The following is a 92,674-nucleotide window of genomic DNA, read 5'->3' as shown; positions in this document are numbered from 1 at the left end:
TTTACGGGCCGTAAGTAACGAAGTTTGATGCAAATGTCAGATCGTATGCGCCTGTTAGGGCGCGGCTGGTAAGAGAGCCTTACAGGCGCATCTGAAAAACCTCCGGCTATGCCGGAGGATATTTATTCAAAAAGAGAGTCAGGTCTGCTACCTGGCAAAGAAAGGAACGGTTAGCGGTAGTTCACAATCACCTGATTGCTCCGCACTTTTAACGCCGGGATAAGTCTGCCGCCGCCGGGGACTTCCCAGACAAAGCGGAGCGGCTCGACTGCGGGAACATGGGCAAAACCGTGGGTCGTGCCACTCTGACCATCGAGTTCTACGCAACGGGACTGGGAACATAACCGTACCCGTAATCCCGCGGGAGTCGGGCCATTCAGTTCATAACGCCAGGCGACCAGCGTCATCACACCGGAAACTGGCTGACGCGCCGACAATGGCGAAGACGATGCGGAAACGCCCCGGTAATTTAAGGTTACGCCCATACCGCTATCCTGCCACGCGCCTTCGCCTGCGGCCTGAACCGTCAGGGGAAAGAGCAACACCGCCAGCCACTTACGCATTATTTTCCTCCAATGGTCGCCGTCATGCGGATATGACGGTTATCGGAAAGCTCAAGGTTCGACAACACCACCAGCTGCGGTAAACTGCGCCGCAGAAAGCGGGACAATAATGGACGTAGCGCATGGTTAACCAGCAATACCGGCGGCGCGCCAAGCATCTCCTGGCGAGAAAGCGCCTCTTGTGTCTGCGCCAGCAGGCGATCCGCTAACCCCGGCTCAAGACCGCCGCCGCCCTGCAATGCCTGAAGTAGCAAACGCTCCAGCGCGGTATCCAGGCCAATCACCTGCACTTCTTCATTACCGGGGAACCACTGTTGCGTAATCGCTCGTCCTAATGCCACGCGTACCACGGCGGTTAATTCATGCGGATCGCTTTGTAACGGCGCATGTTCCGCCAGCGTTTCCAGAATGGTGCGCATATCGCGAATAGGGACTTTTTCCGCCAGTAAGTTCTGCAGGACTTTGTGTAAGGTCGTGAGGGTCACGACGCCGGGGACCAGATCTTCCGTGAGTTTAGGCATCTCCTGAGAGACACGATCCAACAGTTGCTGCGCTTCCTGGCGGCCAAACAGTTCAGCGGAGAATTGGCCAATCAAGTGGTTAAGATGCGTCGCCACAACGGTACTGGCTTCAACGACGGTAAAGCCCTGAATTTGCGCCTGCTCTTTCAGGGCGCTTTCAATCCAGATGGCATCAAGGCCAAAAGCTGGATCGACGGTTTTCTCGCCCGGTAGCGTTCCCGCCGCCGTGCCGGGGTTAATAGCCAGCCAGCGTCCCGGATAGGCGTCCCCGCTGCCGATCTCTACCCCTTTCATCAAAATACGGTAGCGCGCAGGCTGTAAATCCATATTGTCGCGAATATGGACCACCGGCGGCAGGAACCCCATATCCTGCGCGAATTTTTTACGAATGCTGCGAATACGTCCGAGCAATTCGCCATCCTGTTGAAAATCCACCATCGGGATCAGGCGGTAGCCCACTTCCATTCCCAGTGAATCCTCAAGCTGTACGTCATTCCAGGTGGCTTCGACCACCGAGTTATTTTCCGGCATTTTTACCGGCTGCGGCTCCTCTGGCGCTTTTTCTTCACGCCCGCGCAGCCACCATGCCAGGCCGAGCAAAGCGGCGGTAAAAAGTAAAAATACCAGGTTAGGCATTCCTGGCACCATGCCAAGCAGCCCCAGCACCGCCGCTGCCAGCAGCATCACCCTTGGATTACTGAACAGTTGGCCAACCATCTGCTCGCCTACATCCTGATCGGTACTGACGCGGGTCACAATGACGCCCGCCGCCGTGGAGATAACCAGCGCCGGGATCTGGGCGACCAAGCCGTCGCCAATGGTCAGCAGGGTGTAGCTTTCCGCCGCGCTGCCCATGCTCATTCCGTGCTGCAATACGCCGACCAGCAGCCCGCCGACCACGTTAATGACCATGATGAGAATACCGGCGATGGCGTCGCCGCGCACAAATTTACTTGCCCCGTCCATCGAGCCGTAGAAGTCGGCTTCCTGAGTGACTTCCGAACGCCGTTTTTTGGCCTCGTCTTCACCAATCAGACCGGCATTAAGATCGGCGTCAATCGCCATTTGCTTACCGGGCATACCGTCCAGCACAAAGCGCGCGCCGACTTCGGCAATACGTCCGGCGCCTTTGGTGATGACCATGAAGTTGATAATGACGAGGATGATAAAAACCACAATCCCGATCGCGAAGTTACCGCCGACCAGGAAATGACCGAACGCCTCCACCACCTTTCCCGCCGCCGCCGCGCCGGTATGCCCTTCCATCAAAATAATGCGCGTTGAGGCTACGTTAAGCGCCAGACGCAGTAGCGTGGTAAACAGCAGGATGGTCGGAAACGCGGCAAAATCCAGAGTGCGCTGGGTAAACATCGCCACCAGCAGCACCATGATTGATAGCGCAATATTAAAGGTAAATAATAAGTCGAGGATAAAAGCAGGCAGCGGCAGCACCATCATCGACAAAATCAGCAGAATGAGGATCGGCCCGGCAAGAATTTGCCATTGCGTCGATTTCAGGTTGCTGGGCAGGCGCAGCATCGCGACCAGATTAGCCATCAGTATTCTTCTCGTTCATAAAATCCAGCGCTTCTGGCACCGGAAGGTTCTCAGGTTGTGGAGGACGTTGCCCGCCCGCAAGCCGCCAGCGTTTAAGCTGCCAGATCCAGGCCAACACTTCCGCAACGGCAGCATATAACTGCCCGGGAATTTGCTGACCAATTTCGGCGTGGCGATATAATGCCCGCGCCAGCGGCGGCGCTTCTAAAGTGGGAACCCGATGTTCAGCGCCGATCTCGCGAATGCGCAGCGCTATTAATCCAGCCCCCTTCGCGACCACTTTCGGCGCGCTCATTTTGTTTTCGTCATACTGCAGCGCCACGGAATAGTGCGTCGGGTTAGTGACAATGACGTCCGCTTTCGGCACATCTTCCATCATGCGGCGCTGCGCGGCGGCGCGTTGCATCTGGCGAATTTTGCCCTTAACATGCGGATCGCCTTCGCTCTCTTTAAATTCGTCGCGAATGTCCTGTCGCGACATGCGTAATTTTTTCAGGTGGCTAAAGATCTGGAAAAACACGTCAAATCCCACCATCGGAATCACGCCCAGTACCACCAGTAACGCGCAGAGTCCAACCAGATCCAGCGCATTCCCCATTGCGACGATCGGCGACTCCGCCATCAGGCGCATCATTTGCGGCCAGTGATGCCAGAGATAAAAGCCGGTAACGCAGCCGACCAGCGTGGATTTCAACACCGCTTTTAGCAGTTCCGCGCCGGTCTGCGCCGAAAACATGCGCTTAATTCCCGGCAGCGGGTTTAATTTAGAAAATTTTGGCTGTAGCGACTTACCGCTAAAAATCAGGCCGCCAAGCATAACCGGCGAGATAAGCGCCACCAGCACCACGCCCGCGATGAGCGGTAGCAGTGCCATCATCGCCGCTTTAATCAGCAAAATTATCTGCCCCAGGATCAGGTTAGGATCGTTCACCATACGGTGATCGAAGTGCAGGCCTGCTGAGAGCATTCCCGCCAGCTGCCGCGCTAACGACTCGCCGCCGAACCAAATAATACAAACGCCCACCAGCAATATCAGCAGTGAGGTCAGTTCTCTGGAACGGGGGATCTGCCCTTCTTCCCGCGCTTTTTCAAGTCGGTGGGGTGTGGGGGCTTCTGTTTTGTCGTCGTCGCTCTCTTCTGCCACGCAGCAAACCCTGGATAGATTGATAAGCGAGAATGATGCCAGAACCGCTTTACGCCAATGGGCAGAGTAAGCGGTAAAAAAGGCGGGGTTTATGGCGTTAATAGAGATAGCCGGATACGATAAGAAAGTCTCGTATCCGGCCTGGTTGACGGATTCGGACCCGATAAGCGCCGCGCCATCAGGTCAAAAAAGCTTAAAAGCCAAGACTGTCCAGCAGGTCGTCCACCTGATCCTGACTGGCAACGACGCCAGCTTTCGAAGTATCCACCTGCGGGCCGTTGAGTAAGCTTTCGTTCTCGCGTTTTGGTCGCGCGCTCTGTTCCGGGATGTTTTCCAGCAGCACCATTAACAACTGGCGCTCAATCTCCTGAATCACGTCCATCATGCGTTTGATCACCTGACCCGTCAGATCCTGGAAATCCTGCGCCATCATAATGTCCAGCAGTTGCGCGTTAGTAAAGCTGGTATGGCCCGGGACATCCCTGAGAAACTGGCGCGTATCCGTCACCAGTTCACGGGCGTCGGAAAGCTCGATCGGATTGTCAAACCACTCGTCCCAACGTTGGGTTAGCGCTTTCGCCTCTTTTTCCATCGCATCCTGATGCGGCTGCGAGGCTTCGACACTGTTTAGCGCGCGTTCCGCCGCCTGCGCCGTCATCTGGACGACATAATCCAGACGGTCGCGCGCATCAGGGATCGCCTCCGCCGCTTCGGCAATCGCCTGGTCCAGCCCCAGTTCACGCAGGCTGTCGCGCAGCATTCGGGTCAGACTACCGATGCGCGCAATGATGTCTCCTGCTGAGCCTTCATCAGCAGGCTTGATAGATGGTTGCATCATCATCGCATCCTCACATGCCCAGTTTCTCAAAGATTTTGTTGAGCTTCTCTTCCAGAGTCGCTGCGGTGAACGGTTTTACGACATAACCGCTGGCGCCAGCCTGTGCGGCGGCGATAATATTCTCTTTCTTGGCTTCCGCCGTGACCATCAACACGGGTAACGCCGACATGGCGCTATCGGCGCGAATGGTTTTCAGCAGCTCCAGGCCATCCATATTCGGCATGTTCCAGTCGGAGATAATAAAACCAAAGCCGCCCGCCTGGAGCTTGTTCAGCGCATCGACGCCGTCTTCGGCCTCTTCCACATTGTTAAATCCAAGCTCTTTTAAGAGGTTGCGCACGATACGACGCATGGTCGAAAAGTCATCCACAACCAAAAATTTAAGCTCTTTATCCGCCATAAAATACTACTCCTGGTTCAAATACGTATCGCCTGTCCGGCACTGATTTTCGCCAGCATCTGCTGGCTTACCTGGCTAAGATCGACCACTTCGCTTACGCCACCCATATTGATGGCCTCGCGCGGCATGCCGAACACCACACAACTTGCTTCGTTTTGCGCAATGGTCCAGGCGCCAGCCTGGTACATCGCTAACATTCCAGCGGCGCCATCGTTGCCCATCCCCGTAAGAATGACGCCTACGGCGTTGCGCCCCGCGTGTTTCGCCACCGAATGAAACAGCACATCCACGGAAGGCCGATGTCGGTTTACCGGCGGGCCATCATGAATTTTGATTTGATAATTCGCCCCGCTACGCGCCAGCTCCATATGCTTGTCGCCGGGCGCAATGTAGGCATGACCTGGCAATACGCGTTCGCCGTCCTCCGCCTCCTTCACGCTGATTTGACAGAGTTTATTCAGACGCTCGGCAAACGAGCGGGTAAAGCCAGGCGGCATATGCTGCGTAATAATCACTGCCGGACTGGAAAGCGGCAGCGGTTGCAGCACATGTCGGATAGCTTCAGTACCGCCCGTTGAAGCGCCGATAGCAATCAGTTTTTCCGAACTGAGCAGCGGACCGGCTTTTAAGGTTGTCGGGGCCGCCATCGGTTTATGTGCGGCGATGCGGGCCCGCGCAGCGGTACGCACTTTTTCGGCGATCATCTCGCTATACGCCAGCATACCTTCACGAATGCCAAGCTGCGGTTTAGTGACAAAATCGATGGCCCCCAACTCCAGCGCCCGTAGCGTCACTTCGGAACCTTTCCCGGTCAGCGAAGAGACCATCACCACCGGCATCGGTCGCAGGCGCATCAGTTTTTCCAGAAAATCGAGGCCGTCCATACGCGGCATCTCAACGTCCAGGGTCAATACGTCCGGATTAAATTTTTTGATGAGATCCCTGGCGACCAACGGGTCCGGCGCAGTCGCCACCATCTCCATATCGCTATGGCTATTAATAATTTCAGTCATGATTTGGCGCATTAGCGCGGAATCATCAACTGACAATACCCTGATTTTACTCATGCTTTATCCTTACTTAGCGCATACACCGTCTGTCCGCGCAGGCTAAACTCGCGCACGAGGTTGCTAAAGTTTTCTGAGTGACCGGCAAACAACAGTCCGTCAGGTTTAAGGAGTGGAACAAAACGGCGCAGAATGTCCTCCTGAGTCGTTTTATCAAAATAGATCATGACGTTACGGCAAAAAATCGCGTCAAAGGGACCGGGTACGTTGTACTGCTTTTCCAATAAATTAACGGAGGAAAATTCAACATAATTGGCCAGTTCCTGACGCACGCGCACCAGTCCTTCATGCGGCCCCGTACCGCGCATGAAGTAACGTTGTAGCTGCTGCGGCGATAACGTTTTCAGTTCGCTGAGGCGATAAATACCGCTTCTCGCTTTTTCCAGCACTTCAGTATCAATATCGCTGGCGAATACTTTCCAGCGACCGGGGGCCATCCCTAACGCATCCGCCAGCGTAATGGCGATACTGTAAGGTTCTTCTCCTGTCGATGCCGCCGCACTCCAGACGCGGTACTCGCCGTGGCGGCGACGCGCATGTTCCGCAAGGATGGGAAAATGGTGCGCCTCGCGAAAAAAAGCGGTCAGGTTGGTAGTCAGAGCGTTGATAAAAGCCTGCCACTCAGCGCTGTTTTGATTAGCCTCCAGCATACTGAGATAACGGCCAAAATCATCCAGTCCCAGGGCACGCAGCCGACGGACCAGGCGGTTATAAACCATATCCCGCTTATGGTCGGCCAGCACGATCCCTGCGCGCTGGTAGATTAATTGACATATCCGACGAAAATGCGCGTCGGACAGCGCGAGGCGCTGTGTCATCTGTAACAATACTGACGTTTGCCCGGAGGGCAGAGATGATGTCATAGCGCCTTCTTAATCACATTCAAAGTACAACGGGCGCGCCCTGCGGCAGCGCCATGCTTCCCGTATTACACATTTTTTGCTTTTATCTATGCGAACCAGACGAAAGGGATCGGCGGGTTCGCAAATTAATCGATAACCGACAGCACACAGCGCACGTCGATCAGAAGGTTTCCCAGTTCGCATCATCCCCGGCGGCTAATGGCCGCGGCGTATTGCCGGACTGAGCGTCCACTGACAAACGCATCTCAGGTTTATTTACCGCCAGCGGTCGCGATGCCAGGCGGAAAGCCGATACCGCCTGGGCGCTGCGGCTGGCCAGATTACGCACCTCGCCTGCCACGACCGCAAAACCGCGCCCCTGCTCTCCCGCGCGCGCCGCTTCTACCGCCGCGTTCAGCGCCAGAATGTTAGTCTGGAAGGCAATACCGTCGATAACGCTGATAATGTCAGCGATTTTTTTCGAACTGTCGGCAATTTCGTGCATGGTGTTTACCACGCCGTCGACCACTTTGCCGCCATGGCGTGCGGTCTCGGAGGCGCTTTGCGCCAGTTGCGAAGCCTGACGGGCGTTATCGGCGTTTTGCTTCACGGTGGCCGTCAGTTGTTCCATGCTGGCAGCCGTCTCCTCCAGAGCGGAGGCCTGCTGTTCGGTACGGGAAGAGAGGTCGGTATTACCGGCGGCAATTTCACTGGTGCCGGAATAAATCGCATCCGAACCTTCACGAACCTGCGTCACGGTGTCAATCAGCGAGCGTTGCATATGTTCAACCGTTCCCGCCAGTTCGCCAATTTCATTACGTCCTGAGACGGTGAGCGTTTTCGTCAGGTCGCCGCTGGCAATTTCACGGATATGAGTAATCACTCGCGCTAATGGGTTAAGCAGGGCATGACGAATGCCGAACCAAACCACCATCAAAATCAGCACCAGCACGACCGCAAGCCCCCCCAGTTGCCATTGCGCAAAACGGTAGTCATGAGCGCTTTGATCAAATGTCTGGCGGTACAGGTTTTCGCTTACCCGGGCGTAATTGCCCAGCGCCTCGCCCAACGCGTTTTGCATTCCCTGGGTTGGCTGGGCGAAGTAGGCATCCATATTGCCATTGTCCAGAAACTGAATAAGTTCGGCTAATGCGGCCTGATAGTGCTGATATTTTTCATCGACGTTCGCGCTGGCCTCCGCCATCGCTGGCAATGGCGTCATGTTTTTGAAATTGGCGTAGTGCGCCGCCTGTGCGAGGGTCGTTTTTGCATTCTGGAGTAAATCCGTTTTGGCGCTGCTCTGCTGGTTAGAAGCGTCCATCATCATGCGTGCGGCGGAGCGGCTCAGGTTAATGCGCGTTTGCAGCATTAAGTCCCATGTCGACGTGAGTTCGCTTTGTTGCTGACGTAATTCGTTAGAAATAACAAAACCTTGCTGGTTATGCTGTAATGAAGAAAACAGCAAACCACCGGAAACAAGCTGTAGCAGTGCGAAAACCCCCAGCACCATCATCAGCATTGTGACAACGCGGATACGGTTAAACATAAGGCACCTTCCTGATAACGAGTTATCAACGTTATCGGCACCTGCGGTGATAACTTTACTTTTGCAAAAAGGAAATACGCTGTTCCGGAAGACGATATTGACAATAACAGCGTCGCAGCGGCGATGTCGGCACAAAATGCAGGGGCTGGGCGCGGGCGATGAAGAGGCACTCTCACCGCTGGCGGAAGCATAACGGTGAATATTGCCGGATGGCGCGACGCCATCCGGCAACGTTATTACGCGACGTGTGATGCTGCGATATCCAGCAGCGCCATCTCTTCGCTGTTAAGCAGTTTTTCGATATTCACCAGAATCAGCATACGCTCGCCGAGCGCGCCCAATCCCGTCAAATATTCTGTTGACAAGGTCACGGCAAATTCTGGCGCCGGACGGATCTGTTCCGCCGTTAACGACAGTACGTCAGACACGCCGTCTACCACTATCCCGACGACGCGTTGCCCCAGATTCAGTACGATCACTACCGTATTGTCATCGTACTCTACGTCGCCTTCGCAGAATTTCACGCGCAGATCGACAATGGGTACAATCACGCCGCGCAGGTTGGTCACCCCTTTTATAAAGGCCGGTGTATTGGCGATGCGCGTCACCTGGTCATAGCCACGGATCTCCTGCACTTTCAGGATATCGATGCCGTACTCTTCATTTCCCAGTGTAAACACCAGGAATTCCTGACCTGACGGCTCGCCGGCCAGTTTGCTTACATTACTCATACCGGTCATATTATTCCCTTCTCACTCAATCAGGCGGCTGTGATCGCCATACGTTGTTCGCGGTTTAAACCCTGCAATGCGGAAACATCAACAATCAGCGCGACGCTGCCGTCGCCCAGGATCGTCGCGGCGGAAATCCCCGGTACCTTGCGATAATTGCTTTCCAGATTTTTGACCACCACCTGGTGCTGACCGATGAGCTGATCGACCAGCAGCGCGTAACGGCGTCCCGCGCTTTGCAGGATCACAACAATGCCCTGCGTGGCTTCGGTTTTCGCCCCGTCCACGTCAAACACTTTCCACAATTCGACCAGCGGCAAATACTCGCCGCGAACTTCCAGAACCCGTTCGCCGCCCGCCAGCGGATGAAGATCCTCTTCACGCGGTTGCAGCGACTCCATCACCGCATTTAACGGCAGGATAAAAACTTCTCCCGCCACGCGAACCGACATCCCATCGAGGATGGCCAGCGTCAGCGGCAGCAGAATACGAATCGTGGTGCCGGAGCCTTGTTTTGACTGGATCTCAACGTGACCGCCCATCTCCTGAATGTTACGTTTCACCACATCCATGCCAACGCCGCGACCGGAAACATCCGTGACCTGTTCCGCAGTTGAGAATCCCGGCGCGAAGATCAACATGCCTACTTCATCGTCGGTCATGTTTTCATTCACCGCCATCCCCTGCGACATGGCCTTCGCCAGGATACGCTCACGGTTAAGCCCCGCGCCGTCATCGGTCACTTCAATACAAATATTCCCGCCCTGATGTTCTGCGGAAAGAATCAGGTTGCCGACAACATTTTTCCCCGCCTCAAGGCGTTTTTCCGGCATTTCAATCCCGTGGTCGAGACTGTTGCGCACCAGGTGCGTCAGCGGGTCGATAATGCGTTCGATCAGGCTTTTATCAAGTTCAGTGGAGCTCCCCACCAGCGTCAGCTCTACCTGCTTGCCCAGTTTGCCCGCTAAATCGCGTACCAGACGCGGGAAACGGCTGAAGACGTACTCCATAGGCATCATACGAATCGACATCACCGACTCTTGTAAGTCGCGGGCGTTACGTTGTAACTGACCCATACTGGTAATGAGATCGCCGTGGTTTACCGGGTCCAGCTCATTAGAACGCTGGGCCAACATTGACTGGGTAATCACTAACTCGCCGACCAGGTTTATGAGCTGATCCACTTTCTCTACCGCCACGCGAATGCTGGTGGACTCGCGTTCACGCGCAGGTTTTTCACGCCCCGCATGATGTTCATGGGCCGCGCTTTTGGCGGCTGGCGCAACGACTGCCGGAGGCGCTACCGGCGCTACCTCGGTTTTCTCTTGCGCTTTTTCCACGGGCGCGGCGACCACTTTTTCAAAAGCGATCTGATCGGCCTCGATGACAAAACAGAGCACCGCGACAATGTCATCTTCCGCGACGCTGCCATCCAGAGTTGCCGACAGTGAATCCGCCCCCTTAACGACATCCGTCAGAGTAGCCAGATTGCCCAACTCTTCTTCAAGCAGATCGACCTCATTGGCTTTCAACCGTGAAAGTACAATGCGCAGTTTACTCTCGTCACGAGGCGATTCGGTTTCGGCTACGCTCTCTTCCTGGATCGCCGCGCTTAGTGCCGCGGTTTCTACGACCGCCGGCGTGGTTTCGCCTTTCGCCTCCAGCGCCAACTGGCGTAGCGCATTGCAGATATATTCGAAGCTTGCGGCATCCGGCTCTTCGGAGTTTTTATAGGCGTCGAGCTGTTCCTGCATAATATCTTTCGTTTCCAAAAACAGGTTGATAATGTCGGTATTGAGCTGCATTTCACCGCGTCGGGCTTCATCCAGCAGGTTTTCCATTAAATGCGTGGTTTCCTGCAGAATAGTGAAGCCGAATGTGCCCGCGCCGCCTTTAATGGAGTGCGCCGCGCGAAAAATGGCGTTCAGTTGTTCAGCGTCCGGGGACTCCGGCACCAAATCCAGCAGATGCTGCTCCATATCAGCCAACAGCTCGTCAGCTTCATCAAAAAATGTCTGATAAAAATCGCTAATATCCATGCTCATGCTATCACCTCGGTTCCGCTTTTGGCGATGTGGGTACGCTTGCCGGCGGGGCTGCCGCAGGCTGTTGTAATACACTTACCGGCTCATTCTGGCTTTCAGCGTTTTCATGCAAAATGGCCTGTTCCGCCTGTTTGTTTAACACCAGCAGGCTTATACGGCGGTTGATGGCGTCATCAGGACCGCGATCGCTCAGCCGCATCGTGGCGGCCATGCCAACCACCCGTAATACTTTTCCGTTATCCAGCCCCCCAGCGACCAGTTCGCGACGCGAAGCATTGGCGCGATCGGCGGATAATTCCCAGTTGCTGTAGCCTTTTTCGCCGTTCGCGTAGGGAAAGTCATCGGTATGGCCGGCCAGGCTAATGCGATTAGGTATACCGTTTAACACTGGCGCAATCGCACGCAGGATATCGCGCATATACGGCTCAACTTCGGCGCTGCCGGTTTTAAACATCGGGCGGTTCTGGCTGTCGATAATCTGGATGCGCAACCCCTCCTGAACTAAATCAATTTTCAGATGCGGACGTAACGCGCGCAGTTTGGGATCGGATTCGATCAGTTGATCCAGATCGCCGCGCAGTTTGTTTAAGCGACTCTGCTCCATCCGTTTTTTCAGCTCGTCGATATTCGGCTGCTTTTCCACTTCACCCTGCTGTTGGGTGTAATCATCGCCGCCGCCTGGTATCGGGCTCTCGCTATTGGCAATCCGATTTCCCCCCGTTACCGCGGTGGCCAACGGCGTACGAAAATATTCGGCAATCTGAATTAATTCTTTAGGGCTGGAGATGGAAATCAGCCACATCACCAGAAAAAAAGCCATCATCGCCGTCATAAAATCGGCGTAGGCAATTTTCCAGGAACCGTGCGCCCCGCCGCCGTGCGGTTTGTGCCTGCGGCGTTTTACGACGACAATGGGATGAGCCTGATTTTTCATGCTTCCTCAGTCGTCTGCTGCTGGTTTGGGTTTCTCACTGCGCGAACGTGTTCTTCCAACTCAATAAACGATGGACGCTCACTGGAATAAAGCGTTTTACGACCAAATTCTACGGCAATCGGCGGCGCATAGCCGTTCAGATTAGACAGCAGTGTAATTTTTACGCACTGCATCATCTTGGTGGTTTCGGCGCTCTTCTGGCGCAAAACGGTCGCTAACGGTGAAATGAATCCATAAGCCAGTAAAATACCGAGGAACGTACCTACCATGGCATGGGCAATCAGCGCCCCCAACTCCGCTGCCGGACGATCGGCTGAAGCCAGAGCGTGAACCACCCCCATTACCGCCGCGACGATACCAAAGGCAGGCAGCGAATCCCCCACCATCGCCAGACTGTTGGCCGGGACTTCCGCCTCGCTTTCATGGGTTTCAATCTCTTCATCCATCAACGCTTCAATTTCGAACGTATTCATGTTGCCGCTGATGATCAGGCGCAGATAATCGACAATAAAATCAAGCATTACCGCATCGGCCAGAATACGCGGATAACTGGCGAAGATTTCACTCTCTTTCGGATTTTCAATATCGCGTTCAAGGGAGAACATCCCCTGCTGGCGTGATTTGGCCATCAGGCGATAGAGCAACGCCAGCAAATCCATGTACATAGATTTTGTGTATTTCGAACGACGAAATAACAACGGGATCGCTTTCATCGTGCCTTTGATGGCCTTCCCGTTGTTGCCGACAATGAACGCCCCTATCCCTGCGCCGCCAATGATGACCAGTTCAGCAGGTTGATAGAGTGCCCCAAGGTGTCCGCCGGTCATGACATAACCGCCGAAAACTGTACCGATAACCACCAGGTAACCTAATAAGATAAGCACGACATCATCCTTCCGCTGTTGACTATGACAGGATGCGCAGTCGGGCGATTAACGCGAAGGCAAGGCAAAAAAAAAGCAGCGGTAATAACTTACCGCTGCTGGAGTGTTTGTCCACACCGTTTCGGTTAAACAGCCTGTTCGATCTGTTCATCCAGCAGTTGTGGAATAATATCGGCAGCATCTCGGGAAAGTTTACGTCTTTTTACTGCGCGGGATGGCGGCTGGCATAAACTACACGCAAAGCTGCCTACGGGCTGATGCGCATGGGTAATAAAGTTCCCACCGCAGCAGTTACAGCTCGACAATTCGAGCAACCCACTTTCAACAAAACGCACCAACGTCCATGCGCGAGTCAGCGCCAACAACGGCCCTTCAGGCGGTTGCGGACACTGCTCAAGATAAAGCCGATAAGCTTTAATCACCGCATCCACACCGCTGCATAAGCCGGTTTTCAGTAAAAATTGCCAGGCGTTGCAGAACATGGAGGCATGAATATTTTGCTCCCAGGTCATAAACCAGTCTGTCGAAAATGGCAGCATCCCTTTAGGCGGCGGGCTACCGCGTAATTCTTTGTACAGCCTGATGAGGCGACCACGGCTGAGCTGTGTTTCGCTTTCCAGCATTTGTAGACGAGCGCCAAGATTAATCAACTCCATCGCCAACTGGATATCGCGAGCTTCCTGAACAATGCTTTTTTCACTCATTATCATGCCCTTTTCTTACGCGCCGTATCGTCCACTTCATTGAGCAGACGCGTTGAAAGCATGATACCTGTGTGAATCTGCTGTAAATCATCGACGCGCGAATCCTGAGTCAAACGGGTGATCGTCTGATGATCGTCAAACCGGAAATGACAAACTAACTGGTTCGTCTCCGCCAGTTTGACCATCTGCGGCAGGGTCAACGCGCCCAGTGTGTTTGCCATCTCTTCGTTGATACCGAGGCGGAACATCGCAGATGCTTTGTCCTGGACGATCAAACGCTGTGCAAGGAGTAAATATGACAAATTGATGTCATAAATGTGTTTTAGCAACTCGGATGTATGCATTGTTCCCATCCAGAATAACCAACTTTATTTTTGTGCGACGTAGCCGCACCCCGTGATGTCGCCGGGAAGGCCCGGTAAAAGAAGCAAAAAGGTCAAATGCATAGCAGCGCTCAGACATTGTGGACATTGTGACGTATAACGCAGCTTCCCACTGGGATTCGCCTTACACGTTTACATCAATTTTTACAAATGCCTAAGATTTTTCTTAATTCGACACAACTCTACTCGTCAGCTTCGTGACATACAACGGAACGGGACGGCGATTTTAGAAAATATGTGATGTAGATCACATAATTTAACAGAATACTTACGATAAAACCATCAGCATGGCTTTTACTTTGTTTAATTAATAACCTAATGTTCACTTTTTCTATTCCACACTGCTGAATAGGGGTACGTCAACACCAAATTATTTTTTGTTTCTCTCTGTTAAAATAACGCCAGGATAATAGATAACAGGCTATTATTTCTATTTTAGAAACGATTTTATTTTACCTTTAGTAAACAGTGGCTTAAATATTAAACGTTATTAATCAATCTCGTCACAGCATACGCCCTCCTCTGTTAAAAATAAGCTCATTTGATTTAACTTTTAGCTTTCCTTGTTCACCCGTTTAAATAAAGCATCCTGGTGGTGTGTAAAAAGTGTCTTATGCCACGATTCTTTACATAAGAATAATTAATGATTAATTATGATGTCCTTCACATTAATGTGGCATTACCGCATTGCAGAAATGCGATAAACAGAGTAAAGCTAAAGCACAATCTCATATTCTTGCAATCAAGGAGCGAGTTATGAGCTACACCCATATTCTTGTCGCCGTTGCCGTCACCCCGGAAAGTCACCAGCTACTGGCTAAAGCGGTCTCTATCGCCCGCCCTGTTCAGGCGAAAGTAAGCCTAATTACTCTCGCTTCCGATCCTGAACTGTATAACCAGTTCGCTGCGCCCATGATGGAGGATTTACGCGCGGTTATGCATGAAGAGACCGAGAATTTTCTTAAGATGCTGGGGGAAAAGGCGGATTATCCGATTGAACAAACTTTCATCGCATCAGGTGAGTTAAGCCAGCATATTTTGGCTGTGTGCCGCAAACACCATGTTGATCTGGTCATTTGCGGCAACCATAACCACAGTTTCTTTTCGCGCGCGTCCTGCTCGGCAAAAAGTGTCGTCAGCGCCAGCCAGGTAGATGTGTTGCTGGTGCCCTTAGCGGGCGACTAGTCGCCGCTCGCGATATTTCAGGCCAGCTTAGGGAACGTTGCCACGTTGTTCTGCTGCTGACGCTCAGGGCTACGCGGCGTGACCTCCTTTAGGTCATGAATAAAACGCTCCTGCCAGCGGTTAATGTCATTTTTAACGATCACGTCCAGCATTTCCGCATGACGCGAAATACGCTCGGCAAGGGGCATCGTTAACGCACGATTGAGCGCCGCCGCCACGTCATCCCGATCGTAAGGATTGACGATTAACGCCGACGTCAGTTCATTCGCCGCGCCGGCAAACTGTGACAGTACCAGTACGCCAGGGTTAGCGGGATCCTGCGCGGCGACAAACTCTTTCGCCACCAGGTTCATCCCGTCACGCAACGGGGTGACGAGCCCGACGTCTGAATAACGGAATATCTTCATTAACAGTTTACGGTCGAAATGTTGATTCAGATAATAGAGCGGCGTCCAGCCCAATTGTCCATATTTCCCATTAATCCGGCCTGCTTCCGTCTCAAGCTGGTGGCGAATATCCTGGTATGCCTGTACTTCGCCGCGTGATGTAGGCGCAATTTGGGTATAACGAATTTTTCCCCGATGCTGCGGATAGTTTTCCAGTAGCGCTTCATACGCCAGAAAACGTTCCGGCAGCCCTTTCGAATAATCCAGCCGCTCAACGGAAAAAATATTCTTCACATTTTTCAGTTCCGCCTTGAGCTGCGCCAGTTTTGGCGGCAACGGCCCGGCAGCCTGCAGAGCAATCTCATCGGGCTCAATACCGATAGGATACACTTCTGTCTGGAAGTCTTTACCCCACGCGATATGCTGCTTGCCGCTGCGAGTCGTGACTCGCGTTTGACTCGAAAGGCTATCCAGAAAAGCCAGGCGATCATTTTCGGTCTGGAACCCTAGCAGATCAAAGTCACACAACTGCTCCAGCAGTTCATCATGCGGCGGTAAGGCGTTAAAAATCTCCGGGGTAGGGAATGGAATATGCAGGAAAAAACCAATTCGGTTGTTCACGCCGCGTTTACGCAGCTCGCTGGCAAACGGTAACAGGTGGTAGTCATGCACCCAAATGATGTCGTTCTCTTTAATGAGGGGCAATAACTTATCCGCTAATAATGCATTCACCCGCATATAGCCTTCCCATGCAGGACGCTGAAACTGTACCAGGTCCAGACGATAGTGGAACGCTGGCCAGAGAACCGCATTGGAAAATTGACAGTAATAATCTTCGTAATCTTGTTCACTCAGGTTAAACGATGCCCAGGTAATATTACCTTTTGTCACCTTTTTTAATGGCTCATCCTCGTTACCTGTCTCGCCACTCCAGCCGAACCACAACCCGCCAGCCGCTTTTAGCGCGCCAAGCACGCCAACGGCGAGGCCGCCGGCGCCGCCTTTATTATCCGGGGGGGCAATTCGATTAGATACTACGACTAAACGACTCATAGCCATCTCTCCTGTTATTCATTACTTGTTGTTCTTGTTGTGGATAATTGATTTGTTCCAGCCAGCGCCAGACATCGGGTACGCTTTCCAGCCGCCATGCCGCCTGGGTTGCCCCGACGCCCACTTTTACGGAAATTCCGCCAGCGTGATTCACCACGCCAAAGCCAGCCTCATCGGTCAAATCGTCGCCCACAAAAACGGGAATCCGTCCCGCAAAGGGCGCCTCCTGCATAAAGGCGGCAATGGCTTCGCCTTTATTGGTTCCCTTAGGTTTGATTTCCACAACACATTTACCAGGCTGCAACGCCAGTTGCGGCCAGTGCTGCGTAACGTGTTGCGCAAGCGCCAACAGCGCCGCTTCATGTTCCGGAGCCTGACGGTAGTGCAACGCAAACGCCATCCCCTTCGTCTCCAGCTCCGTTCCGGGCAGCGCTACAAGCGTCGAACGTAATAACGCCTCCACCTCACGGACTACCGCTTCAGGAAGGCGCACGATATGGGTTTTACCATTGATGTCACGACGCTCTGCCCCATGAACGCCAGCGAGCGGAAAGCGAAAAGGCTTCGCCAAAGCATCCAGCTCAGTCATTGAACGCCCTGAAATCAATGCCAGTGCCCCTGCGTTGTGCGCCGCGAGACGGTCTAACAACTGAAGGATTTTATGCGGTACCACTACCTGATCGGGATGAGGCTTTATCTCTGCCAATGTGCCATCAAGGTCAAAAAAATACGCATAGTTCGCAGTGAGTTCGGGGGATACGGTTAACGGTTCTGCCACCCTTGTCTCCTCCTTATCATCATATTGAGACTCACAAACGGTCTCATTAGTCATGTAAGTATAGACAGTGTGACGCTGCTCGCCATTTAGAAAGACCATCGCCAGCCGGGGTAGCGGCTGGCGATGACGTGAAGCTATACTGTTTAGTTGAATGTTAATTCATCAAATCGTACGCTTCGCTTTTTGCTTATAATGGTCGAAGATAACTGCTGCCAGAAGGATTCAGCCGCGAACCACGTACTGTGCAAAAGGTGAAATGTTGAGCAGGTTCATCGCGCTCTCCACCGTTCCTGATATCAGTACGCTCGCCACCACATATGAGACTTTTCCGAGGCCGCCTTTCAGGAATTCCCCCCCTAATACGCACGCAGAAATAACGATTAACTCATAACCCAGGGAAGTCATTAGCCAGCATGACATAACCCAGAGCGAATTCATCAGCCAAAAGGCAGGAAAGCCAGCACATTAATCCATAACATCAGCCAGCTAATCCTTACGGCCCTGGGTGAATAACGATTACCAGGGATAATAGATATGTTCAGCCTGTTCGCGAACCGGCGCATCGTCTCCCAGCAGTCTGGCGGAAAGGGTTAGCGCGAAATCAAAGACATGACCCAACCCTTTGCCGCTAATTAAATTACCATCTTCAACCACGGGCGCATCCACATAGACACCTTCCGGAACCGCTTTCCACAGATCGCCGGAACAGACATAACGACGCCCCTTCAGCAATCCGTGAGCACCCAGCACCCTTGCCGCCGCGGAACAGATAGGACAAATTAATTTGCCTGCCGCATCATGACGCGCAACGAAAGCGATCACCGCCGGATTAGCCGCCAGATTAGCGCTCCCCTGCGGACCGCCCGGTAGCACTACCGCATCGAAAAGCGCCTGCTGGCGTTCACTCAGCGTGCTGTCCGCAACCATAGGAATATCATGGTAACTCACCACCGCCCGTGATTCAGCACACGCCAGCGTTTCGACGTCGATATGCAAACGTCGCAGAATATCAAGAGTAACAATGGCCTCTGCTTCTTCAAATCCTGGTGCCAACAGCACCGCGACCTTTTTCATTGACTGCTCCTTGTTAACGAGTCACCCATCAAAACTGCGCTCAACCGAATAACGTGCTCGTATGATTAATGATATTAAAAATGATCTACCGCAAAATCGGCTAGTTTATAAAAACAGGCATATTTGCTCTCAACCGTTTATGCGTGTGATATCCAGACTGGCTAATGTTTATTTTATTGAAATTACCATACTTGAAAGGCCTATCTTATGATCTGAAACAATGTTTCATAAACCAGAAAAAATATAATATCTTTTATCTTTCAAATAGTTATAAGAATGACATACCAAAAATCATTTCTGATGAAAAAATCACACAGCTGAAAATGTAAAAAAAGATAAACAATTGCATTTAAGGATTTTCTTATTTTCATTGACGCGCTATTCTCATTACCGATCGATAAACAGGAAATGAGATCGCATAAGTGACTGGCGGAACGGAGTTCTTCTGCTAAGAGTATTTATTGTGCATAGAGGTAAGAATGTGACAACGATCCGTTGCATTCTCGTCTGTCATGCACATCAACACTTTCTGGAAATAAGGATATTGTTATGGCAGCTGTAGGAATGGTTCAAAAGCTCAACACGCCAATGAATCTTGAGTTTTACGCATCAAATCTTTACCTCCATCTAAGCGAATGGTGTTCTGAACACAGTTTAACAGGTACAGCCACCTTTCTTCGTACCCAAGCGCAAGGCAACGTGACGCAAATGATGCGCATGTTTAATTTTATGAAAAACGCCGGCGCCACCCCTATCGTTAAAGCCATTGACGTTCCGGGTGAAGAGCTCTGCTCTCTGGAAGAATTGTTCCAGAAAACCCTGGAGGATTATCAGCAACGCGCCAGCACGCTGTCGCGTCTGGCAGATGAAGCGAAAGCGCTGAATGATGCCTCAACGCTCGATTTTCTCCATACCCTGGAAAAAGAGCAGCAGCAGGATGGCGTACTTTTACAAACTATTCTCGAAGAAGTTCGCAGCGCTAAACGAGCAGGGCTATGCCTGGCGCAAACCGATCAGCATCTCCTTAACGTCGTGACCTATCAGCATCACTGATAGCGGCACCCCGAGCGACAATATTGAGACGTTATTAGCCGGATAGCAACGCGAAGCAGCTTATCCGGCCTACACCGTTTCTGGTCTGTTTGCCAGAGGTGGCGCCTGCATAAATCATGACGTTTTGCCTACACTACACATTTACGAACACACATTCAAATTTAATGAAACAAAGTTTCATTAAATGAAAAGACGCTCACACATTTTCTGTTCCCGCTGTAAATCCCCTGCCGTTACCTTTAATCAAGGCGAATCCGTAAGTTATTCCAGCCATTGACGGTGCAAGACACGAGGTAGCATGGTCTGATACCGAACTGTCGGAGCGATTTTATGAAGTCTCTTATTTTTACTCTTTCACTGCTAGCCCTGACGGGATGCACCATTACTCGACAAGCGCAGGTCAGCGAAGCCAGCCCGATAAGCGGCATCGTGCGCCTGACGTATAACCAGCCGCTATTTTTTACTTCACGGACAGATGACTATGTATCTCACGGAACCGCAACACGCGAATGCCAGCAGATGGGCTATGCCGATGCCGTTTCGTTTGGTCAGCCGGTAGGAACCTGTAGCATTTATGCGGGCTCGTTGTGTCTGAACACCCGATTTACCCTCTCCTGGCAGTGCCGGGGCGTTGCCGTCCCGCAAATCATGCCGCTTTATTATTAAGGCGGCTGGCTTAACGCCGACACCATGTACAATAGAGGAGAGTGCAGGGTCGCTATTGCCAGCATGAAGGTGCTGGCTTTCCTTTATTTTTATACGCTATACACTGGCGTTAATGCGTTTTATTCCCATTCGTATTTTTAATAATTAAATTTAATATTTTACCTTTTGCAAATAATAAAATAACAAATTATAGTGGCGCCACATTACCGTATATCTTTTGCTATTTGTGGAGCGGAACCATGCTGAAAACAGAAATGATCGACAAACTGAATGAGCAAATGAATCTGGAGTTGTACTCCTCCCTGCTCTATCAACAAATGAGCGCGTGGTGTAGCTATCACAGTTTTGAAGGCGCGGCCGCATTTCTTCGTCGCCATGCGCAAGAAGAGATGACGCATATGCAGCGCCTGTTTGACTACCTTACCGATACCGGAAGCCTGCCGCGCATTAATAGCGTTTCTTCGCCCTTCGCTGAGTACACCTCACTGGATGAACTGTTCCGCGCGACCTATGAGCATGAGCAGCTTATTACGCAAAAAATTAATGAACTGGCTCATGCCGCAATGACCAGCCAGGATTATCCGACATTTAATTTCTTGCAGTGGTATGTGGCGGAACAGCATGAAGAAGAAAAACTGTTCAAATCTATTATTGATAAATTAACGCTGGCGGGAAAAAGCGGCGAAGGGCTTTATTTCATTGATAAAGAACTCTCCACCCTGGATACGCAAAATTAATCCAGCACGTCCTTACACGGTGAGACGCGCTCTCACCGTGGCGTATTAATGGCGGCAGATTTTACTCTCATGCGTTGAAAAACCGTCCTCCACCGCAATAAACTTTCCTTTCGCCGCCAGAAACGCGACCAGTTCCGCCGCCGTCATATCTGATGCTGAACAGGTGTGAAATCGTGCCCTCTCACCAAAGCGCGCTTTTATTGCCGCCTCCAGCGAGGTATGCGTGTACTGCTCGCCAGACTCAATCATCATGTTGAGTACTTCGTGACCGTGAATGGAATCCATAAGCCCTCCTGAATAAAACTTGTAGCCTAATGTGTCCTTGTGCGAGCGACTTTGCGCTAGCGCAGGTTTGCGGCGGTTGTCCGCGTCTCCTCCCATATTCGCTTTTATGCCCGGAACTGTAAAATTTCCAGTACACCTATTGTAACGACCATTTGACGAAAATAGCGTAATGCCTTACCCTGCGCCGCGGATATCACCGTTCTTTGTTACCGGGGTAGTAGAAAGCGTGAAAAACAGAACTCTGGGCAGTATTTTTATCGTGGCAGGCACCACTATCGGCGCCGGGATGCTGGCAATGCCGCTGGCAGCGGCTGGCGTTGGTTTCAGCGTCACGCTGGGATTGTTGATTGGTCTGTGGGCGCTGATGTGTTATACCGCGCTACTATTACTGGAAGTATATCAACACGTTCCGGCGGATACCGGGCTGGGCTCGTTGGCAAAACGCTATCTTGGACGTTACGGACAGTGGCTTACGGGATTCAGCATGATGTTCTTAATGTATGCGCTCACCGCCGCCTACATTTCCGGAGCCGGAGAATTACTGGCATCCAGTATTAATAACTGGCTTGGCGCCACGCTCTCGCCCGCTGCCGGGGTGCTGCTGTTCACCTTTGTTGCCGGTGGGGTGGTGTGTGTGGGCACCTCGCTGGTCGACCTTTTTAACCGCTTCCTGTTTAGCGCGAAGATCATTTTTCTGGTCATCATGCTTGCGTTGCTCACGCCACATATTCATAAAGTAAATCTTCTTACGCTTCCTTTACAGCAGGGGCTGGCATTGTCCGCCATACCGGTCATTTTCACCTCGTTTGGTTTTCACGGAAGCGTACCGAGTATTGTGAGTTATATGAACGGCAACATTCGCCGGCTGCGTTGGGTCTTTATGACGGGTAGCACCATTCCGCTAGTGGCCTATATTTTTTGGCAGCTCGCCACGCTGGGAAGTATCGACTCGCCGACATTCAGAGGGCTACTGGCCAGCCATGCCGGGTTAAATGGCCTGCTGCAGGCGCTCAGAGAAGTGGTCGCTTCGCCACATGTCGAACTGGCGGTCCACCTGTTCGCCGATCTGGCGCTGGCGACCTCTTTTCTGGGCGTAGCGCTAGGATTATTTGATTACCTGGCCGATCTATTCCAGCGCCGCAGTACGGTGTCCGGACGCCTGCAAACCGGGCTGATTACCTTTCTGCCGCCGCTGGCGTTTGCGCTTTTCTACCCACGTGGATTTGTGATGGCATTAGGCTATGCCGGCGTAGCGCTGGCAGTGCTGGCACTACTCATCCCTGCCATGCTGGTCTGGCAATGCCGTAAACAGAGCCCTCAGGCGGGATATCGTGTGGCAGGCGGCACGCCAGCGCTGGCGCTGGTGTTTATCTGCGGCATTGTCGTGATTGGCGTCCAGTTTTCGATCGCACTGGGGTTCCTGCCCGATCCAGGTTAACGCCAGGCAAAGATTACCGGGCCCGGACGCCGTCCAGGCTCGATAATCATCACGCTATGGCCGTTTACGAGCCATTAATGCAGGCAGCACTGCTTAAATTTTTTGCCGCTCCCGCATGGACAAGGATCGTTACGCCCCACTTTCACCTCCGCTTTTATCGGCATCTGTAGCGGCGTCGTGTGCGGATGCGCCATCCACCAGGCATGCAGCTCAAGCGCCGCGATACGGATAGCGTCAACGCTTTTATCGAACGCTTCCGGGCTCATTTTATCCAACAGCGCAAAGTTTTCTTCCGTGCCGTGTAAGGCAATCGCTTCCAGCGCCGGTTTTAGCGTATCCGGCAAGTCAGACCAGTCGGACAGCGACACTCCGCGCATGTAACCAAAGCACCATTCTTCAACAATCGTTAATTCATGGCCATCAACTTCTCGCAGGCCAAACAGCGGCTCGAACTGTTCTGGATAGTCTTCAAGCCGGGCGGCTGTGTCCGCCATGTGCTGGAATACCAGATCCATAAATCGCGTCATTTCTTTTTCAGATGTCCAGCGCGGTACGTACGCGGGTCCCCCCCATATCGCGACCAGCCACTGTTCCGGCTCGATGGGACGCGGAGAACTTAGTACCGCAGTAATCAGACCGTCCAGCTCCGCGACATCCAAAATGGCCTGATCGGTATTGTATTTCGTCAGCACATCATCCAGCCATTCCAGCTCGTTCTCGTTTAATGGTTCCATTTTCATAATGCTTTTCCTCAGTGATGACTTCCGCCTGTAGGCCTCTTACATTGCAGCGGATAAAAATAATTTTTTTGCAGGCAGTTTGGATGGCAACCATCAGGGGCCAGATTAACACGAAATGAGGAGGATTCCGGAAGTTAACGCACAAAAGGAGGATCAGGGCGCAGATTTTCCGCCAGGAAGCGCTCGCCCCACACAAAAGTGAGAGATAGGTTTCTCGCTATATTATACTCATGCTAACTTATACCACCGCCGCGGACAGATAAAACCGCCCTCTCAAATAGAGCTTATTTTCAGTAAAAAAGTGTTTAATGAGTTCGTCTACCGCTTCTCTGTCAGCAGAAAAGGTTATTTCCATAAACAGCGTATCGTACCCTATTTTGATATTTTTTTTCTTACAGTAAACACGGATCTCATCTTGCACACTCAGCAACGGCAGGCTAAATGTGTATAGCGGTTGCGGTTCTTTTTTCGCCGCTTTCTCAAAAACTTTAGTGACCAGATCCCCAAGATCGCGCTCTGACCGGGCACCGTTATTAAAATGCAATAAATTACGTCTTTTTACCACCCAGCCTCCAGCCAGATACCGCCAACAATAACTCTCACTTCAATGTGTGAGGCACATAATCACATCCAGAATCAGCTCCAGATAGTATTTCAAATAAACAGCCCGCACTATAGCGTATACTTTTTTCAGACACAGTTTACAGGGATACTCTCTTTATATCCACGCGCACGGTTGCCTTAATCATGTCTTCCGCGATAACACAGTTTGTCAACCTATTCTATATAACCAAGCTTAAACAGAACCTTACCAGCCAGCGATATCAGCTCAGGATTTTCAGGATAAAAACGCAGTAACGGCAAAAATACCGCCTCACCGATAATGCTCCGGCTATTAGCATGGTTTGGGCGCAATCCCCAGATATTCTGATAAGTCATCGGCACGACCTGCCCATTCATGGTTGTGTTACCGATATACAGCATAATATGCCCTGGAATATAGACCAGCGTAGTAAACGCTTTTCCGTATCTGGTGAGATAATCGATCCGCATTTGGGGATTTTTATGACTAAGATCGACCACCCGTCCAGCAGACTCTACCTGCGCGGATGAATGTCTGGGCAGGAATATGCCAAACGGCATTAACAGGCTGCGGACTTCGGCTGAACAATCATTATAAAAGTTAAAATTTCCCCAACCGTAGGGGGCGCCGTGCATTGCTTTCATTAGCACGGCGATATTTTCCGGCGTCATTTTCCACGGCATAGCCGTAAACTCGTTACCGCTTAGCCAGACCCAATGGATAAACGCGCGACCGTTGCTGCCGCGAACTGGCGCCGCAATCAGGAACTGGCCCGCCCGTTGATGTCGGAACGGTAAAATAGTGCCCGGTCGCCCGGTGAAATAATAGACGCCTGCGGCATGGACAGAAACCGGCGCGTTGATAAATGCCCCCAGTTGCTTGTGAGCGAGCAAAACCCACTGTGTTATAAATTTCTGATCCGTACTGGCAATATCTTCACTGTGAACCCAGCCAGTTACCGCTGGTGAAACGACATATTGCCAGCGTTGGTCTTTGCTCTTCGTCAGCGTATAGACCGGCGTACCGGGACGCAGCGAAGACATTTGTAAATTATCAAGCGGGTACCCCTCGCCCGCCTGACGGGGATCGTTAAAGAGCGGGTCGTCCGTTGGCAGCGCTCTGACTAAACTTTCTCTGACCATAATGCCTCGCCGGGAGGCATGATAGATATTGTCAATCTGCGTATCCGTATTCCCTCTAACCTCCTCTTTCCAGCGAGAGGTATAAAGTCTGAAGTTTTCCCCCCAATAAGCACTGCCGTCGCTAAGAAACTGCTTAATACTGGCATCCCGGGCCTGTGCTGCGTTTTTTTTCAGCAATGCGGTAATATAAAAATCATTCCACGGCGAGTGCGCTTCACTGTCCATTCCGAAATAATGAGATTTTAGTGCGCTAAAGTAGCGTTGTTGGGTAGCACTATCAATAACCGGAATAGTGTAATCAGCCGAGTCCGGAGGTATCCATTTATCAACCGACTGTGAATAATCCGCTAACGGAAAGCGTGTTTTTGTCGGGTCAATATAGCTCCCTGTGAGAATTTCATCTTTGGCTGTTGATCGGTTGGTCGTCTGGTGGCAAGCGGTGAGGCACAATGGTATCAATAAAACGGCCCAGGTTTTCTTTTGCATCATCATCTCCGTAAAGCGGGGAAAGCATAATATAGAGACTGACCAAAACCGCCATTCACGAAAACCCGAAATTATCTGTAGTTGACCTGTTATTAAGACAATATTGCAAAACGTGATTAAAGCATGAAGCGGATCACATTACCTAGTGATGAATATTAGTTCGCTATCTACTTTTAATTAAATTGTGCAGAAAATACCCCTGAACAGTTATATACTCGTTTAATTTGCATAAATACTCCACTGGCCTGCCCCTGTTTTTTTCAGACAATACATATTGTAGCGCGTCAGTTCTACTTTTTTTATATACTCTGCAAAGTCATTTGCATCGACGTAGCCAATAAAATTATGTGCATCACATGTCGAAGAGGAAAGCTCACCGGGAAGAGAGTAGGTTACGATTGCACTCTCAGGCTCATACAAAATAAAAAAAAGTAGCAAAGCGCAACTTACAATCCCAATATTAATGAAGCTAATAAATAATTTTGCATTATCGGTATATTTCACTGGCAGACCTACTCTCTTTAATAAAGCAGGCATAAAACATATCAGCATTTTTTATAGAGATTAATGGATTTTATCGGCTGATTTACCCGACGTTTAGTATTTACCAGGCATAAGTTCTTGCGGGTCGGTAGCACACAACTGTTGTACTGGCAGAAATGCCGCTACCGATGTTTTTTACTGTGTATCGCGCTGGAGAGTTCACGCTCGCGGTCGGCATACAAACTGAAAGCACAAAAAAACCACCCGTAGGTGGTTTCACGACACTGCTTATTGCTTTGATTATTCTTGTCTTTCCCATGGTACCCGGAGCGGGACTTGAACCCGCACAGCGCGAACGCCGAGGGATTTTAAATCCCTTGTGTCTACCGATTCCACCATCCGGGCTCGGGAAAAATTGGAGGCGCGTTCCGGAGTCGAACCGGACTAGACGGATTTGCAATCCGCTACATAACCGCTTTGTTAACGCGCCAAATTTTTTTGGCTTTTCAGCCAGCATCCGCTTTACGCCAATGCTTTTAAACTGGAGCGGGAAACGAGACTCGAACTCGCGACCCCGACCTTGGCAAGGTCGTGCTCTACCAACTGAGCTATTCCCGCAGTATCAAGCAACTTTGTTAATCGCTTGATTTTGTTATCGTCTGGCAATCAGTGCTGCCGTCCGATGCGTTGCATTCTACTTACCTGACGCACTGAGTCAACGATATTTTTCGTCACTCACGATCGTTTGCTGAAATTTGCGGCGAAACGATCACTGATCAAGCAAATCTCCGCGTGCAGCGCTCAAATATTGCAACATGGACCACAACGTTAGCACCGCTGCGACAAAGAAAAGCGCGATCCCGGCATACTCTACCCAGATATTCGGACGCCACAAGAGCCACGCCAGCGCCACCATCTGCGCGGTAGTTTTGACTTTACCGATCCAGGAGACCGCTACACTACTGCGTTTGCCCAGCTCCGCCATCCATTCACGCAGAGCAGAGATAATAATTTCGCGGGCTATCATCGTCGCCGCAGGTAACGTCACCCACCAGCTATGATAATGCTCGGTGACCAGCACCATGGCGATCGCTACCAGCACCTTGTCGGCGACGGGGTCGAGGAAAGCGCCGAAACGCGTACTCTGGTTCCAGCGTCGCGCCAGAAAGCCGTCAAACCAGTCGGTAATCGCGGCAATACAGAAAATCAGCGCGCTGACCATCGGCGCCCAGGCGAACGGCAAATAAAACACCACGACAAAGAATGGAATCAGGATGACGCGAAACAGCGTGAGCAACGTAGGGATATTAAATTGCATAGTGACGGGTAACTATCTGTTGTCAGTGAAATTACCCCTATGTTGCTACAGTGGCCTCAATGTTTCAACGACCAGAAGATCTTTTCTGCCAGACCTTGCGAAATACCCGGCACTTTTGCAATTTCTTCTACGCTGGCGTTACGTAATCCTTGCAAACCGCCCATATATTTCAGCAGCATCTGGCGACGTTTAGGCCCAACGCCTTCAATAGTTTCCAGCGTACTGGTATTTTTAACCTTCGCGCGTTTTTTACGGTGCCCGCCGATCGCGTGATCGTGCGACTCATCGCGAATATGCTGAATAACATGTAGCGCCGGCGAGTCCGGCGGCAGGCTAAACCCCTCGCCTTCCGGTTCAAAAAAGAGTGTTTCCAGACCGGCCTTTCTGTCCGCGCCTTTGGCGACGCCAAGCAGCAAAGGGCAATGCTTATCCCAGGGGACATCCAGCTCAGCAAAAACGGCTTTCGCCTGGGCGAGCTGCCCTTTTCCGCCGTCGATCAGAATAACATCCGGAATCTTACTTTCTTCTATGGCCTTGCCATAACGCCGACGTAGCACCTGATTCATCGCCGCGTAGTCATCACCCGGCGTGATGCCCGCGATATTATAACGACGATACTCGGCGCGTAACGGCCCGTTAGCGTCAAATACCACACAGGATGCGACCGTTTGCTCCCCCATAGTATGGCTGATGTCAAAACATTCCATCCGCTTGATCGCAGGAAGTTTTAATACCGCCGCCAGCGCAGTCAAACGCTGCGTGATGGTGGACTGCTGCGAGAGTTTAGTGATTAAGGCCGTTGCCGCGTTGGTCCGCGCCAGCTTGAGATAACGGGCGCGATCGCCGCGCGGTTTTGTCTGAACATGAATACGCCGTCCGGCGAGTTCCGACAACGAATCGGCCAGCAGCGTTTTATCACTCAGATTAAAATCGAGCAGTATCTCGCCCGGTAGCGTGCGCATCTGGCTACCCTGCAGGTAAAACTGCCCGACAAAGGTTTCCACCACTTCGCCCAGTTCCGTACCGCCAGGCACTTTTGGAAAATAGCTGCGGCTGCCCAGCACCTTACCCTGGCGAATAAACAGCACATGCACACAGGCCATACCCGCATCAAAAGCCACGCCGATCACGTCGAGATCGTCGCCCGCATTGGAGACAAACTGTTTTTCCGTGACCCGGCGTACCGCCTGGATCTGATCGCGAATACGCGCCGCCTCTTCAAATGCCAGATCCTGGCTGGCCTTTTCCATCCGGGCAATCAGCTGTGTTAAGACCTGGTCGTCCTTGCCGGACAAAAACAACCGGACATACTCCACCTGTTGCGTGTACTCCTCCTCGCTGACCAGTCCTGCAACGCAGGGGCCTAAGCAGCGGCCAATCTGGTATTGCAGGCAAGGACGCGAGCGGTTGCGATACACGCTGTTTTCGCACTGGCGGATAGGGAAAATTTTCTGTAACAGCGCCAGCGTTTCCCGCACGGCATAGCCATTAGGAAATGGGCCGAAGTACTCGCCTTTCGCATGTTTGGCGCCACGGTGCATCGCCAGACGCGGATGGGTATCGCCGCTCAGAAAAATAAAAGGATAGGATTTATCATCACGCAACAACACGTTGTAACGCGGTTGATACAACTTGATGTAATTATGCTCAAGCAGCAGCGCTTCCGTTTCGGTATGCGTTACCGTGACATCAATGTGTTGAATTTGCGCAACTAGCGCTTCGGTTTTACGCGAAGCCAGGTTGCTGCGAAAGTAGCTGGAAAGACGCTTTTTCAGGTCTTTTGCTTTACCAACATAGATAACCGTACCGCCGGCGTCATACATACGATAGACACCGGGTTGGCTGGTAACGGTTTTCAGGAACGCCTTTGCGTCAAATATTTCACTCACTGGCTTGTTAACGTCTCCGCATTACACAGGCCATGGCGGATTGCCAGGTGAGTCAGCTCAACATCACCATGAATGTTTAATTTACTGAACATACGATAGCGATAGCTGTTCACCGTTTTAGGACTGAGATTCAGCTGTTCTGAAATCTCATTGACCTTCTGGCCCTTGGTGATCATCAGCATAATCTGCAACTCGCGTTCAGACAAACTGGCGAACGGCGTTTCCGTTTTTGCAGGCTCAATCTGACTGAGCGCCATCTGTTGAGCGATATCGGAGGCGATATAACGTTGCCCGGAATACACCGAACGAATAGCGCTCACCACCTCCTGAGGCGCAGCGCCTTTGCTGAGATAGCCAGCTGCGCCAGCCTGCATCACTTTGGCGGGCAACGGGTTCTCCGTATGGACGGTCAGCATGATCACTTTGATATCCGCTGTCGATCGGGCAATTTTACGCATCGCCTCAAGGCCGCCAATACCGGGCATGTTCATATCCATCAGCACGACGTCAACGGCGTTAGTACGGCACCATTTTACCGCATCCTCTCCGCAGCACGCTTCACCGACAACTTTAATGCCCTTTATATCTTCAAGAATGCGTCGTATCCCTGCGCGCACCAGTTCGTGGTCATCAACAAGAAGAACGTTGATCAAAGGAATATCTCCAGAATAGGGATAACGCTACTGATAGTTAATCGCCCTTATATTAGCTGGTTTTATCTCAACTTTGAAACGTAAAAAAACACCGGGTATTCGATTTTGCTCTCGTTTTTGGAAATTATGTTGTACGTCATGTGGCAACTGCCAACGTTGTAGCCCCTTCTGACGGCGCTGTTCCGGGCTGCTATTTCATAATGGTGACAAAAATTTCACGTTCCGCTGTCTAAACACTAATTAGGGAATCAACTTTGTAACAATAATTAACAAGTAAAATACGCGTAATAAACAAAGAATGAAGAAAATATATGCATCACGCGGCAACGTTTATTTTGTGGGTAACCCCTCTGCTTTTTGATCAAAAAACAACCACTGCTATTTTTAGCGTAGCTTATGGTATACTCCGCCGCCTTAACATCTGCTATCGCACATTTTCACTGAAACATAACGAGGAAAATAAATGAGTACGCCTGATTTTTCCACCGCTGAGAATAATCAAGAACTGGCTACTGAAGTCAACTGCCTGAAAGCCATGTTAACGCTGATGCTGCAGGCGATGGGTCAGGCCGATGCAGGGCGCGTGATTCTTAAAATGGAAAAACAGATCGCGCAGATGGATGATGAAGCACAAGCGGCGGTATTTTCCAGTACGGTTAAGCAAATTAAACAGGCTTACCGCCAGTAGTAAAAAACCGGCTGTTAGCATCGCTTTCAGCCGGTTTCGCGTCTGGCGCGAAGCATCGTCAGCACGTCATATCAGACCTGTCGCCGCAGCGTAGCAGGCAATCTGTGTTTTATTTGGCGCATTGAATTTCTTCTGCATATTTTTCTGATGGAAGTTAACGGTATTTTCAGAAATCGACAGAATAATGGCGATCTCCGATGAGGTCTTCCCTTCCGCCGTCCACTTCAGAATCTCTTTCTCACGTTTACTGAAACGCATCTCAGGCGCCATCACCATGTCGTCTTCAAATCTTGTCAGCGCCGAAAGACTCTCCCGCGCCAGCAGTTGCAACCTCAGCTCCACTTCATCGTAGGTAAACGAGGAGCAGCGTAAACTGCTACGGGAGAAAGATAAAAAGCCCAGCGCCCGGTTCGGCAACATCACACACTGGGTTACGCCTCTGCGTAATCCGAAACGCTGGGCGGCATCCCACATCGCCTGCGCTTCATGAAATAGCACGTCATCCCAATGTAAATGACCCTGCCTGAAATTTTCCGGCTTTAATACCGGATCGATCGCGAAATAGTTTTCGGACTGATAATGCGTTACCCACGCCTGAGGATAAGTGGTACGAAGCGATATTTTAGGCCGGGTAAAGGGAACGGGATGACGAACACACAGGGCATAATAATCAAATTCCAGCCGCTGTGTCTGATATTGCAATTCAGTATAAACATCCTCTGCTGCCGCCATCTCCTGAAAGCGTAACAACATTGCGCGTCGCCAGGTGAAGAAATCATTTTCCTGCATATTTTATGGTCACGCCTTTGATATTGATAATCATTATTATGAATAGCTTAAATTAACACATAAATAGTGTTTATATATAAGAAATATCGGACGAAACGTAGAATACTTGAGCGGCATTACAGTTTTTTGGCTTCCGCCTGAGAGCAAGGTTAATAATCTGGCAGAATGACTTCATAATTATTCATTGCGCTCGCCCGAGGCGCGGCTAATTCGGGCGAGCGTTGAAAAGGTATTATTTCACTAAAAATTTCTCAAGGAACTGGCGGGTACGCGGATGCTGAGGATCGGCGAACAAGGTTTTCGCCGGCCCCTGCTCGACGATTTGCCCCTGATCCATAAATATTGCCCGGTCAGCCACGTCACGCGCAAAGCCCATTTCGTGAGTGACGATCACCATCGTGCGCTTTTCCTGCGCCAGCTGGCGAATCGTATTAAGCACCTCGCCGACTAATTCAGGATCAAGCGCCGACGTGGGCTCATCAAACAGAATCACTTCCGGGCGCATCGCCAGCGCGCGCGCAATCGCCACGCGCTGCTGTTGCCCGCCCGACAGGCGGCGCGGATAACGGGTCTCTTTACCGGCCAACCCGACTTTGGCTAACAGTTCCCGCGCCAGCGCCGTCGCCTCGGCTTTCGGCTCTCCCTTTACAATCACCGGACCTTCAATGATATTTTCCAGCACGGTACGATGCGGGAACAGGTTAAAACTCTGAAAGACAAAGCCGACATGCTGACGTAGCTGGCGAATCAACCCTTTTTGCTGGCTGAATGGGCGGGCGGTATCGATGATAATATCGCCCACTTTAATGGTACCCGCTTCCGGTTGTTCCAGCAGGTTAATGCAGCGTAATAACGTTGTCTTCCCTGAGCCGCTCGGGCCGATAATGGCGACGACTTCTCCGGGCTTCACCTCAAGGTCGATACCGTGCAGCACCGTTTGACCATGAAATTTTTTGACCAGGTTGGTGACTTCGATAGCACTCATTTTGGCTCTCTCTCCTGGCGGTTAAGCTGGTTTTCAAAATAGTTTTGCAGTGCCGATAAGACGGTCGCCATTACCCAGTAGATTAACGACGCGGCCAGATACATGGTAAACACCTCCAGCGTTCGCGAGGTAATTAACTGCGCCTGGCGGAACAACTCCGGCACCTGAATCGTCGCGGCGAGCGACGTATCTTTCACCAGGCTGATAAAGCTGTTGCTCAACGGCGGAAGCGCGACGCGGGCCGCCTGCGGCAAAATAGCGCGGCGTAGCGTTTGCCACGGCGTCATGCCAATGCTCGCCGCCGCTTCCCATTGCCCCTTGTCGATAGCCGAGATCGCCGCGCGCAGCGTCTCGGACGTGTAAGCCGCGGTATTGAGCGATAAACCAATCATCGCCGCCGGGATAGGGTCCAGCTCAATCCCAAATTGCGGCAGGCCGTAATAGATCATAAATAACTGGGCGATAAGCGGCGTACCGCGAAAAATCGAGATATAAAAGCGCGCCAGCCAGCGAACCAGCCATAGCGGAGACATCCGCATCAGCGCCAGCACAAATCCCAGCAGCAGACCCAAAAACATACCGCCAATACTCAGTTGCAGGGTAAAGACGGCGCCTTTAAGCAAATACGGCAGCGATTCAATAACCAGTTGGATACTTTCTTGCATTCGCGTTGATTACCTGGAGGTTATACATGAGGATGGTAGGCAAACAGCGCAGGCGCCCCACCGGTGTGAATAAAGAGAATCGGCCCGTCATCGTTAAAGCGTTTCTGGCTGATGCCGTCTATCAGACCCGCCATCGCTTTGCCGGTATATACCGGATCCAGCAACACCCCCTCCAGGCTCGCCAGCAGTTTCACCGCCTCCATCCCCGCGTCATTTGGCACGCCGTAACCCGGGGCAAAATAGTCATCCCATAAATGAATATCCGCCGTCGCCGTCAGCGCCAGCTGACCGGCAATAGCCTGCTGCAAGGCAATCACTTTGGGTTTCTGCTCGGCGACAGAACGTGAAACGGTCACGCCAATCAGTTCGACGTCAGGCATCAGATGTTCCAGCCCGACAGCTAACCCGGCGTGCGTTCCGGCGCTGCCGGAGGCCACCACCACCGAAGAGAGCCCGACGACTTCTTCACACTGCTGGGCGATTTCCAGGGCGCTCTCTACGTATCCCATTGCGCCCAGCGCGCTGGAGCCGCCGACCGGAATCACATAGGGCCTGAACCCTTGCGCTTCAATGCGCGTCGCCAGCGTTTGCAGCTGCGCATCCGGATCGGTTAGCACATCGCACATCTCAATTTGCGTATTAAATAAATCCAGTAACAGGCGATTACCATTCGTCAGGTAATTTTCCGCGGTGGTACCGATTGGATTTTCCAGCAAGGCGACGCAATGCAGTCCCAATTTGGCCGCGACTGCCGCCGTCTGACGGACATGGTTCGACTGAATCGCCCCTGCGGTTATCAGCGTATCCGCCCCTTCTCGCAGCGCGTCGGCCACCAGAAACTCCAGCTTACGCAGTTTATTACCGCCCATTGCAATGGGCGTAACGTCATCGCGCTTAATGTAAATCTCACGGCCAGGATAATCAGACAATCGCGGCAGGTATTCGAGCGGGGTCGGCGCGCCAATAAGCTCCAGGCGAGGGAAGCGCGTTAAGTGATGTAGTGGCATTGAGCCTCCGGTAACGTTGTGGTGTGTTCTTTTTATTATGCACGTTGATCCAACGGAAATAAAAAAGGCGCCGATTCACGCGCCTCCGTTTGCTGACATAGTATGAGGTTGATATTGCCCGGCGGCGCACTGCCTGCCGGGCAACGTAGAGCATTATTGGGTCACGTCAGCGCCAAACCATTTTTCAGAGAGCGCTTTTAAGGTGCCATCTTTTTGCATTTCCGCAATGGCGTTATCTACCGCCTTCAGCAAGTCTTCGTTGCCTTTACGTAACGCAACGCCGGACTCCTGACGCGAAAACGCATCACCGGTAACGGCCAGCGTACCTTTGGTTTTTTTCACCAGATCCAGCGCCGCCAGACGATCGACTAAAATCGCGTCAATACGGCCTACGCGCAGATCCTGGTATTTTGTAAGATCATCGTCATAAGTACGGATATCCACGCCCTGAACATGTTGACGTAGCCATTCTTCATAGTTAGTCCCCAGCCCAACGCCGACTTTTTTGCCCTGCAGATCGGCCGCCGTTTTGATCGTGCCTTCATTGCCTTTTTTCACCAGCGCCTGAACGCCGGAGACAGTATAAGGCGTAGAGAAATCATATTTTTTCTTGCGGACGTCTGAAATCGTGACCTGGTTTATCACTACATCAATGCGTTTAGCGTCCAGCGACGCCAGTATTCCATCCCATTTGGTCGGCTTCAACGACGCTTTAACGCCCAGATGTTTTGCCAACGCCTCGGCGAAATCGACTTCAAAACCGGTTAATTTGCCGTCTTCGCCCTGAAAGCTAAACGGCGGATAGGTACCTTCCAGCCCTACCAGCAGCGTGCCGCGTTCTTTAACTTTGTTCAGCAAACCCTCATCGGCAAAGCTCTTCGCGCTCATTCCCGCCACCAGCGCTACAGCCATTACTCCCATCAGTGCCTGACGTCCCAGCAGTGCTAATTTCATAGTAACCCCGAATATTGCCGTTAATGACCATAGACTGTGTCCCGCCATGGCGCATCGTCACGTCTCGCGAACCTTTGGGGGACTCAGCCTAATGTAGAAGGTTCGCCACGTTTCACCAACACGACTCTGCTACATCTTATGCTTTTTTAATATATATCAGAACTGGCGGTAAAGGGGGATTTCTGTCTGGGTGCAATCTGCTGATGCGCTTTATATTGCTGGTATTTACGTAGTGCGATACGGTAATTATTGGTGCTGGTTTCCGGCAACCATGGCGCCAGGCTTTCATCGAGAAAACCGTCCTGCAGCAGATCGTGGGAAATGTTTTGCTCGCTGAGGTAATTGCCAAGACGTCGTAAACGCACGACATATTCCCGCACCGTGCCATGGCTCATCTCGGTTTGTTCAAACAAATACTGTTTGAAACCGATAATATCGAAAAAATCACTCTGCTTTTTGCAGTGCAAATCGCCGCAAAAGCGACACAGCGCCACCCACTCCTTCTGCTCCCGCTGCCAGGCAGCGTCGTCAAGTAGCATATCCAGCTGTGAAATAGCGATTTTATTAACGATCTTGCCACGGCGAACCAGCGTAATGCGGTCGAGCAGTTTGTGACAATGCGCGCAATGCGTCTGGCTGTGTTTAAAGTCTTTAAGATAGCGGCTCAAGGGCCGCCTTTTAGGTTGCTGCACCGTCATGAGAACTCCTGGTAGTCTATACGTTGTGCGGCACTTTTCGGGTGCGATCATGCGCTACCTATAACTTACCCAGTTTGGTGCGTAATCGTTTGATGGCCTGACTATGCAACTGGCTGACCCGCGATTCGCCGACTTCCAGTACCGCGCCAATCTCTTTGAGATTGAGCTCTTCCTGGTAATACAGCGTTAACACCAGTTGCTCGCGTTCCGGCAGCGATTCAATCGCATCCATTACCCGCTGTCGCAGGTCGCCCTCCAGCAGTTGATGTAACGGGTTTTCCTGTTGATGTTCTTCAGTCACCAGTTCGATGCTATCGCCATGCTCTTCCCGCCACTCATCGTAAGAGAAAAGTTGGCTGTTGTTGGTATCGAGCAACATCTGACGATACTCCGCAACAGGAATGCCAAGACGTTCCGCCACTTCGGTTTCCGTCGCATTACGCCCCAGTTCCTGCTCCAGTTGTCCCATCGCCTGCGCCACTTCGCGGGCATTACGCCGGACGCTACGCGGCACCCAATCGCGGCTGCGTAATTCATCCAGCATCGCCCCACGAATACGCTGCACTGCGTAAGTGGTAAATGCCGTTCCTTGCAAAGCGTCATATCGGTCGACCGCATTTAATAACCCGATGCCGCCCGCTTGTAGCAGATCGTCCAGTTCCACGCTCGCCGGCAATCGCACCTGCAGGCGCAATGCTTCGTGACGCACCAGCGGTACATAACGCTGCCACAGCGAGTGTTTATCCATTACACCTTCAGCGGTATACAGTGAATTCACGATAAACAGCCCTGCGTTAAATGAGTTATCGGCATGATTATCCGTTTCTACAGAGGGTTCTATCGAAGGAATAAGGCTATAAAAGAAGGGTTATTTCACTTATGTAACCTGTAGCGCCTTTTTAGCGGTTCAAAGAGCAGAATAAAATCAGCCAGATAGGATAAACGGGATGCGCAAAAGCCCACCCCGAACAAAACTATGTCAGAAGATGAATCATCGACAGATCGTCGCCAGTACGCACCGTTTCTATATGGCGATGAAAATTCGCCGCCACCTCGCTGTTATGCTGGCTGCGGGAGTGAAAGCTATACACAATATTGGTAACGTCATCCCACTCAAGCCGCCCGCGCTCATGCACGCTGGCTGCCGTTAATAGCTTAATAAAGGCATATTCCGCCACGATAATATACAGCGCGCGTAACGGGTCGACATTCGGCTGGTTGGGGAAATTATTTTCCCAAATTTTATAGAGAATTAAATTTCTGAAGGCCCAGTTCTTCTGCTGCTCATCCGCCTGTAAACAGCGCGCTAATGAGGACTCAATATCGCTAACCTTCTGCTCCATTGAAACGCCCTCTTCCGCCGTCAGCACCCGCAGAAGACACTGGATATAGTGATCGAGGATAACACTGCCACGACTAAGCGGGAGCGAGCGGAAATAGTCCTGCATCTGCAATACCAGGAGGTTTTTACCTTGCTATCCGGCGCGATATTCATTAACTCCTGCGCCAGCACGCCTGTCTGCAACTGTTCAAGTAACGCGGCATACACCTGTTCCAGTTCGCCCAGCGCGGCATCATCTATTTTGGCAAATTTCTGCGTATACATGACAAATTTAATCAACGCATAGAGCGCGGCTTCCGTACTGCTGTTGGCATGGTTGATCAGACTCAGGCAAAACAGATTGAGTAACTTTTGCTGCGCTGGGAATAACGGCGCAGTATTGAATGTCTGCTGAATGATAGTTTTTTCGCCGAGCGCCATCGCGTCAGGATCGTTTAAAATGCGGGACGTCACCTCCGGGCAGGCAAGACTCAGGGAGTTACGTACCTCATTTTTATAGGTATGGTGCGCCCGCGGGAAAGAGGAACAGGTATGACTTAATGCCTTTGCGCCTAACGTTTTTTGTACCCGGCACAGACGGTCCTCATCCAGATAGGGACAATTCCCCAGCGCCGAAGGCAGCTTAATTTCGCCCCAGTGGCTGTTGTTCTTTTTCAGCAGAATAATATTATCTTGCGCGATGGTACGAATCGTCGCGTCTTTACTGGCGAGATACTTTTTAACCGTCGTCTTATCCAGCGTGATTTTCCAGCCCTTACAACAGTGGTCGCGGCAGGCCGAGCCAGAACAGGAAAAGCGGGTGACAAAGGCAGGTTCAGTGACGGTGATTTCTTTCATTACACAGGCTCCGGAATTAAAAAAGGCAGCTTTCGCTGCCTTGATTGTGTACCACGTGTCGGTGAATCAATCGCCGGATTAACGCAGTAAAGAGAGGACGTTTTGCGGAACCTGGTTCGCCTGCGCCAGAACGGAGGTACCGGCCTGCTGCAGGATCTGCGCGCGAGACATGTTGGAAACTTCGGTCGCGTAGTCGGAATCTTCGATACGGCTACGGGCAGAAGACAGGTTATTTACGGTATTGCCCAGGTTGGTGATAGCGGAGTTGAAACGGTTCTGAACCGCACCCAAGTCAGAACGCAGCGCATCAACCTGCGCCAGCGCGGCATCAATTTTAGCCAGCGGGTTTTCGGTGGTTGCAGCAGCCGCTTCAGCCAGCTCTGGCTGTGCTTTAAAGTTGTGACCAGCGGCTTTGCTGGCATTGTAGGTTTTACCGTCGATAGAAACAACTTCAGTTTTACCGTCTGCGCCACCCAGTTGGTTTAGTGCAGTTTTAGTGTTGCCGTCTTTATCGGTATATTCAGTGGTGTTAATGCTGAACGATCCATCTTTATTTTTTGTTGCAGCATAAATATCAGCCCCAACTTTAACACCGAAACCGCCATCAATAGTCTTACCGTTTTTATCCGTATAAGACATCTTAACCATTTCAGCAGTATCAGCGCCGGTCACATGGGCAGCAGTCAACTGAGCCTGGATAGCAGCTGGAGCAGCCACAGGTTTTTGGACTTGAGTAACTTCAGTAATACCTGTAGGAGTTGTAGCCTCTTTGGTGGTAGCCGCAGTCATTGTGACTGCACCATCATCAGCAACATTAACTTTATAGAATCCGCCTTTGTTGGTTTGATCGGTCGCATCGGTAAATTCTACTTCAACATAATAATTTTTAGAGGTGCTGTTATAGTAAACCTTACCATCCTTAATTGAACCAGTATCAGTTGTAGAACCGGTTCCGGTTTTGAGGCCAGCACCATCAAGTGCAGTAGTGCTTAATGTAGCCGAAGGCGTGACCGCTTCGCTCTTCACATCATATTTTTTCTGCACATTCAGCGTATCCAGACCCAGGGTCTGAGAGTTGATCTGTTTCAGATCGATATCAATGGTTTCACCGTCGTTGGCACCAACCTGGATGGTCAGGGTGTTGTCCTGCGCCAGGACTTTCACGCCGTTGAACTGAGTCTGACCGGATACACGGTCGATTTCGTTCAGGCGCTGGGTGATTTCAGCCTGGATGGAGTCGAGGTCAGACTGGGAGTTGGTGCTGTTAGCAGACTGAACCGCCAGTTCACGCACACGCTGCAGGTTGTTGTTGATTTCGTTCAGCGCGCCTTCAGTGGTCTGCGCAATGGAGATACCGTCGTTAGCGTTACGGGAAGCCTGAGTCAGACCTTTGATGTTCGCGGTGAAACGGTTAGCAATTGCCTGACCTGCCGCATCGTCTTTCGCGCTGTTGATACGCAGACCGGAAGACAGACGCTCGATAGCGGTGCCCAGAGCGGACTGGGATTTGTTCAGGTTATTCTGGGTCAACAGCGACAGGCTGTTTGTATTAATGACTTGTGCCATGATCTTTTCCTTATCAATTACAACTTGATGTTATTGGGCTGTTGCCCACGGTTTCTCACCGTAACCCTTGTATCGGCACCTGAATTTCGAACTTTAGAAAATTTTTCACTTCCCCCGATCTTTTTCTTAGGCGGCGAAATAGCCGCTTTATGCATCATTATTCCGCGCATTATTTTTGCAAAATTATCATTAAACTTTGCCTCCAGATTGCCGATAACGCGCTTAACTACTGTTTGCAATCAAAAAGGAAGAAGGCATGGCTTCAATTTCATCATTAGGTGTGGGATCAAACTTACCGTTAGACCAGTTGTTGACAGACCTGACAAAGAACGAAAAAGGACGCTTAACGCCAATTACCAAACAGCAGAGCGCGAATTCGGCAAAGCTAACCGCCTATGGCACATTGAAAAGCGCATTAGAAAAATTCCAGACGGCAAATACCGCGTTAAATAAAGCGGATTTATTTAAGTCTACCGTGGCGTCCAGCACGACAGAGGACCTCAAAGTCAGTACTACCGCAGGCGCTGCCGCAGGGACTTATAAGATTAGCGTAACCCAGCTTGCCGCCGCGCAGTCGCTGGCGACAAAAACCACCTTCGCAACCACCAAAGAGCAGTTGGGCGATACGTCGGTCACGTCCCGGACAATTAAAATTGAACAGCCGGGACGTAAAGAGCCGCTGGAAATTAAGCTGGATAAAGGCGACACCTCCATGGAGGCGATCCGTGACGCCATCAATGACGCCGACAGCGGTATCGCCGCCAGTATCGTTAAGGTCAAAGAGAACGAATTCCAGTTGGTGCTTACCGCCAATAGCGGTACCGACAATACGATGAAGATCACGGTGGAAGGCGATACAAAACTTAACGATCTACTCGCTTATGACAGCACCACCAATACCGGCAATATGCAAGAGCTGGTGAAAGCAGAAAACGCGAAGCTGAACGTAAACGGCATCGACATTGAGCGTCAGAGCAATACCGTAACCGACGCCCCTCAGGGAATTACGCTCACCCTGACGAAGAAAGTGACCGACGCGACCGTGACGGTAACGAAAGATGATACCAAGGCGAAAGAGGCGATTAAATCCTGGGTGGATGCCTATAACTCGCTGGTGGATACCTTTAGCTCGTTAACCAAATATACCGCCGTTGAGCCGGGCGAAGAAGCCAGCGATAAAAACGGCGCGCTGTTAGGCGATAGTGTGGTTCGTACTATCCAGACCGGGATTCGGGCACAATTTGCCAATAGCGGCAGTAATTCTGCGTTCAAAACAATGGCGGAAATTGGCATCACCCAGGATGGGACTTCCGGCAAACTGAAGATTGATGATGATAAGCTGACCAAGGTACTGAAAGATAACACAGCCGCAGCGCGTGAGCTGCTGGTAGGCGATGGTAAAGAAACGGGTATCACCACCAAAATTGCCACCGAAGTGAAAAGTTATCTGGCGGATGACGGCATTATTGATAATGCGCAGGACAACGTTAACGCCACGCTGAAAAGCCTGACAAAACAGTACCTGTCCGTTAGCAACAGCATCGATGAAACCGTTGCCCGTTACAAGGCCCAGTTTACCCAACTGGATACTATGATGAGTAAGCTGAATAACACCAGTAGTTATTTGACCCAGCAATTTACAGCTATGAACAAGTCCTGATAACAGAGGTCACCATGTACACCGCGAGCGGTATCAAAGCTTATGCGCAAGTCAGCGTGGAAAGCGCCGTGATGAGCGCCAGCCCGCATCAGTTGATTGAAATGTTGTTTGATGGCGCGAATAGCGCTCTGGTGCGCGCTCGCCTGTTTTTAGAACAAGGCGATGTTGTCGCGAAAGGTGAAGCGTTAAGCAAAGCCATCAATATTATCGATAACGGGCTGAAAGCCGGCCTCGATCAGGAAAAAGGCGGTGAGATTGCGACGAATCTTTCCGAGCTATACGACTATATGATTCGCCGTTTACTGCAGGCTAATTTGCGTAACGACGCTCAGGCCATCGAAGAAGTGGAAGGGTTACTCAGCAATATTGCAGAAGCCTGGAAGCAGATTTCACCGAAAGCATCTTTCCAGGAGTCTCGTTAATGACCTCAACCGTGGAGTTTATCAACCGTTGGCAGCGTATTGCGCTGCTCAGTCAATCGCTGCTTGAACTTGCGCAGCGAGGTGAATGGGATCTCTTACTGCAACAAGAGGTCTCCTATCTGCAACGTATTGAAACGGTGATGGAAAAGCAAACTCCACCGGGCATTACGCGAAGCATTCAGGATATGGTCGCCGGATACATCAAACAAACGCTGGATAATGAGCAGCTCCTGAAAGGGCTGCTGCAACAGCGACTGGATGAACTGAGTAGTTTGATCGGACAATCCACCCGCCAAAAATCACTCAACAACGCTTATGGGCGTCTTTCCGGTATGTTACTCGTGCCAGACGCATCTGGCGCTTCATAATATTTTCCCGTCTCGTATGAAAATTCTTCCATACTCCAGAGGTCGGCTAAACGACTTCTGGAGCACGGAAGATGAAAAACCCCACGTTATTGCAGTACTTCCACTGGTATTATCCCGACGGCGGTAAACTCTGGCCTGAGCTGGCGGAACGTGCTGATGGGCTGAATGATATCGGTATCAATATGGTCTGGCTACCGCCCGCCTGTAAAGGCGCCTCCGGCGGCTATTCCGTAGGCTATGATACCTACGACCTGTTTGACCTCGGCGAATTTGACCAAAAAGGAACTATCGCGACAAAGTACGGCGATAAACGCCAGTTACTGGCGGCGATAGACGCGCTCAAAAAAAATAATATTGCGGTGCTGCTCGACGTCGTCGTGAACCACAAAATGGGCGCAGACGAAAAAGAACGTATTCGCGTTCAGCGCGTGAATCAGGATGACCGCACGCAAATCGATGACAACATCATTGAATGCGAAGGCTGGACGCGCTACACCTTCCCTGCCCGCGCGGGCCAGTATTCCAACTTTATTTGGGACTATCACTGTTTCAGCGGCATTGATCACATCGAGAATCCCGACGAAGACGGCATTTTTAAGATCGTCAATGACTATACCGGCGATGGCTGGAACGATCAGGTTGATGATGAGATGGGTAATTTTGACTATCTGATGGGGGAAAATATCGATTTTCGCAATCACGCGGTTACGGAAGAGATTAAATATTGGGCTCGTTGGGTCATGGAACAAACCCACTGTGACGGCTTTCGCCTGGACGCGGTAAAACATATACCCGCCTGGTTTTATAAAGAATGGATTGAGCATGTACAGGCGGTTGCGCCAAAACCGCTGTTTATTGTCGCAGAATACTGGTCGCATGAAGTGGATAAACTGCAAACGTACATCGATCAGGTCGACGGGAAAACCATGCTGTTCGACGCGCCGTTGCAGATGAAATTTCATGAAGCCTCGCGCCAGGGCGCGGAGTATGACATGCGCCACATTTTCACCGGCACGCTGGTAGAAGCCGACCCTTTTCATGCGGTGACGCTGGTCGCTAACCACGATACACAACCGTTACAGGCGCTGGAAGCGCCGGTAGAACCCTGGTTCAAACCATTGGCCTATGCGCTGATCCTGCTTCGTGAAAACGGCGTACCGTCGGTGTTTTATCCCGATTTATACGGCGCCAGCTATGAGGATAACGGCGAAAATGGCGAGACCTGTCGGGTCGACATGCCGGTGATTAACCAACTGGATCAGCTGATCCTCGCTCGTCAGCGTTTTGCGCACGGTATACAAACACTCTTTTTCGATCATCCCAACTGTATCGCCTTTAGTCGCAGCGGTACTGAAGAGAATCCAGGCTGTGTGGTCGTACTTTCCAATGGCGACGACGGTGAAAAAACCCTCCTGCTCGGCGACAATTACGCTAACAAGACCTGGCGTGATTTTCTGGGAAACCGCAGTGAGCATGTTGTAACTAATGATCAAGGCGAAGCGACGTTCTTCTGCAACGCAGGCAGCGTCAGCGTGTGGGTCATTGAGGACGTGTGATGAGCGTTCCCGGCGGCAGAGCGCTGCCGGGAAGCGAAATTACGGCAGCGGCGTTTTTTCTAACGCGGCGGCGCACTCCGGCGTCGGACGAGCGACCCGTTGCAGCGTCATGCCATCATATTCCAGGGTATTCCCGTCGCGCTCAATCTCATAGAGCTCACGCTTAACCGTAACATTGGTTAAGTCATCGGAGAGCATGGTCAGCTTGCCCGGCAGAGCAATAACGCGCTGCCACTGGCGGCAGTCCAGCGTATCGCCTTCTTTAGTCACTACCAGGCTGGCGATAGCTTCAGGGCTCACCAGCTTACGTTGCGGGCCTTTTGACTGCCAGTACCCTTCCAGACCGGCCGGCGCGGGCGTTTTCACCACATCATTATAGTTTTCCACCTCGGCGCATCCGGCCAGAACCAGCAATGCGCCAACGATCGTTACTTTTTTCATCATTCATCCTGCATCAGAAGAAAGAGGAATTGTGGCATTAAAGCCCTGACGCCGCCAGCCTTTCCAGGCGCTGGCCGCAATTTGATCCAGTCGGTATTACCGCTTATTAGGTGTAGGCAAATTCTGTGATCGGTGTAGTATGCGCACTTCTTGTTTCACACCTTCTGAGTTCAGAGGCTAAACACATGTCATGGCAACACTTCAAGCAAACCTGGTTAATTAAATTCTGGGCGCCGGCCCCTGCGGTGATCGCAGCCGGTATTCTCTCTACCTACTATTTTGGCATCACCGGCACGTTCTGGGCCGTGACGGGCGAATTTACCCGCTGGGGCGGGCAAATTTTGCAGCTTTTTGGCGTTCATGCCGAACAGTGGGGCTACTACAAGCTGATTCATCTGGAAGGTACGCCGCTGACGCGTATCGACGGCATGATGATCCTCGGCATGTTCGGCGGCTGTTTCGCCGCGGCGCTGTGGGCCAACAACGTAAAACTGCGTATGCCGCGCAGCCGAATCCGTATCGTACAGGCGGTGGCCGGAGGCATTATCGCTGGCTTCGGCGCGCGTCTGGCGATGGGGTGTAACCTGGCCGCCTTTTTTACCGGAATCCCGCAGTTCTCCCTACACGCGTGGTTCTTTGCGCTGGCGACCGCTATCGGTTCCTGGTTCGGCGCCCGCTTTACGTTGCTGCCGATATTTCGCATACCGGTGAAAATGCAAAAGGTCTCCGCGGCTTCGCCACTGACGCAGAAACCGGATCAGGCAAGGCGGCGTTTCAGGCTCGGTATGCTGGTCTTTATCGGCATGATTGGCTGGGCGTTATTAACGGCAATGCATCAGCCGAAACTGGGGCTGGCGATGCTGTTCGGCGTCGGGTTTGGGCTGCTGATCGAGCGCGCGCAAATCTGCTTTACCTCGGCCTTTCGCGATCTGTGGATCTCCGGACGCGCCCATATGGCGAAAGCGATTATTTTCGGCATGGCGGTCAGCGCCATTGGTATTTTCAGCTACGTGCAGTTGGGCGTTGCACCTAAAATTATGTGGGCTGGCCCGAATGCGGTCATTGGCGGACTGCTGTTCGGTTTTGGCATCGTGCTGGCGGGCGGCTGCGAAACCGGCTGGATGTACCGCGCCGTAGAAGGCCAGGTGCATTACTGGTGGGTGGGCCTCGGCAATGTCATCGGTTCGACCATCCTGGCTTACTACTGGGATGATTTCGCGCCCGCGCTGGCGACCAGTTGGGATAAAGTTAACCTGCTGAATACCTTTGGTCCGCTGGGCGGTCTGCTGGTCACCTACCTGTTATTATTTGCCGCGCTGATGTTAATCATCGGCTGGGAAAAACGTTTTTTCCGCCGTGCGGGGCTGACGCCTGCTAAGGAATCTGTATGAAAAATATCGTCCCTGATTACCGTCTGGATATGGTTGGCGAACCTTGCCCGTACCCGGCGGTCGCCACTCTGGAAGCGATGCCGCAGCTAAAAAAAGGTGAGATCCTGGAAGTGGTGAGCGACTGTCCGCAGTCCATTAATAATATTCCACTGGATGCGCGCAATCATGGCTATACGGTGCTGGATATCCAACAGGATGGCCCGACAATTCGTTATCTGATTCAAAAATAAGCGCATACTCCCGCTGTACGTTACGGCGGGAGACCTTTTTACGGCATAACCGGCAAAAATCTACAACGCATAAAAGAAATCAGACAAGGTCGTCTTGTGCGCCGTGGCATAAATCTATTATATAACGTATACCGTTTTAATTTTGTCTGAGCCGATGAAAAATCCAGGGTTATTTTAATCAAAACATAAAACAATTATTATTTTCCGTCTACGCCATAAAAGACTATCAGGTATTTATATTTTTACTCACTGACACCATCAGGTGATGATTTATTTATGCACAGCAGAAGCCAAAAAAATGATAAAAATTATTTTCATCTCCATTATTGGAGTCGTCTGTCTTGCCGCTGCCCGTTACTCACCCGTCACAGTGGTCAATGCACATCCGAGCGCCATTGCCCGCTGTCTCGCTGATAATCTGTCCCCGTATGGGTATATACTGGATCTCCATGAAACAGATATTCCAGGCATTAATAAAGAATTTACCGTGTATTATCGCAACGGCGCATATATTGCAGGAACATTCTGGATTGCAAATTCAATGACAATAGCGTCAGAACGAATAGTAGGAATGAATGGCGTCAGTAAACAGGCGTACCCTATTTTTAATAAGTCCCTGCAACAATGTGCAACCCGCTTATCAATAAAATGAGCGCGCCTCGCAAAAAACAGGCCCACATAATCACGCACTGGTTGCATGGGCGTCGCGTCCCCCGCCGCTGACTTAGGTAAGCGCCCGGGAGTTCGCTGCGGATGTGTTGTCAGCTCTGGCTTAAACCTGCATGGACATGACTTCCTGATACGCGGCGACCAGCTTGTTGCGCACCTGAATCCCCATTTGCATAGAGACGGACGCTTTTTGCATATCGGCCATCACGTCATTAAGCGCAATGCCCGGCTCACCCAGAGTGAATTTTTCCGCCTGAACGCGCGCCGCCGTCTGTCTGTCGCTAATACGATCCAGCGCAGCATGTAGCTGGCCGGCAAAACTCACCGTCGACTGCGAGTGCGTGTCTTGCCCGCGCGCGGCCATCGCCGTCGCCTGTAACTGGCTAATAACCCCTTCAATCCCCTGTATTGCTGCCATGCTATTCCCCTGGATGATTTTTTACGCAGCAGAGATTACCAGTTTGTCAATAAGATAAAGGCGTTAAATAACGATAAAAAAACTCGGTTTTTAGCGCATAGAAAAATTCGAAACCACAAATAATGAGACCGTCAATTTTTCGAGTTTGCTGACCCGGGAGTGAGTCTTGTTCCACTTTGCAAAAAACGCCGTCCACGATCAGTCACGAGGTGCGAGATGAGTGCGACTGCATCGACTGCATCGACTGCAACCCAACCTAAACCTCTCGAGTGGCTTAATCGCCTACGCGCGAATCCCCGAATTCCGTTAATTGTGGCGGGTTCCGCTGCCGTGGCGATCGTCGTTGCGATGGTGCTGTGGGCCAAAACGCCCGATTACCGCACGCTATTTAGCAACCTTTCCGATCAGGACGGCGGCGCGATCGTCGCGCAGTTGACCCAGATGAATATCCCCTATCGCTTTGCCAATGGCAGCGGTGCGATTGAAGTGCCCGCCGACAAAGTGCATGAACTGCGTCTGCGTCTGGCGCAGCAGGGGCTGCCTAAAGGCGGCGCGGTAGGCTTTGAACTGCTTGATCAGGAAAAATTCGGTATCAGTCAGTTCAGCGAGCAGGTGAATTATCAGCGCGCGCTGGAAGGCGAACTGGCCCGGACGATCGAGACGCTGGGTCCGGTAAAAAGCGCCCGTGTTCACCTGGCGATGCCAAAGCCGTCGCTATTTGTGCGGGAACAAAAATCCCCTTCCGCCTCCGTCACCGTCACACTGGAACCGGGACGGGCGCTGGATGAAGGACAAATTAGCGCCGTGGTACATCTGGTTTCCAGCGCTGTCGCCGGTTTGCCGCCAGGAAACGTCACTCTGGTCGATCAATCCGGTCATCTGCTCACGCAATCCAATACCAGCGGTCGCGACCTTAATGACGCGCAATTAAAATTTGCTAATGATGTGGAAAGCCGCATCCAACGCCGTATCGAAGCCATTCTGTCGCCTATCGTCGGGAACGGTAATGTACACGCTCAGGTGACCGCCCAGTTGGATTTTGCCAATAAAGAACAAACGGAAGAGCACTACAGCCCGAACGGCGACGCGTCGAAAGCCACCCTGCGTTCACGTCAGTTGAACATTAGCGAACAGGTAGGCGCGGGCTATCCCGGCGGCGTGCCTGGCGCGCTGTCGAACCAACCAGCGCCGCCTAACGAGGCGCCGATCGCCACGCCGCCGACCAATCAACAAAACGCGCAGAATACGCCACAAACCAGCACCAGTACCAACAGTAACAACGCTGGCCCGCGCAATACGCAGCGTAATGAAACCAGTAACTACGAAGTGGACCGCACCATTCGTCACACCAAAATGAATGTGGGCGATATTGAGCGTCTCTCCGTGGCCGTCGTGGTGAATTACAAAACGCTGGCAGATGGCAAACCGCTGCCATTGACCGCCGATCAGATGAAACAGATCGAGGATTTAACCCGTGAAGCGATGGGTTTTTCTGATAAACGCGGCGATACGCTAAACGTGGTGAATTCACCGTTTAGCGCAGTGGATGACACCGGCGGCGAACTGCCCTTCTGGCAACAGCAGTCCTTTATCGATCAGTTGCTCGCGGCAGGTCGCTGGTTACTGGTGCTGGTGGTGGCCTGGATTCTGTGGCGCAAAGCGGTACGTCCGCAGTTGACGCGCCGCGTTGAAGAAGCGAAAGCGGCGCAGGAACAGGCACAGGTTCGCCAGGAAACCGAAGAAGCCGTGGAAGTACGCCTTAGCAAAGACGAGCAGCTCCAGCAACGCCGGGCTAACCAGCGTCTGGGCGCCGAGGTGATGAGCCAGCGTATTCGCGAAATGTCAGACAACGATCCGCGCGTGGTGGCGCTGGTCATTCGCCAGTGGATGAGTAACGATCATGAGTAATCTTAGCGGTACCGATAAAAGTGTCATTTTGTTGATGACCATTGGCGAAGACCGGGCGGCAGAGGTGTTTAAACACCTCTCCACTCGCGAAGTACAGGCGTTAAGTACGGCGATGGCTAACGTGCGTCAGATCTCCAACAAACAACTGACGGACGTACTATCAGAGTTTGAGCAAGAAGCGGAGCAGTTCGCCGCGCTGAATATTAACGCCAACGAATACCTACGCTCCGTACTGGTTAAAGCGCTGGGCGAAGAACGCGCCTCCAGCCTGCTGGAAGATATTCTGGAAACGCGCGATACCACCAGCGGTATCGAAACGCTCAACTTTATGGAACCGCAGAGTGCCGCCGACCTGATTCGCGACGAACACCCGCAGATTATCGCCACCATTCTGGTTCACCTCAAACGCAGTCAGGCCGCCGATATTCTGGCGCTGTTTGACGAGCGTCTGCGTCATGATGTGATGCTGCGTATCGCGACATTTGGCGGCGTACAGCCGGCGGCGCTGGCGGAGTTGACCGAAGTGCTGAATGGCCTGCTCGACGGTCAGAACCTGAAACGCAGCAAAATGGGCGGCGTAAGAACCGCGGCGGAAATTATCAACCTGATGAAAACGCAGCAGGAAGAAGCGGTTATTACCGCTGTGCGCGAATTCGACGGCGAACTGGCGCAGAAAATCATCGACGAGATGTTCCTGTTCGAAAATCTGGTGGATGTGGACGATCGCAGTATCCAGCGTCTGTTGCAGGAAGTGGATTCCGAATCGCTGCTGATCGCTCTGAAAGGCGCCGAACCGCCATTACGCGAGAAGTTCCTGCGCAATATGTCCCAGCGCGCCGCCGATATCCTGCGCGACGACCTTGCCAACCGTGGCCCGGTTCGTCTGTCTCAGGTGGAAAACGAGCAGAAAGCGATTCTGCTTATTGTGCGTCGTCTGGCGGAAACCGGCGAAATGGTGATTGGCAGCGGCGAGGATACCTATGTCTAATGAATTGCCGTGGCAAGTCTGGACCCCCGACGATCTCGCCCCGCCGCCGGAGACGTTTGTGCCGGTTGAGGCTGGTAACGTGACCTTGACAGACGATACGCCGGAGCCCGAACTCACTGCCGAACAGCAGCTGGAGCAGGAGCTGGCGCAGCTAAAAATACAGGCCCATGAACAAGGTTATAACGCCGGGCTGGCGGAGGGACGGCAAAAAGGACACGCGCAGGGATATCAGGAAGGGTTAGCGCAGGGGCTGGAGCAAGGACAAGCCCAGGCGCAGACGCAGCAGGCGCCGATTCATGCCCGTATGCAGCAGTTAGTGAGCGAGTTTCAGAACACGCTTGACGCGCTCGATAGCGTTATCGCCTCACGGCTGATGCAAATGGCCCTGGAGGCTGCGCGTCAGGTCATCGGCCAAACGCCGGCGGTGGACAATTCAGCGCTGATTAAACAGATCCAACAACTGTTGCAGCAAGAGCCGCTCTTTAGCGGCAAGCCGCAGTTGCGCGTGCATCCGGACGACTTACAGCGGGTGGAAGAGATGCTGGGCGCCACGCTCAGTCTTCACGGATGGCGGTTGCGCGGTGACCCAACGTTGCATCACGGCGGGTGTAAAGTCTCTGCCGATGAGGGCGATCTGGACGCCAGCGTCGCTACTCGCTGGCAAGAGTTGTGTCGCCTGGCGGCGCCGGGAGTGCTCTGATGACCACGCGCCTGACCCGCTGGCTTACCGCGCTCGACAACTTTGAAGCCAAAATGGCGTTATTGCCGGCGGTGCGTCGTTATGGACGTTTAACCCGCGCCACGGGCCTGGTACTGGAGGCCACCGGTCTCCAGCTTCCGCTGGGCGCCACCTGCATTATTGAGCGCCAGGACGGCCCTGAAACCAAAGAGGTGGAATCGGAAGTCGTCGGTTTTAACGGCCAGCGTCTGTTTTTAATGCCGCTGGAAGAGGTCGAAGGCATTCTGCCCGGTGCCCGCGTTTACGCCCGTAACGGACATGGCGACGGTCTGCAAAGCGGCAAACAGCTACCGCTCGGCCCGGCCCTGCTTGGTCGGGTGCTGGATGGCGGCGGTAAACCGCTCGACGGACTGCCTGCGCCGGATACGCTGGAAACTGGCGCGTTAATCACGCCGCCGTTTAACCCGCTACAGCGAACGCCAATCGAACATGTGTTGGATACCGGCGTACGCGCTATCAACGCGTTGTTAACCGTAGGGCGCGGTCAGCGTATGGGACTCTTTGCCGGTTCCGGCGTCGGTAAGTCGGTTCTGCTTGGCATGATGGCGCGCTACACGCGGGCGGACGTGATTGTCGTGGGACTTATCGGCGAACGTGGCCGCGAAGTTAAAGATTTTATCGAAAATATTCTCGGCCCCGACGGCCGCGCGCGTTCGGTGGTGATTGCCGCCCCGGCGGATGTCTCGCCGCTGCTGCGGATGCAGGGCGCCGCCTATGCCACCCGCATCGCCGAAGACTTTCGCGATCGCGGACAGCATGTGTTGCTGATTATGGATTCGCTGACGCGCTATGCGATGGCACAGCGTGAAATTGCGCTGGCAATCGGCGAACCGCCAGCCACCAAAGGTTATCCGCCCTCGGTGTTCGCAAAGCTGCCGGCGCTGGTCGAACGTGCCGGTAATGGCATCCACGGCGGCGGCTCTATCACCGCGTTTTATACCGTGTTGACCGAGGGGGACGACCAACAAGATCCCATTGCCGACTCGGCACGCGCAATCCTCGACGGGCACATTGCCTTGTCCCGCCGTCTGGCGGAGGCCGGGCACTATCCGGCCATTGATATAGAGGCGTCAATCAGCCGGGCGATGACCGCGCTCATTACCGAGCAGCACTATGCGCGGGTACGGCTATTTAAACAGTTGCTTTCCAGTTTCCAGCGTAACCGCGATCTGGTCAGCGTCGGCGCTTATGCCAAAGGTAGCGATCCAATGCTTGATAAAGCCATTACCTTATGGCCGCAACTGGAAGCGTTTTTACAGCAAGGCATTTTTGAACGGGCCGACTGGGAGGACTCTCTGCAGGCGCTCGATTTAATTTTCCCGACGGTGTGATAAAGCAGGAGGGCGACGATCATGGCACAACATGGCGCTCTGGAAACACTCAAAGATCTGGCCGAAAAAGAGGTAGATGACGCGGCGCGTTTACTGGGCGAAATGCGTCGCGGCTGCCAACAGGCGGAAGAACAGCTCAAAATGCTGATCGATTATCAGAATGAGTATCGCAGTAATTTGAACACCGATATGGGCAACGGCATCGCCAGTAATCGCTGGATCAACTATCAGCAGTTTATTCAGACACTGGAAAAGGCGATAGAGCAGCATCGCCTCCAGCTTACGCAGTGGACGCAAAAAGTCGACCTGGCGCTGAAGAGCTGGCGTGAGAAAAAGCAGCGACTTCAGGCCTGGCAAACCTTACAGGACCGACAAACCGCGGCAGCGCTGTTAGCTGAAAACCGCATGGATCAGAAAAAGATGGATGAATTTGCTCAGCGTGCAGCAATGAGGAAACCCGAATGATCACCCTGCCCCAACTGATCACCACCGATACCGACATGACCGCGGGTCTGACGTCAGGAAAAACCACCGGTTCAGCCGAGGACTTTCTGGCGCTCCTGGCGGGCGCGTTAGGCGCAGACGGCGCACAGGGCAAAGACGCCCGCATCACGCTGGCCGATTTACAGGCGGCAGGCGGCAAATTATCGAAAGAGTTACTGACCCAACATGGCGAGCCGGGCCAGGCGGTGAAGCTTGCCGACCTGCTGGCGCAAAAAGCGAATGCGACGGATGAAACGCTTACCGATCTAACACAAGCGCAGCATCTACTGTCTACGCTAACGCTATCGTTGAAAACCAGCGCTCTGGCCGCACTGAGTAAGACGGCGCAGCATGATGAGAAAACGCCCGCGCTGAGCGATGAGGATCTTGCCAGTCTGAGCGCCTTATTCGCCATGCTGCCCGGACAACCTGTCGCGACGCCTGTCGCCGGAGAGACGCCGGCTGAAAATCACATCGCCTTGCCGTCACTGTTGCGCGGCGACATGCCATCGGCGCCGCAGGAAGAGACACATACGCTCTCTTTTAGCGAGCATGAAAAAGGGAAAACCGAGGCGTCGCTTGCGCGCGCCAGCGACGATCGCGCCACGGGTCCAGCACTGACGCCGCTGGTGGTCGCTGCCGCCGCGACCAGCGCGAAAGTGGAGGTGGATAGCCCGCCCGCGCCAGTAACGCATGGCGCGGCAATGCCGACGCTCAGCAGCGCCACGGCGCAACCGCAACCGCTACCTGTCGCCTCAGCCCCGGTTCTCAGCGCGCCGTTAGGCAGCCATGAATGGCAGCAAACGTTCAGTCAGCAGGTCATGTTATTTACGCGTCAGGGACAGCAAAGCGCGCAGCTTCGATTGCATCCGGAAGAGTTAGGTCAGGTGCATATTTCGCTCAAGCTGGATGACAATCAGGCGCAGCTCCAGATGGTATCGCCGCACAGCCATGTCCGCGCCGCGCTGGAAGCCGCCCTGCCCATGTTGCGCACTCAGTTGGCGGAAAGCGGCATTCAGTTGGGACAAAGCAGCATCAGTAGCGAAAGCTTTGCCGGACAGCAGCAGTCTTCATCGCAACAACAGTCTTCCCGCGCCCAACACACGGACGCGTTTGGCGCTGAAGATGACATAGCGTTAGCGGCTCCGGCCTCGCTTCAGGCCGCCGCGCGCGGCAATGGCGCAGTGGATATCTTCGCCTAACGCCAGAGGTAGCATGATTATCCGCGTCTTTTCCACGCTTTGTCGTGGACAGGACACGGGATAATCAGCCAATAAGCAGTACCGAAACAGGAAGCCCGTATCAGATGACTGACTCCGCGATTAACAAAAAGAGCAAACGCTCGATTTGGATACCTTTGCTGGTGTTGATTACCCTCGCCGCCTGCGCGACCGCTGGTTATAGCTACTGGCGTATGCAGCAGCAACCGACCACGAACGCTAAAGCGGAACCGGCTCCGCCGCCCGCGCCGGTATTTTTTGCGCTGGATACGTTTACCGTCAATTTGGGCGATGCGGATCGCGTGTTGTATATCGGCGTGACCCTGCGTCTGAAAGACGAAGCGACGCGCGCGCGATTAAATGAATATCTGCCGGAAGTGCGCAGCCGTCTGCTGCTGTTGTTTTCCCGTCAGAATGCCGCCGAGCTCTCAACAGAAGCTGGCAAACAAAAACTGATTGCCGCCATTAAAGAGACGCTGGCCGCGCCGCTCGTTGCCGGACAACCAAAACAGGTCGTCACTGACGTGCTTTATACAGCTTTTATTCTGCGGTAACGATATGGGCGATAGTATTCTTTCTCAGGCTGAAATCGACGCGCTGTTGAACGGCGACAGCGACACCAAAGACGAACCCACTCCCGGTATCGCAAGCGATAGCGATATTCGCCCTTACGATCCCAATACCCAGCGTCGCGTCGTGCGTGAACGCTTGCAGGCGCTGGAGATTATTAACGAGCGTTTCGCACGCCAGTTCCGGATGGGATTATTTAACCTGCTGCGCCGCAGCCCGGATATTACCGTGGGTACCATACGTATTCAGCCGTATCACGAATTTGCGCGTAACCTGCCGGTACCGACCAACCTGAACCTGATCCACCTGAAGCCGCTACGCGGCACCGGGCTGGTGGTGTTCTCGCCGAGTCTGGTGTTTATTGCCGTCGATAACCTGTTCGGCGGCGACGGCCGTTTTCCGACCAAAGTCGAGGGCCGCGAGTTTACCCATACGGAACAGCGGGTCATCAACCGTATGCTGAAACTGGCGCTGGAAGGCTATAGCGACGCATGGAAAGCCATTAATCCGCTGGAAGTGGAGTATGTGCGTTCCGAAATGCAGGTGAAATTTACCAATATCACCACCTCGCCGAACGATATCGTCGTCAATACGCCGTTTCATGTGGAGATCGGCAATCTGACCGGTGAATTTAACATCTGTCTGCCATTTAGCATGATCGAGCCGCTGCGTGAGCTGCTGGTGAATCCGCCGCTGGAAAACTCGCGCCATGAAGATCAGAACTGGCGTGATAACCTGGTGCGCCAGGTTCAGCACTCTGAACTGGAGCTAGTGGCCAATTTTGCCGATATTCCGTTACGTCTTTCCCAGATTTTGAAGCTGAAACCCGGCGATGTACTGCCGATTGAAAAACCCGACCGCATTATTGCTCATGTGGACGGCGTTCCGGTACTCACCAGCCAATATGGCACCGTAAACGGACAGTATGCGCTACGCGTAGAACATTTGATCAACCCAATTTTGAATTCGCTGAATGAGGAACAGCCCAAATGAGTGACATGAATAATCCGTCCGATGAGAATACTGGCGCATTGGATGATCTGTGGGCTGACGCGTTAAACGAGCAAAAAGCGACCACCAATAAAAGCGCCGCCGACGCGGTTTTCCAACAGCTTGGCGGCGGCGATGTCAGCGGTGCTATGCAGGATATCGATCTGATTATGGATATCCCGGTCAAACTGACCGTAGAGCTGGGCCGCACGCGAATGACTATTAAAGAACTGCTGCGTCTGACGCAGGGGTCGGTCGTCGCGCTGGACGGGCTGGCGGGCGAGCCGCTGGATATCCTGATTAATGGCTACCTGATTGCCCAGGGTGAAGTGGTCGTCGTGGCGGATAAATACGGCGTACGTATCACCGATATTATTACGCCATCCGAGCGTATGCGTCGTTTGAGTCGTTAATGATGAAGACAGAGGCCACGGTTTCTCAGCCCACCGCGCCAGCCGGATCGCCGCTCATGCAGGTGAGCGGCGCATTAATTGGCATTATTGCGCTCATTCTGGCGGCGGCCTGGGTGATTAAGCGTATGGGATTCGCGCCAAAAGGAAATAGCGTCCGGGGGCTCAAGGTGTCAGCCAGCGCCTCGCTTGGCCCGCGCGAACGCGTGGTGATTGTCGAGGTCGAAAATGCGCGTCTGGTACTGGGCGTGACCGCCTCGCAGATCAACCTGCTGCACACCCTCCCGCCCGCGGAGAATGACACGGAAGCACCCGTTGCCCCACCGGCGGATTTCCAGAACATGATGAAGAGCTTACTCAAGCGTTCCGGGAGATCCTGATGCGCCGTTTGTTATTCCTTTCTCTGGCGGGTCTGTGGCTTTTTAGTCCCGCCGCCGCTGCGCAACTGCCGGGGCTTATCAGCCAACCATTAGCGGGCGGAGGCCAAAGCTGGTCATTATCCGTCCAGACGCTGGTTTTCATCACCTCGCTGACGTTTCTGCCGGCGATTTTACTGATGATGACGAGCTTCACGCGTATCATCATTGTTTTTGGCCTGTTGCGTAACGCGCTGGGCACGCCCTCGGCACCGCCAAATCAGGTGTTACTCGGGCTGGCGTTGTTTTTGACCTTTTTTATTATGTCGCCCGTCATTGACAAGATTTACGTGGATGCTTACCAGCCGTTTAGCGAGCAGAAAATTTCTATGCAGGAAGCGCTGGATAAAGGCGCGCAACCGTTATGCGCGTTCATGCTGCGCCAAACCCGCGAAGCCGATCTGGCGCTGTTTGCCCGTCTGGCCAATAGCGGTCCGTTACAGGGACCGGAAGCAGTACCGATGCGTATCCTCCTGCCCGCTTATGTCACCAGCGAATTAAAGACGGCGTTTCAGATCGGTTTTACGATTTTCATCCCTTTTTTGATTATCGACCTGGTGATCGCCAGCGTACTGATGGCGTTAGGGATGATGATGGTGCCGCCAGCGACAATCGCCCTGCCGTTTAAGCTGATGCTGTTTGTGCTGGTCGATGGTTGGCAATTGCTTGTGGGGTCGCTGGCCCAAAGCTTTTACAGTTAGAGGCGCAAAATGACTCCTGAATCCGTCATGATGATGGGGACCGAGGCGATGAAAGTCGCTCTCGCCCTGGCTGCGCCGCTGTTACTCGTCGCGCTGATTACCGGCCTCATTATCAGCATCTTGCAGGCCGCGACTCAGATTAATGAAATGACGCTGTCGTTTATCCCTAAAATCGTCGCGGTATTCATCGCAATTATCGTTGCCGGCCCGTGGATGCTCAACCTGCTGCTGGACTACGTACGCACTCTGTTCAGCAATTTACCTTATATCATCGGATAAACAGAACGATGATACAGGTTACAAGCGAGCAATGGCTATACTGGCTGCATCTCTATTTCTGGCCTTTGCTGCGCGTACTGGCGCTGATTTCAACGGCGCCCATTCTCAGCGAGCGCGCTATTCCCAAGCGGGTAAAACTGGGGTTGGGAATAATGATTACCCTTGTTATCGCGCCGTCGCTACCGGCAAACGATACGCCGCTTTTTTCTATTGCCGCCTTATGGCTGGCGATGCAACAAATTCTGATCGGTATTGCGCTGGGATTTACCATGCAATTCGCCTTTGCGGCGGTGCGTACCGCAGGTGAGTTTATCGGTCTGCAAATGGGGCTTTCCTTTGCCACCTTCGTCGACCCGGGCAGCCACCTGAATATGCCGGTTCTGGCGCGTATTATGGATATGCTCGCCATGCTACTGTTTCTCACCTTTAATGGCCATTTGTGGCTTATTTCGCTGCTGGTCGATACCTTCCACACTCTGCCCATCGGTAGTAACCCGGTGAACAGTAATGCATTTATGGCGCTCGCCAGGGCCGGAGGGCTCATTTTCTTAAACGGACTGATGCTGGCATTGCCGGTCATTACCCTCCTGCTTACGCTCAACCTGGCGCTGGGGCTATTAAACCGCATGGCGCCGCAGCTCTCGATATTTGTTATCGGTTTCCCGCTTACCCTCACCGTCGGCATTATGCTGATGGCCGCGCTAATGCCATTAATTGCGCCGTTTTGCGAACATTTATTCAGCGAAATTTTCAATTTGCTTGCTGATATTGTTAGCGAGATGCCGATAAATAATAACCCATAATTTTTATCCTGTTTTACTAAGGTTTATCCGAAAATAAATTTTAAAAAACATTCACCAGGATATATCCGCTGCCCCTTATTTGTTTTTACTTCACTCACATAACGCAACATTCACTTTACTTTAAGATGATTCCTGGCAAATTATATGTAACTTTACGGGATAGTAAGTTCGCCTGAAAAACCGCGTAAGCGTTGTCTAAGGTGACTATTCGTGTTCCGTCTGATTATGGTGAGTTATTCAGGTAAGGGGAATTATCGTTACGCATTGAGTGAGGGTATGCCATGTCAACGATTATTATGGATTTATGCAGTTACACCCGGCTAGGGTTAAGCGGGTATCTGGTCAGCAGAGGGGTGAAAAAAAGGGAAATCAACGACATCGAAACCGTTGACGAACTCGCTATCGCTTGTGGCGCGCATCAGCCTTCGGTGGTGTTTATTAATGAGGACTGTTTTATTCATACGCCTTCAGACAGTCAACAAATAAAGCAAATCATTAATCAACATCCTGACACGTTATTTATTGTTTTTATGGCAATTGCTAATGTGCATTTTGATGAATATTTATTAGTAAGAAAAAACTTATTGATTAGCTCAAAATCGATTAAACCTGACTCGCTGGATACCATTCTTGGCGATATTCTGAAAAAAGAGTCGGGTATTTCAGGAACCATAAATTTACCAACATTATCGTTAAGTCGAACTGAATCCAGCATGTTGCGAATGTGGATGGAAGGTCAGGGAACCATTCAGATTTCTGACAGAATGAATATTAAAGCAAAAACAGTATCCTCCCATAAGGGGAATATAAAAAGAAAGATAAAAACGCATAATAAACAAGTGATCTATCACGTAGTGCGGCTGACAGATAACGTCACTAACGGCATTTTTGTTAACATGCGCTGAGACATCCGGACTGGCAATGTACCTCCAGTCCGGCTCAATTAGTCCTGCTCCGCCTTCTCGACAAAAATACCATCCTGGTGACCTGACTCATTGAAGAACCAGATGCCAAGCGGGTAATCCTCCAGCGAAACCAGGTACATTGTGCCTTCACTAAATTCTTCCACTGCCAGTACCACGCCCGGTCGGCGGGGACCGCCGTCCGTTTTAACGGTTACCCGATCATTCACCTTCATCATTTTCCTCCTGTCGCTTTGTGCCAGTGTAGAACAATTTTCTGCGTCTGACAGCGCCTTGCCGGCGTGTTTGCTGGTTTTCTCAACGGTCTATACTTAGGCTGTCAGGAACCCGTGAGGTAGTGAAGATGAAAACGGCAAAAGAGTACAGTGATACGGCCAAGCGCGAAGTGAGCGTCGATGTAGATGCGCTACTGGCGGCCATCAATGAAATCAGCGAAAGCGAGGTTCACCGTAGCCAGGAAGATCCTGAGCGGGTGAGCGTAGACGGACGGGAATATCATACATGGCATGAATTAGCTGAAGCATTCGAGCTGGATATTCATGATTTTAGTGTAACAGAAGTAAACCGTTAAAAATGGCCGAAAAAAATCCCGGCCCTACGGGTCGGGATCAAACTTGCTTATGCAAGAAGCACTTGAAAATTCGTTACACCAGGAAATCTGATGTGAGATTTACCTTATCTGCAATTTTTTTGCATGACAAGTAAATATTTTTTACATGAATGATTAAGCACGCTAATAGTTCGGTAGCAAAAGTGTGACAACGCATGTGCTGCCTGGAAGCGACGGGATCGGTTCCAGTTAGCGTTCGACTTCTTTCGGATGTGCTTTAGGATTTTTCCTGGAAATAAGCCCGCCGTTGCAACGGAAAATGAGGAAAAAATGCTCTCAATCCATGACCCATTGCTGATTTTTACCGATCTGGACGGCACATTGCTGAACAGCCACACGTTTGAGTGGCAGCCCGCGGCCCCCTGGCTTACACGCCTGCATGAAAGCGGCGTGCCTGTGATCCTCTGTAGCAGTAAAACCGCGGCTGAAATGCTCCAGCTCCAGACGACGTTAAATCTACAGGGACTGCCGCTGATTGCGGAAAACGGCGCGGTGATCCAACTGGACGTTCACTGGGAAGACCATCCCAACTATCCCCGCCTGATAGCCGGTATTTCTCACAACGAAATCCGCCTCGTCCTGCATAAGTTGCGTGAAAAGGAACAGTTTAAGTTCACCACGTTTGATGACGTTGACGATCAGGTGATAAGCGAATGGACGGGCCTAAACCGGGCACAGTCTGCCCTAACCCGTCTGCATGAAGCGTCGGTGTCGCTGATCTGGCGCGATAGCGATGAACGCATGGCGCAGTTTGTCGCCCGTTTAAATGACCTGGGACTGCAATTTGTCCATGGCGCCCGTTTCTGGCATGTGCTGGACGCCTCCGCCGGTAAAGATCAGGCTGCCAACTGGCTAATTGAAGCATATCGTCAGCAGTGGCGCGCGCGTCCTCTGACGTTGGGGCTAGGAGACGGCCCCAATGATGCGCCTTTACTGGATGTGATGGATTATGCGGTTGTCGTTAAAGGGCTAAACCGGGAGGGCGTACATTTGCGTAACGACGATCCTCAGCGCGTCTACCGTAGCCAGAACGAAGGGCCGGATGGCTGGCGCGAAGGAATGGACTATTTCTTTTCCCGCTCCTGAGTCGCGTCGCTGGCGCAAATACGGTTACGTCCGGACTGTTTGGCGTAATAAAGCCGTTTGTCGGCCAGCGACTGCAACTGCTCAAAATCATAGTCGCCGTATTCCTCCGCGCTACTGATCCCCATTGACGCGCTGATACGAAGCGTCGTGCTTTTCGTCACCAGAATCTCTTTGTCATTAATGCGCTGGCGTATGCGTTCGGCAATCTGCAGCGCCTGCGCTTTCGTCGCGCCGGGCAGCACGATACAAAACTCTTCGCCCCCTACCCGTCCGGCGATGTCGTGCGCTCGAATGGTGCTGCCAATGAGCCCAGCGGCATGGGACAACACGCGATCGCCTGCCTGATGACCAAAGCGATCGTTAACGCTTTTAAAATAATCTAAATCCAGCTGTATCACAGAAAATGGCTGGCGGGCTTCCCGGTAGCGCTTTGCCAGCCTGGACGCTTTTTCAAACAGCGCGCCACGGTTATATAGCCGGGTCAGCGGATCGTGCCATGCCTGCCATTGCAGCGAATTTTGCAGAACAAACATGTTTTTGACTATATGTCGAATAACGCCCCAGGAGATCAACAGCATCGCCGTAAAAAGCACCCATAACAGCGTCAGCGCGATACTAATACTGCCAAAATTCCCTTGTATGCCTTCACGTAATGTATGCACGCGCAGCAGGACGCCATCAAAATGATCCAGCCGCTCCCAGCTTACATAATGCGTTCCTAAACGCAGCCCGCCCAGGGTATCTTTTTCTATTTCACGCGCCAGTAAGGCGCGCTCACGGTCATTTAACGTATTCGCGGTTTGTTGTTCCGGCGCGGAGTCCGTCAACAAACGGAGATGGTTATCGTATAGCTGATATTCCCCTTCAATATCCTTTTCGGCCGCATCGCGCAGGAACCGCTGTAATGACGCGACGGGAATATCCATTGCCAGTACGCCATACCAGTAATTATCGTGATCCAGCGGTAGACTGGCCGTCACTTTTTTCTGCTCGTCAGTAACATAGGGCTGTGCGGAGGTAAACCACCGCACGCCGCGCTGTGGGTTACGCCGTTGGCTTTGCTCGATAAACCAGGGCTGGGTCACGTACTGATAGTAACGGGAGACAATATCGCTACCGTACGCCGTAGGGAGAGTTGAGAGGTAAAACCCTGAGCGAGAAACATACATCGTCTCCAGCGTCAGCATGGCGGATGAGCGAGCCAGACGCGCCAGATACCCTAACTCCAGAGTGGCGGTTAATTCATTTGCCAGGTCACGACTCTCCCGTGAAAGAAGCGTCGTCCGGGCGACAAATTGATCGGAAACGCCATATAACGGCAATGTCCGCCGCTTATCCAGCTCCAGTTGCCAGAAATGTCTGACGCGTCGTTGCTCAAACTGCGTCACCGCGCTTTGCAATGCGGAAAAAGCCAGCGGCGCCACCAGTGCTTCATGCATACCGTTGCGTAAAAAGATCAACCTGTCCATGTTGAATTGCAGTTGGCGGTCAAGGACATTCGCGACGCTCCCCAGATGATTGCGCTGACTGGCGACATACGCGTCTTTCAGTATCATCACTTCCCGCCAGGTAAGTAGCGTCGAGAACAGCATCACGATCAGAAAACAGGTGTTGACGACATGACCGGGACCAAAACGCCGCGCCAGCTTTTTAAACCAGCCTTGATTGTCTAACAGTGTTTCGTGCGGCACCCTGGTAACTCCTGGTTATTGATACAACTCCCCCTGATGGCTTACGGTAGCCAGACCTCATCAAGGGATACCACTCAATCCTGGCATAACCAGGTAGCAGCATGTCGCAGCGCGACGACTCTTTTTCTCCACAGCAAAACGCCCGGCATTAACCGGGCGTTTTGTCATCGGGCTTCGTCCCGCACGCGCCTTTCCTTGCCTGGCACGAGCTCATTCTCATGGAATGCCTCCCGCTTTACGCCAAAACCATCATACCAGCGACACTCTACCATTCCGCTGGAATAACCGGTGACGATCATCCGGGGCCCACCCTCTTTCACGGTAACTTCCTCACTGACAGAAAAGACCATACCTGCCTCCTGTATCAGATGAAACGTTTTCACCTTAGACGAGGATGGACAATTTTGCATAATTCATTCTAGAAAATCAGTGCGAAACACCGCGAATTTTCGTCACACCTTTCACCAGCGCAACCACAATGGCGCCGATAATAAAACCGAGCACCAGATTCAGCCCCGCAGGGATCGTATGCGCCATGAAAGCCCCCTGCTGCTGCGCAAAATGTTCAATGGCATGGTGTAGCGGCGCAATACCGTGTACGACAATCCCGCCGCCGACCAGAAACATCGCCAGCGTACCAACAATGGATAATGCTTTCATTAACCAGGGCGCGATAATCAGTAATCCTTTACCGACGCCCTGCGCCAGCACGCTACGCTTTTCCGCCAGCCAGTACCCCATATCATCCAGTTTGACAATAATACCCACCAGGCCATACACGCCAATAGTCACAACCAACGCAATCCCCGCCAGCACCAACACCTGATTAAGCAGCGGCGCCTGCGCGACAATCCCCAGGGTAATGGCCACAATTTCAGCGGACAGAATGAAATCGGTACGGACCGCCCCTTTTACTTTATCTTTTTCAAAGGCCAAAGGATCTTGCGCAGCCAGCGCCTCAAGACGTTTTTGCCGCTCCGCCGGGTCTTCTTTGTGTTTTCGCGCCTCAAAGGTATGCAGGACTTTTTCTACCCCTTCAAAGCAGAGAAACGCGCCGCCTAACATTAATAAAGGCGTGATGGCCCACGGGATAAATGCGCTTATCAGCAGCGCCAACGGCACCAGAATAACCTTGTTGATTAATGATCCTTTCGCCACGCTCCATACCACTGGCAGCTCGCGATTAGCGCGAACGCCGGTCACCTGCTGCGCATTGAGCGACAGGTCGTCCCCCAGTACGCCCGCGGTTTTTTTCGCGGCCAATTTGCCCATTACCGAAATATCGTCCAGCAGCGTGGCGATATCGTCGAGTAATGTCAGTAAGCTACTTCCTGCCAAAATGATTTCCTCGGTCTTTTCTTCTAAGACGTTAAGTATGTAGCAAAATGCGTAATGCCGAAACCGGCGGCGCGGGTCAACGCCTTTTTATTCCAAAAGGACAATTATAATGCTCGCCAGCATAATAATTTTGACGTTTACTATATCCACCCTTTTTATTTCACCGTGAGTGATTATGCGTTTCCGGCAGTTATTACCTCTTTTTGGCGCGCTTTTTGCCTTGTACATCATTTGGGGGTCTACCTATTTTGTTATCCGCATAGGCGTTGAAAGCTGGCCGCCGCTGATGATGGCAGGCGTACGTTTTCTCTCGGCGGGGATGTTGCTCATGGCGTTTTTGCTGCTGCGCGGCGAAAAACTTCCGCCGCTGCGCCAGACCATCAACGCCGCGCTGATTGGTCTACTGCTGCTGGCGGTGGGTAACGGCCTGGTGACGGTGGCGGAGCATCAAAACGTGCCATCGGGCATTGCTGCCGTCGTGGTCGCCACTGTCCCGCTATTTACGCTGTGCTTTAGCTACTTTTTTGGTATTAAAACGCGCAAATTAGAATGGGTGGGGATTGCCATTGGACTTGCCGGGATTATTCTGCTGAACAGCGGCGGCAACTTAAGCGGCAATCCGTGGGGCGCGATTTTGATCCTGATAGGTTCGATGAGCTGGGCATTTGGTTCCGTTTACGGCTCGCGCATCGCCCTCCCTGTGGGCATGATGGCGGGCGCGATTGAAATGCTGGCGGCGGGCGTGGTATTGCTTTGCGCGGCATTTCTTTCCGGCGAAAAGCTCGCCACGCTGCCTGGTTTATCGGGGCTTATGGCCGTCGGCTACCTGGCGTTGTTCGGTTCTATTATCGCCATTAATGCCTATATGTACCTGATTCGCAACGTCAGTCCGGCGCTGGCGACCAGCTACGCCTATGTGAATCCGGTTGTCGCCGTGTTGCTTGGCACTGGCCTGGGCGGTGAGAGGTTATCGCCCGTTGAATGGGCCGCGCTGGGTGTGATTGTGTTTGCCGTAGTGCTGGTGACTCTGGGTAAGTACCTGTTTCCCGCCAGGGCGGTGGTCACGCCGTGTAAAACGGAAGATTCACGCCAGTAGATGAATCCCCTGGGTGTCGATCTGCGCGCTGGCGCCGCCGCCGCAGATCCACTCTTCCAGGCGCTCCGCCAACGCCGCGTCGCTCAATTTCGCTCGCCCGCGCAAGGCGCACTCCCAGACGATCAGCACCCGCCAGCCAAGCGCCTGTAAACGCTGAATATCGCGCTCATCGCGCTCAACGTTCTTACCGATTTTTTCCAGCCAGAAAGCCGTCCGCGTGGCCGGTACTTTGAACAGATAACAGTGGTGATGATGCCAAAAGCAGCCGTGAGTAAAAATCACACAATCATAGTCATTCACCACAAAGTCCGGCTTGCCCGGTAATGTCGCATCCTGAGTATGAAACGTAATCCCCTGCGCGCTTAGCAGGCCGGCAAGACGTTTTTCAATAGCCGTATCGCGGGTCGCTATCGCGCGCATATTTTTACTGCGCGTGGCTTTATCGTGAACGTCCGCCATCTACCGTCTCTCTCTGACGCAGCGTCACCGCCTGGTGAATTTTGGGTTCCAGCAGCTTTGCTACCGCGGCAAATACCGGCACCACCACGGAGTTGCCAAACTGGCGATAGGCCTGCGTATCCGAGACAGGTATCCTGAACTGGTACGTTTGCGGCGCCTCAAATCCCATTAAACGCGCGCACTCTCTCGGCGTGAGTCGGCGGGGACGATGTTGTTGGTTGCCAGCATCGTCGAAATTCACTTCGCCTTTCGCCATATCCCAACCACGATCGATCAGAATTTCGGCGCCATCTTTGTAGTAGCGAGCAGATAACGTGCGCGCCACACTTTCCGGATTGTCAGGGTAAACCATGCCATAGCCAAAACCGTTTCCCCGCGCCTGGTGCTTTTTCGCGTAGCGATATAAATATTTCCACAGCACCGGCGTCAGGATATATTTGGCTTCGACGACGGGCTCCAGCAGTTCTGCCAGCGTCGGACGGCGCGGTGGATAACAGCGGGCGATATTGCGTAACGTAAAATCGGTTTTCAGGTTTAAATCGCGACGGAATCCCACCAACACAATACGTTCCCGATGCTGAGGAAGAAAGTGCTGCCCGTCGATAATTTTCGGATCGTCCGGGCCATTGTCAGCGGCATCCGCCACGTCATATCCCAGTTCATCGAGCGTTTGCATAATAATGCGGAAAGTGTTGCCCTGGTCGTGACTTTTAAGGTTTTTCACGTTTTCCAGCACAAACAGCGCGGGGCGGCGAGCGTCGATAATTCTTACGACATCAAAAAATAACGTCCCCTGAGTCTCGCAGGCAAAGCCGTGGGCGCGGCCCAGCGCATTTTTCTTGGAAACGCCCGCCAGAGAAAATGGCTGACAGGGAAAGCCCGCCAGCAGGACATCATGTTGCGGAATATGCTGGCGAATGTGTTCCGCCGCCTCATCATCGCTGACCCCTTCCCGGTGGCTCAACGTGATATCGCGGATATCTTCATTAAAGCGATGTTGCAGCGGATCGCAAAAATAGTTCGCTTTATATGTCCGTACCGCGTGCTTATTCCATTCGCTGGTAAACACGCACTGCCCGCCTATCGCTTCAAATCCGCGGCGAATGCCGCCGATGCCCGCGAAGAGATCGATAAAACGAAAGGCGTAATGTGGATGATGCGCTGGCGGCGTCGGCAACCCTGTTTTAAGACAGGTGAGTTCATTGTCGCTCAAGCGATGCCATGCCGCGTTCATCATTACGCGCTTGAAGATGGCCGGGCTCCAGTGCTGTTCGCCCAGGCCGTTAAGGTGCGCCACCAGCGTTTTAACATCGTAGATTTCCAGCAATTGACTCAGCATCGCCTGGAGCTCGCTTCCGGCGTCGTCGGCGATGAGGTTCCGGGCGTGTGTTACTGAAATATTTTCCTGCATACATTTAACCGGCCAAAAATAATTGCCGACAGACTAACATAAAATGACGCGGTTTACGTTTCAGCGACAGGGGTTACTGATGCGTAGCAAACATCTGGATGACCGCATCATCCCGTGTTTCATAGTCGCCTTTCAGCTCAGCGCTCAGTTTCGCCATGTACGACACCAGAAAATCCGCATTACGCTGCGCCAGGGACTTGCCCCGTTCGGTCTGCATCGTCAGCGGCAGTTTCAGCAGTTTGGTTTGAAAATGGTCGAGCGCGAATTGCTTATCGTTAAGAGGCCGTCTGTTGGCAAAGGGATCGTCGGCATCAAACAGCGCGACGCCCAGCGCGCCGGAGACCGCGAAGACCCGCGCCAGACCAATGGCGCCCAACGCCTCCAGCCTGTCTGCATCCTGTACGATTTTTGCCTCTGGCGTGGTAGGCGCAATTTTTGCGCTGAAGCTATGCGCTTCGATAGCATGACAAATGCCCGCCAGTTTTTCTGCCGGAAAGTCAGGAAAATCCCGCAGAAAAATACGCCGGGTTTCTGCCGCCGCCAGAATGGAAGAACGATGCCGCTGCGGATGATTTTTCGCCAGGCTGACGATGTCATGGAAATAACATGCCGATAGCACCACCAGCCAGTCGACAGGACTGTTTTCCCCGAGCGTTTGCGCGGTTGCCCAAACACGACGAAAATGGAAGATGTCATGGGCGGCATCCTGTTCCTGGTGGTGGTGACGTAGCCAGTCTTCAAACTGCGATTGCCAGTATCCTGAGTCCATACGCCCTCTCTTTATAGCAGACCATTTTTATTACATGCCTGAGCACAGGGTTCGCTATCCTGACATATCCGCCACCACTTTACATCCTTGCGTGCTTGCGCGTTTCTGGCTGAGTGTCGGCGGGATACCCCCTGTTTTTGCGAGGCCGGGTGTACTAGGCAATACTCCCCAGAATAAGCCAGACGACGCCCAGCGAAAGCGCGTTAAGCCATTTTTCCGTTGCGCTGCCAGGAGTGCTGATTGGGCCGAGAACCGGCTCGGTTTGTATGGCGGACATCAGCCACACGCAACGCGCCATCGCCCAGATGAAGTAGCCGCAAAAGGTATAAAAAACCCATAACGCTAATTTACCGCCCATGCTACAGGTGGCGTTGTCCTCCCTGGTACTCAAACTTTACTCCGCTTTTGTGATGTAAGTCATATGACATTAATTACATTATAATGTGATATTAGTCACATTTCGACCATGGAATACCTTATCCACCTGTTCTGGTTATTCATTCCACAAATAGTTTATTCTCAGTTAATGTTGCGTCTGGCGCTGAACCTGCTGTTAAATAAGGGAATGGTAATTGAATCGCACTCTGATGCAGAATAACCCATAACCAGAACAACTTATTTTTACGCACCGCGATAGCGTTTTATTTTATTAGCATTAAATGTCAGAATGATTCGGTTATTAGCCTTTTATCATTTATTTTATCATTACCCACATTACCGGCATTTATGCCGGTTTTTTTTATGCTTTTTCATAATCAAAGCATCAAATACATATAAAAAACAAATTATATTCACGCCAGCAGCCATCAAATCAAAACACATAACTCATTGATAAAAAATGATAATTATAGACTATATATTCTTAGTCACTTATATATCCTGTATTATAAAAAACCAAATAGAAACAAATTGAAATATTTTAAATATCTTTGTTACATGTTATTTTTTAAATTCCATGAACTTCATAGAATAGTATCAATTTGTAGTTTTGTTGAAGTGGCTACATATTCATATAAATTATTATCATAAGGGAATACATAATGAACAGAAAAGTTCTGGCACTGCTTGTCCCGGCGTTATTAGTGGCAGGCGCAGCAAATGCGGCTGAAATTTATAATAAAAATGGCAACAAACTCGACCTGTACGGCAAAGTTGATGGTCTGCGTTACTTCTCTGACAATGCAGGCGACGATGGCGATCAGTCCTACGCCCGTATTGGCTTTAAAGGCGAAACGCAGATCAACGATATGCTGACCGGCTATGGTCAGTGGGAATACAACATTAAGGTGAACACCACCGAAGGCGAAGGTGCAAACTCCTGGACTCGTCTGGGCTTTGCCGGTCTGAAATTCGGCGAGTACGGCTCTTTCGATTATGGCCGTAACTATGGTGTTATCTACGACATTGAAGCCTGGACCGATGCGCTGCCGGAATTCGGCGGTGATACTTATACCCAGACCGATGTCTATATGCTGGGCAGAACCAACGGCGTTGCCACCTACCGTAATACCGACTTCTTCGGTCTGGTGGAAGGCCTGAACTTCGCGTTGCAGTACCAGGGTAATAATGAAAACGGCGGTGCTGGTGAAGGTACAGGTAACGGCGGCAACCGCAAACTGTCCCGTGAAAACGGCGACGGTTTCGGTATGTCTACCTCCTACGACTTTGACTTCGGGTTAAGCCTGGGTGCGGCCTACTCTTCCTCTGACCGTTCGGACAATCAGGTTGCTCGTGGTTATGGCGACGGCATGAATGAGCGCAACAACTATGCCGGCGGTGAAACCGCTGAAGCCTGGACCATAGGTGCCAAATATGACGCCTACAATGTTTACCTGGCGGCCATGTACGCTGAAACCCGCAACATGACCTATTATGGCGGCGGCAATGGCGAAGGTAATGGCGGTATTGCTAACAAAACCCAGAACTTTGAAGTGGTTGCGCAGTACCAGTTCGATTTCGGTCTGCGTCCGTCCATCGCCTACTTGCAGTCTAAGGGCAAAGATTTAGGCGGTCAGGAAGTCCATCGTGGCAACTGGCGTTACACCGACAAAGATCTGGTTAAATATGTTGACGTCGGTATGACTTACTACTTCAACAAAAATATGTCCACCTACGTTGATTATAAAATCAACCTGCAGAACGAAGATGATGACTTCTACGCAAACAACGGTATTGCAACCGATGATATCGTAGGTGTTGGTCTGGTCTACCAGTTCTAAGACACTTTATGTTATTCAAGCCCGTGCTTAGCGCGGGCTTGTTATTATAGGGCAAGAATTAAATAACGGATAACGGCGCAAAGACAGGTGACCAGGCTTCATCGGATAGATGAAGACAACGTCGCTCTTTTCAGGCGCTGTCTGCAAGAGAAATAACACCTTTGGGGAAAGGTAAATGCCACTATAGATGATGGATGTCAGCGTCTATAGATGATAATCATCCGGGCATAAAAAAAGCTCCTGTACGGAGCTAATATGAATTATTTTCTAAAATCTAGCGGAACCTGTCCTGAGCGAATGTATAATCCAACATTATCAAAAGTGATCATGGTTGACTTACAAAAAATACATTTCGCGCCAAACGGGTTTTGCTCAGTAACATCGAATGTCGATGTTCTGTATTGTGAACCATGGCAACATGGACACCGGAAGTGAATTTTATTAGTAATATCAGTTGCCTTAAAGCGCCACAACGTTGACCGCTGATGGACCTTTTGGTCCCTGCTCTACTGAAAACTCCACTTCCTGATTTTCATTCAGAGTGCGGAATTCATTACTTTGAATGGCGGAAAAATGCACAAACACATCTTTGCTGCCATCTTTAGGCGTAATGAAACCAAAGCCCTTTTCAGGGTTAAACCATTTTACTAACCCAGTGATTTTCGTCGTCATAATATTGTTACCTTTTGAATGAGCCCTTGGGCGAAATGGCCTGAAGAAAATTATCAGAGAGAAAAAAACCTAAAGGAGATCTCAAGAGGAACAAATGATGAGAAATATTACAATCACTACTTCAGATAAGTTTGTATCAAACCGCACAACCATTAACGCATGGTTAACTGAACATAGCAAGCTTTAGTTTTGTTAAAAAAATATTAATTGTTTTTTAGCATTATCACGCTGATTGCCATACTCTTTTTATCCATGCCCATCGCTACGGCTGAAACCAGGCGTAAATAAGTTACGTCTCACAACGCCTGCCTGGCAATAAACGCGCCACATTTCCTGATGTCGTAAACCAGGATACATGCGCATTATCGTGAGAGGTTCCTGTGATCTTGTGCAACCAAAAGAACGGGGACGATTTGGCAACTATCTCAGGCATTGATCGCACAAGTTACTTAACACGCAGTAGATCAGAGTATCTTGTGGTGTACCGAGGCGAAAGCATTTCTCGCTTCATAGCCCACTGTTGCGACATCCCCTGCCCGGCGAAGTACAGCGTCCCCTTCCCGTCTTTTGCGTTAAGATGGTCCAGTACTTCCATCAACTTCGCACTACCGGCGCGCGGCGCGTTATCGTCGAAAAGGTTGAGTTGCGCTACGCCCTGGCTGAAGAAGTCACCCAGCATCACCCCCGCTTTCTGGTAGCGATGGCCGTCGCGCCAGATTTTATCCAGACATTTCACAGCCGCATTGATAATGTCACGTGAATCCTGCGTGGGGGTGAGAAGCGTCACCGCGGCGCTGTTACCGTAGTAGGGCTCGTTCAGGGCAAAGGGTGATGTTTTGACGAATGTTGAAATGAAACAGCAGTACTGGTGCTCGCCGCGGAGTTTTTCTGCCGCGCGCGCAGCGTAGCTGTAAACAGCCTGGCGCATTTCCTCATAGTCTGTGACCCGCTCGCCGAAAGAGCGGCTACAAACGATTTCCTGCTTTGCCGGCGCAAACTCTTCAAGCTCCAGACATGGCTCTCCGCGAAGCTCTCTCACGGTGCGCTCCAGCACGACATTGAAGTGTTTCCTGATGATCCAGGTACTTTGTTCAGAGAGATCGAGAGCAGTCTTGATGCCCAGGGCATTGAGCTTCTTACTGATGCGTCTGCCGACACCCCAGACATCCTCTACGGGTATCAGGGCCAGCAGCCGACGCTGGCGATCGATGTTCGACAGGTCAACCACCCCGTCGGTCTGGCGCTGCCACTTTTTCGCAGCATGGTTAGCCAGCTTGGCAAGGGTTTTCGTCTGGGCAATGCCTACACCGACAGTCAGGTGCGTGCGCTTCAGGACCGTCGCTCTTATCTCGTGCCCGAAATCTGTCAGATCCCGGCAGTTTCGTACCCCCGTCAGATCACAAAAAGCCTCATCAATGCTGTAAATTTCTACCCGCGGCACCATCTCCTCTAGTGTGGTCATTACCCGGTTCGACATATCAGCGTAAAGCTCGTAATTACTGCTGAAGCAAACAACACCGGATCGCCGGAAGCGTTCTTTCTGTTTGAAGTATGGCTCACCTGCTGCGATACCGAGTTGTTTCGCCTCGGCGCTACACGCGATAACGCAGCCATCATTGTTTGATAACACCACCACCGGTCGGCCACATAAATCAGGACGAAAGACCGTTTCGCAGGAGGCGTAAAAGCTATTAACATCGCAGAGCGCGAACATAATCAACTGACCGCTTTAATGATAAAGGTCACCACCCCGAATATGTCGAGCGTGTCTTCACTGCCGACAGGTATGGGTCGATAGGCGCCGTTCATGGGGATTAACTGCACTGTCGGACGCAACTGCAACCGCTTTACGGTGAACTCTCCTTCAATTGCCGCAATTACAATGTCACCGTGGTCAGCGTTCCGTGAGCTATCCACCACCAGCAGGTCACCGTCGCTGATGCCTGCTTCAATCATTGAATCCCCCGTTGCTTTGACAAAATATGTTGAGCTGGGATGAGAAACGAGCAACTCATTAAGATCGATACGCTGCTCAATATAGTCCGCCGCGGGGCTGGGGAATCCACACGGCACTAAGTAACTGAAAAATGGGAGAGGAATAATTTCGCGCAACTCTGTAGGTCTGAAAAATTCCATAATCCATACCTCTAATACTGTTTTTATATACAGTAGTATTATTTAAACATGCGCGCAAGATACCGGAGTCGCTACGGCTGTTTAAATCTTCGTCGCTTCGTTTGTAAGTTTCTCTCTCAATTCAAATTATGGGTTTTGTAAATTTTCCGGTTGTATTGTCATGTGTGCATATTTAAGCCAGCCTGGAGGCCAGATTTTCTGTACAGCGTCGACAGTCCCGCAGCGTAAGTTATCGCCACGCGCCAGCGCGTTTCCCTCACAGCAATTAATCTTCTGCCCGGCGCCCATGTCTACAGGGGAACATTTCGGGCAACAGGCCGGGTGCGACGATTACCGAGGACGACGGCGTTAAGTCGCCGCGAGTGATATCACTGTGAATCCCGATGGGGTACAGCGAAAGACCGGGGCTGAAAACCAGGAGTTGACTTATAATCGAAAAGTAAAAATAACACTATCCTTGGCCCCCTCTTCTGGCAGAAAAAGCATAAGATGGCGATACGTTTTTCACGTAATATTCTAACAGAATATTCTAAGTGTATTCTAAGTGTGAGACTGATCGCTGAAAGAAGATGAGCTAAGTGTTTGAATTGTGGCGGAGAGAGGGGGATTTGAACCCCCGGTAGAGTTGCCCCTACTCCGGTTTTCGAGACCGGTCCGTTCAGCCGCTCCGGCATCTCTCCGTATATTGCAATGATGCCAGGTAATTTGGCATTTTAACAGACCCTATTCGGGTAATTTTGTTCAAGTGACGAGTTTACGAGCAAAACGATGATTAAGTGGCCCTGGAAAGCACAAGAAATAACCCAGAACGAAGACTGGCCGTGGGATGATGCGCTAGCTATACCTCTTCTGGTAAACCTCACCGCGCAAGAACAGGCTCGGCTTATTGCGCTAGCCGAACGTTTTTTGCAGCAGAAAAGACTGGTAGCGCTACAGGGATTTGAGCTCGACTCGTTAAAAAGTGCACGTATTGCGTTAATTTTTTGCTTACCGATCCTGGAGCTCGGTATTGAGTGGCTTGATGGTTTTCATGAAGTGCTCATTTATCCCGCGCCCTTTGTAGTAGATGATGAATGGGAAGATGACATAGGTCTGGTGCACAGCCAGCGTGTCGTACAGTCGGGGCAAAGCTGGCAACAAGGGCCCATCATTCTGAACTGGCTGGATATCCAGGACTCGTTCGATGCTTCGGGTTTCAACCTCATTATTCATGAAGTCGCGCACAAACTGGATATGCGTAATGGCGATCGCGCCAGCGGCATCCCTTTCATCCCGTTGCGCGATGTGGCTGGCTGGGAACACGATCTCCACGCGGCAATGAATAATATTCAGGATGAAATCGACCTTGTTGGCGAAAGCGCTGCCAGTATAGATGCCTATGCCGCCACCGACCCTGCAGAATGTTTTGCCGTGTTGTCAGAGTATTTTTTCAGCGCGCCAGAACTGTTTGCTCCACGTTTCCCGGCGCTATGGCAGCGTTTTTGCCAGTTCTATCGCCAGGATCCTTCTCAGCGCTTACGGGTAAGCGCTGACGAAGGCGACTACGGCGAGGAATCCGAACATTAATTCCTCACTTTGTGGGTTAATTAACCAATTGAATTGGCGCGTTAATTTTACTGTTGACACGTTATAGCGGGCCCAGTATTATGCGCCTCGTTGAAACAATTCCTCTGTAGTTCAGTCGGTAGAACGGCGGACTGTTAATCCGTATGTCACTGGTTCGAGTCCAGTCAGAGGAGCCAAATTAAGGAAAGCAGACGTTCACTGACGTCTGCTTTCTGCATTTATATCAATCGATTATCCCTTTCTTCAGGTTCACTCTCGTTCACTGAAAACCACTCGCAGCCATACCCTTTTGCTGGTAAAGCTGGTTTGCCATAATTCTGCCTGTGATATTGACGGAAATCTTTTCGCCTGCACCAGAAATTTATCTGCCATTTCCGCTACCGGCGTCAGACTGCCTGTATCAACCATTTTCACAAAATATTTCACGTCTAAAGTTCATTCTGCCCCCTGCCCTTAATCTCTACGGCGTTATGTCTCAGAATTATTTGCCAAGTGCCTGCCAATTTTTCACGCCTCATCAGGCGCTGGTACATAGCCATTGCGGTAAGGTCACAGCATTTGACTTGTGCAATGACAGACAAAGTTGCGCCATGCCGGGGCAAAGTAGGAATTAGATCAAAACTTCAACGCTTTGTTGTTTTTGTCAGCAAACAAACGCGCAATCTTATTTCCCCCTTTGACAAGCCGATCGCACATCGTTACTATGCGCCCCGTTCACACGATTCCTCTGTAGTTCAGTCGGTAGAACGGCGGACTGTTAATCCGTATGTCACTGGTTCGAGTCCAGTCAGAGGAGCCAAATTTCTGTTTTCAGGCGTACTTATAAGTCCCTATTTAATTAGGTTTCAATAAGTTAGCGTGAAAACCTTTACCGATGCGTATCTGGTTTTACCTGCGCATCCGGTGAAATTGGTGGCCTGATTTGGGGCCATTTCAGTTCGATAATGGCGTGACCACCCTATATCCCTGTCCAACGCGAAAATCCTCAGTATCAAGCCTTCTGATAATCCCTTTAAGCTGATCGATTCTTACGGTCGGTATCTGCTTGTTAATCCGGGCTTGTGGGTCCAGGCGCTCAAGGAGCGTGAAGTGCGGCGCAATGTTTTCGCCTTCCGGCGCGTTTCCTGACGTAGACGCGATTATCGGCGACAGATCTCCGGCGATGGTGATGAAGCCGCGGCACAATAAGGCCTTAGCGGGATGCAGAATCACCTCCCGCTAAGGCTTCATTCAACCACTTTCCATATCACATAAATATGCCTCTTCCGCTCCTGCCCAACAGCAGGCGACAGCCCATTTCGTTAGCGAAACGGCGGCTCATTAAACGTGCGTAATTTACGTGAGTGCAAACGATCACCTTCTGCGCGTAGTAAATCAATAGCACGAATACCAATTTGCAAATGTTCTGAAATAGCCCCCTCATAAAACCGGTTTGCCTGCCCGGGCAGTTTAATTTCACCGTGTAAAGGTTTGTCAGAAACACAAAGCAGCGTGCCGTAAGGCACGCGGAAGCGATAGCCCTGGGCTGCAATCGTCGCGCTCTCCATATCAATCGCGACCGCACGGCTAAGGTTGAATCGCAGCGCAGATGCGGAATAACGAAGCTCCCAGTTACGGTCATCCGTGGTGACGACCGTTCCCGTGCGCAGTCGCTGTTTCACCTCTTCGCCGGGCATTCCGCTAACCGCTTTGGTAGCGTCGTACAGCGCACGCTGTACTTCCGCAATGCTTGGAATCGGAATATCAGGCGGCAGAACAGCATCCAGCACATGATCATCGCGTAAGTAGGCATGGGCCAGCACATAATCACCAATCGCCTGACTTTCTCGTAACCCTCCACAGTGCCCAATCATAAGCCAGACGTCAGGCCGCAGCACGGCCAAATGGTCGCAAATCGTTTTAGCATTTGAAGGGCCGACACCGATATTTACCAGCGTAATCCCCTGCCCATCTGCCGTTACCAGGTGCCAGGCAGGCATCTGATGCTTCTTCCAGGCCAGATCGGAAATAGCCTCTTCCGGCGCTTCCGTTTCTGCCGTGATCCAAATTCCGCCGGCACAGGAAAGCGCGATATAGGGACTGTCAGGATCAAGAATTTGGCTGCATCCCCAGCGCACAAACTCATCGACATAGCGGGTGTAGTTGGTAAACAAAACGAAGGGCTGAAAATGTTCAACCGGCGTACCGGTATAGTGCCGTAACCGGGCCAACGAGAAGTCAACACGACGCGCGTCGAAGTGCGATAACGGATAGAATTCGCCGGGGTGGAACAGACCGTCTGCCGTCTCATCGCCAATCTGCGCCAGTTCTGTGGTAGGAAAATGGCGCGTTAGCCCGGCGCTCATAGAACGATCCAGCGTCAGAGCCGAGCCATCGATCACATAAGGATACGGGATCTCATGGTGCGAGGCCTCTACCGCAATATGCGCGCCATAATCATGGTAAACGAGGTTAAGCTGTTCCAGAAGATAAGCGCGAAATAGCGCAGGCCGCGTAACGGTAGTGGTATAACAGCCGGGATGAGTAAAGCGTCCAAAAGCGCGTGTTTTAGGCGGGTTCGGTGTCGCGCCATCCCAGCTTACAGACAGCGAAGGATAAACAAACAGTCCGTTAAGCCTGGCATGGGGATCGGGCAGCGTGCCGTTATCAACATAGTCAGCGATGGCTTCACGGAGCGCGTTAACCGACTGCTCGTACAGCTCCTCCAGGCGATCCAGCGCCTGCTCGGGCGTCAGGTTTGTGCCTTTATTTTCCATATTATTCTCCTTAGCGTTCACAGGTGAGGCACGTCATTCGATAGTATGACAGCAAAGGAGGAAACTAAAGGGGTTAGCGTAAGGGCGGCGGCAGTAAACATGAACCCTTTAAAAAGAAAAGAGAACTATCTTAGCGCCACCATCATCGCTCAAAAAGAAGGGTACTGGTACAGCCATTTGTTAAGTTCATTACAATTAGTCATATAACCATTTCCCGGCTTTTGCTGACTCGATCAGCATGCTGATAGTGAAATCTGGGACGGGTACAGGCTCCGTTTTCTTGAACGGATGCCATGAAAAAGGGTGATTAGGAAAATAGGTTTCTATTCTGAAGTTACCTCGCTCGACATTGAGTTTCTCGAAGAATTTATTCATGAGATCTTCGGCTTCAAGTTCATCAATGCTCAGATCAGTATCAAGGTCAATCTCTGGTGTTAATTCCACTTGCTTAATGTTGAACAGATATGTGCCAGCATAAGGCCGTACAAGCTCGTAAACTTGCTGTTCAATATTGTCTAGCATAACTTATCATTGCCCCGAGCAATGGTATTGTAGTCGCGTATAGTGCGATATGCTATTTGTGACACATCTGCGGCAAGGATAATTTCCCCGATCAAAGGAATGGAACGTCCAACAAACGGCGCAATGTTACGAACCATAACACGTCTGGCTGTCCACGGGGTGTAACCGCCTAACCATGTCGGAAGGGATATTCCAAAGGGAAATTTTGACTTTTTAAACACTGCACGTGCAGTCCTGGACGCGTATGATGTGCCTTTAGTCGCTCCAGCGGGTTTCGCCCTTGTCCAAAGATTATTACGACCTGATACCAGAGCAACAACAGCCCCGAAATCTGCAACACCAATCCCAAACTGGCTTGCGGTATTCTCACAGAAAATCATAACAGAAGTTCGGCAGCAGTCAGATTGGATTTTCCTGCATAGAAGTATGTTCCATTTAGTTCTTCTACTGTATCCATTAGAAACTCTATAGTTACTATTTTGGTTTACTTATTGTACATCCTTGTTTCGAATGAAAGAAATCAATCTTTTGGGAAAGAACGGTTCAAGATCACGGGAAATATCTGAAATCAGATGAAAGAGACAGTCGCGATTCCCACCAGGGGCATCACCTGGCAAGCTTGTGTGATCGCTCCGTTTGAATCGAACACCTCTATATGTCAGCATACTGATACGGGTTTAATCTTGCGGATAGCGGTATCGGTTAATGCCATAGGTGGGGGCTCCATTTTCTCAGCGAACCGCGAGGCCCCCGATTAAGCCCCCAAAAACTATGGATATCAAAAAACCCGGCAAACCTTCTCAGGCCAACCGGGTAAAGATAAGTTCTTATTTTTTAAACGTCTCCGGACTCGCCAGGATGTCCCGAAACTAAAATCTGGCTCCTCTGACTGGACTCGAACCAGTGACATACGGATTAACAGTCCGCCGTTCTACCGACTGAACTACAGAGGAATCGTGTGAACGGGGCGAATATTAACGAGGTGCCCCTGGCTTGTCAAAGCCTGTTTTCACAAAAAAAGTTCGTTTGCTGCTTTATTCCACACTTCGGTTAAAATTCACCGTTTCCTGATGATTTTCACAGCAAAAAGCGCTTACTCCCTCTTTACGCGCGGGTATCTCCACAGCCAGCGCCCGCTTATCAGACGCCAGTAAAACAGTGCGCCACGCACGGCCCAGTCAAGAAACATCCCCAGCCAAACCCCTACAACCCCCATACCCAGCACAATACCAAGCGTATACCCTGCCACAACGCGACAGCCCCACATCCCCAGCATCGATACCCACATCGCAAATCGCACATCGCGCGCGCCTTTAAAACCCGACGGCAGCACCCACGCGGCAGCCCAAATTGGCATAAAGGCAGCATTAAGCCAGAGCAGAACTTTCACTACCTCTTTTACGTCCTGCTCCTGGGTATAAAATGAGGCAAACAGACCCGCGAACGGCGCTGTTCCCCAGGCGATTGCCGTAAGTACGATAGTCGACATCCAGAATACATGGCGCAATTGACGCTCTGCCTGACCAATTTGCCCGGTACCAAGACGCTTACCGGTGATAATAGTCGACGCCGAACCAAGGGCGTTACCCGGCAGATTGATAAGCGCCGCCACGGAAAAGGCAATAAAGTTACCCGCAATAACGTTAGTGCCCATTCCGGCGACAAACATTTGCGTCAGTAGCTTGCCACCGTTGAACAGCACTGATTCAATGCTCGCCGGAATACCGATACCCATCACTTCCCAGATAATGCCGAAATTCAGCGGCTTCAGATAGCTTTTCAGCGGAATGCGCAGCGCCGGATTAAAACCAATCATCAGCACCCAAATAATCGCTACCGCGCCGATGTAGCGCGAAATGGTTAATCCCAGCCCCGCACCGGCAAAACCCAGCCCTTGCCAGGAGAAAGCCCCGTAAATCAGGATGCTGCTGATGACAATATTGAGAATGTTCATCCCGCCGTTAATCATCAACGGGATTTTCGTATTCCCTGCCCCACGCAGCGCGCCGCTACCGATTAGCGCAATTGCCGCAGCCGGATAACTCAGTACCGTCAGTTCAAGGTACGTTAACGCCAGCCCCTTTACTTCTGGCGTCGCCTCGCCTGCGACAATATTAATAATTTCACTGCCGAAATAATGAATGACCACTGCCAGCACAACGGCAAATAGCGTCATAATCACCAGCGACTGGCGCGCCGCCGCCCTTGCCCGTCGCCTGTCGCGCTTGCCGAGGCTAAAGGCGACCACCACCGTAGTACCAAGATCGATAGCCGCAAAAAAAGCCATAATTACCATATTAAAACTGTCGGCAAGCCCCACGCCCGCCATTGCTTCCTTGCCCAGCCAACTGACGAGAAAAGTACTGAGCACGCCCATTAGCAAAACACAGGTATTTTCCAGAAAAATGGGGATAGCAAGTGGGGTGATTTCACGCCAGAACAACACTTTGTAGCTCTTGCGTTTGGCATACCAGGGCGTACGGACGACAACCTGGCGTAAGGCAGTGGAGGCGTTCAAAATGGACCTTAAAGAAGAGAGTTGAAACCACATTTCAATAATGAGCGAGAAATCGTAAGGCTGCAAAGCTTTTTGCAGAAAAAATGTCTGCAAATGCAACAAAGTGATGAGATAACCCGCAATCGAATCTGTAAGGGGTTAAATGGGGTTTGACAAAAATTTTTCCGCCGCTAATATACGACCCCACACGATTCCTCTGTAGTTCAGTCGGTAGAACGGCGGACTGTTAATCCGTATGTCACTGGTTCGAGTCCAGTCAGAGGAGCCAGATTTTAGTTTCGGGATATCCCTGCGAGTCCGGAGACGTTTAAAAAATAAGAACTTATCTTTACCCGGTTGACCTGATAAGGTTTGCCGGGCTTTTTGGCATCCATAGTTTTTGGGGGCTTAATCGGCGGCCTCGCGGTTCGTTGAGAAAATGAAGCCTCTGCCATGACACTCACTACTAATACAGATGTTCCAGCCCATGAAAACCAGCAATGTGGCAGGATATTTAAAGGCCAGACCTGCCTGCGCTAATGTTGACCGGCATTCCGGAACGGCGCTCCAGCACCTCATTAACCCGCGAAGTATCAACGTCATCCCCTTTGATAAACGTGCGCAGCACTGGCGTAACGGGCAATGGAACTTTTTTGTCTGACTCAAATTCAGCACGGTTGCGAGAAAGCGGTTCGTGTACCTCCAGCCAACGACTGCCATCCGGCTCTACCGAAAATTTAACGGGCCTGTCGATAATCTGAACGCGGGTTCCTACAGGAACATGGTCGAATAAATATTTAATATCGTCATTGCGTAAACGGATACAGCCCTGACTGACGCGAAGGCCAATGCCAAAGTTAGCGTTAGTGCCATGGATGGCATATAACCTGCCGATATATATTGCGTATAGCCCCATAGGGTTATCCGGCCCCGCAGGCACCATCGCGGGCAGCGTTTTTCCCTCTTTAGCATATTCCCGACGCGTATTAGCCGTTGGCACCCAAACCGGGCCATCTTGTTTGCGTTCAACCGCAGTTACCCAGTTGCGCGGCGTTTCACGGCCAGCCTGACCAATACCAATGGGTAGTACCTCAACCGTATTCGTGCCTGCGGGATAATAATAAAGGCGCATCTCGGCGACGTTTACCACAATACCTTCACGAACGGTGTCAGGCAGAATCAACTGCTGCGGCACTACCAGTGTGGAACCAGACTGAGGTAAAAACACATCCACGCCGGGATTCGCTTCAAGCATATTACTCAACCCCTGACCATAGCGGGCGGCAAATGACTCTAAGGGCTGAGTATTGTTCTGAGGTACGGCGATTGTGACAGGCTGTCCTACCAGACGACTGCCTTCGGGCGGCAACGGATAGCTTATAGCCAGCGAGAAATGGCTTACCAACAAGACGAAAAACGGAAAAAAAGGTGTGATACGACGCATTATATCCCTTCCTTTGTCGCGGCAGGTGTGCGTTAAGTATAGCTTTTTTCTCACATGGCTAGTGTTGTGCGCCCGGGTTATGTTGCGTTTGCGTTCCCCTCCGGCAGGACAATATTACTGGCCGCCAATTCCCCCATATTGTGGAACATGGCGCACGCGGCTTCCACGATCGGCATCGCCAGCGCCGCGCCGCTTCCTTCACCTAACCGCATCGCCATATGCAAATAGGGTTCCATAGACAAATGCGCGAGCGCGATGCGGGCGCCCTTTTCCGCCGAAAAGTGCGACGGGATCAGATAAGGTCTCACCGCAGGCGCAATCTGACAGGCCGCCAGCGCTGCCGAGTAGGAAAGAAAGCCATCCAGCAATACGGGTAAGCCACACCTTGCCGCGCCAAGCATCACGCCGGTCATCCCGACCAGATCAAACCCCCCCACCTTCGACAACACATCAATGCCGTCGCGCGGATTGGGCTGATTAATCGCAATCGCCCGCCGCACGACGTCTACTTTATTATCGATGCGGGAAGGCGGAAGATTCGCGCCAATCCCCACCACCTCTTTTGCATCACTTCCTGTAAAAACGCTGACCATCGCGGCGGCTGGCGTAGTGTTCGCCATTCCCAGCTCCCCAACGCCAAATAAGGTCACGCCGCGTTTCGCCAGGTCGCAGGTATAGCGGGAAACCTCCAGCAAAAGCGCCTCAGCCTGAGAGCGACTCATCGCCGGGCCAACGGCAATATTTCCGCAGCCGCGCGCGACGCGCATATCAACTACGCCCGGAATAGGTTCGGCATCAATACCGACATCAATGACATGCACCTTTGCACCAGCCTGAGCGGCAAGCACACATACGCCGGTTGTTCCCTGCGTCATATTCGCCGCCTGAATCGCCGTCACGATTTTGGGCGAAACCGCTACGCCTTCATCCCAGACGCCATGGTCGGCGCACATCACCAGCACCGCCTTTTCACCTACCTGCGGCGTACCGTTAAGACCCGGCATTCCCGCGAGCTGAACGGCTAAGGTTTCCAGTCTGCCCAGGCTACCCGGCGGTTTGAGCAGGCCGTCAATATGTTGCTGCGCACGCGCCATCGCCTCGGCGTCCGGCGCAGGAATGTCACGGAGTAAAGCGTGTAGTGTCTGCATAAGATGTCTCGTCCGTAATAATCGGCTCATAACAGAGCCAGCAGAAAGATCAGTTCGCCAAGTTCGATCGCCGCGCCCAGCGTATCGCCGGTTTGACCGCCAAGCGTACGTTTAAGCAACTGGCCAAGGATGAAAATCGCCGCGAGTGTGACCACCATTGTGGCCAGGCCTTGCATACCAGGCAGTAATACCGTGGCGACGATTACCGCCAATCCCAGAGTAATGCAGGTTTGCCGTCCGCTGACTTTACCGATAAATACATTGCCAAGCCCCTCTTCACGGGCGTAGCGATGACGGTACATCAATAAAACGGCGCTGCCGTGTCCGGCCGCACAGGCCACCGCCAGCGCCGCCAACATTGGCGTTCCACGTAACGCCAGTTCGCTGACCACCAGAATTTTTGCCAGTAGCACAAAAATAAGCGCCAGCCCGCCATGGGTTCCCAGACGACTATCGCGCATAATCTCCAGCATTCGCTCGCGGCGGCGCGCGGAAAAAATGCCATCGCAGGTATCGGCCAGCCCATCCAGGTGAAAACCACCGGTCAGCAGCGCCAGCGCCAAAATACAGAACAACGCCGCGAGCGGAATACCGCACCAGGATTGCAGGAGGATGAAAATCAGGCCGCTAATCCCCCCCAGAATCAACCCGATAAAGGGAAACATCACGATCCCACGCGAATACTGCTCGAAATCCAGTCCCTGCGACCAGCGTGACGGCACGGGCAAGCGGCTAATAAAAGCGAGCATGGCCCAAAACAGCTTACTCATTTAATTTTGACTCCAATACCTGAGACCACCAGCCAGACCTCATCCGCCGCTGCCGCCAGTCGTTGGTTGACCCGACCGGCAATATCACGAAAATGGCGCGCCAGGCGGTTTTCCGGGACGATCCCCATTCCCACTTCATTTGTCACCAGTACCACTTTCGCCGGGCAGCGCTGGCAGGCTGCAATTAAAATCTGAATTTCATCGTCAATGGCGCGCTCCATCGCCGCGTAATCCCACTGTTCGGGATCGTTTTCGCCTCCCAGCGCAAACAGCAGATTCGTCACCATGGTGGTAATACATTCCAGCAAAATCGCGTCGTCAGGGGCAAGATCCGCGGTAATCAACGTATCAAGATGCCGCCAGCATTCTGCGGTCCGCCAGTGTGCCGGCCTGCCATCTTTATGATGCTGAATTCTCGCCGCCATCTCGTCATCAAGAATCTGCGAGGTGGCGATATACAGTACCTGCGGCGCATCGCTAATTAAGGCTTCAGCATGACGGCTTTTACCACTACGCGCCCCGCCCGTCACCAGAATCATCATACCGGCTCCTGATGCTGTTGCATGATGGTGTAAATTTTATCAATATCAATATGTTGCCGCATCGCTTCCGCCAGCAGATCAAATTGCCGCGCTTTATGCTCCGCATAACAAAAAGTCGTTTCCCACGGCGCAAGCCCTTTTCGCGCCCGTAACCCATTGACCACCGCACGGGTAAAGGCATCGCTGTCAAACAGACCGTGAAGGTAAGTGCCAAACGCCAGTCCGTCGGCGGTGACCGCGCCATCCGCCACAGAGCATCCATTTTTCTGTAACGTCATGGCCGTACAGCATCCTTCCTGCAGCACCGTTTCCCCCATGTGGATTTCATAACCGCGTACCGGTAGCCCCGCCGCGGCAGCCAGCCAGCCGGGCAGCTCGCCTGACATTGTCGCGTTAACCTGCGTCGTGGTTTTATCCTGTGCAAAGCGAGTGATCGTATTAAGCAGTCCCAGGCCCGGCTGCGTACCCAGCCCCGACTCCACCTCATCCACAATAGTGTCGCCCAGCATCTGGTAGCCACCGCAAATTCCCATCACCGGCACGCCCTGCCGATGTGTCTGCAATACCGCATCCGCCATCCCGCTTTCGCGCAGCCAGGCGAGGTCGCTCAGCGTATTCTTACTGCCCGGCAGGATCACCAGATCAGCGTCAGTCAACGCTTCCGGGCGGCGAATATAGCGTATGCGCACATCCGGCTGCGCCGCCAGAGCGTTAAAATCCGTAAAGTTAGAAATATGTGGCAGTTGCACAATGGCAATAGTGATATCACGGGGGGCGTTACCGCGATATTTATCGTTTTGCAGCGCGACGCCATCTTCATCTTCCAGATCCACATCCAGCCATGGCATCACTCCCAGAACCGGGACGCCGGTAAGCGATTCGATTTGTTCGATACCGGAATAGAGTAGCGCCACGTCGCCGCGGAATTTGTTGATAATGACGCCCTTTACTCTGTCACGCTCCTGTTTATGCAGTAGCGCCAGCGTGCCATAAATAGCGGCGAATACGCCGCCCCGGTCGATATCCGCCACCAGAATAACCGGACACTGGGCCATTTCCGCCATTCCCATATTGACGATATCGCGATCGCGCAGATTGATTTCCGCCGGGCTTCCGGCGCCTTCCAGCACAATAACGTCATATTCCTGCGCCAGGCTGTTATAGACCGCAAGGATTTGCTCACGCAAACGCGGTTTATAGTCATGGTAACTCACCGCATCCATATTGGTCGCCACTTTCCCCATCAGCACGACCTGCGCCTGGCGATCGCTGGTCGGTTTGAGCAGCACCGGATTCATACGCACATCTGGCGTGATCCCCGCGGCTTCCGCCTGAAAAATCTGCGCCCGCCCCATCTCTTTACCATCCGGCGTAATACCAGAATTAAGCGCCATATTTTGCGATTTAAACGGCGCGGTACGCAGACCATCCTGATAAAAAATGCGGCATAAACCGGCCACCAGCACACTTTTGCCGACGTCGGATGCCGTCCCCTGCAACATAACTGCCTGCGTCATGACGCCTCCTTGAATGCGCACTTTTGCATTCGATGAAAAAACTCCGTTTCTGTTTTACACAGCGGCAGTCCCAGTTGAGTATGAAGTTTGACCAGCCAGGGCTGGGTTAGCCCCGCGTGTTCCATCGCTTCCGTACACGCGAAAACCTCGCCAGGCGCGCCATGCATCAGGATCTGGCCCTGGCGTAACACGTATACGGCATCGCTAATTTCATAAATAAGATCGATATCATGGCTGGAGATAATGACATGATTTCCCTGCGCCACAATCCGCCTGATGATAGCAATCATCTGAGTGCGCCCTGCGGGATCAAGACCAGCAGTGGGTTCATCCAGCAATAGATAGCGCGCCTGTAGCACCAGCGCTCCGGCGATAGCCACACGTTTTTTTTGTCCATGACTCAAACACTGAATGGGCTGATGGCGAAAATGTTGGGCGTCAACCAGCGTTAGCGCCTCGTCGACGCGGCGCGTGATTTCCGCCTCCGGCACACCCAAATTACGTAAACTAAACGCAATGTCGCTATCGATATCAGTATAAAAAATCTGCTGTTCAGGGTCCTGAAAAACCGTCGCAACTTGCTGGCGCAGCGCCAGTAGTCCGCGCTTGCTGTAATCCAACGGTTTTCCCTGCCACAATACGGCCCCTTTTTGCGGACGCAACAGGCCGCTCAGGTTCATAAAAAGCGTAGACTTCCCACAACCGTTCGCGCCCACCAAACCGGTAACAGGCGAGAGCGAAAAATCCAGATTTAACCCTTTAAGTACCGGCTCATCCTGATAACGAAACCACAGGTCTGAAGTGGCAAGCATAATAGTCCTTACAGGTGAAAATCACCCTGATACAGTTTGATATCCAGCGTGGTGGTCATTTGCTGATAACGCATTAACACCCGCGTAAACAGGAGTCCAGTCAGCATTGCCAGAGATCGATAGCCGTTCGGCAGGCTGCAATAACCAAAACGCAGCGTTTGCGCACGACGGATTGCCACCGCCTCATCCAGAAGAATAAAGAGAAAGCGCCACGTTAACAGGATTTGCTCGGTAAGCAGGCGTGGAATATGCGCGCGCTTAAGCAAGCTAATTAACTGCGGAAACGGTAGGTTCATCACCAGCCACAACGTCGCGGACAGCGCCGTCAGGCTACGCCAGAACGTTTCATTCGCCGTAACCACGCCCGCACGGGTAATCCCGATCCAGTACGGCCCAACAGATATGCCAGCCAGCAGCATTTGCGGCTCGCGGCTGATGCTGAAGATAATCGTTATCACGCCGACCAACAAAAATCCAAAAGGTATCGCCATCCATCGACACCAGCGCCAGAGGGATATGCGCAATAGCCAACAGCTCAATCCGGCAATGATCAGCAGCTCAATGCCCTGCCCTACAGGCGGCAGAACAAACGCCAGTATCATCATCGCCAGCCACAGCAAAAACTTGCGCTGCGGCGCAACGTGTGCCCAGCGGCTTTGATAGCTGAGTCGATCAAGCCCGGTCATCACGGCGTTGTTTACCTTTGCAATACCCCAGGATATAAAAAATCACCGCCGCGCCAAGAGAGCCCTGAAGGGTAAACAGCAGGCTTTCAATTTCACCGCTGGCGGGTTCATATAACGGCTGAAACCAAGGTTTATACTGCGGCGCAAGAGCCTGAATCTGGCTTTCCGCTTCGCCGTCTGAACCGCCATATTCACCGCCATGGTTAATAAAAAACGGCAGAATCACCAGCGCCACCACCATCGCTAACAACATCAACGTTTTTTTCATTTTAATGTCCTTGTACGGTAATCACTTGCCGTTTGGTTAACTGGTCATAAATCATGACGGTTAATAAACCTTCAGCAATAGCGACAGGAATCTGTGTGAGGCAGAAAATCCCCATAAACTTCACAACAGACCCTGTCGCTCCGGCATGGGGATCGGGAAACGCAACGCCAAGCTGGACTGAAGTCACAAAATAGGTTGCCAAATCCGCCAGCATCGCGCACAGAAAAACGGCGACATCGCGGCGCAGTCCGGCACGGCAGGCCATTTTCCACACCAGATAACCGACAACCGGGCCAATCACCGCCATCGACATTCCGTTTGCGCCAAGCGTCGTCAGGCCGCCGTGCGCCAGCAATAGCGCCTGAAACAACAGCACAACCGCGCCGAGAATCGCCACCACCCCAAGCCCGAACAAGATAACCGCCAGACCAACGCCGGTCGGATGTGAACAACTCCCCGTTACCGACGGAATTTTGAGCGCGGACAGGACAAAAATAAACGCGCCGCACAGCGCCAGCAGTACCTTCTGATGATTATCCTCCTGCACAATACGCCGTAAGCGTACCAGCCCATACCACAAGCAGGGTAAAAACAGTAACCACCAGGCCAGCGCCCACACTGGCGGTAAAAAGCCCTCCATGATATGCATCGCAAACGCCTGTTGCGGGACAACCATCAGCAATAGCGCTGCAGCCAGTCCACTGAAAGACAACTGTCTAAGCTGCTGTTCAAGTTTCATTCTGCATACTCCCACTGTTTATTGACCAGAATGGTCGAAAAATAGGGCAACGCTCGATCATCGTTGACCTCGTGGAGGTGGCGCCAGCACTGCTCGCCGGGCAGCGTGGCCTCGGACATCATTAAGGCGCATTCCAGCAGGCCAGCCTGCGCCAGCAACGCTTTAATACGGGCGAATCGGCCATACACTTTCATCAACACCAGGCTATCATGCTGTTGTAGCGCCTGGGCTATTTCCGCTTCCGGCGCGGTACAAGAAATAACCGCCAGCGATTGCCGTTCTATGGCGAGCGGCATTTTCGCGCGGGCGGCTATCGCGGCGAAGGACGTGACGCCGGGGACAATCTCCAGCCACTCCGGGCAGCCGATTCTCTGGAGTAAAAAAATCCAGGTACTGAATAGCATCGCATCGCCCAGGGTAATAAAACCGACCTGTTTACCCGCTTCCACCTCTGCGGTAAGCGCGGCGGCAACCTCGTTCCAGACCGCTTCTTTCTCGGCGCCGTCAGCGCTCATAGGGAAATGGCAACAACGTACTTCCGTCTGCTCGCCGAGATAGTCGCGCACAATCGACAACGCCAGACTATCGCCCCCCTTACGACCGGCGGGCGCATACAGAATGTCCAGCGAGCCAAGAATCCGCGCTGCGCGGACGGTTATCAGGTCGGGCGCGCCTGGCCCGGTACTTAATGCGTATAATTTACCGTTCATGCCGCCTCCTCTACCGCCATGTTCAGCGCCTGGTGCAAATGCGCGACAAACATCGCCCGGATAGCCGGGTTTTCTCCCAGCCCGCTCAGCCACGGCGTCGCCGGAATGCCCGCCGCGTTAAAGCGCATTTTCCATGAGTCGTCGTCTGAAGCCATATCATTTATGGCGTGATCGCCCGCCACCAGCATTAATGGCATCAAATGTACGCCGGTGACGCCTTCGTCACGCAGGCTGTCGATCAGGATGTCGACCTCCGGGTAGCTTTCTACAGCGCCGACGCGCGCCGGGAAGCGCTGCGCGGTCATCATATGATCGAGGCAGGCATAAGCTGCGAATGCATGATGGCTGGCGCCGTGGCCCATAAAAACGACTTTCTCCGTTTGTCTGAGCGATGGCATCTGTTGTCGCAACGCCTGCATTAGCTGCACATAATCGTTATGGCTGCTCAGCAGCGGCACGCCCAGCGTCAGGCGAGTAAATAACGGACGCAAGATTTGTACTTCACGGACAATTTTTTCATATTCGTCGCCGTTAATAATGTGCAACGACTGAATCGCCACGTCCTGATATCCCTGTGCTGCAAGCTTTTGCAAAGCCTGTAATGGCGTATCGATGTCGATACCGTCACGCTGGCGAAGCTTGCGAATGATCATTCCGGAAGTGAAGGCACGAAACAGGTCGCGATCGGGACAGGACTCCGCCAGATCACGTTCGCACGCCACAATGTTTTTTTCACAGGTGTCGTGATAGCTGGTGCCAAAACTGACCACCAGAAGCGCTTTTTTCATTTTTACTCCTTAGCTGCGGCCAGCCAGCGCGATAAACGCTGCGCAAAGGCGGCCTGGCTTTCCAGTAACTCATCACCCGTCACGAGCGGCGTCGGGCGCGCAATAACGATGCAGGGAATGCCCGCATCCAGACAGGGCTGAACTTTTTCCTGATATCCCCCCTCCGCGCCGGACGCTTTGGTAATGACCACGTCAGCCCGGCACTGGCGGTAAAACGCGGCGTTAAAATCAGCGCTGAACGGCCCACACAGTGCGAAAATTTCTCCAACGCCGAACCCCAGTTCGCTGCAGCGTTGAATCACCTCCGCCACGGGCAGTACGCGCGCCAGCAACGTTTTTTCCGCCAGCCCGGCACGCCAGACGGCCAGATCTTTACTGCCAGTCGTCAGTAACACGCGCGGACCAAAACGCCTCGCTATCTCGCAGGCATCGGCAATACTGCGCGCCGTATAGAGAAGCGGATGCGTCAGATTGCTAAGCTGCTCCGGACGCTGATAACGACTTAACAACACGCCCGCCGTTTCACAGGCGCGAAGGAGGTTATGGCTGACCATTTCTGCATAAGGATGCGACGCATCTATTACCCAGCGAGTACGGTTTTCTTTTAGCCATGCGACCATCTGCCCGTACTCCAGACGACCACAGCGCACCTGTCCTTTAATGTCGCCAGCCAGCGCTTTTCCGGCTGGCGTCGCCACAGATAAGGTGTACGCGACGTTCGCCGCCCCCAGTTGTCGGCATAACGCGCGCGCATCGCTGGTGCCGCCCACCACCAGCACCTCCCCCTCATTCACAGCGTGTAACCTCGCGGCGTTATCATCAGCCCATCCTGAACATAGGTCGTTTTATTACCAACGATGACCAGACTGGTCATATCTACCGGTTCAAAATCCATATCGCCGAGCGTGGTCAGCCATTTTTCCTCTTTCTTACGTCCGGCGGATTTCACCACGCCAACCGGCGTTTGCGCGCTTTTACTGGCGGCAAGCAGGTCAAACGCGCGCGCCAGATGCCCTTCGCGCCCGCGGCTGCGCGGGTTGTAAAAACAGATAACAAAGTCTGCCTCTCCGGCGGCAACGATGCGTTTTTCAATAACCGGCCACGGGGTCAGCAGGTCGCTGAGGCTGATATGGCAGAAGTCATGCATTAGCGGCGCGCCCAGTAAAGAGGCGGCGGCGATGCTGGCGGTCATGCCAGGAATGAGCCGCACCTCGACGTCCAGTTTCTGCTTGCTCACCAGCTCCAGCACCAGTCCCGCCATGCCGTAAATACCGGCGTCGCCGCTGCTAATCAGCGCTACGTTATGCCCGGCCTGCGCCAGTTCAATAGCCGCCTGGCAGCGTTCAATTTCCTTACACATGCCGGTCTTGATCACCTGTTTGTCGCCGGTGAATGCTTTAACCAGATGGGTATAGGTTTTGTAGCCCACGACGATTTCCGCCGCCTGAAGCGCCTCAATCGCCTCCATCGTCATCATTGCCTGTGAGCCAGGGCCAATTCCGATTACGCTTAACATCAGTGTGAAACTCCCAAAGTAATAGTGACGCCCTGTTCGCGCAGGGTTTCGCCTAACAATTGACCCTGGCTTAATAACCACGCAGCCGGGCCGGATACGCTGCCAACGCCCACCGTTTTTCTGACGAAGCCAGAACCGGGAAAATGGTGTTCGAATTCGCGCAACGCTTCGGCGGTAAAGGTTTTAAAAGGCACGCGGCAGCAGGAGGCGAGCTGAATAAGCCCCGGCTCCCCTTTTTTGAGCGTGACGCTGCCAATCGCTTTTAACGCCAGCGGATCGAGTTTCTGCGCTTCAAGCTGACGCGCCAGTAATGTCGCTAACAGGGGAAATGGCGTATCGCGGCGACAGCCAATTCCCGCCACCACGCGCTGGGGCACCAGTTTCCAGTGCAGTACGGGAAGCTCAGGGAGGTCATTACGCAAAGAGACGCAGATAAGCGCATCCAGTTCAGGCAACCGCTGCAAATCATCAACAGGGATAAAACCGCGAATATCACACTGGCCGATCTCTTCCGTTAGTTCGGCATCCCACCATAACCCCACACGTTGATGACTAACCAACATCTGGTTAACGGTTTTTACCGCCGTTCGAAGATCGGACATGCGGGCGTTAAGCTGGAAAGCTAAGGTGTCCAACGCGGACATCTCATTGACATCCGTTGCCGTGGTAATCACCGGATCGGCGCCTAACATTCCTGCCAGGTAGCGCGTCAAGGCATTGGCCCCGCCCGCATGACCGGAAAGCAGGCTAATGACATGCTGACCACGTTCATCAATGACGACCACCGCCGGATCGCTGAACTTGTCGTTCACTAACGGCGCCAGGACACGAACGGCAATGCCGGTCGCGCCGATAAAAATAAGCGCGGTATAAGTGGTAAAAGCCTGCCGGGCGGTATTAGCGAATCCGCCATCGAAGGGAATAAATCCCTCTTCCCGCAGTTTTTCACTGGTAAAGCAGGTTAACGGCAGCATCGCGGCGAGTCTCTTTGCCAGCGCCACGCCGCCGGGCGTCAGGCAAAACAACGCAATGGATTCAGGCTTTACGGTATTCATGGCTAAAGTCCGCTGCATAAAGTCTTGAGTAATGATACTCCTTACCCAGAAAATTCCCGACCAGGATTAGCGCCGTCTTACGGATGCCAGCATCACGTACTTTGTCGCTAATATCCGCTAACGTGCCGCGAACGGTCTGGCTTTCCGGCCAGGTAGCCTTATAGATGACTGCGACAGGCGTAGTTGCCGGATAGCCGCCGGCAATGAGACGTTCCGCCACCCGATGAATACGCTGAACGGAGAGATAAATCGCCATCGACGTCTGGTGACTGGCGAACGCCTCCAGTTGTTCGCGCGCCGGTACTGGCGTACGCCCTTCCAGACGGGTAATAATGAGACTCTGCGATACCTCCGGTACGGTATATTCCACACCCAGCTCCGCCGCAGCGCCGAGAAACGCGCTGACGCCAGGCACTACCTGCCAGTCGATACCACGGCGGGTTAACTCTTCGCCTTGCTCACGCACGGAGCCGTACAGCGAGACATCGCCCGTTTGCAACCGCACCACCGTTTTTCCCGCTTTCACGCCCGCGGCCATCAGCTCGATAATCTGCTCAAGATGCAGTTCGGCGCTGTCGTAGCGTTCTGCCTGCGCGGGGCAGTAATCCAGCAGTTCGGTATTGATCAGCGAACCGGCATAGATAACTACCTGCGCCTGTTGCAGCAGGCGGTAGCCTTTAAGCGTGATCAGCTCGCAATCGCCCGGCCCGGCGCCGACGAACCATACACAGCGTGGATCAAATGTCTCTGACATGGTTTTCTTCCTTCTGACAGGCGATAACAAAAACAGGGTTGTTCGGTTTGAAATAGTGTCCCGCCCCCAGCGGCGTTAACGATGAAAGCTGAAGCTGTACACAGTCCATTCGGCATGCGCCGATGTGCGCAAGATGCGCCAGCGCGCTATGGAGGTTTTCCTGCAAGATAAAGGTCATCACCAGACGGCCACCGGGATGCAGATGGCCCATCGCCCAGTCAATCAGCGCCGTCAGATGCCCGCCGCTGCCGCCCATAAACACCGCATCGGCTTTCCCGGTTATGGTCATTGGCGCTTCGCCGGGGAGAATATCGATATTGCCGCAGGCAAAGCGCTGACGATTCTCATCAAGCAGCCGTAGCGCGGCAGGATTACGCTCAATAGCCGTCACCTGCAACGAAGGAAATTGCAGCGCCGCTTCAATTGAGACGCTTCCCGTTCCCGCCCCGACGTCAATCAGGTGACTGGCGCGGTGGAGCTCAAGTTTCGACAGTGCCAGCGCCCGTACCGCCTCTTTGGTCATTGGCACGTTCTCGCCGCGC

At 52.2% G+C, this 92,674-nt stretch carries 101 protein-coding genes, 8 tRNA genes and 4 pseudogenes (1 of these 113 running past the window's edge); 38 read left to right on the top strand and 75 right to left on the bottom strand.

Going from position 1 to position 92,674, the window contains the following annotated elements; translation table 11 throughout:
- Positions 1 to 170 precede the first annotated feature (170 nt).
- The 14 genes from flhe to flhD form a co-directional block, all read right to left on the bottom strand.
- Positions 171 to 563, bottom strand: a complete 393-nt coding sequence (gene flhe, locus J4685_RS19610; protein WP_001233622.1) for a flagellar protein FlhE — start codon at positions 561 to 563, stop codon at positions 171 to 173.
- Positions 563 to 2,641, bottom strand: coding sequence for a flagellar biosynthesis protein FlhA (flhA, locus tag J4685_RS19605; RefSeq protein WP_000002392.1), 2,079 nt, complete (start codon positions 2,639 to 2,641; stop codon positions 563 to 565). Before flhA ends, flhe begins: the two co-directional genes overlap by 1 nt.
- Positions 2,634 to 3,785, bottom strand: coding sequence for a flagellar biosynthesis protein FlhB (gene flhB, locus J4685_RS19600; protein ID WP_000797080.1), 1,152 nt, complete (start codon positions 3,783 to 3,785; stop codon positions 2,634 to 2,636). The genes flhA and flhB overlap by 8 nt, the downstream gene beginning before the upstream one ends.
- A 193-nt stretch (positions 3,786 to 3,978) precedes the next feature.
- Complete coding sequence (gene cheZ / locus J4685_RS19595; RefSeq protein ID WP_000983586.1) at positions 3,979 to 4,623, bottom strand: protein phosphatase CheZ; 645 nt, start codon at positions 4,621 to 4,623, stop codon at positions 3,979 to 3,981.
- Between the two features lie 10 nt (positions 4,624 to 4,633).
- Positions 4,634 to 5,023, bottom strand: a complete 390-nt coding sequence (gene cheY / locus J4685_RS19590) for a chemotaxis response regulator CheY (RefSeq protein ID WP_000763861.1) — start codon at positions 5,021 to 5,023, stop codon at positions 4,634 to 4,636.
- 17 nt (positions 5,024 to 5,040) lie between these two features.
- Positions 5,041 to 6,090 (bottom strand): protein-glutamate methylesterase/protein glutamine deamidase, encoded by a 1,050-nt coding sequence (gene cheB / locus J4685_RS19585; RefSeq protein ID WP_000036392.1) that lies wholly within the window; start codon positions 6,088 to 6,090, stop codon positions 5,041 to 5,043.
- The gene (gene cheR, locus J4685_RS19580; RefSeq protein ID WP_000204362.1) at positions 6,087 to 6,953 is read right to left on the bottom strand and encodes a protein-glutamate O-methyltransferase CheR; all 867 of its coding nucleotides are present in this window, start codon (positions 6,951 to 6,953) and stop codon (positions 6,087 to 6,089) included. The genes cheB and cheR overlap by 4 nt, the downstream gene beginning before the upstream one ends.
- Positions 6,954 to 7,113: 160 nt before the next feature.
- A complete protein-coding gene (locus J4685_RS19575) occupies positions 7,114 to 8,478 on the bottom strand; it encodes a Tar ligand binding domain-containing protein (protein WP_000483283.1) in 1,365 nt (454 codons plus the stop codon).
- A 236-nt stretch (positions 8,479 to 8,714) separates the two neighbouring features.
- Positions 8,715 to 9,218, bottom strand: coding sequence for a chemotaxis protein CheW (cheW, locus tag J4685_RS19570; protein ID WP_000147295.1), 504 nt, complete (start codon positions 9,216 to 9,218; stop codon positions 8,715 to 8,717).
- Between the two features lie 20 nt (positions 9,219 to 9,238).
- Entirely contained in the window at positions 9,239 to 11,254 is a 2,016-nt protein-coding gene (cheA, locus tag J4685_RS19565; protein ID WP_000061302.1) for a chemotaxis protein CheA, read from the bottom strand.
- 4 nt (positions 11,255 to 11,258) lie between these two features.
- Positions 11,259 to 12,188: a flagellar motor protein MotB gene (motB, locus tag J4685_RS19560; protein WP_000795653.1), complete on the bottom strand. Its 930-nt coding sequence runs from the start codon at positions 12,186 to 12,188 to the stop codon at positions 11,259 to 11,261.
- Entirely contained in the window at positions 12,185 to 13,072 is an 888-nt protein-coding gene (gene motA, locus J4685_RS19555) for a flagellar motor stator protein MotA (RefSeq protein WP_000906312.1), read from the bottom strand. The genes motB and motA overlap by 4 nt, the downstream gene beginning before the upstream one ends.
- Positions 13,073 to 13,197: 125 nt before the next feature.
- Positions 13,198 to 13,782, bottom strand: a complete 585-nt coding sequence (flhC, locus tag J4685_RS19550) for a flagellar transcriptional regulator FlhC (protein WP_000605987.1) — start codon at positions 13,780 to 13,782, stop codon at positions 13,198 to 13,200.
- The gene (flhD, locus tag J4685_RS19545; protein ID WP_001518146.1) at positions 13,779 to 14,120 is read right to left on the bottom strand and encodes a flagellar transcriptional regulator FlhD; all 342 of its coding nucleotides are present in this window, start codon (positions 14,118 to 14,120) and stop codon (positions 13,779 to 13,781) included. The genes flhC and flhD overlap by 4 nt, the downstream gene beginning before the upstream one ends.
- A 682-nt stretch (positions 14,121 to 14,802) precedes the next feature.
- Here flhD and J4685_RS19540 point away from each other — a divergent pair.
- Both J4685_RS19540 and uspC read left to right on the top strand, forming a co-directional pair.
- Positions 14,803 to 14,919 carry a hypothetical protein gene (locus tag J4685_RS19540; RefSeq protein WP_001540260.1) on the top strand — a complete coding sequence of 39 codons (117 nt, stop codon included), beginning with the start codon at positions 14,803 to 14,805 and terminating at the stop codon, positions 14,917 to 14,919.
- Positions 14,916 to 15,344, top strand: coding sequence for a universal stress protein UspC (gene uspC / locus J4685_RS19535; RefSeq protein WP_000122606.1), 429 nt, complete (start codon positions 14,916 to 14,918; stop codon positions 15,342 to 15,344). Before J4685_RS19540 ends, uspC begins: the two co-directional genes overlap by 4 nt.
- 17 nt (positions 15,345 to 15,361) lie before the next feature.
- Here the strand turns inward: uspC and otsA are convergent, their stop codons facing one another.
- From otsA to J4685_RS19515, 4 genes and pseudogenes are all read right to left on the bottom strand, one after another.
- Entirely contained in the window at positions 15,362 to 16,783 is a 1,422-nt protein-coding gene (gene otsA, locus J4685_RS19530) for an alpha,alpha-trehalose-phosphate synthase (protein WP_000089042.1), read from the bottom strand.
- Entirely contained in the window at positions 16,758 to 17,561 is an 804-nt protein-coding gene (gene otsB / locus J4685_RS19525) for a trehalose-phosphatase (protein ID WP_000840114.1), read from the bottom strand. Before otsB ends, otsA begins: the two co-directional genes overlap by 26 nt.
- 222 nt (positions 17,562 to 17,783) lie before the next feature.
- A pseudogene (gene araH, locus J4685_RS19520) lies at positions 17,784 to 17,966 on the bottom strand (L-arabinose ABC transporter permease AraH); the annotation flags it as partial.
- 111 nt (positions 17,967 to 18,077) lie between these two features.
- Positions 18,078 to 18,635 (bottom strand): DJ-1/PfpI family protein, encoded by a 558-nt coding sequence (locus J4685_RS19515; protein ID WP_000754800.1) that lies wholly within the window; start codon positions 18,633 to 18,635, stop codon positions 18,078 to 18,080.
- Between the two features lie 549 nt (positions 18,636 to 19,184).
- Here J4685_RS19515 and J4685_RS19510 point away from each other — a divergent pair.
- From J4685_RS19510 to ftnA, 3 genes are all read left to right on the top strand, one after another.
- Positions 19,185 to 19,688, top strand: coding sequence for a non-heme ferritin-like protein (locus J4685_RS19510; RefSeq protein WP_000741707.1), 504 nt, complete (start codon positions 19,185 to 19,187; stop codon positions 19,686 to 19,688).
- Positions 19,689 to 20,018: 330 nt separating this feature from the next.
- Positions 20,019 to 20,354: a YecR-like lipofamily protein gene (locus tag J4685_RS19505; protein ID WP_000838394.1), complete on the top strand. Its 336-nt coding sequence runs from the start codon at positions 20,019 to 20,021 to the stop codon at positions 20,352 to 20,354.
- A 239-nt stretch (positions 20,355 to 20,593) separates the two neighbouring features.
- Entirely contained in the window at positions 20,594 to 21,091 is a 498-nt protein-coding gene (gene ftnA / locus J4685_RS19500) for a non-heme ferritin (protein WP_000920615.1), read from the top strand.
- Positions 21,092 to 21,136: 45 nt separating this feature from the next.
- Here ftnA and J4685_RS19495 read toward each other — a convergent pair whose 3' ends face one another.
- A complete protein-coding gene (locus J4685_RS19495) occupies positions 21,137 to 21,376 on the bottom strand; it encodes a YecH family metal-binding protein (RefSeq protein WP_000377238.1) in 240 nt (79 codons plus the stop codon).
- Between the two features lie 226 nt (positions 21,377 to 21,602).
- Here J4685_RS19495 and tyrP point away from each other — a divergent pair, with 226 nt between their 5' ends.
- Positions 21,603 to 22,814, top strand: a complete 1,212-nt coding sequence (tyrP, locus tag J4685_RS19490; RefSeq protein ID WP_011233016.1) for a tyrosine transporter TyrP — start codon at positions 21,603 to 21,605, stop codon at positions 22,812 to 22,814.
- Positions 22,815 to 22,888: 74 nt separating this feature from the next.
- Here tyrP and J4685_RS19485 read toward each other — a convergent pair whose 3' ends face one another.
- The 10 genes from J4685_RS19485 to uvrY form a co-directional block, all read right to left on the bottom strand.
- Entirely contained in the window at positions 22,889 to 23,554 is a 666-nt protein-coding gene (locus tag J4685_RS19485; protein ID WP_000781521.1) for a YecA family protein, read from the bottom strand.
- A 238-nt stretch (positions 23,555 to 23,792) separates the two neighbouring features.
- Positions 23,793 to 24,119: a glucose-6-phosphate dehydrogenase gene (locus tag J4685_RS19480; RefSeq protein ID WP_000240837.1), complete on the bottom strand. Its 327-nt coding sequence runs from the start codon at positions 24,117 to 24,119 to the stop codon at positions 23,793 to 23,795.
- 212 nt (positions 24,120 to 24,331) lie between these two features.
- Positions 24,332 to 25,771 carry an SH3 domain-containing C40 family peptidase gene (locus J4685_RS19475; RefSeq protein ID WP_077905004.1) on the bottom strand — a complete coding sequence of 480 codons (1,440 nt, stop codon included), beginning with the start codon at positions 25,769 to 25,771 and terminating at the stop codon, positions 24,332 to 24,334.
- Between the two features lie 213 nt (positions 25,772 to 25,984).
- Positions 25,985 to 26,317, bottom strand: coding sequence for a hypothetical protein (locus tag J4685_RS19470; protein WP_011233015.1), 333 nt, complete (start codon positions 26,315 to 26,317; stop codon positions 25,985 to 25,987).
- Positions 26,318 to 26,566: 249 nt separating this feature from the next.
- A tRNA-Leu gene (locus J4685_RS19465) sits at positions 26,567 to 26,653 on the bottom strand.
- A gap of 11 nt (positions 26,654 to 26,664) precedes the next feature.
- Positions 26,665 to 26,738, bottom strand: a tRNA-Cys gene (locus J4685_RS19460).
- Positions 26,739 to 26,790: 52 nt separating this feature from the next.
- Positions 26,791 to 26,866: transfer RNA gene (locus tag J4685_RS19455), tRNA-Gly, on the bottom strand.
- Between the two features lie 151 nt (positions 26,867 to 27,017).
- The gene (gene pgsA, locus J4685_RS19450) at positions 27,018 to 27,566 is read right to left on the bottom strand and encodes a CDP-diacylglycerol--glycerol-3-phosphate 3-phosphatidyltransferase (protein ID WP_001160192.1); all 549 of its coding nucleotides are present in this window, start codon (positions 27,564 to 27,566) and stop codon (positions 27,018 to 27,020) included.
- A gap of 56 nt (positions 27,567 to 27,622) precedes the next feature.
- Complete coding sequence (uvrC, locus tag J4685_RS19445; protein ID WP_001289471.1) at positions 27,623 to 29,455, bottom strand: excinuclease ABC subunit UvrC; 1,833 nt, start codon at positions 29,453 to 29,455, stop codon at positions 27,623 to 27,625.
- Positions 29,452 to 30,108 carry a UvrY/SirA/GacA family response regulator transcription factor gene (gene uvrY / locus J4685_RS19440; RefSeq protein WP_000611319.1) on the bottom strand — a complete coding sequence of 219 codons (657 nt, stop codon included), beginning with the start codon at positions 30,106 to 30,108 and terminating at the stop codon, positions 29,452 to 29,454. Before uvrY ends, uvrC begins: the two co-directional genes overlap by 4 nt.
- 311 nt (positions 30,109 to 30,419) lie before the next feature.
- Between uvrY and J4685_RS19435 the strand changes: the two genes are divergently transcribed.
- Both J4685_RS19435 and J4685_RS19430 read left to right on the top strand, forming a co-directional pair.
- Entirely contained in the window at positions 30,420 to 30,575 is a 156-nt protein-coding gene (locus J4685_RS19435) for a hypothetical protein (RefSeq protein WP_000546185.1), read from the top strand.
- Positions 30,572 to 30,796 (top strand): DUF2594 family protein, encoded by a 225-nt coding sequence (locus J4685_RS19430; RefSeq protein ID WP_000106483.1) that lies wholly within the window; start codon positions 30,572 to 30,574, stop codon positions 30,794 to 30,796. Before J4685_RS19435 ends, J4685_RS19430 begins: the two co-directional genes overlap by 4 nt.
- A 66-nt stretch (positions 30,797 to 30,862) precedes the next feature.
- On the opposite strand, the gene sdiA is transcribed toward J4685_RS19430, so the two are convergent.
- The 9 genes and pseudogenes from sdiA to J4685_RS19385 form a co-directional block, all read right to left on the bottom strand.
- Positions 30,863 to 31,585, bottom strand: a complete 723-nt coding sequence (gene sdiA / locus J4685_RS19425; protein ID WP_001157172.1) for a transcriptional regulator SdiA — start codon at positions 31,583 to 31,585, stop codon at positions 30,863 to 30,865.
- Positions 31,586 to 31,817: 232 nt separating this feature from the next.
- Positions 31,818 to 32,570, bottom strand: coding sequence for an L-cystine ABC transporter ATP-binding protein TcyN (tcyN, locus tag J4685_RS19420; RefSeq protein WP_001273033.1), 753 nt, complete (start codon positions 32,568 to 32,570; stop codon positions 31,818 to 31,820).
- A complete protein-coding gene (gene tcyL, locus J4685_RS19415) occupies positions 32,567 to 33,235 on the bottom strand; it encodes a cystine ABC transporter permease (RefSeq protein ID WP_001158242.1) in 669 nt (222 codons plus the stop codon). The genes tcyN and tcyL overlap by 4 nt, the downstream gene beginning before the upstream one ends.
- Before the next feature lie 20 nt (positions 33,236 to 33,255).
- Positions 33,256 to 34,242, bottom strand: coding sequence for a D-cysteine desulfhydrase (gene dcyD / locus J4685_RS19410; protein ID WP_001128194.1), 987 nt, complete (start codon positions 34,240 to 34,242; stop codon positions 33,256 to 33,258).
- Between the two features lie 153 nt (positions 34,243 to 34,395).
- Positions 34,396 to 35,196, bottom strand: coding sequence for a cystine ABC transporter substrate-binding protein (gene tcyJ / locus J4685_RS19405; RefSeq protein ID WP_000761632.1), 801 nt, complete (start codon positions 35,194 to 35,196; stop codon positions 34,396 to 34,398).
- A gap of 146 nt (positions 35,197 to 35,342) precedes the next feature.
- Positions 35,343 to 35,894, bottom strand: a complete 552-nt coding sequence (gene fliZ / locus J4685_RS19400) for a flagella biosynthesis regulatory protein FliZ (RefSeq protein ID WP_000218080.1) — start codon at positions 35,892 to 35,894, stop codon at positions 35,343 to 35,345.
- Positions 35,895 to 35,952: 58 nt separating this feature from the next.
- Positions 35,953 to 36,672, bottom strand: a complete 720-nt coding sequence (locus J4685_RS19395) for an RNA polymerase sigma factor FliA (RefSeq protein WP_001087453.1) — start codon at positions 36,670 to 36,672, stop codon at positions 35,953 to 35,955.
- A 196-nt stretch (positions 36,673 to 36,868) separates the two neighbouring features.
- Positions 36,869 to 38,073, bottom strand: a pseudogene (gene fliB, locus J4685_RS19390) (flagellin lysine-N-methylase).
- 78 nt (positions 38,074 to 38,151) lie between these two features.
- The gene (locus tag J4685_RS19385) at positions 38,152 to 39,639 is read right to left on the bottom strand and encodes a FliC/FljB family flagellin (protein ID WP_039756166.1); all 1,488 of its coding nucleotides are present in this window, start codon (positions 39,637 to 39,639) and stop codon (positions 38,152 to 38,154) included.
- 256 nt (positions 39,640 to 39,895) lie between these two features.
- Here J4685_RS19385 and fliD point away from each other — a divergent pair, with 256 nt between their 5' ends.
- The 4 genes from fliD to amyA all read left to right on the top strand — a co-directional run bounded on the left by fliD (position 39,896) and on the right by amyA (position 43,645).
- The gene (fliD, locus tag J4685_RS19380; RefSeq protein ID WP_000146806.1) at positions 39,896 to 41,299 is read left to right on the top strand and encodes a flagellar filament capping protein FliD; all 1,404 of its coding nucleotides are present in this window, start codon (positions 39,896 to 39,898) and stop codon (positions 41,297 to 41,299) included.
- 14 nt (positions 41,300 to 41,313) lie between these two features.
- Positions 41,314 to 41,721, top strand: coding sequence for a flagellar export chaperone FliS (gene fliS, locus J4685_RS19375; RefSeq protein ID WP_000287764.1), 408 nt, complete (start codon positions 41,314 to 41,316; stop codon positions 41,719 to 41,721).
- Positions 41,721 to 42,089 (top strand): flagella biosynthesis regulatory protein FliT, encoded by a 369-nt coding sequence (fliT, locus tag J4685_RS19370; RefSeq protein ID WP_000204895.1) that lies wholly within the window; start codon positions 41,721 to 41,723, stop codon positions 42,087 to 42,089. Before fliS ends, fliT begins: the two co-directional genes overlap by 1 nt.
- Positions 42,090 to 42,160: 71 nt before the next feature.
- The gene (amyA, locus tag J4685_RS19365; protein ID WP_000795466.1) at positions 42,161 to 43,645 is read left to right on the top strand and encodes an alpha-amylase; all 1,485 of its coding nucleotides are present in this window, start codon (positions 42,161 to 42,163) and stop codon (positions 43,643 to 43,645) included.
- Between the two features lie 39 nt (positions 43,646 to 43,684).
- Here the strand turns inward: amyA and yedD are convergent, their stop codons facing one another.
- On the bottom strand, positions 43,685 to 44,086 hold the full coding sequence (gene yedD / locus J4685_RS19360; protein WP_000758114.1) for a lipoprotein YedD: 402 nt from the start codon (positions 44,084 to 44,086) through the stop codon (positions 43,685 to 43,687).
- A gap of 185 nt (positions 44,087 to 44,271) precedes the next feature.
- On the opposite strand from yedD, the gene yedE reads away from it, so the two are divergent.
- The 3 genes from yedE (at position 44,272) to J4685_RS19345 (ending at position 46,359) form a co-directional block, all read left to right on the top strand.
- Positions 44,272 to 45,477, top strand: coding sequence for a selenium metabolism membrane protein YedE/FdhT (gene yedE, locus J4685_RS19355; protein WP_001662379.1), 1,206 nt, complete (start codon positions 44,272 to 44,274; stop codon positions 45,475 to 45,477).
- Positions 45,474 to 45,707, top strand: a complete 234-nt coding sequence (gene yedF, locus J4685_RS19350) for a sulfurtransferase-like selenium metabolism protein YedF (protein WP_000790504.1) — start codon at positions 45,474 to 45,476, stop codon at positions 45,705 to 45,707. Before yedE ends, yedF begins: the two co-directional genes overlap by 4 nt.
- A gap of 265 nt (positions 45,708 to 45,972) precedes the next feature.
- On the top strand, positions 45,973 to 46,359 hold the full coding sequence (locus J4685_RS19345; RefSeq protein WP_000639596.1) for a hypothetical protein: 387 nt from the start codon (positions 45,973 to 45,975) through the stop codon (positions 46,357 to 46,359).
- Positions 46,360 to 46,479: 120 nt separating this feature from the next.
- On the opposite strand, the gene fliE is transcribed toward J4685_RS19345, so the two are convergent.
- Positions 46,480 to 46,794, bottom strand: coding sequence for a flagellar hook-basal body complex protein FliE (gene fliE / locus J4685_RS19340; RefSeq protein WP_000719037.1), 315 nt, complete (start codon positions 46,792 to 46,794; stop codon positions 46,480 to 46,482).
- Between the two features lie 216 nt (positions 46,795 to 47,010).
- Between fliE and fliF the strand changes: the two genes are divergently transcribed.
- The 14 genes from fliF (at position 47,011) to rcsA (ending at position 58,537) form a co-directional block, all read left to right on the top strand.
- On the top strand, positions 47,011 to 48,702 hold the full coding sequence (fliF, locus tag J4685_RS19335; protein ID WP_001276818.1) for a flagellar basal-body MS-ring/collar protein FliF: 1,692 nt from the start codon (positions 47,011 to 47,013) through the stop codon (positions 48,700 to 48,702).
- The gene (fliG, locus tag J4685_RS19330; protein ID WP_000067735.1) at positions 48,695 to 49,690 is read left to right on the top strand and encodes a flagellar motor switch protein FliG; all 996 of its coding nucleotides are present in this window, start codon (positions 48,695 to 48,697) and stop codon (positions 49,688 to 49,690) included. The genes fliF and fliG overlap by 8 nt, the downstream gene beginning before the upstream one ends.
- Positions 49,683 to 50,390 carry a flagellar assembly protein FliH gene (fliH, locus tag J4685_RS19325; protein WP_000064165.1) on the top strand — a complete coding sequence of 236 codons (708 nt, stop codon included), beginning with the start codon at positions 49,683 to 49,685 and terminating at the stop codon, positions 50,388 to 50,390. The genes fliG and fliH overlap by 8 nt, the downstream gene beginning before the upstream one ends.
- Entirely contained in the window at positions 50,390 to 51,760 is a 1,371-nt protein-coding gene (fliI, locus tag J4685_RS19320; protein ID WP_000213256.1) for a flagellar protein export ATPase FliI, read from the top strand. The genes fliH and fliI overlap by 1 nt, the downstream gene beginning before the upstream one ends.
- A 21-nt stretch (positions 51,761 to 51,781) precedes the next feature.
- The gene (gene fliJ / locus J4685_RS19315; protein ID WP_000046981.1) at positions 51,782 to 52,225 is read left to right on the top strand and encodes a flagellar export protein FliJ; all 444 of its coding nucleotides are present in this window, start codon (positions 51,782 to 51,784) and stop codon (positions 52,223 to 52,225) included.
- Positions 52,222 to 53,445: a flagellar hook length control protein FliK gene (fliK, locus tag J4685_RS19310; protein WP_000631666.1), complete on the top strand. Its 1,224-nt coding sequence runs from the start codon at positions 52,222 to 52,224 to the stop codon at positions 53,443 to 53,445. Before fliJ ends, fliK begins: the two co-directional genes overlap by 4 nt.
- Before the next feature lie 104 nt (positions 53,446 to 53,549).
- Positions 53,550 to 54,017: a flagellar basal body-associated protein FliL gene (gene fliL / locus J4685_RS19305; protein ID WP_000132169.1), complete on the top strand. Its 468-nt coding sequence runs from the start codon at positions 53,550 to 53,552 to the stop codon at positions 54,015 to 54,017.
- Between the two features lie 4 nt (positions 54,018 to 54,021).
- The gene (gene fliM, locus J4685_RS19300) at positions 54,022 to 55,026 is read left to right on the top strand and encodes a flagellar motor switch protein FliM (RefSeq protein ID WP_000502817.1); all 1,005 of its coding nucleotides are present in this window, start codon (positions 54,022 to 54,024) and stop codon (positions 55,024 to 55,026) included.
- Positions 55,023 to 55,436 carry a flagellar motor switch protein FliN gene (gene fliN / locus J4685_RS19295; protein WP_001282111.1) on the top strand — a complete coding sequence of 138 codons (414 nt, stop codon included), beginning with the start codon at positions 55,023 to 55,025 and terminating at the stop codon, positions 55,434 to 55,436. The genes fliM and fliN overlap by 4 nt, the downstream gene beginning before the upstream one ends.
- Positions 55,436 to 55,813, top strand: coding sequence for a flagellar biosynthetic protein FliO (fliO, locus tag J4685_RS19290; RefSeq protein WP_000978276.1), 378 nt, complete (start codon positions 55,436 to 55,438; stop codon positions 55,811 to 55,813). The genes fliN and fliO overlap by 1 nt, the downstream gene beginning before the upstream one ends.
- Positions 55,813 to 56,550 carry a flagellar type III secretion system pore protein FliP gene (fliP, locus tag J4685_RS19285; protein WP_001253409.1) on the top strand — a complete coding sequence of 246 codons (738 nt, stop codon included), beginning with the start codon at positions 55,813 to 55,815 and terminating at the stop codon, positions 56,548 to 56,550. Before fliO ends, fliP begins: the two co-directional genes overlap by 1 nt.
- Positions 56,551 to 56,559: 9 nt before the next feature.
- Positions 56,560 to 56,829 carry a flagellar biosynthesis protein FliQ gene (gene fliQ, locus J4685_RS19280; protein WP_000187355.1) on the top strand — a complete coding sequence of 90 codons (270 nt, stop codon included), beginning with the start codon at positions 56,560 to 56,562 and terminating at the stop codon, positions 56,827 to 56,829.
- 8 nt (positions 56,830 to 56,837) lie between these two features.
- Entirely contained in the window at positions 56,838 to 57,632 is a 795-nt protein-coding gene (gene fliR / locus J4685_RS19275) for a flagellar biosynthetic protein FliR (RefSeq protein WP_000616953.1), read from the top strand.
- 281 nt (positions 57,633 to 57,913) lie between these two features.
- Positions 57,914 to 58,537 (top strand): transcriptional regulator RcsA, encoded by a 624-nt coding sequence (rcsA, locus tag J4685_RS19270; protein ID WP_000103971.1) that lies wholly within the window; start codon positions 57,914 to 57,916, stop codon positions 58,535 to 58,537.
- A gap of 38 nt (positions 58,538 to 58,575) precedes the next feature.
- Here rcsA and dsrB read toward each other — a convergent pair whose 3' ends face one another.
- The gene (gene dsrB / locus J4685_RS19265) at positions 58,576 to 58,770 is read right to left on the bottom strand and encodes a protein DsrB (RefSeq protein WP_000867218.1); all 195 of its coding nucleotides are present in this window, start codon (positions 58,768 to 58,770) and stop codon (positions 58,576 to 58,578) included.
- Between the two features lie 128 nt (positions 58,771 to 58,898).
- On the opposite strand from dsrB, the gene yodD reads away from it, so the two are divergent.
- Positions 58,899 to 59,126 carry a YodD family peroxide/acid resistance protein gene (gene yodD / locus J4685_RS19260; protein WP_000844798.1) on the top strand — a complete coding sequence of 76 codons (228 nt, stop codon included), beginning with the start codon at positions 58,899 to 58,901 and terminating at the stop codon, positions 59,124 to 59,126.
- A 309-nt stretch (positions 59,127 to 59,435) separates the two neighbouring features.
- Positions 59,436 to 60,251: a mannosyl-3-phosphoglycerate phosphatase-related protein gene (locus J4685_RS19255; protein WP_000948790.1), complete on the top strand. Its 816-nt coding sequence runs from the start codon at positions 59,436 to 59,438 to the stop codon at positions 60,249 to 60,251.
- Here the strand turns inward: J4685_RS19255 and dgcQ are convergent.
- The 3 genes from dgcQ to J4685_RS19240 form a co-directional block, all read right to left on the bottom strand.
- Positions 60,230 to 61,942 (bottom strand): cellulose biosynthesis regulator diguanylate cyclase DgcQ, encoded by a 1,713-nt coding sequence (gene dgcQ / locus J4685_RS19250; protein WP_001119832.1) that lies wholly within the window; start codon positions 61,940 to 61,942, stop codon positions 60,230 to 60,232. The two genes, J4685_RS19255 and dgcQ, sit on opposite strands and share 22 nt — an antisense overlap.
- A gap of 164 nt (positions 61,943 to 62,106) precedes the next feature.
- The gene (locus J4685_RS19245; RefSeq protein ID WP_000232161.1) at positions 62,107 to 62,292 is read right to left on the bottom strand and encodes a YodC family protein; all 186 of its coding nucleotides are present in this window, start codon (positions 62,290 to 62,292) and stop codon (positions 62,107 to 62,109) included.
- A 76-nt stretch (positions 62,293 to 62,368) separates the two neighbouring features.
- On the bottom strand, positions 62,369 to 63,286 hold the full coding sequence (locus tag J4685_RS19240) for a DUF808 domain-containing protein (RefSeq protein ID WP_096740497.1): 918 nt from the start codon (positions 63,284 to 63,286) through the stop codon (positions 62,369 to 62,371).
- 169 nt (positions 63,287 to 63,455) lie between these two features.
- Here J4685_RS19240 and yedA point away from each other — a divergent pair, with 169 nt between their 5' ends.
- Positions 63,456 to 64,376 carry a drug/metabolite exporter YedA gene (gene yedA / locus J4685_RS19235; protein ID WP_001212266.1) on the top strand — a complete coding sequence of 307 codons (921 nt, stop codon included), beginning with the start codon at positions 63,456 to 63,458 and terminating at the stop codon, positions 64,374 to 64,376.
- Here yedA and J4685_RS19230 read toward each other — a convergent pair.
- From J4685_RS19230 to drpB, 4 genes and pseudogenes are all read right to left on the bottom strand, one after another.
- A complete protein-coding gene (locus J4685_RS19230; RefSeq protein WP_000785978.1) occupies positions 64,365 to 64,835 on the bottom strand; it encodes a very short patch repair endonuclease in 471 nt (156 codons plus the stop codon). The two genes, yedA and J4685_RS19230, sit on opposite strands and share 12 nt — an antisense overlap.
- The gene (locus J4685_RS19225; protein ID WP_001157323.1) at positions 64,816 to 66,246 is read right to left on the bottom strand and encodes a DNA cytosine methyltransferase; all 1,431 of its coding nucleotides are present in this window, start codon (positions 66,244 to 66,246) and stop codon (positions 64,816 to 64,818) included. Before J4685_RS19225 ends, J4685_RS19230 begins: the two co-directional genes overlap by 20 nt.
- Positions 66,247 to 66,319: 73 nt before the next feature.
- A complete protein-coding gene (locus J4685_RS19220; RefSeq protein WP_000377044.1) occupies positions 66,320 to 67,015 on the bottom strand; it encodes a phosphohydrolase in 696 nt (231 codons plus the stop codon).
- Positions 67,016 to 67,094: 79 nt separating this feature from the next.
- A pseudogene (gene drpB, locus J4685_RS19215) lies at positions 67,095 to 67,406 on the bottom strand (cell division protein DrpB).
- 649 nt (positions 67,407 to 68,055) lie between these two features.
- On the opposite strand from drpB, the gene ompS1 reads away from it, so the two are divergent.
- Positions 68,056 to 69,234 (top strand): porin OmpS1, encoded by a 1,179-nt coding sequence (gene ompS1, locus J4685_RS19210; RefSeq protein WP_001080667.1) that lies wholly within the window; start codon positions 68,056 to 68,058, stop codon positions 69,232 to 69,234.
- 260 nt (positions 69,235 to 69,494) lie between these two features.
- On the opposite strand, the gene J4685_RS19205 is transcribed toward ompS1, so the two are convergent.
- The 5 genes from J4685_RS19205 to J4685_RS19180 all read right to left on the bottom strand — a co-directional run bounded on the left by J4685_RS19205 (position 69,495) and on the right by J4685_RS19180 (position 72,722).
- Complete coding sequence (locus J4685_RS19205; protein WP_024131163.1) at positions 69,495 to 69,683, bottom strand: hypothetical protein; 189 nt, start codon at positions 69,681 to 69,683, stop codon at positions 69,495 to 69,497.
- 10 nt (positions 69,684 to 69,693) lie between these two features.
- Complete coding sequence (locus tag J4685_RS19200) at positions 69,694 to 69,906, bottom strand: cold shock domain-containing protein (RefSeq protein ID WP_000208509.1); 213 nt, start codon at positions 69,904 to 69,906, stop codon at positions 69,694 to 69,696.
- Between the two features lie 445 nt (positions 69,907 to 70,351).
- Positions 70,352 to 71,620: a Y-family DNA polymerase gene (locus tag J4685_RS19195; RefSeq protein WP_000457650.1), complete on the bottom strand. Its 1,269-nt coding sequence runs from the start codon at positions 71,618 to 71,620 to the stop codon at positions 70,352 to 70,354.
- A 2-nt stretch (positions 71,621 to 71,622) separates the two neighbouring features.
- The gene (locus tag J4685_RS19190; protein WP_000394197.1) at positions 71,623 to 72,042 is read right to left on the bottom strand and encodes a translesion error-prone DNA polymerase V autoproteolytic subunit; all 420 of its coding nucleotides are present in this window, start codon (positions 72,040 to 72,042) and stop codon (positions 71,623 to 71,625) included.
- Positions 72,043 to 72,632: 590 nt separating this feature from the next.
- A tRNA-Ser gene (locus J4685_RS19180) sits at positions 72,633 to 72,722 on the bottom strand.
- An 88-nt stretch (positions 72,723 to 72,810) separates the two neighbouring features.
- On the opposite strand from J4685_RS19180, the gene mtfA reads away from it, so the two are divergent.
- The 3 genes from mtfA to J4685_RS19165 all read left to right on the top strand — a co-directional run bounded on the left by mtfA (position 72,811) and on the right by J4685_RS19165 (position 74,407).
- On the top strand, positions 72,811 to 73,608 hold the full coding sequence (mtfA, locus tag J4685_RS19175; protein WP_000598921.1) for a DgsA anti-repressor MtfA: 798 nt from the start codon (positions 72,811 to 72,813) through the stop codon (positions 73,606 to 73,608).
- A gap of 100 nt (positions 73,609 to 73,708) precedes the next feature.
- Positions 73,709 to 73,784: transfer RNA gene (locus tag J4685_RS19170), tRNA-Asn, on the top strand.
- Positions 73,785 to 74,331: 547 nt separating this feature from the next.
- Positions 74,332 to 74,407 (top strand) — tRNA-Asn (locus J4685_RS19165).
- A 134-nt stretch (positions 74,408 to 74,541) separates the two neighbouring features.
- Here J4685_RS19165 and J4685_RS19160 read toward each other — a convergent pair.
- Positions 74,542 to 74,820: a hypothetical protein gene (locus tag J4685_RS19160; RefSeq protein WP_000600594.1), complete on the bottom strand. Its 279-nt coding sequence runs from the start codon at positions 74,818 to 74,820 to the stop codon at positions 74,542 to 74,544.
- An 89-nt stretch (positions 74,821 to 74,909) separates the two neighbouring features.
- Entirely contained in the window at positions 74,910 to 76,364 is a 1,455-nt protein-coding gene (locus tag J4685_RS19155; protein ID WP_000428191.1) for an AMP nucleosidase, read from the bottom strand.
- Positions 76,365 to 76,409: 45 nt separating this feature from the next.
- Between J4685_RS19155 and J4685_RS19150 the strand changes: the two genes are divergently transcribed.
- A complete protein-coding gene (locus tag J4685_RS19150; protein ID WP_001634510.1) occupies positions 76,410 to 76,571 on the top strand; it encodes a hypothetical protein in 162 nt (53 codons plus the stop codon).
- On the opposite strand, the gene J4685_RS19145 is transcribed toward J4685_RS19150, so the two are convergent.
- The 4 genes and pseudogenes from J4685_RS19145 to J4685_RS19130 form a co-directional block, all read right to left on the bottom strand.
- Positions 76,560 to 76,886 carry a DUF1493 family protein gene (locus J4685_RS19145; RefSeq protein WP_000886449.1) on the bottom strand — a complete coding sequence of 109 codons (327 nt, stop codon included), beginning with the start codon at positions 76,884 to 76,886 and terminating at the stop codon, positions 76,560 to 76,562. The two genes, J4685_RS19150 and J4685_RS19145, sit on opposite strands and share 12 nt — an antisense overlap.
- Positions 76,880 to 77,343 (bottom strand): annotated as a pseudogene (locus J4685_RS19140) (STM2901 family protein). Before J4685_RS19140 ends, J4685_RS19145 begins: the two are co-directional and overlap by 7 nt.
- A 420-nt stretch (positions 77,344 to 77,763) precedes the next feature.
- Positions 77,764 to 77,839, bottom strand: a tRNA-Asn gene (locus tag J4685_RS19135).
- Between the two features lie 140 nt (positions 77,840 to 77,979).
- Positions 77,980 to 79,437, bottom strand: a complete 1,458-nt coding sequence (locus tag J4685_RS19130; protein ID WP_012532501.1) for an EmmdR/YeeO family multidrug/toxin efflux MATE transporter — start codon at positions 79,435 to 79,437, stop codon at positions 77,980 to 77,982.
- A 159-nt stretch (positions 79,438 to 79,596) separates the two neighbouring features.
- Between J4685_RS19130 and J4685_RS19125 the strand changes: the two genes are divergently transcribed.
- Positions 79,597 to 79,672: transfer RNA gene (locus J4685_RS19125), tRNA-Asn, on the top strand.
- Between the two features lie 225 nt (positions 79,673 to 79,897).
- On the opposite strand, the gene ldtA is transcribed toward J4685_RS19125, so the two are convergent.
- From ldtA to J4685_RS19045, 16 genes are all read right to left on the bottom strand, one after another.
- On the bottom strand, positions 79,898 to 80,827 hold the full coding sequence (ldtA, locus tag J4685_RS19120; RefSeq protein WP_001252817.1) for a L,D-transpeptidase: 930 nt from the start codon (positions 80,825 to 80,827) through the stop codon (positions 79,898 to 79,900).
- 77 nt (positions 80,828 to 80,904) lie between these two features.
- Positions 80,905 to 81,975, bottom strand: coding sequence for a nicotinate-nucleotide--dimethylbenzimidazole phosphoribosyltransferase (gene cobT, locus J4685_RS19115; protein WP_001193973.1), 1,071 nt, complete (start codon positions 81,973 to 81,975; stop codon positions 80,905 to 80,907).
- A gap of 26 nt (positions 81,976 to 82,001) precedes the next feature.
- On the bottom strand, positions 82,002 to 82,745 hold the full coding sequence (gene cobS, locus J4685_RS19110; RefSeq protein WP_000039990.1) for an adenosylcobinamide-GDP ribazoletransferase: 744 nt from the start codon (positions 82,743 to 82,745) through the stop codon (positions 82,002 to 82,004).
- The gene (gene cobU / locus J4685_RS19105; protein WP_000973185.1) at positions 82,742 to 83,287 is read right to left on the bottom strand and encodes a bifunctional adenosylcobinamide kinase/adenosylcobinamide-phosphate guanylyltransferase; all 546 of its coding nucleotides are present in this window, start codon (positions 83,285 to 83,287) and stop codon (positions 82,742 to 82,744) included. The genes cobS and cobU overlap by 4 nt, the downstream gene beginning before the upstream one ends.
- Positions 83,284 to 84,804, bottom strand: coding sequence for a cobyric acid synthase (locus J4685_RS19100; RefSeq protein WP_000189676.1), 1,521 nt, complete (start codon positions 84,802 to 84,804; stop codon positions 83,284 to 83,286). The genes cobU and J4685_RS19100 overlap by 4 nt, the downstream gene beginning before the upstream one ends.
- Positions 84,801 to 85,616: an energy-coupling factor ABC transporter ATP-binding protein gene (locus tag J4685_RS19095; RefSeq protein ID WP_000881534.1), complete on the bottom strand. Its 816-nt coding sequence runs from the start codon at positions 85,614 to 85,616 to the stop codon at positions 84,801 to 84,803. The genes J4685_RS19100 and J4685_RS19095 overlap by 4 nt, the downstream gene beginning before the upstream one ends.
- An 8-nt stretch (positions 85,617 to 85,624) precedes the next feature.
- Positions 85,625 to 86,302 carry an energy-coupling factor ABC transporter transmembrane protein gene (locus J4685_RS19090; protein ID WP_000147138.1) on the bottom strand — a complete coding sequence of 226 codons (678 nt, stop codon included), beginning with the start codon at positions 86,300 to 86,302 and terminating at the stop codon, positions 85,625 to 85,627.
- On the bottom strand, positions 86,289 to 86,570 hold the full coding sequence (locus J4685_RS19085; protein ID WP_000753216.1) for an energy-coupling factor ABC transporter substrate-binding protein: 282 nt from the start codon (positions 86,568 to 86,570) through the stop codon (positions 86,289 to 86,291). Before J4685_RS19085 ends, J4685_RS19090 begins: the two co-directional genes overlap by 14 nt.
- Before the next feature lies 1 nt (position 86,571).
- Positions 86,572 to 87,309 carry a cobalt ECF transporter S component CbiM gene (gene cbiM / locus J4685_RS19080; RefSeq protein WP_046598867.1) on the bottom strand — a complete coding sequence of 246 codons (738 nt, stop codon included), beginning with the start codon at positions 87,307 to 87,309 and terminating at the stop codon, positions 86,572 to 86,574.
- Positions 87,306 to 88,019, bottom strand: a complete 714-nt coding sequence (locus J4685_RS19075; RefSeq protein ID WP_001013551.1) for a cobalt-factor II C(20)-methyltransferase — start codon at positions 88,017 to 88,019, stop codon at positions 87,306 to 87,308. Before J4685_RS19075 ends, cbiM begins: the two co-directional genes overlap by 4 nt.
- Positions 88,016 to 88,807, bottom strand: coding sequence for a sirohydrochlorin cobaltochelatase (gene cbiK, locus J4685_RS19070; protein WP_000709793.1), 792 nt, complete (start codon positions 88,805 to 88,807; stop codon positions 88,016 to 88,018). Before cbiK ends, J4685_RS19075 begins: the two co-directional genes overlap by 4 nt.
- Positions 88,808 to 88,809: 2 nt before the next feature.
- Positions 88,810 to 89,601: a cobalt-precorrin-6A reductase gene (locus tag J4685_RS19065; RefSeq protein WP_001001991.1), complete on the bottom strand. Its 792-nt coding sequence runs from the start codon at positions 89,599 to 89,601 to the stop codon at positions 88,810 to 88,812.
- Positions 89,598 to 90,323, bottom strand: coding sequence for a precorrin-3B C(17)-methyltransferase (locus tag J4685_RS19060; RefSeq protein ID WP_000953643.1), 726 nt, complete (start codon positions 90,321 to 90,323; stop codon positions 89,598 to 89,600). Before J4685_RS19060 ends, J4685_RS19065 begins: the two co-directional genes overlap by 4 nt.
- Positions 90,323 to 91,378: a cobalt-precorrin 5A hydrolase gene (gene cbiG, locus J4685_RS19055; protein WP_001098913.1), complete on the bottom strand. Its 1,056-nt coding sequence runs from the start codon at positions 91,376 to 91,378 to the stop codon at positions 90,323 to 90,325. The genes J4685_RS19060 and cbiG overlap by 1 nt, the downstream gene beginning before the upstream one ends.
- Complete coding sequence (locus tag J4685_RS19050) at positions 91,359 to 92,132, bottom strand: cobalt-precorrin-4 methyltransferase (protein ID WP_000004857.1); 774 nt, start codon at positions 92,130 to 92,132, stop codon at positions 91,359 to 91,361. Before J4685_RS19050 ends, cbiG begins: the two co-directional genes overlap by 20 nt.
- Positions 92,116 to 92,674 carry the 3' portion of a decarboxylating cobalt-precorrin-6B (C(15))-methyltransferase gene (locus J4685_RS19045; protein ID WP_000650985.1) on the bottom strand. It continues 20 nt past the right edge of the window, so the window shows 559 of its 579 coding nt (coding positions 21-579); its start codon lies beyond the right edge, outside the window; its stop codon occupies positions 92,116 to 92,118. Before J4685_RS19045 ends, J4685_RS19050 begins: the two co-directional genes overlap by 17 nt.

The organism is Salmonella sp. 32100201201700099SM (assembly GCF_017572645.1).
In the GTDB taxonomy this organism is placed as follows: domain Bacteria; phylum Pseudomonadota; class Gammaproteobacteria; order Enterobacterales; family Enterobacteriaceae; genus Salmonella; species Salmonella enterica.
This window is presented reverse-complemented; position numbering and strand designations above follow the sequence as displayed.

Coding starts and splice junctions, on each gene's coding strand:
- flhe (WP_001233622.1), bottom strand. CDS start 563: ATGCGTAAGTGGCTGGCGGTGTTGCTCTTTCCCCTGACGGTTCAGGCC.
- flhA (WP_000002392.1), bottom strand. CDS start 2,641: ATGGCTAATCTGGTCGCGATGCTGCGCCTGCCCAGCAACCTGAAATCG.
- cheZ (WP_000983586.1), bottom strand. CDS start 4,623: ATGATGCAACCATCTATCAAGCCTGCTGATGAAGGCTCAGCAGGAGAC.
- cheY (WP_000763861.1), bottom strand. CDS start 5,023: ATGGCGGATAAAGAGCTTAAATTTTTGGTTGTGGATGACTTTTCGACC.
- cheB (WP_000036392.1), bottom strand. CDS start 6,090: ATGAGTAAAATCAGGGTATTGTCAGTTGATGATTCCGCGCTAATGCGC.
- cheR (WP_000204362.1), bottom strand. CDS start 6,953: ATGACATCATCTCTGCCCTCCGGGCAAACGTCAGTATTGTTACAGATG.
- J4685_RS19575 (WP_000483283.1), bottom strand. CDS start 8,478: ATGTTTAACCGTATCCGCGTTGTCACAATGCTGATGATGGTGCTGGGG.
- cheW (WP_000147295.1), bottom strand. CDS start 9,218: ATGACCGGTATGAGTAATGTAAGCAAACTGGCCGGCGAGCCGTCAGGT.
- cheA (WP_000061302.1), bottom strand. CDS start 11,254: ATGAGCATGGATATTAGCGATTTTTATCAGACATTTTTTGATGAAGCT.
- motB (WP_000795653.1), bottom strand. CDS start 12,188: ATGAAAAATCAGGCTCATCCCATTGTCGTCGTAAAACGCCGCAGGCAC.
- flhC (WP_000605987.1), bottom strand. CDS start 13,782: ATGATAATGAGTGAAAAAAGCATTGTTCAGGAAGCTCGCGATATCCAG.
- flhD (WP_001518146.1), bottom strand. CDS start 14,120: ATGCATACATCCGAGTTGCTAAAACACATTTATGACATCAATTTGTCA.
- J4685_RS19540 (WP_001540260.1), top strand. CDS start 14,803: ATGATTAATTATGATGTCCTTCACATTAATGTGGCATTACCGCATTGC.
- uspC (WP_000122606.1), top strand. CDS start 14,916: ATGAGCTACACCCATATTCTTGTCGCCGTTGCCGTCACCCCGGAAAGT.
- otsA (WP_000089042.1), bottom strand. CDS start 16,783: ATGAGTCGTTTAGTCGTAGTATCTAATCGAATTGCCCCCCCGGATAAT.
- J4685_RS19515 (WP_000754800.1), bottom strand. CDS start 18,635: ATGAAAAAGGTCGCGGTGCTGTTGGCACCAGGATTTGAAGAAGCAGAG.
- J4685_RS19510 (WP_000741707.1), top strand. CDS start 19,185: ATGGCAGCTGTAGGAATGGTTCAAAAGCTCAACACGCCAATGAATCTT.
- J4685_RS19505 (WP_000838394.1), top strand. CDS start 20,019: ATGAAGTCTCTTATTTTTACTCTTTCACTGCTAGCCCTGACGGGATGC.
- ftnA (WP_000920615.1), top strand. CDS start 20,594: ATGCTGAAAACAGAAATGATCGACAAACTGAATGAGCAAATGAATCTG.
- J4685_RS19495 (WP_000377238.1), bottom strand. CDS start 21,376: ATGGATTCCATTCACGGTCACGAAGTACTCAACATGATGATTGAGTCT.
- J4685_RS19485 (WP_000781521.1), bottom strand. CDS start 23,554: ATGAAAATGGAACCATTAAACGAGAACGAGCTGGAATGGCTGGATGAT.
- J4685_RS19475 (WP_077905004.1), bottom strand. CDS start 25,771: ATGATGATGCAAAAGAAAACCTGGGCCGTTTTATTGATACCATTGTGC.
- J4685_RS19470 (WP_011233015.1), bottom strand. CDS start 26,317: ATGCTGATATGTTTTATGCCTGCTTTATTAAAGAGAGTAGGTCTGCCA.
- pgsA (WP_001160192.1), bottom strand. CDS start 27,566: ATGCAATTTAATATCCCTACGTTGCTCACGCTGTTTCGCGTCATCCTG.
- J4685_RS19435 (WP_000546185.1), top strand. CDS start 30,420: ATGCATCACGCGGCAACGTTTATTTTGTGGGTAACCCCTCTGCTTTTT.
- J4685_RS19430 (WP_000106483.1), top strand. CDS start 30,572: ATGAGTACGCCTGATTTTTCCACCGCTGAGAATAATCAAGAACTGGCT.
- sdiA (WP_001157172.1), bottom strand. CDS start 31,585: ATGCAGGAAAATGATTTCTTCACCTGGCGACGCGCAATGTTGTTACGC.
- tcyN (WP_001273033.1), bottom strand. CDS start 32,570: ATGAGTGCTATCGAAGTCACCAACCTGGTCAAAAAATTTCATGGTCAA.
- tcyL (WP_001158242.1), bottom strand. CDS start 33,235: ATGCAAGAAAGTATCCAACTGGTTATTGAATCGCTGCCGTATTTGCTT.
- dcyD (WP_001128194.1), bottom strand. CDS start 34,242: ATGCCACTACATCACTTAACGCGCTTCCCTCGCCTGGAGCTTATTGGC.
- tcyJ (WP_000761632.1), bottom strand. CDS start 35,196: ATGAAATTAGCACTGCTGGGACGTCAGGCACTGATGGGAGTAATGGCT.
- fliZ (WP_000218080.1), bottom strand. CDS start 35,894: ATGACGGTGCAGCAACCTAAAAGGCGGCCCTTGAGCCGCTATCTTAAA.
- J4685_RS19385 (WP_039756166.1), bottom strand. CDS start 39,639: ATGGCACAAGTCATTAATACAAACAGCCTGTCGCTGTTGACCCAGAAT.
- fliD (WP_000146806.1), top strand. CDS start 39,896: ATGGCTTCAATTTCATCATTAGGTGTGGGATCAAACTTACCGTTAGAC.
- fliS (WP_000287764.1), top strand. CDS start 41,314: ATGTACACCGCGAGCGGTATCAAAGCTTATGCGCAAGTCAGCGTGGAA.
- fliT (WP_000204895.1), top strand. CDS start 41,721: ATGACCTCAACCGTGGAGTTTATCAACCGTTGGCAGCGTATTGCGCTG.
- amyA (WP_000795466.1), top strand. CDS start 42,161: ATGAAAAACCCCACGTTATTGCAGTACTTCCACTGGTATTATCCCGAC.
- yedD (WP_000758114.1), bottom strand. CDS start 44,086: ATGAAAAAAGTAACGATCGTTGGCGCATTGCTGGTTCTGGCCGGATGC.
- yedE (WP_001662379.1), top strand. CDS start 44,272: ATGTCATGGCAACACTTCAAGCAAACCTGGTTAATTAAATTCTGGGCG.
- yedF (WP_000790504.1), top strand. CDS start 45,474: ATGAAAAATATCGTCCCTGATTACCGTCTGGATATGGTTGGCGAACCT.
- J4685_RS19345 (WP_000639596.1), top strand. CDS start 45,973: ATGATTTATTTATGCACAGCAGAAGCCAAAAAAATGATAAAAATTATT.
- fliE (WP_000719037.1), bottom strand. CDS start 46,794: ATGGCAGCAATACAGGGGATTGAAGGGGTTATTAGCCAGTTACAGGCG.
- fliF (WP_001276818.1), top strand. CDS start 47,011: ATGAGTGCGACTGCATCGACTGCATCGACTGCAACCCAACCTAAACCT.
- fliG (WP_000067735.1), top strand. CDS start 48,695: ATGAGTAATCTTAGCGGTACCGATAAAAGTGTCATTTTGTTGATGACC.
- fliH (WP_000064165.1), top strand. CDS start 49,683: ATGTCTAATGAATTGCCGTGGCAAGTCTGGACCCCCGACGATCTCGCC.
- fliI (WP_000213256.1), top strand. CDS start 50,390: ATGACCACGCGCCTGACCCGCTGGCTTACCGCGCTCGACAACTTTGAA.
- fliJ (WP_000046981.1), top strand. CDS start 51,782: ATGGCACAACATGGCGCTCTGGAAACACTCAAAGATCTGGCCGAAAAA.
- fliK (WP_000631666.1), top strand. CDS start 52,222: ATGATCACCCTGCCCCAACTGATCACCACCGATACCGACATGACCGCG.
- fliL (WP_000132169.1), top strand. CDS start 53,550: ATGACTGACTCCGCGATTAACAAAAAGAGCAAACGCTCGATTTGGATA.
- fliM (WP_000502817.1), top strand. CDS start 54,022: ATGGGCGATAGTATTCTTTCTCAGGCTGAAATCGACGCGCTGTTGAAC.
- fliN (WP_001282111.1), top strand. CDS start 55,023: ATGAGTGACATGAATAATCCGTCCGATGAGAATACTGGCGCATTGGAT.
- fliO (WP_000978276.1), top strand. CDS start 55,436: ATGATGAAGACAGAGGCCACGGTTTCTCAGCCCACCGCGCCAGCCGGA.
- fliP (WP_001253409.1), top strand. CDS start 55,813: ATGCGCCGTTTGTTATTCCTTTCTCTGGCGGGTCTGTGGCTTTTTAGT.
- fliQ (WP_000187355.1), top strand. CDS start 56,560: ATGACTCCTGAATCCGTCATGATGATGGGGACCGAGGCGATGAAAGTC.
- fliR (WP_000616953.1), top strand. CDS start 56,838: ATGATACAGGTTACAAGCGAGCAATGGCTATACTGGCTGCATCTCTAT.
- rcsA (WP_000103971.1), top strand. CDS start 57,914: ATGTCAACGATTATTATGGATTTATGCAGTTACACCCGGCTAGGGTTA.
- dsrB (WP_000867218.1), bottom strand. CDS start 58,770: ATGAAGGTGAATGATCGGGTAACCGTTAAAACGGACGGCGGTCCCCGC.
- yodD (WP_000844798.1), top strand. CDS start 58,899: ATGAAAACGGCAAAAGAGTACAGTGATACGGCCAAGCGCGAAGTGAGC.
- J4685_RS19255 (WP_000948790.1), top strand. CDS start 59,436: ATGCTCTCAATCCATGACCCATTGCTGATTTTTACCGATCTGGACGGC.
- J4685_RS19245 (WP_000232161.1), bottom strand. CDS start 62,292: ATGGTCTTTTCTGTCAGTGAGGAAGTTACCGTGAAAGAGGGTGGGCCC.
- yedA (WP_001212266.1), top strand. CDS start 63,456: ATGCGTTTCCGGCAGTTATTACCTCTTTTTGGCGCGCTTTTTGCCTTG.
- J4685_RS19230 (WP_000785978.1), bottom strand. CDS start 64,835: ATGGCGGACGTTCACGATAAAGCCACGCGCAGTAAAAATATGCGCGCG.
- J4685_RS19225 (WP_001157323.1), bottom strand. CDS start 66,246: ATGCAGGAAAATATTTCAGTAACACACGCCCGGAACCTCATCGCCGAC.
- J4685_RS19220 (WP_000377044.1), bottom strand. CDS start 67,015: ATGGACTCAGGATACTGGCAATCGCAGTTTGAAGACTGGCTACGTCAC.
- ompS1 (WP_001080667.1), top strand. CDS start 68,056: ATGAACAGAAAAGTTCTGGCACTGCTTGTCCCGGCGTTATTAGTGGCA.
- J4685_RS19200 (WP_000208509.1), bottom strand. CDS start 69,906: ATGACGACGAAAATCACTGGGTTAGTAAAATGGTTTAACCCTGAAAAG.
- J4685_RS19195 (WP_000457650.1), bottom strand. CDS start 71,620: ATGTTCGCGCTCTGCGATGTTAATAGCTTTTACGCCTCCTGCGAAACG.
- J4685_RS19190 (WP_000394197.1), bottom strand. CDS start 72,042: ATGGAATTTTTCAGACCTACAGAGTTGCGCGAAATTATTCCTCTCCCA.
- mtfA (WP_000598921.1), top strand. CDS start 72,811: ATGATTAAGTGGCCCTGGAAAGCACAAGAAATAACCCAGAACGAAGAC.
- J4685_RS19155 (WP_000428191.1), bottom strand. CDS start 76,364: ATGGAAAATAAAGGCACAAACCTGACGCCCGAGCAGGCGCTGGATCGC.
- J4685_RS19150 (WP_001634510.1), top strand. CDS start 76,410: ATGACAGCAAAGGAGGAAACTAAAGGGGTTAGCGTAAGGGCGGCGGCA.
- J4685_RS19145 (WP_000886449.1), bottom strand. CDS start 76,886: ATGCTAGACAATATTGAACAGCAAGTTTACGAGCTTGTACGGCCTTAT.
- J4685_RS19130 (WP_012532501.1), bottom strand. CDS start 79,437: ATGTGGTTTCAACTCTCTTCTTTAAGGTCCATTTTGAACGCCTCCACT.
- ldtA (WP_001252817.1), bottom strand. CDS start 80,827: ATGCGTCGTATCACACCTTTTTTTCCGTTTTTCGTCTTGTTGGTAAGC.
- cobT (WP_001193973.1), bottom strand. CDS start 81,975: ATGCAGACACTACACGCTTTACTCCGTGACATTCCTGCGCCGGACGCC.
- cobS (WP_000039990.1), bottom strand. CDS start 82,745: ATGAGTAAGCTGTTTTGGGCCATGCTCGCTTTTATTAGCCGCTTGCCC.
- cobU (WP_000973185.1), bottom strand. CDS start 83,287: ATGATGATTCTGGTGACGGGCGGGGCGCGTAGTGGTAAAAGCCGTCAT.
- J4685_RS19100 (WP_000189676.1), bottom strand. CDS start 84,804: ATGACGCAGGCAGTTATGTTGCAGGGGACGGCATCCGACGTCGGCAAA.
- J4685_RS19095 (WP_000881534.1), bottom strand. CDS start 85,616: ATGCTTGCCACTTCAGACCTGTGGTTTCGTTATCAGGATGAGCCGGTA.
- J4685_RS19090 (WP_000147138.1), bottom strand. CDS start 86,302: ATGACCGGGCTTGATCGACTCAGCTATCAAAGCCGCTGGGCACACGTT.
- J4685_RS19085 (WP_000753216.1), bottom strand. CDS start 86,570: ATGAAAAAAACGTTGATGTTGTTAGCGATGGTGGTGGCGCTGGTGATT.
- cbiM (WP_046598867.1), bottom strand. CDS start 87,309: ATGAAACTTGAACAGCAGCTTAGACAGTTGTCTTTCAGTGGACTGGCT.
- J4685_RS19075 (WP_001013551.1), bottom strand. CDS start 88,019: ATGAACGGTAAATTATACGCATTAAGTACCGGGCCAGGCGCGCCCGAC.
- cbiK (WP_000709793.1), bottom strand. CDS start 88,807: ATGAAAAAAGCGCTTCTGGTGGTCAGTTTTGGCACCAGCTATCACGAC.
- J4685_RS19060 (WP_000953643.1), bottom strand. CDS start 90,323: ATGTTAAGCGTAATCGGAATTGGCCCTGGCTCACAGGCAATGATGACG.
- cbiG (WP_001098913.1), bottom strand. CDS start 91,378: ATGAATACCGTAAAGCCTGAATCCATTGCGTTGTTTTGCCTGACGCCC.
- J4685_RS19050 (WP_000004857.1), bottom strand. CDS start 92,132: ATGTCAGAGACATTTGATCCACGCTGTGTATGGTTCGTCGGCGCCGGG.